Annotated in this window: 111 protein-coding genes, 1 tRNA gene and 1 riboswitch (1 of these 113 only partly in view); of the genes, 50 read left to right on the top strand and 62 right to left on the bottom strand. The window is 66.6% G+C overall.

The genetic code is table 11. The annotated features are described in order from the left end of the window. The 3 genes from ACFPAH_RS16700 to ACFPAH_RS16690 form a co-directional block, all read left to right on the top strand. Window positions 1-678, top strand: the end of a protein-coding gene (locus ACFPAH_RS16700) for a putative bifunctional diguanylate cyclase/phosphodiesterase (protein ID WP_379747529.1). 1,398 nt of this gene lie to the left of the window's left edge; only the last 678 of its 2,076 coding nucleotides appear in the window; its start codon lies beyond the left edge, outside the window; the stop codon is at window positions 676-678. 64 nt (window positions 679-742) lie between these two features. After that, a tRNA-Ser gene (locus ACFPAH_RS16695) sits at window positions 743-832 on the top strand. A gap of 10 nt (window positions 833-842) precedes the next feature. Continuing rightward, window positions 843-1,967, top strand: a complete 1,125-nt coding sequence (locus tag ACFPAH_RS16690) for an acyltransferase (protein WP_379747527.1) — start codon at window positions 843-845, stop codon at window positions 1,965-1,967. A 156-nt stretch (window positions 1,968-2,123) separates the two neighbouring features. Here the strand turns inward: ACFPAH_RS16690 and ACFPAH_RS16685 are convergent, their stop codons facing one another. Continuing rightward, on the bottom strand, window positions 2,124-2,978 hold the full coding sequence (locus tag ACFPAH_RS16685) for a restriction endonuclease (RefSeq protein ID WP_379747525.1): 855 nt from the start codon (window positions 2,976-2,978) through the stop codon (window positions 2,124-2,126). 282 nt (window positions 2,979-3,260) lie between these two features. Continuing rightward, window positions 3,261-3,974 carry a PEP-CTERM sorting domain-containing protein gene (locus tag ACFPAH_RS16680; RefSeq protein WP_379747523.1) on the bottom strand — a complete coding sequence of 238 codons (714 nt, stop codon included), beginning with the start codon at window positions 3,972-3,974 and terminating at the stop codon, window positions 3,261-3,263. Window positions 3,975-4,429: 455 nt separating this feature from the next. Next, a riboswitch (cyclic di-GMP riboswitch) is annotated at window positions 4,430-4,516 on the top strand. A 109-nt stretch (window positions 4,517-4,625) separates the two neighbouring features. Here ACFPAH_RS16680 and ACFPAH_RS16675 point away from each other — a divergent pair. The 6 genes from ACFPAH_RS16675 (at window position 4,626) to ACFPAH_RS16650 (ending at window position 12,555) form a co-directional block, all read left to right on the top strand. Continuing rightward, window positions 4,626-6,431: a S8 family serine peptidase gene (locus ACFPAH_RS16675; RefSeq protein ID WP_379747521.1), complete on the top strand. Its 1,806-nt coding sequence runs from the start codon at window positions 4,626-4,628 to the stop codon at window positions 6,429-6,431. Between the two features lie 412 nt (window positions 6,432-6,843). After that, window positions 6,844-7,989, top strand: coding sequence for a TRAP transporter substrate-binding protein (locus ACFPAH_RS16670; protein ID WP_379747519.1), 1,146 nt, complete (start codon window positions 6,844-6,846; stop codon window positions 7,987-7,989). Between the two features lie 109 nt (window positions 7,990-8,098). Further along, window positions 8,099-8,719, top strand: coding sequence for a TRAP transporter small permease subunit (locus ACFPAH_RS16665; protein WP_379747517.1), 621 nt, complete (start codon window positions 8,099-8,101; stop codon window positions 8,717-8,719). After that, on the top strand, window positions 8,716-10,695 hold the full coding sequence (locus ACFPAH_RS16660) for a TRAP transporter large permease (RefSeq protein WP_379747515.1): 1,980 nt from the start codon (window positions 8,716-8,718) through the stop codon (window positions 10,693-10,695). Before ACFPAH_RS16665 ends, ACFPAH_RS16660 begins: the two co-directional genes overlap by 4 nt. Window positions 10,696-10,950: 255 nt before the next feature. Then, window positions 10,951-12,027, top strand: coding sequence for a porin (locus tag ACFPAH_RS16655; RefSeq protein WP_379747513.1), 1,077 nt, complete (start codon window positions 10,951-10,953; stop codon window positions 12,025-12,027). Between the two features lie 96 nt (window positions 12,028-12,123). Then, window positions 12,124-12,555, top strand: coding sequence for a hypothetical protein (locus tag ACFPAH_RS16650; RefSeq protein ID WP_379747511.1), 432 nt, complete (start codon window positions 12,124-12,126; stop codon window positions 12,553-12,555). Window positions 12,556-12,778: 223 nt separating this feature from the next. Here ACFPAH_RS16650 and ACFPAH_RS16645 read toward each other — a convergent pair whose 3' ends face one another. The 3 genes from ACFPAH_RS16645 to ACFPAH_RS16635 form a co-directional block, all read right to left on the bottom strand. Further along, window positions 12,779-13,813: an SDR family oxidoreductase gene (locus ACFPAH_RS16645; RefSeq protein ID WP_379747509.1), complete on the bottom strand. Its 1,035-nt coding sequence runs from the start codon at window positions 13,811-13,813 to the stop codon at window positions 12,779-12,781. Window positions 13,814-13,928: 115 nt separating this feature from the next. Beyond that, window positions 13,929-14,936: a sulfate ABC transporter substrate-binding protein gene (locus ACFPAH_RS16640; protein ID WP_379747507.1), complete on the bottom strand. Its 1,008-nt coding sequence runs from the start codon at window positions 14,934-14,936 to the stop codon at window positions 13,929-13,931. Window positions 14,937-15,081: 145 nt separating this feature from the next. Continuing rightward, entirely contained in the window at window positions 15,082-15,294 is a 213-nt protein-coding gene (locus ACFPAH_RS16635) for a hypothetical protein (RefSeq protein WP_379747505.1), read from the bottom strand. Window positions 15,295-15,434: 140 nt separating this feature from the next. Between ACFPAH_RS16635 and ACFPAH_RS16630 the strand changes: the two genes are divergently transcribed. Beyond that, window positions 15,435-16,223 carry a phosphatase PAP2 family protein gene (locus ACFPAH_RS16630; protein ID WP_379747503.1) on the top strand — a complete coding sequence of 263 codons (789 nt, stop codon included), beginning with the start codon at window positions 15,435-15,437 and terminating at the stop codon, window positions 16,221-16,223. Next, the gene (locus ACFPAH_RS16625; RefSeq protein ID WP_379747501.1) at window positions 16,223-17,059 is read left to right on the top strand and encodes a metallophosphoesterase family protein; all 837 of its coding nucleotides are present in this window, start codon (window positions 16,223-16,225) and stop codon (window positions 17,057-17,059) included. Before ACFPAH_RS16630 ends, ACFPAH_RS16625 begins: the two co-directional genes overlap by 1 nt. A gap of 18 nt (window positions 17,060-17,077) precedes the next feature. Here ACFPAH_RS16625 and cls read toward each other — a convergent pair whose 3' ends face one another. The 7 genes from cls to ACFPAH_RS16590 all read right to left on the bottom strand — a co-directional run bounded on the left by cls (window position 17,078) and on the right by ACFPAH_RS16590 (window position 23,855). After that, on the bottom strand, window positions 17,078-18,466 hold the full coding sequence (cls, locus tag ACFPAH_RS16620; protein ID WP_379747499.1) for a cardiolipin synthase: 1,389 nt from the start codon (window positions 18,464-18,466) through the stop codon (window positions 17,078-17,080). Next, a complete protein-coding gene (locus ACFPAH_RS16615) occupies window positions 18,463-20,634 on the bottom strand; it encodes a site-specific recombinase (protein WP_379747497.1) in 2,172 nt (723 codons plus the stop codon). Before ACFPAH_RS16615 ends, cls begins: the two co-directional genes overlap by 4 nt. Before the next feature lie 130 nt (window positions 20,635-20,764). Beyond that, entirely contained in the window at window positions 20,765-21,262 is a 498-nt protein-coding gene (locus ACFPAH_RS16610) for a hypothetical protein (RefSeq protein WP_379747495.1), read from the bottom strand. A gap of 364 nt (window positions 21,263-21,626) precedes the next feature. Continuing rightward, complete coding sequence (locus ACFPAH_RS16605; protein WP_379747493.1) at window positions 21,627-22,295, bottom strand: OmpA family protein; 669 nt, start codon at window positions 22,293-22,295, stop codon at window positions 21,627-21,629. Between the two features lie 116 nt (window positions 22,296-22,411). Beyond that, on the bottom strand, window positions 22,412-22,558 hold the full coding sequence (locus tag ACFPAH_RS16600) for a lmo0937 family membrane protein (RefSeq protein ID WP_136223041.1): 147 nt from the start codon (window positions 22,556-22,558) through the stop codon (window positions 22,412-22,414). Window positions 22,559-22,661: 103 nt separating this feature from the next. Further along, window positions 22,662-22,898, bottom strand: coding sequence for a hypothetical protein (locus ACFPAH_RS16595; RefSeq protein WP_379747491.1), 237 nt, complete (start codon window positions 22,896-22,898; stop codon window positions 22,662-22,664). A 195-nt stretch (window positions 22,899-23,093) separates the two neighbouring features. Then, the gene (locus ACFPAH_RS16590) at window positions 23,094-23,855 is read right to left on the bottom strand and encodes a glycine zipper 2TM domain-containing protein (RefSeq protein WP_379747489.1); all 762 of its coding nucleotides are present in this window, start codon (window positions 23,853-23,855) and stop codon (window positions 23,094-23,096) included. Window positions 23,856-24,074: 219 nt separating this feature from the next. Here ACFPAH_RS16590 and ACFPAH_RS16585 point away from each other — a divergent pair, with 219 nt between their 5' ends. Further along, complete coding sequence (locus tag ACFPAH_RS16585; RefSeq protein ID WP_379747486.1) at window positions 24,075-24,806, top strand: Crp/Fnr family transcriptional regulator; 732 nt, start codon at window positions 24,075-24,077, stop codon at window positions 24,804-24,806. A gap of 146 nt (window positions 24,807-24,952) precedes the next feature. On the opposite strand, the gene ACFPAH_RS16580 is transcribed toward ACFPAH_RS16585, so the two are convergent. The 3 genes from ACFPAH_RS16580 to ACFPAH_RS16570 all read right to left on the bottom strand — a co-directional run bounded on the left by ACFPAH_RS16580 (window position 24,953) and on the right by ACFPAH_RS16570 (window position 27,691). Then, a complete protein-coding gene (locus tag ACFPAH_RS16580; RefSeq protein WP_379747484.1) occupies window positions 24,953-25,174 on the bottom strand; it encodes a glycine zipper 2TM domain-containing protein in 222 nt (73 codons plus the stop codon). A gap of 20 nt (window positions 25,175-25,194) precedes the next feature. Further along, complete coding sequence (locus tag ACFPAH_RS16575) at window positions 25,195-25,509, bottom strand: BON domain-containing protein (protein WP_379747482.1); 315 nt, start codon at window positions 25,507-25,509, stop codon at window positions 25,195-25,197. A 115-nt stretch (window positions 25,510-25,624) separates the two neighbouring features. Continuing rightward, window positions 25,625-27,691, bottom strand: a complete 2,067-nt coding sequence (locus tag ACFPAH_RS16570; protein ID WP_379747480.1) for an AsmA family protein — start codon at window positions 27,689-27,691, stop codon at window positions 25,625-25,627. 197 nt (window positions 27,692-27,888) lie between these two features. Between ACFPAH_RS16570 and ACFPAH_RS16565 the strand changes: the two genes are divergently transcribed. From ACFPAH_RS16565 to ACFPAH_RS16540, 6 genes are all read left to right on the top strand, one after another. After that, window positions 27,889-28,275, top strand: coding sequence for a DUF4398 domain-containing protein (locus ACFPAH_RS16565; protein ID WP_379747478.1), 387 nt, complete (start codon window positions 27,889-27,891; stop codon window positions 28,273-28,275). 130 nt (window positions 28,276-28,405) lie between these two features. Next, window positions 28,406-29,308 (top strand): OmpA family protein, encoded by a 903-nt coding sequence (locus ACFPAH_RS16560; protein ID WP_379747476.1) that lies wholly within the window; start codon window positions 28,406-28,408, stop codon window positions 29,306-29,308. A gap of 31 nt (window positions 29,309-29,339) precedes the next feature. Next, complete coding sequence (locus tag ACFPAH_RS16555) at window positions 29,340-29,879, top strand: ferritin-like domain-containing protein (RefSeq protein ID WP_379747474.1); 540 nt, start codon at window positions 29,340-29,342, stop codon at window positions 29,877-29,879. 50 nt (window positions 29,880-29,929) lie between these two features. Next, window positions 29,930-30,265, top strand: coding sequence for a DUF883 family protein (locus ACFPAH_RS16550; protein ID WP_379747472.1), 336 nt, complete (start codon window positions 29,930-29,932; stop codon window positions 30,263-30,265). Window positions 30,266-30,283: 18 nt separating this feature from the next. Next, window positions 30,284-30,670: a phage holin family protein gene (locus ACFPAH_RS16545; RefSeq protein ID WP_379747470.1), complete on the top strand. Its 387-nt coding sequence runs from the start codon at window positions 30,284-30,286 to the stop codon at window positions 30,668-30,670. Window positions 30,671-30,695: 25 nt separating this feature from the next. Next, window positions 30,696-31,088, top strand: a complete 393-nt coding sequence (locus ACFPAH_RS16540) for a hypothetical protein (protein ID WP_379747468.1) — start codon at window positions 30,696-30,698, stop codon at window positions 31,086-31,088. A gap of 336 nt (window positions 31,089-31,424) precedes the next feature. Here ACFPAH_RS16540 and ACFPAH_RS16535 read toward each other — a convergent pair whose 3' ends face one another. Together ACFPAH_RS16535 and ACFPAH_RS16530 are read right to left on the bottom strand one after the other, a co-directional pair. Beyond that, complete coding sequence (locus ACFPAH_RS16535) at window positions 31,425-31,793, bottom strand: hypothetical protein (RefSeq protein WP_379747466.1); 369 nt, start codon at window positions 31,791-31,793, stop codon at window positions 31,425-31,427. 131 nt (window positions 31,794-31,924) lie between these two features. Continuing rightward, window positions 31,925-32,395 carry a glycine zipper 2TM domain-containing protein gene (locus tag ACFPAH_RS16530; protein WP_379747464.1) on the bottom strand — a complete coding sequence of 157 codons (471 nt, stop codon included), beginning with the start codon at window positions 32,393-32,395 and terminating at the stop codon, window positions 31,925-31,927. A 204-nt stretch (window positions 32,396-32,599) separates the two neighbouring features. On the opposite strand from ACFPAH_RS16530, the gene ACFPAH_RS16525 reads away from it, so the two are divergent. The 3 genes from ACFPAH_RS16525 to ACFPAH_RS16515 all read left to right on the top strand — a co-directional run bounded on the left by ACFPAH_RS16525 (window position 32,600) and on the right by ACFPAH_RS16515 (window position 34,855). Next, window positions 32,600-33,148 (top strand): hypothetical protein, encoded by a 549-nt coding sequence (locus tag ACFPAH_RS16525; RefSeq protein ID WP_379747462.1) that lies wholly within the window; start codon window positions 32,600-32,602, stop codon window positions 33,146-33,148. Between the two features lie 93 nt (window positions 33,149-33,241). Further along, window positions 33,242-33,556 (top strand): BON domain-containing protein, encoded by a 315-nt coding sequence (locus ACFPAH_RS16520; RefSeq protein WP_379747460.1) that lies wholly within the window; start codon window positions 33,242-33,244, stop codon window positions 33,554-33,556. A 45-nt stretch (window positions 33,557-33,601) separates the two neighbouring features. Next, window positions 33,602-34,855, top strand: coding sequence for an AI-2E family transporter (locus tag ACFPAH_RS16515; protein ID WP_379747458.1), 1,254 nt, complete (start codon window positions 33,602-33,604; stop codon window positions 34,853-34,855). A 129-nt stretch (window positions 34,856-34,984) separates the two neighbouring features. Here ACFPAH_RS16515 and ACFPAH_RS16510 read toward each other — a convergent pair whose 3' ends face one another. Both ACFPAH_RS16510 and ACFPAH_RS16505 read right to left on the bottom strand, forming a co-directional pair. After that, on the bottom strand, window positions 34,985-35,899 hold the full coding sequence (locus ACFPAH_RS16510) for a YihY/virulence factor BrkB family protein (protein WP_379747456.1): 915 nt from the start codon (window positions 35,897-35,899) through the stop codon (window positions 34,985-34,987). Window positions 35,900-36,038: 139 nt separating this feature from the next. After that, window positions 36,039-37,070 (bottom strand): OmpA family protein, encoded by a 1,032-nt coding sequence (locus ACFPAH_RS16505; protein ID WP_379747454.1) that lies wholly within the window; start codon window positions 37,068-37,070, stop codon window positions 36,039-36,041. Window positions 37,071-37,539: 469 nt separating this feature from the next. Between ACFPAH_RS16505 and ACFPAH_RS16500 the strand changes: the two genes are divergently transcribed. The 5 genes from ACFPAH_RS16500 (at window position 37,540) to phbB (ending at window position 41,584) form a co-directional block, all read left to right on the top strand. After that, a complete protein-coding gene (locus ACFPAH_RS16500; protein ID WP_379747452.1) occupies window positions 37,540-38,145 on the top strand; it encodes a winged helix-turn-helix domain-containing protein in 606 nt (201 codons plus the stop codon). Between the two features lie 262 nt (window positions 38,146-38,407). After that, entirely contained in the window at window positions 38,408-39,157 is a 750-nt protein-coding gene (locus ACFPAH_RS16495; protein WP_379747450.1) for a glutathione peroxidase, read from the top strand. Between the two features lie 25 nt (window positions 39,158-39,182). Then, complete coding sequence (locus ACFPAH_RS16490) at window positions 39,183-40,049, top strand: zinc-dependent peptidase (protein ID WP_379747448.1); 867 nt, start codon at window positions 39,183-39,185, stop codon at window positions 40,047-40,049. 77 nt (window positions 40,050-40,126) lie between these two features. Continuing rightward, a complete protein-coding gene (locus ACFPAH_RS16485) occupies window positions 40,127-40,681 on the top strand; it encodes a hypothetical protein (protein WP_379747446.1) in 555 nt (184 codons plus the stop codon). Window positions 40,682-40,837: 156 nt separating this feature from the next. Continuing rightward, a complete protein-coding gene (phbB, locus tag ACFPAH_RS16480) occupies window positions 40,838-41,584 on the top strand; it encodes an acetoacetyl-CoA reductase (protein WP_379747443.1) in 747 nt (248 codons plus the stop codon). A 5-nt stretch (window positions 41,585-41,589) separates the two neighbouring features. Here the strand turns inward: phbB and ACFPAH_RS16475 are convergent, their stop codons facing one another. After that, window positions 41,590-41,952 carry a TraR/DksA family transcriptional regulator gene (locus tag ACFPAH_RS16475; RefSeq protein ID WP_379747441.1) on the bottom strand — a complete coding sequence of 121 codons (363 nt, stop codon included), beginning with the start codon at window positions 41,950-41,952 and terminating at the stop codon, window positions 41,590-41,592. 298 nt (window positions 41,953-42,250) lie between these two features. On the opposite strand from ACFPAH_RS16475, the gene ACFPAH_RS16470 reads away from it, so the two are divergent. Then, complete coding sequence (locus ACFPAH_RS16470) at window positions 42,251-42,781, top strand: DinB family protein (RefSeq protein ID WP_379747439.1); 531 nt, start codon at window positions 42,251-42,253, stop codon at window positions 42,779-42,781. Between the two features lie 43 nt (window positions 42,782-42,824). Here ACFPAH_RS16470 and mdcH read toward each other — a convergent pair whose 3' ends face one another. From mdcH to mdcA, 9 genes are all read right to left on the bottom strand, one after another. After that, window positions 42,825-43,754 (bottom strand): malonate decarboxylase subunit epsilon, encoded by a 930-nt coding sequence (gene mdcH, locus ACFPAH_RS16465; RefSeq protein ID WP_379747437.1) that lies wholly within the window; start codon window positions 43,752-43,754, stop codon window positions 42,825-42,827. After that, a complete protein-coding gene (locus ACFPAH_RS16460; RefSeq protein WP_379747557.1) occupies window positions 43,751-44,443 on the bottom strand; it encodes a malonate decarboxylase holo-ACP synthase in 693 nt (230 codons plus the stop codon). Before ACFPAH_RS16460 ends, mdcH begins: the two co-directional genes overlap by 4 nt. 19 nt (window positions 44,444-44,462) lie before the next feature. Further along, the gene (madM, locus tag ACFPAH_RS16455) at window positions 44,463-45,236 is read right to left on the bottom strand and encodes a malonate transporter subunit MadM (RefSeq protein ID WP_379747435.1); all 774 of its coding nucleotides are present in this window, start codon (window positions 45,234-45,236) and stop codon (window positions 44,463-44,465) included. A gap of 13 nt (window positions 45,237-45,249) precedes the next feature. Continuing rightward, entirely contained in the window at window positions 45,250-45,651 is a 402-nt protein-coding gene (gene madL / locus ACFPAH_RS16450) for a malonate transporter subunit MadL (RefSeq protein WP_379747433.1), read from the bottom strand. Between the two features lie 85 nt (window positions 45,652-45,736). Then, window positions 45,737-46,576, bottom strand: coding sequence for a biotin-independent malonate decarboxylase subunit gamma (mdcE, locus tag ACFPAH_RS16445; protein ID WP_379747429.1), 840 nt, complete (start codon window positions 46,574-46,576; stop codon window positions 45,737-45,739). After that, complete coding sequence (locus ACFPAH_RS16440) at window positions 46,573-47,421, bottom strand: biotin-independent malonate decarboxylase subunit beta (protein WP_379747426.1); 849 nt, start codon at window positions 47,419-47,421, stop codon at window positions 46,573-46,575. Before ACFPAH_RS16440 ends, mdcE begins: the two co-directional genes overlap by 4 nt. Beyond that, window positions 47,418-47,717 carry a malonate decarboxylase subunit delta gene (locus ACFPAH_RS16435; RefSeq protein ID WP_379747555.1) on the bottom strand — a complete coding sequence of 100 codons (300 nt, stop codon included), beginning with the start codon at window positions 47,715-47,717 and terminating at the stop codon, window positions 47,418-47,420. The genes ACFPAH_RS16440 and ACFPAH_RS16435 overlap by 4 nt, the downstream gene beginning before the upstream one ends. A gap of 18 nt (window positions 47,718-47,735) precedes the next feature. Further along, the gene (locus ACFPAH_RS16430; RefSeq protein ID WP_379747424.1) at window positions 47,736-48,614 is read right to left on the bottom strand and encodes a triphosphoribosyl-dephospho-CoA synthase; all 879 of its coding nucleotides are present in this window, start codon (window positions 48,612-48,614) and stop codon (window positions 47,736-47,738) included. After that, a complete protein-coding gene (gene mdcA / locus ACFPAH_RS16425) occupies window positions 48,614-50,275 on the bottom strand; it encodes a malonate decarboxylase subunit alpha (RefSeq protein WP_379747422.1) in 1,662 nt (553 codons plus the stop codon). Before mdcA ends, ACFPAH_RS16430 begins: the two co-directional genes overlap by 1 nt. Window positions 50,276-50,449: 174 nt before the next feature. Between mdcA and ACFPAH_RS16420 the strand changes: the two genes are divergently transcribed. Then, window positions 50,450-51,370: a LysR family transcriptional regulator gene (locus tag ACFPAH_RS16420; protein WP_379747420.1), complete on the top strand. Its 921-nt coding sequence runs from the start codon at window positions 50,450-50,452 to the stop codon at window positions 51,368-51,370. A 14-nt stretch (window positions 51,371-51,384) separates the two neighbouring features. Here ACFPAH_RS16420 and ACFPAH_RS16415 read toward each other — a convergent pair whose 3' ends face one another. From ACFPAH_RS16415 to ACFPAH_RS16390, 6 genes are all read right to left on the bottom strand, one after another. Continuing rightward, the gene (locus ACFPAH_RS16415) at window positions 51,385-51,948 is read right to left on the bottom strand and encodes a hypothetical protein (RefSeq protein WP_379747418.1); all 564 of its coding nucleotides are present in this window, start codon (window positions 51,946-51,948) and stop codon (window positions 51,385-51,387) included. A gap of 16 nt (window positions 51,949-51,964) precedes the next feature. Beyond that, window positions 51,965-52,837 (bottom strand): hypothetical protein, encoded by an 873-nt coding sequence (locus tag ACFPAH_RS16410; RefSeq protein ID WP_379747417.1) that lies wholly within the window; start codon window positions 52,835-52,837, stop codon window positions 51,965-51,967. Between the two features lie 86 nt (window positions 52,838-52,923). Further along, the gene (locus ACFPAH_RS16405) at window positions 52,924-53,289 is read right to left on the bottom strand and encodes a VOC family protein (protein ID WP_379747415.1); all 366 of its coding nucleotides are present in this window, start codon (window positions 53,287-53,289) and stop codon (window positions 52,924-52,926) included. A gap of 53 nt (window positions 53,290-53,342) precedes the next feature. Then, complete coding sequence (gene otnI, locus ACFPAH_RS16400; RefSeq protein ID WP_379747413.1) at window positions 53,343-54,131, bottom strand: 2-oxo-tetronate isomerase; 789 nt, start codon at window positions 54,129-54,131, stop codon at window positions 53,343-53,345. A 191-nt stretch (window positions 54,132-54,322) separates the two neighbouring features. Then, window positions 54,323-55,744 (bottom strand): DEAD/DEAH box helicase, encoded by a 1,422-nt coding sequence (locus ACFPAH_RS16395; protein WP_379747411.1) that lies wholly within the window; start codon window positions 55,742-55,744, stop codon window positions 54,323-54,325. 219 nt (window positions 55,745-55,963) lie between these two features. Beyond that, window positions 55,964-56,743 carry an inositol monophosphatase family protein gene (locus ACFPAH_RS16390; protein ID WP_379747553.1) on the bottom strand — a complete coding sequence of 260 codons (780 nt, stop codon included), beginning with the start codon at window positions 56,741-56,743 and terminating at the stop codon, window positions 55,964-55,966. Between the two features lie 175 nt (window positions 56,744-56,918). On the opposite strand from ACFPAH_RS16390, the gene ACFPAH_RS16385 reads away from it, so the two are divergent. Together ACFPAH_RS16385 and ACFPAH_RS16380 are read left to right on the top strand one after the other, a co-directional pair. Continuing rightward, window positions 56,919-57,674, top strand: a complete 756-nt coding sequence (locus ACFPAH_RS16385) for an RNA methyltransferase (RefSeq protein WP_379747409.1) — start codon at window positions 56,919-56,921, stop codon at window positions 57,672-57,674. 113 nt (window positions 57,675-57,787) lie between these two features. Then, window positions 57,788-58,840, top strand: coding sequence for a DUF5694 domain-containing protein (locus tag ACFPAH_RS16380; RefSeq protein WP_379747407.1), 1,053 nt, complete (start codon window positions 57,788-57,790; stop codon window positions 58,838-58,840). Between the two features lie 106 nt (window positions 58,841-58,946). Here ACFPAH_RS16380 and ACFPAH_RS16375 read toward each other — a convergent pair whose 3' ends face one another. Beyond that, the gene (locus ACFPAH_RS16375) at window positions 58,947-59,855 is read right to left on the bottom strand and encodes a DUF2145 domain-containing protein (RefSeq protein ID WP_379747405.1); all 909 of its coding nucleotides are present in this window, start codon (window positions 59,853-59,855) and stop codon (window positions 58,947-58,949) included. Further along, window positions 59,855-60,322 (bottom strand): hypothetical protein, encoded by a 468-nt coding sequence (locus tag ACFPAH_RS16370; RefSeq protein ID WP_379747402.1) that lies wholly within the window; start codon window positions 60,320-60,322, stop codon window positions 59,855-59,857. The genes ACFPAH_RS16375 and ACFPAH_RS16370 overlap by 1 nt, the downstream gene beginning before the upstream one ends. A gap of 321 nt (window positions 60,323-60,643) precedes the next feature. On the opposite strand from ACFPAH_RS16370, the gene ACFPAH_RS16365 reads away from it, so the two are divergent. The 4 genes from ACFPAH_RS16365 to ACFPAH_RS16350 all read left to right on the top strand — a co-directional run bounded on the left by ACFPAH_RS16365 (window position 60,644) and on the right by ACFPAH_RS16350 (window position 63,891). Then, the gene (locus ACFPAH_RS16365) at window positions 60,644-61,969 is read left to right on the top strand and encodes an alpha/beta fold hydrolase (RefSeq protein WP_379747400.1); all 1,326 of its coding nucleotides are present in this window, start codon (window positions 60,644-60,646) and stop codon (window positions 61,967-61,969) included. Window positions 61,970-62,048: 79 nt separating this feature from the next. Then, complete coding sequence (locus ACFPAH_RS16360; protein ID WP_379747398.1) at window positions 62,049-62,507, top strand: phasin family protein; 459 nt, start codon at window positions 62,049-62,051, stop codon at window positions 62,505-62,507. Between the two features lie 65 nt (window positions 62,508-62,572). Beyond that, entirely contained in the window at window positions 62,573-63,265 is a 693-nt protein-coding gene (locus ACFPAH_RS16355; protein WP_379747396.1) for a TetR/AcrR family transcriptional regulator, read from the top strand. 74 nt (window positions 63,266-63,339) lie between these two features. Then, entirely contained in the window at window positions 63,340-63,891 is a 552-nt protein-coding gene (locus ACFPAH_RS16350; protein WP_379747394.1) for a TIGR00730 family Rossman fold protein, read from the top strand. A 159-nt stretch (window positions 63,892-64,050) separates the two neighbouring features. Here ACFPAH_RS16350 and ACFPAH_RS16345 read toward each other — a convergent pair whose 3' ends face one another. From ACFPAH_RS16345 to ACFPAH_RS16310, 8 genes are all read right to left on the bottom strand, one after another. Further along, window positions 64,051-66,822: an EAL domain-containing protein gene (locus ACFPAH_RS16345; RefSeq protein WP_379747392.1), complete on the bottom strand. Its 2,772-nt coding sequence runs from the start codon at window positions 66,820-66,822 to the stop codon at window positions 64,051-64,053. Window positions 66,823-66,832: 10 nt separating this feature from the next. Beyond that, window positions 66,833-67,279, bottom strand: coding sequence for a phosphate ABC transporter substrate-binding protein (locus tag ACFPAH_RS16340; protein ID WP_379747390.1), 447 nt, complete (start codon window positions 67,277-67,279; stop codon window positions 66,833-66,835). 8 nt (window positions 67,280-67,287) lie between these two features. Then, window positions 67,288-68,541, bottom strand: a complete 1,254-nt coding sequence (locus tag ACFPAH_RS16335) for a hypothetical protein (RefSeq protein ID WP_379747388.1) — start codon at window positions 68,539-68,541, stop codon at window positions 67,288-67,290. Window positions 68,542-68,708: 167 nt separating this feature from the next. Continuing rightward, a complete protein-coding gene (locus tag ACFPAH_RS16330; protein ID WP_379747386.1) occupies window positions 68,709-69,227 on the bottom strand; it encodes a YgjP-like metallopeptidase domain-containing protein in 519 nt (172 codons plus the stop codon). A 190-nt stretch (window positions 69,228-69,417) separates the two neighbouring features. Further along, complete coding sequence (locus ACFPAH_RS16325; protein WP_379747384.1) at window positions 69,418-69,789, bottom strand: KGG domain-containing protein; 372 nt, start codon at window positions 69,787-69,789, stop codon at window positions 69,418-69,420. 127 nt (window positions 69,790-69,916) lie between these two features. Next, window positions 69,917-70,465 carry a hemerythrin domain-containing protein gene (locus ACFPAH_RS16320; RefSeq protein WP_379747382.1) on the bottom strand — a complete coding sequence of 183 codons (549 nt, stop codon included), beginning with the start codon at window positions 70,463-70,465 and terminating at the stop codon, window positions 69,917-69,919. A 26-nt stretch (window positions 70,466-70,491) separates the two neighbouring features. Continuing rightward, complete coding sequence (locus ACFPAH_RS16315) at window positions 70,492-70,890, bottom strand: phasin family protein (protein WP_379747380.1); 399 nt, start codon at window positions 70,888-70,890, stop codon at window positions 70,492-70,494. A gap of 273 nt (window positions 70,891-71,163) precedes the next feature. After that, window positions 71,164-72,189, bottom strand: coding sequence for an NADP-dependent oxidoreductase (locus ACFPAH_RS16310; RefSeq protein ID WP_379747378.1), 1,026 nt, complete (start codon window positions 72,187-72,189; stop codon window positions 71,164-71,166). A 169-nt stretch (window positions 72,190-72,358) separates the two neighbouring features. On the opposite strand from ACFPAH_RS16310, the gene purU reads away from it, so the two are divergent. The 3 genes from purU to ACFPAH_RS16295 are packed head-to-tail and all read left to right on the top strand — an operon-like array spanning window position 72,359 to window position 74,305. Beyond that, the gene (gene purU, locus ACFPAH_RS16305; protein WP_379747376.1) at window positions 72,359-73,231 is read left to right on the top strand and encodes a formyltetrahydrofolate deformylase; all 873 of its coding nucleotides are present in this window, start codon (window positions 72,359-72,361) and stop codon (window positions 73,229-73,231) included. Window positions 73,232-73,248: 17 nt separating this feature from the next. Next, window positions 73,249-73,791 carry a YaeQ family protein gene (locus ACFPAH_RS16300; protein WP_379747374.1) on the top strand — a complete coding sequence of 181 codons (543 nt, stop codon included), beginning with the start codon at window positions 73,249-73,251 and terminating at the stop codon, window positions 73,789-73,791. 40 nt (window positions 73,792-73,831) lie between these two features. Then, entirely contained in the window at window positions 73,832-74,305 is a 474-nt protein-coding gene (locus ACFPAH_RS16295; RefSeq protein ID WP_379747372.1) for a copper chaperone PCu(A)C, read from the top strand. Between the two features lie 42 nt (window positions 74,306-74,347). Here the strand turns inward: ACFPAH_RS16295 and ACFPAH_RS16290 are convergent, their stop codons facing one another. Beyond that, window positions 74,348-75,124 (bottom strand): head GIN domain-containing protein, encoded by a 777-nt coding sequence (locus ACFPAH_RS16290; RefSeq protein ID WP_379747370.1) that lies wholly within the window; start codon window positions 75,122-75,124, stop codon window positions 74,348-74,350. 209 nt (window positions 75,125-75,333) lie between these two features. Here ACFPAH_RS16290 and ACFPAH_RS16285 point away from each other — a divergent pair, with 209 nt between their 5' ends. Continuing rightward, on the top strand, window positions 75,334-75,807 hold the full coding sequence (locus ACFPAH_RS16285; RefSeq protein ID WP_379747367.1) for a DMT family transporter: 474 nt from the start codon (window positions 75,334-75,336) through the stop codon (window positions 75,805-75,807). Between the two features lie 95 nt (window positions 75,808-75,902). Beyond that, on the top strand, window positions 75,903-77,024 hold the full coding sequence (locus ACFPAH_RS16280) for a type IV pilus twitching motility protein PilT (protein ID WP_379747365.1): 1,122 nt from the start codon (window positions 75,903-75,905) through the stop codon (window positions 77,022-77,024). Between the two features lie 225 nt (window positions 77,025-77,249). Here ACFPAH_RS16280 and ACFPAH_RS16275 read toward each other — a convergent pair whose 3' ends face one another. Genes ACFPAH_RS16275 through ACFPAH_RS16260 form a run of 4 tightly spaced genes read right to left on the bottom strand, consistent with a single transcriptional unit; the run spans window position 77,250 to window position 80,473 of the window. After that, complete coding sequence (locus tag ACFPAH_RS16275; RefSeq protein WP_379747363.1) at window positions 77,250-78,518, bottom strand: c-type cytochrome; 1,269 nt, start codon at window positions 78,516-78,518, stop codon at window positions 77,250-77,252. Then, a complete protein-coding gene (locus ACFPAH_RS16270; RefSeq protein ID WP_379747361.1) occupies window positions 78,515-79,222 on the bottom strand; it encodes a c-type cytochrome in 708 nt (235 codons plus the stop codon). Before ACFPAH_RS16270 ends, ACFPAH_RS16275 begins: the two co-directional genes overlap by 4 nt. A 54-nt stretch (window positions 79,223-79,276) precedes the next feature. Beyond that, complete coding sequence (locus tag ACFPAH_RS16265) at window positions 79,277-79,873, bottom strand: 3'-5' exonuclease (protein WP_379747359.1); 597 nt, start codon at window positions 79,871-79,873, stop codon at window positions 79,277-79,279. A gap of 12 nt (window positions 79,874-79,885) precedes the next feature. Continuing rightward, window positions 79,886-80,473 carry a ProQ/FINO family protein gene (locus ACFPAH_RS16260; protein WP_379747357.1) on the bottom strand — a complete coding sequence of 196 codons (588 nt, stop codon included), beginning with the start codon at window positions 80,471-80,473 and terminating at the stop codon, window positions 79,886-79,888. A 566-nt stretch (window positions 80,474-81,039) separates the two neighbouring features. Here ACFPAH_RS16260 and rpoD point away from each other — a divergent pair. Then, window positions 81,040-83,718 (top strand): RNA polymerase sigma factor RpoD, encoded by a 2,679-nt coding sequence (rpoD, locus tag ACFPAH_RS16255; protein ID WP_379747355.1) that lies wholly within the window; start codon window positions 81,040-81,042, stop codon window positions 83,716-83,718. Between the two features lie 96 nt (window positions 83,719-83,814). On the opposite strand, the gene ACFPAH_RS16250 is transcribed toward rpoD, so the two are convergent. Next, the gene (locus tag ACFPAH_RS16250; protein ID WP_379747551.1) at window positions 83,815-84,051 is read right to left on the bottom strand and encodes a hypothetical protein; all 237 of its coding nucleotides are present in this window, start codon (window positions 84,049-84,051) and stop codon (window positions 83,815-83,817) included. Between the two features lie 131 nt (window positions 84,052-84,182). Here ACFPAH_RS16250 and ACFPAH_RS16245 point away from each other — a divergent pair, with 131 nt between their 5' ends. The 3 genes from ACFPAH_RS16245 (at window position 84,183) to ACFPAH_RS16235 (ending at window position 88,973) form a co-directional block, all read left to right on the top strand. After that, window positions 84,183-85,583, top strand: coding sequence for a PLP-dependent aminotransferase family protein (locus ACFPAH_RS16245; RefSeq protein ID WP_379747353.1), 1,401 nt, complete (start codon window positions 84,183-84,185; stop codon window positions 85,581-85,583). 116 nt (window positions 85,584-85,699) lie between these two features. Beyond that, window positions 85,700-86,542 (top strand): transporter, encoded by an 843-nt coding sequence (locus tag ACFPAH_RS16240; RefSeq protein WP_379747351.1) that lies wholly within the window; start codon window positions 85,700-85,702, stop codon window positions 86,540-86,542. Window positions 86,543-86,777: 235 nt separating this feature from the next. Beyond that, window positions 86,778-88,973, top strand: a complete 2,196-nt coding sequence (locus tag ACFPAH_RS16235; protein WP_379747349.1) for a family 10 glycosylhydrolase — start codon at window positions 86,778-86,780, stop codon at window positions 88,971-88,973. Window positions 88,974-89,161: 188 nt separating this feature from the next. Here the strand turns inward: ACFPAH_RS16235 and ppc are convergent, their stop codons facing one another. Then, the gene (ppc, locus tag ACFPAH_RS16230; protein ID WP_379747347.1) at window positions 89,162-92,008 is read right to left on the bottom strand and encodes a phosphoenolpyruvate carboxylase; all 2,847 of its coding nucleotides are present in this window, start codon (window positions 92,006-92,008) and stop codon (window positions 89,162-89,164) included. A 167-nt stretch (window positions 92,009-92,175) separates the two neighbouring features. Here ppc and hemC point away from each other — a divergent pair, with 167 nt between their 5' ends. The 5 genes from hemC to ppa all read left to right on the top strand — a co-directional run bounded on the left by hemC (window position 92,176) and on the right by ppa (window position 97,171). Continuing rightward, on the top strand, window positions 92,176-93,171 hold the full coding sequence (gene hemC, locus ACFPAH_RS16225; protein WP_379747345.1) for a hydroxymethylbilane synthase: 996 nt from the start codon (window positions 92,176-92,178) through the stop codon (window positions 93,169-93,171). Next, a complete protein-coding gene (locus tag ACFPAH_RS16220; protein WP_379747343.1) occupies window positions 93,161-93,943 on the top strand; it encodes a uroporphyrinogen-III synthase in 783 nt (260 codons plus the stop codon). The genes hemC and ACFPAH_RS16220 overlap by 11 nt, the downstream gene beginning before the upstream one ends. Further along, complete coding sequence (locus ACFPAH_RS16215; RefSeq protein ID WP_379747341.1) at window positions 93,940-95,100, top strand: uroporphyrinogen-III C-methyltransferase; 1,161 nt, start codon at window positions 93,940-93,942, stop codon at window positions 95,098-95,100. Before ACFPAH_RS16220 ends, ACFPAH_RS16215 begins: the two co-directional genes overlap by 4 nt. A gap of 3 nt (window positions 95,101-95,103) precedes the next feature. Next, window positions 95,104-96,300 carry a heme biosynthesis protein HemY gene (locus ACFPAH_RS16210; protein WP_379747339.1) on the top strand — a complete coding sequence of 399 codons (1,197 nt, stop codon included), beginning with the start codon at window positions 95,104-95,106 and terminating at the stop codon, window positions 96,298-96,300. Window positions 96,301-96,634: 334 nt separating this feature from the next. After that, a complete protein-coding gene (gene ppa / locus ACFPAH_RS16205; RefSeq protein WP_379747337.1) occupies window positions 96,635-97,171 on the top strand; it encodes an inorganic diphosphatase in 537 nt (178 codons plus the stop codon). A 120-nt stretch (window positions 97,172-97,291) separates the two neighbouring features. Here ppa and ACFPAH_RS16200 read toward each other — a convergent pair whose 3' ends face one another. From ACFPAH_RS16200 to ACFPAH_RS16155, 10 genes are all read right to left on the bottom strand, one after another. After that, window positions 97,292-98,713: a PA domain-containing protein gene (locus tag ACFPAH_RS16200; protein ID WP_379747335.1), complete on the bottom strand. Its 1,422-nt coding sequence runs from the start codon at window positions 98,711-98,713 to the stop codon at window positions 97,292-97,294. Next, window positions 98,706-99,137 carry a post-PEP-CTERM-1 domain-containing protein gene (locus ACFPAH_RS16195; RefSeq protein ID WP_379747333.1) on the bottom strand — a complete coding sequence of 144 codons (432 nt, stop codon included), beginning with the start codon at window positions 99,135-99,137 and terminating at the stop codon, window positions 98,706-98,708. The genes ACFPAH_RS16200 and ACFPAH_RS16195 overlap by 8 nt, the downstream gene beginning before the upstream one ends. Before the next feature lie 66 nt (window positions 99,138-99,203). After that, window positions 99,204-99,863 carry a choice-of-anchor J domain-containing protein gene (locus ACFPAH_RS16190; RefSeq protein ID WP_379747331.1) on the bottom strand — a complete coding sequence of 220 codons (660 nt, stop codon included), beginning with the start codon at window positions 99,861-99,863 and terminating at the stop codon, window positions 99,204-99,206. 343 nt (window positions 99,864-100,206) lie between these two features. Then, a complete protein-coding gene (locus tag ACFPAH_RS16185) occupies window positions 100,207-101,295 on the bottom strand; it encodes a branched-chain amino acid ABC transporter permease (protein ID WP_379747329.1) in 1,089 nt (362 codons plus the stop codon). Between the two features lie 2 nt (window positions 101,296-101,297). After that, entirely contained in the window at window positions 101,298-102,362 is a 1,065-nt protein-coding gene (locus tag ACFPAH_RS16180; protein WP_379747327.1) for a branched-chain amino acid ABC transporter permease, read from the bottom strand. Window positions 102,363-102,370: 8 nt separating this feature from the next. Then, window positions 102,371-103,111 carry an ABC transporter ATP-binding protein gene (locus ACFPAH_RS16175; RefSeq protein WP_379747325.1) on the bottom strand — a complete coding sequence of 247 codons (741 nt, stop codon included), beginning with the start codon at window positions 103,109-103,111 and terminating at the stop codon, window positions 102,371-102,373. Then, a complete protein-coding gene (locus ACFPAH_RS16170; protein WP_379747323.1) occupies window positions 103,104-103,895 on the bottom strand; it encodes an ABC transporter ATP-binding protein in 792 nt (263 codons plus the stop codon). The genes ACFPAH_RS16175 and ACFPAH_RS16170 overlap by 8 nt, the downstream gene beginning before the upstream one ends. Before the next feature lies 1 nt (window position 103,896). After that, window positions 103,897-105,108, bottom strand: coding sequence for a substrate-binding domain-containing protein (locus tag ACFPAH_RS16165; RefSeq protein WP_379747321.1), 1,212 nt, complete (start codon window positions 105,106-105,108; stop codon window positions 103,897-103,899). A 23-nt stretch (window positions 105,109-105,131) separates the two neighbouring features. After that, on the bottom strand, window positions 105,132-106,004 hold the full coding sequence (locus ACFPAH_RS16160; protein ID WP_379747319.1) for an alpha/beta fold hydrolase: 873 nt from the start codon (window positions 106,002-106,004) through the stop codon (window positions 105,132-105,134). A gap of 143 nt (window positions 106,005-106,147) precedes the next feature. Next, complete coding sequence (locus ACFPAH_RS16155; protein ID WP_379747317.1) at window positions 106,148-108,433, bottom strand: TonB-dependent receptor; 2,286 nt, start codon at window positions 108,431-108,433, stop codon at window positions 106,148-106,150. 282 nt (window positions 108,434-108,715) lie between these two features. Between ACFPAH_RS16155 and ACFPAH_RS16150 the strand changes: the two genes are divergently transcribed. Together ACFPAH_RS16150 and ACFPAH_RS16145 are read left to right on the top strand one after the other, a co-directional pair. Then, window positions 108,716-109,609 carry a LysR family transcriptional regulator gene (locus ACFPAH_RS16150; RefSeq protein WP_379747315.1) on the top strand — a complete coding sequence of 298 codons (894 nt, stop codon included), beginning with the start codon at window positions 108,716-108,718 and terminating at the stop codon, window positions 109,607-109,609. Between the two features lie 8 nt (window positions 109,610-109,617). Further along, window positions 109,618-110,166 (top strand): GNAT family N-acetyltransferase, encoded by a 549-nt coding sequence (locus ACFPAH_RS16145; protein ID WP_379747313.1) that lies wholly within the window; start codon window positions 109,618-109,620, stop codon window positions 110,164-110,166. The last annotated feature ends 114 nt before the right edge of the window (window positions 110,167-110,280 follow it).

Genomic DNA, 110,280 nt, shown 5'->3' with positions numbered 1-110,280 from the left:
GTCGGCGCCGAGGCCCTGGTGCGCTGGTCCCATCCCGAGCGCGGCCTGGTGCCGCCGATCGACTTCATCCCGCTGGCCGAAACGACGGGCCTGATCGTGCAGGTGGGCGAATGGGTGCTGGAACGGGCCTGCGCCCAGGCGGCCGAGTGGCAGCGCGCCGGCCTGCCGCCGCTGCGCCTGGCCGTGAACGTCTCGGCGCGCGAGTTCACGTCCGCGCTGCCGGAGCGCGTCGCCACGACCCTGGCGCGCTACCGGCTCGAGCCCTGCTGGCTCGAGCTCGAAATCACCGAGAGCACGCTGATGCACGACATCGACCGCGTGATCGGCATCATGGACCGCATCAACGCGCTGGGTGTCGCCCTGTCGCTGGACGACTTCGGCACCGGCTACTCGAGCCTGTCCTACCTGAAGCGCTTCCCGATCCACACCCTCAAGATCGACCGCTCCTTCACGACCGGCATCCCGGTCGACGCCAGCGACTGCGCCATCGCCAGCACCATCATCAGCATCGGCCGCCAGCTCGGACACCGCGTGATTGCCGAAGGAGTGGAGACGCTCGAGCAGCTGAGCTTCCTGCGCGCCTCGGGCTGTGACGAGGTGCAGGGCTACCTGTACGCCGCGCCGCTTCCGGCCGGGCGTTTCGAGCAGGGGCTGAGGGAAAATTGGCTGCTGGTCTAGCGCGTGCCCGCCCCGATCATCTGCCGCCGGCAGAGTGAATTATGTATAATGCCGGTTCTTCACAGGAAGCGTGGCCGAGTGGTTGAAGGCAGCAGTCTTGAAAACTGCCGACGGGGGAACCCGTTCGTGAGTTCGAATCTCACCGCTTCCGCCAAGAATTCCCGATGCGTGGCACTTGCGGCCCTCGTCCGCAGCCCGGCTTCCTGCCGGTGGGCGTGTCTCGGTTGCTTAAAAATAACAATACGGCCTTTATGCGTGAAATGACCGCCCTGAAAACGGACAGAGACGTCTCGCTCGATTGCATTCGCCTGGTTGCCATCTTCATGGTCATTTGTATCCACGTATCGGCCAAGGGTTTCCCCTTGTTGAACGAGCGCCACTGGTGGGCGGTGAACGCCTACGAAAGCCTGTCGCGCATGGCGGTGCCCTTGTTCTTCATGGTGACCGGCGCGCTACTCCTGCCGCGTGAATCGACGGTCTCCTCGATCCTGAAGCGATTGTGGCGCATTGGTGTTCCGCTCTTCGCCTGGTCCGTCCTCTACCTGGCCTGGTTCAAGTACACCGGCACGGATTTCGATGCATGGATTGCCCGCATCCTGAAAGCACCCGTCGTCGCCCACCTGTGGTACCTCTACACGCTGCTTGGCGCTTATCTCTTCCTTCCTGTAATGGCCGGGTTTTTCCAGGCCAATACGACGAAAACGCTGCTGTTCGTGATGGGGGCGTGGCTGGTCGGTGCGACGCTGGTGCCAACCGTGTTCTTTATCACCCAGCAAGAGTACGTCGGCATCAACTGGGGCTTCCTCTCGCTGTACGCCGGCTATATCGTGCTTGGCGCCGTGCTCTACGGCCGGGTACAGTTCAAGCGCTCGTGGACGGTGCCCGCCTTGCTCGTGTGGTTCGGGAGTACCGCCGCGATCGCCGTCCTGACCTGGGTGCGGTCGGTGCAGGTCGCGCAGGGGAACGAGACCTTCTATGCCTATACTTCGCCATTCGTGGCCCTGGCCGCGGCCGCGGCCTTCCTGCTGCTGAAGGAATACAGTGGCGCCCTCGTGACCAGGTCGCAGACCCTGGTGAAGGCCCTCAAACCCCTGAGCCGGGTGAATTTCGGCGTTTACCTGGTGCACGTCATGGTGCTGTTCGCACTCGACATCCGGGGCTTCGATTACAACTTCATCAATCCGTGGATCGGGATTCCGGTCGTCACGGTCGCGGCCTTCCTCATTTCCGCGGCCATCGTGGCGTTATTGCAGAAGATCCCGGTCGTGCGTGCGATCGTGCCCGCGTGACCAGGTACGGCTCCCCGGCGCCCGCCGGCCGGCCAGCACGTGCACGGGGTCTGGTCTGACATTCGGACACGGTCCCTATGGCCACAATATTTTGCCGGAGTAGTCGGCCCTGCATTGGCACCAAGCTTGTGTCAGGCTGCCGCCTTACTCCCTCATTCACTCTGCAGAAACCGTGCCCCTGCAAGATGGATACGTCGAGCAGCCCCAGAATTGTTTTCCTGCGTTCGCACCCCGCTGAGCCGTCCGCAACAGCATGGAGTTGGCGCAGAGTGGGCAGTTGGGATGCGCTCTCCCGGCCCCGGCCGTTGCAGGGGTAGCCACCGGCCTCGCAGCAGGGACACGCGGCGTTTCCCGCATCATCTTTTCGAGCTCGCTACCGCCAAGCAGGATGAGGTTGCGACCCTTCGCGAAAGCCTTGGCCTCCTCGGTGAACGTTCCACACGTCACGACAAATCCGCCTGCGGCGCCACCGGCGGCCATGACACCGTAGAGTTCCCGAATGACCGTCACCCCGACCTTCATGGCGCGCCACTGCTTGCATTGGACGACGAATTTTTCACCGTTCTTGCTGAGCACGAGATCGATACCGCCGTCGGCGCCGCCGCCACCGTTCTCCTTGACGGCAAAGCCGCGGCGGCGAAACGCTTCGCCCACCAGTTGTTCGAACTCCTGCCAGCTGATCTCTTGGAGGGGCCTCGAGCCGGCACCAGTGACGACCTTATCGACGAGTTGCGCGCGCTTCCGGCGCCGTACAAATGAAATTCCGGCCCCTGCCAAGCAAAGAAGCGGGACAAGATATTGGCCAATCTCTGCGAGGATCTGCGTCATCATGCCCACCATCACCTGGCTCATTTGTTCCGGGCTGCTGGCTGCTGTCACCAGCCGGGTGGACGCCATCGAACTTAACACGAGGTAGAAAAGGATCGCCAGCGCGACACCAGCCCACCACGGCATTGCGGCAACGATGTCGACGACATCTTCGGCAGCGCTCGTTTTCTTAATCCTCGCCATTCACTTCTCTTCGAACAGTTAACTAAATGTGCGGCGACCGAGGTAGATGCATCGATAAACATGCCTTGATCGGTAGCTCCGCCCGCAATAGAGTAGCGCTTATATTTCCTTATGACAACAAGGTTTTGATATTGAGGCGGGAGCGCGACTTTTACGAATCCCAGCAATAAAAAACGCCCGGCACATCGTGCCGGGCGACTCCCTCGAATGGAAGCGTGAACGAAACCGGCGCCCTCCAGCAGCGTGCGAACTGCCATGCTGTGGCCAACGCCATCCGATGACTCAGCCCTGCCGCCGTGCGCGGCGGCGCGCACCCCAGAAGCCGGCAAGGCCCAGGCCCAGCAGGGCGACGCTGCCCGGTTCGGGGATCTCGTTGCCGGGGCCTTGGCCGTCGTCGTCCAATGCCCTGACGAAGAAGGTGTCCGGGCCGCCGGTGGCGCCCGACAGCGAAGCGGCGAGGCCGATGCGGCTGGTGGGGCTGAGGAAGGCCTGGGCCTCGGCGGCCTGGGTGGCGTCGAGGGCGAACGTGAAGCCGGAGCGGCCGATGCCCGTCTCGGTCGTGGCGAAGGTGATCGGATTCGGCAGGCTGGCGGTGTACAGGGCAGTGCCGCCGGTGTCCGAATAGATCGAGAGGACCAGCGACTCCAGCGTGACGCCGTTCGTCGCAGTATTGCCGGGTTCGGCAGCGTTGAAGACGAACAGCAGGTCGCCGGCGTTGGTGACGTTGAGTTCGCCGAACGAATAGGTGCTGTTGTGCACGCCGCCTGGCTGGACAGTGCCGGTGGTCGTGTCGCTGCCGCCGGAGCGCATCACCGCGCCGGAGGTGAGTCCGGTCTGGTTGTTGTTCTGGAGGGTGAGTACCGTATTCACGTTACCGAATCCTGTGCCGGTATCGGTAATCGTGCCTACCTGGATGAGCGAGGCCTGGCTGGACCCTGCCGCACCCAGCAATGCTGCGGTCGCAATGAAACGCTTGAGTGTCTTTGGAGCATTCATGGTATGGCCTTTTCAATCAACATTTGATCAGGTTTGTTATCGCAACTATTTGGTCAAAAGAAAATTTCCTTGTAACCATTAGCAGCTCGAATTCCGGACTTTGCACTATTCCCCCATTGAAATAGCAATACATTGCCGAGAATCACCATGATTTATGCAAGATGCATGCCGCAAAAAAGAAGGCCATGTAAATCAAGGGCTTGTAAATACAGATGGGATTTGGAAAACGATGATGTGTAAATTCTTTCGACGTTGATGTAACACAAATATTTGGGCGCAAGAAACGAATCCATTAATCAACATTTTTCCCGCAACAAATAAAAGCCGGCAGCGCAGTTGTTTAAAGCGCCATAGCGCTGCTCTTTTCGACAACTGTGCTTTTGCATTAAGACGAAAAACCCACGCTGCATGACAGTGAAGTTGCGTTCGGGAATTAGACCGTCTAACATCGATTCACTCTGAAAAGGCATACCGCGCGAAAGCGCGGGACGCAAAGTCACGGTCTACCGGGCGCACCGCCCCATGACGGCAGGACTGCCAGATGCATGTGTTTCGATCGCCGGACCGTCCGCCGACCTTGCTTGTCGCCGGCGCGGCCGGGTGCGCTCGCACGCGGGCAGTCCTGTTGATAATTAATCAACAGGATTAGCAATGAACAGCAACAAACCTAGCTTTACCATCCTCGCCTGCGCCATCGCCGCCTTGGGCGCCAGCCTTGCCTGCAGCGCGTCGGCAGCACAGCCCGGCGATTTCGTGCGCGGACGGGTACTGGTCGAGGTGCGCGACGGGGTAACGCCCCAGGCCCTCGACACCATCGTCAACATACCCGGCCACAAGCGCCGCAAGCTGGGCCAGAGCGGCCTGCACATCGTCGACCTTCCCGGAAATGCTTCGGAACAAGCCGTGCTGGCGCGCCTGCGCCACAATCCGCATGTCAAATTTGCCGAACTCGACAGGCTGGTGGAGAGCACGCTGGCCGTCAACGATCCGTACATCGGCAGCGCATGGCATGTCAACAAGATCGGCGCGCCGCTGGCCTGGGACACGACGCTGGGCGCCGGCGTGACGATCGCCATCCTCGATTCCGGTATCGATTCTGCCCATCCCGACCTGGTGCCGAACCTGGTTCCAGGGTTCAACTTCTACGATTCGAATACCAACCTCGCCGACGTATGCGGCCACGGGACCTCGGTCGCGGGCGCGGCTGCGGCGGTCAGCAACAACGGCGTCGGCGTGGTCGGCATCGCGGGCGGGGCGCGCATCATGCCGCTGCGCGTGGCCTATCGCGATGCCGCCAGCGGCACCTGCTATGGCTCGTACAGCACGATCGCGCGCGGCCTGATCCATGCGGCCGACAACGGCGCGCGGGTGGCCAACGTCAGCTATGGCGGCGTCACCACCAGCAGCTCGGTCACCAGCGCCGCCAACTACCTGAAGTCGAAGGGTGGTCTGGTATTCGTTTCGTCCGGAAATACGGGCACCGACCAGGGCTATGCGCCCAACAGTGCAATGATCGTCGTCGGCGCCACCACCAGCAGCGACAGCCGCGCGAGCTGGTCCAGTTACGGCAGTTTCGTGTCGCTGGCGGCGCCCGGCAGCGGCATCTGGACCACCCGCCAGGGCGGCGGCTATGCAAGCGTCAACGGCACCTCGTATGCGAGCCCGGTAGCCGCCGGCGTGGCGGCCCTGATGATGGCGGCCGCCCCGGCCTTGTCGGGGGCGGCGATCGAAAGCCTGCTGTTCTCGACCGCGCTCGACCTCGGCACCGCGGGCCGCGACAAGTACTTCGGTCATGGGCGCGTGAATGCCGTGGCCGCCGTGCAGGCGGCCCGCGCGGCACTGCCGCCGCCGGACGCGAGCGCGCCCGTCGCCGCGATCACCGCGCCGCTCGGCAGCAGCAGCGTCAGCGGGCTGGTCGCGGTGGATGCCAGCGCCACCGACAATGTCGGCGTGACGCGCGTGGACCTCGAGGTCAACGGCAGCGTCGTGGCCAGCGACAGCAGCGCGCCCTTCGGCTTCAGCTGGAACTCGGCCGGTTCGCCGAACGGCATGAACAACCTGGTCGCCATCGCCTACGATGCGGCGGGCAACGCCGGACGCTCGGCCGCCGTCGCCGTCAACGTGGCGAATGCGGCGCCGCTGGGCGGCGCGACGGGTTCGGGTAGCGGCAGCGCAGCCGATACCACGGCGCCAACGGTGCGCATCGTCAACCCGGTTGCCGGCTCGGCCTCGGGCACGGTGTCGGTCAGCGTGAGTGCCGGCGATAACCTGGGCGCGGCTGCCTTGTCCCAGCAACTGCTGATCGACGGCAAGCTCGTCGCCCAGGGCACCGGCGGCACGCTGGCGTATGGCTGGAACACCCGCAAGTGGGCAGCCGGCGTGCACACCGTCCAGGCCGTGGTGCGCGACGCCGCCGGCAACATCGGCCAGGCCAGCGTCAGCGTGACGGTCCGCTAAGCTTTTAGGCCTGCGCGCCGCCTTGCCCAGGGCAGGGCGGCGCTCATCCGCGGCGTAGCGCCCGCTACGCCGGCTTCCTGCGCCCCAACAGCGCATCTCCTCCTTCCCCACGACGGATTTGCAGCGCGAAATCCGCATCATTTCAGTTCCGCTTGACGCGCCGCATGCGTAAGCCCGGCGTCGCCGCGGTCCAACTGGAAGCGCGACCCGGGTCCTCGAGCGCCCGCGCGCGGCCGTCAGGGCGCCCCTGCACGCTTCCGGCGTAAGAAATCCGTAAGGAAACAAGCCCATTCTGCGAAGAGTTGTGCCAAATATGCATCCAAGGAGGTCCTGCCCAATTCCACAAGCTGTGCGTGTGTCGATTCAGTCGTTTATCAGTCGCTTATACATATAACTAGACAGGAGACGTACCATGAAGAAGGTTGACAAGGAGTCGAAGCAATCCGTATCGAACCGCCGTAAGTTCCTGGGAACTGCCGCAGCGTCCACGATGCTGGCAGTCCCGATGATCGCCACCGCACAGACACCCAAGCAGATGCGCTTCCAGAGCACCTGGCCGAGCAAGGACATCTTCCACGAATACGCGCTCGACTTCGCCAAGAAGGTCAACGACATGACCGGCGGCGAACTGAAGATCGAGGTGCTGCCGGCCGGGGCCGTGGTGCCGGCCTTCGGCCTGCTCGACGCAGTGTCGAAGGGCACGCTCGACGGCGGCCACGGCGTGATGGGCTACAACTACGGCAAGCAGAGCGCGATTGCGCTGTGGACCTCGGGTCCGGCCTTCGGCATGGATGCCAACATGGTCCTGGCCTGGCACAAGTACGGCGGCGGCAAGGAATTGCTGGCCGAGCTGTATAACGGGATCGGGGCCAACGTCGTCTCCTTCCTGACCGGCCCGATGCCGACCCAGCCGCTGGGCTGGTTCAAGAAGCCGATCAGCAAGGTCGAAGACCTGAAGGGCACCAAGTTCCGCACCAACGGCCTGGCGATCGACCTGTTCACCGCCATGGGCGCGGCGGTGAATGCGCTGCCGGCCGGCGAGATCGTGCCGGCCATGGACCGCGGCCTGCTCGACGGCGCCGAATTCAACAATGCCAGCTCCGACCGCCTGCTCGGCTTCCCCGACGTGTCCAAGGTCTGCATGCTGCAAAGCTTCCACCAGAGCTCGGAGACCTTCGAGATCTCCTTCAACAAGACCAAGTACAACGCGCTGCCGCCGAAGATGAAGGCGATCATCGAGAACGCGGTCGAAGCGTCCTCGTCCGACATGGCCTGGAAGGCGGTCGACCGCTATTCGAAGGACTACCGCGAGATGCAGGCCCAGCAGGGCGTCAAGTTCTACAAGACGCCGGACTCGGTGTTGCAGGCGCAGCTGGCGGTATGGGACGAGGTGGTGGCCAAGAAAGGGGCCGGCAACGCGCTGTTCAAGAAAGTCGAGGCGTCCATGCGCGCCTTTGCCGAACGCGCCATGAAGTGGGACATGGACACCAACAACCCGCGCCGCATGGCCTACAACCACTATTTCGGACGCAAGGCGCCGGCGCCGAAGAAGGCGTAAGCGGCCCGTCGCAGCAATAGCACGCAGCAATAACACGCAGCAATAACACTGTTGTAGTCACCCCGCCCGAGCGCGGGGTGGCGCTTCGTTTGCGTCCGGGAGCAGCTTCATGCAGAACGTCTTGTTTTTTGTCGACCGGGTCAGCAGCCTGGTCGGCCAGGCATTTTCCTGGCTGATCGTCGTGCTTACCTTCCTCATCACCTGGGAAGTGTTTGCGCGCTATGCGCTCAATTCGCCCAATCCCTGGGCTTTCGACCTGATGATCATGATGTACGGCGCCGCCTTCATGATGGCCGGCGCCTACACGCTGGCCAAGAACGGCCACGTGCGCGGCGACGTGCTGTACAGCTTCTTTCCGCCGCGCCTGCAGGCCGGCCTCGACTTGCTGCTCTACATCGTCTTCTTCATCCCCGGCGTGGTCGCCCTGGTCTGGGCCGGCTACACCTACGCCGCCGAGTCGTTCGCCATCCGCGAGCATTCCACGCTCACCGCCAATGGCCCCCCCTTATATCCCTTCAAGATGGTCATTCCCTTCGCCGGCATCCTGCTCCTGCTGCAGGGCTTCGTCGAAATCGTGCGCTGCGTGATCTGCCTGCGCAGGGGCGAGTGGCCCGCGCGCGAGGCCGATGTCGAGGAAGTCGACGTCGACAAGCTCAAGGCGATGGTGCATGTGGACGAGGCCAGCGGCGCCACTGGCGAGGCCGGGGCAAGAGGGGCGGGAACGAAATGAAAAAAGAAATCTGGTTCGGCCTGTCGATCCTGCTGGCGATCGTCATCGGCCTGTTCATCCTGATGCCGGCGCCGGCCGACATGACCAACGGCCACCTCGGCCTGCTGATGCTGGCGCTGGTGGTGGTCGCCATCATGCTCGGGTTCCCGACCGCATTCACTTTGATGGGCATGGGCATGATGTTCGCCTGGTTCGCCTTCCACAGCCAGGACCCCAGCCAGGCAGTCGGGCTCACGCTCGACCTGATGGTGCAGCGCGCCTATTCCGTCATGGCCAACGACGTCCTGATCTCGATTCCGCTGTTTATCTTCATGGGCTACCTGGTCGAGCGCGCCAACCTGATCGAGCGGCTGTTCAAGAGCCTGCACCTGGCGATGGCGCGCATTCCCGGCTCGCTGGCGGTGGCGACCATCGTCACCTGCGCCATTTTCGCCACCGCCACCGGCATCGTCGGCGCCGTCGTCACCCTGATGGGGCTGCTGGCGCTGCCGGCCATGCTCAAGGCCGGCTACAGTACCCAGCTCTCGGCCGGTTCGATCACGGCCGGCGGCTGCCTGGGCATCCTGATCCCGCCCTCGGTGCTCCTGATCGTGTATGGCGCAACGGCCGGGGTATCGGTGGTCAAGCTGTATGCCGGCGCCTTGTTCCCGGGGATCATGCTGGCCAGCATGTACATCGGTTACGTGCTGCTGGTGGCCAAGCTCAAACCCTCGGCCGCGCCGCCGCTGCCGGCCTCGGAACGGGTCGTCGCGCTGCCGCCATTCGCGCAAGCCATTCCCGGGGCCTACAGCAAACCGGCCGTGCCGGGACTGCTGGGTGCCATCAAGGGCGCGCGCGGCGCGAACGTGCCCAGCCGCACGCTGATGTCCAACCTGTTCGTGGCCTTGCTGCCGGCACTGGCCTTTGCCGCCGTGATGGGCGTGAGCTACCGGATCGTCACCGCGCCCGAGGCCGCCCCGACGGAGCTGGTCGAAATGGGCGCCGAGCAGTCGTTCGATGTGGTCCAGGGTGAAGGGGAGGGCGACAGCGGCGGCTTGCAGGAACCGCCCGCCGAGGATGGCCTGGCCGAGCCGCCGGTGGAGGCAGTCGCGGACACGGCGCTGGCCGAGCCTCCCGCCGAAGGTGCCGCGGCCATGCCGCCGGTGGCGGCACCGGCCGCGGCGGCGTCGCCCGAGCGCATCGAGGCCGCGGCGCAAGTCCCGGCGGTCGAGCCGCTGGCCAAGCCAGCGTCGCGCACCTTCTGGATCGCGCTGGCGGCAGGCGCGGCGGCGCTGCTGGTGTTTTATATCTTCTTCAGCTTCGCGCGGCTCGAGATCTTCAAGATGCTGCTCGGCTCGCTGTTCCCGCTGGCGATCATGATCCTGGCCGTGCTCGGCAGCATCGTGTTCGGCCTGGCCACGCCGACCGAGGCGGCGGCGATGGGCGCCTTCGGCGGCCTGATCCTCGCCATTGCCTACCGCAGGTTCAATTTCAACCTGCTGCGCGAATCGGCCCACCTGACGGCCAAGACGACGGCGATGGTGTGCTGGCTGTTCGTCGGTTCGAGCATCTTCTCGGCCGCCTTTGCCCTGCTGGGCGGGCAGGAGATCATCAACGCCTGGGTGCTGGGGATGAACCTGACGCCGGTGCAGTTCATGATCCTGGCGCAGGTCATCATTTTCCTGCTCGGCTGGCCGCTCGAGTGGACCGAGATCATCGTCATTTTCATGCCGATCTTCGTGCCGCTGCTGGCCCACTTCAACATCGATCCATTGTTCTTCGGACTGCTGGTGGCGATGAACCTGCAGACGGCCTTCCTGTCGCCGCCGGTGGCCATGTCGGCCTTCTACCTGAAGGGCGTGGCGCCGCCGCATGTGACCCTGAACCAGATTTTCATGGGCATGCTGCCGTTCATGGGCATCCAGGTGCTGGCGATCATGCTGCTGTACGCTTTCCCGGCGATCGGATTGTGGCTGCCGGGAGTGCTGTACAAGTAAGGCGCCCGGTTGCAGGTCTGGCCCGCGAAAAGCCCCGTTGTTCGGGGCTTTTCGTTGATGGCGGGGTGTTGCTGAAAAAGTGTGGCGCACAAGGAACGAATACGGCCGCTTCGTGGAGGCTCGACATCGAAAAACAAGTAACCGTCAGAGTCCGCCTACAAAAAGAGAAGCCATTACGGTCAGCCGTATGTGCGACATTCCGCAGATGAACCCGCTTGATAGGGGTAAGGTAGAGGCGTAGAGAGGATTACGCCGATGCTCAAGTCGTTCGTCACAGCCGCAATACTTGGAGGAAGCGCCGCTGCCGTGTGCGCCCAGAACGGTGTCACGACCTATGGCGTGCTCGACGCCGGCGTCGTGACCCAGAAGGGCTGCGCCGGACCCTGTACGACAACGGTCGGCAGCGGGCTGGCGTCGGAGTCGCATATCGGCATCCAGGGCAGCGAACCGCTGGGCGAGACCACCGCCGCGATCTTTGCACTGGAAACGGGGGTGAATCTCGATACCGGCCGCGCCGACGCCGGCGACCGCGGTTCCCGGCGCCAGGTCTGGGTAGGCCTGGCAGGTGAATTCGGCGCACTGACGGTCGGACGCCAGTACAGCCTGCAATACCTGGCGCTGACCGATGTCGCCGATCCGTTCAAGGGCGGCATGGCGGGCAGCGCCAGCAACCTGATCGGGGGAGGGCGCCGCGTCGACAACAGCGTGCAGTATTACGGCGCACTTGCGCGCGGCCTGTCGGCAGGCGCCTCGTATTCGTTCAAGGAACAGGTCGACACCTCGCCCGCCGGGCGCGCCTGGGGCATGACGGTCGGCATCGAGCGCGGTCCGCTGACCGTGCGCGCGGCGCACCAGAACCAGAGCGCCGTGCGCGTGCAGTTCAACAGCAAGACCCACAACGACGCCGTCGCCCGCAATTCGATCCTGGCCGCCAACCTGCGCCTGGGCTGGGGCACGGCCTATGCCGCTTACAGCCTGAGCCGCGGCTGGGCGAGCTCGCCGCTGTTCAATCCCGACAATCCGTATGGCGCGGGCATTGCGCGCACGGCATCGAGCAACAGCCGCGACGTGCTGGTCGGCATGGCCGTCCCGGTGAGCGCACGGACCACCTTGCTGGCCTCGTATATCACCAAGGACGACCGCGACCTCGCCAACCAGGACGCCAACCAGATCGCTTTTGGCGCCAGCCACGCGGTCTCGCGCCGCACCGATTTCTATGCGGCCTATTCGCGCATCCGTAACCGCAACGGCGCCGCCTATACGGTCGGTAACGCCACCTCGCGCGGCAGCGGCAACTCGGCCTTGAACGTCGGCATGCGCCACGCGTTTTGAGCGCATCGTCCTGTTCTATCGAGCCGTGCGCGGCGACGCGGCTTCGACAATTTCTGTAGCCTGAACCTATCTGACAACCATCTTCACGGAGGCATTATGACTGGCGCTAGCACACTCGATCCGGACAACTTCCCGGAACGCCCAGACCGCAGCCTTGGCAAGGGCCATGGCACCGATGCACTCGGTCCGAGCGACCTGTCCGACACCGGCAGCGATGTCGTGGGCGGCCCCGGCTTCGCCACCAACCTCGACGACGACCAGCTGGTCCACCTGGACCGCGGTACCAACGAGGAAGAGGAAAGCTTCGCGGGCGACACCGCCGGCCCCGATGTGGGCGACGCCGACTTTTCGGGCGACAGCGACGCCGGCGGCACCGGCGAGCGCGCCTCGGCCGGCCGCGACACCGTCGTCAAGGATGGGGTGGACATCGACACCGACCGCGTCGAATCGATCCCGGACCTCCCATTGACGGAAGAAGATACCGACTTCCTGGCCAGCCGTCCGCCGGGAACGGACACCAAGCGCTAATAGCGACAACGGGCAGCAACGACGGGCAGCGACGACGCGCAGCGGCGGCCCGGCAGCGCGTGCCGGCGAGTCGCGCCGCCAGCCCGGCGGCACCGGCACGCGGCCTCGCGCTGCTGTCTGCCTTGCCGGGCCAGGCAAGGCATCGGCCCCGCGCCAGGCCCGCTTGCGCAGCTACCCGACTCTGCAGCTGCCCGATTACACAGCTACCCGGATCGCGATCGGCTTACACGGGACGGCCCGCGTTGCGGCGCGACAGGCCCCAGGCCGCGAGCAGGGCGCCACCGCCAATCAGGGCCGCCGCCAGCGGTTTCTTGTTGAGGGTGGCCGCCGTGTAGACCGAGATTTCCCTCACCGAACGTCCCGTCATGCCCTGGCGCTCGCGCAGGGTCTGGGACGGGTCCGGCGCATGCAAGGCGTCGCGCCTGCCCGGGATCTTGTCGAGTTTCGACTTTTGCTGGCGCCACATGCTCGCGTTCATGAACTGGTCGAGCATGCGCGGCATGTGAGCGTTGCTGGAAGAAATCACTTTCGAGGCGGCGCCGACGAAGACGTCGCGTTTCGGATGCTCGGCGCAGTAGAGGATGGCGCGCGCCACGATTTCCGGGGCATACACGGGTGGCGGCAGCGCCGGTTCCTTGTCCATGTAGTTCTTCGCGTGCACCGCGAACAGGGTGTCGATGGCAGCCGGCTTGACCAGCGTCACCGAGATCGGCGCCCCTTCTTTTTCCAGTTCCATCCGCAGCGATTCGGTGAAGGCTTTCACCGCATGCTTGGACGCCGAATACATGCCTTGAAGGGGCGCGGCGCGGTCCGATACCTCGCTGCCGACATTGATCAGGGCGCCGCCGCCGCGCAGCTTCATGCGCTTGACCGCTTCCAGCGAGCCGTTCACGACGCCCCAGAAGTTGGTCTGGAACAGGCGCTGGTGGTCTTCCGGCGATACATCCTCGAGCCGCCCGAAGATGCCGACCCCGGCATTGTTGATCCAGGTATCGATGCGCCCGAAGCGCTCGAGCGCCACCTGGCCGATGCGCTCGACGTCGGCCGGGTTGCCGACGTCGGCGGCCACGGTGGCCACCTGGGCGCCGTGGCGGCGCAGCTCGCTCGACAGCTGGTCGAGCGCCTCGCCGTTGCGCGCGGCGAGCACGAGTCGCGCACCCTGTTCGGCGGCGAGGCGGGCAGTGGTCAGGCCGATGCCGCTACTGGCACCGGTGATGACCATGACCTGTTCGTTGATATGGCGAAGTTTTACGGACATGACGCTTCCTTTCCTTAAGTAGTACGGGAAGGGCCGCGCGCATGCAGACATGCAGGACATGCGGGCGGCCACCTGTTATCCAGATAACAGTCGTGGCCATCCGCCATATTTCAAGTCATTTTTTGCCGGGCTGGTAAACCTGGTCGAACACGCCGCCATCGGCAAAGTGCGCCTTCTGGGCCTGGACCCAGTTGCCCGCCACCGCGTCCAGGGTGAACAGCTTGATGTTGGGGAACTGCGCCGCATACTTGCGCGAGAATTTCTCGACCGAGGGACGGTAATAATTTTTCGCGATGATGTCCTGGCCCTCGTCGCTGTACAGGTAGTCGAGATAGGCCTGGGCCACCGCGCGCGTGCCGCGCTTGTCGACCACCTTGTCGACCACGGCGACCGGCGGCTCGGCCAGGATGCTCACGCTGGGCGCGACGATCTCGAACTTGCCCTGCCCCAGCTCGCGCAGGGCCAGCAGGGCTTCGTTTTCCCAGGCCAGCAGCACGTCGCCGATGCCACGCTCGACAAAGGTGGTGGTGGCGCCGCGCGCGCCGGAATCGAGCACCGGCACGTTCTTGTACAGGCGATTGATGAAGTCGCGCGCGCTCGCTTCGCTGGCACCCGGCTGGCGCAGGGCATAGCCCCAGGCGGCGAGGTGGTTCCAGCGGGCGCCGCCCGAGGTCTTCGGATTCGGGGTGATGACGGCCACGCCCGGCTTGACCAGGTCGCCCCAGTCGCGGATGCCTTTCGGGTTGCCCTTGCGCACCAGGAACACGATGGTCGAGGTGTAGGGCGCACTGCGGTTCTTCAGGCGATCCTGCCAGTTGTGCGCGATAAGGCCGCGTTCACTGATAGCATCGATGTCATAAGCCAGCGCCAGCGTGACGACGTCGGCCGCCAGCCCGTCGATCACGGCGCGGGCCTGCTTGCCGGAGCCGCCGTGCGACTGCCGCACGGTGACCTTGTCGCCGGTCTTGGCCTTCCAGTGGCGGGCAAAGGCGGCGTCGAAGTCCTGGTACAGCTCGCGCGTCGGGTCGTAGGACACGTTGAGCAGGGTAGTGTCGGCCGCGAAGGCGGTCGACTGGGCCAACAGCAGCAGGGCGGCCAGCGCAGGGGCGATTTTCTTGATCATTCGCTTCTTTCGGAGAGTGGAGGAGTTACCGCTAGGGTATTGCTCCGCTCATCCGAAGAAAACGAATGATTTCAGCTATCGATATGAGGATTTCAATGCGGACGCCCGACCCGCATGTCAGCGCGCAGAACTTGCGGCGAACCGATTAGTGCGCCTTCGAAAGGATCAGCAACCAGCGGCCAAACAGCAGCACTTCCAGGTGGCCCGCTTCGACCCCGGTGTCGCATTCGATGATCGGATTGATCGGGTAGAAGCGCTTGCGGAAGTCACGGGTGATCAGAATTTCGCGGCGGCCAAAACGCATAAGAAAAGGTGCAGGAGCGTATTCCAGGCCGAAGGCGTTGTTCAGAGTGGTCATTGACGTTTCCCTTGTTTGAATTATGTTGGTCAGTGAAAACAGAATAGCACAACTACTGTATAAATCCACAGGTACTGTACAAAACACCAGTAAAAAATTTTTAGTGTGGTTTTTTTGCCATGCATCCCCATCTGGCCCGAATGGATAACTCGCCTACCTCCCGCCTGCACCGTTTCGCCGCTGCCCGCCTTTCTTCCGACGAGATCTTCGGCCTGCACCTGACCCTGGGCCTGCTCGTGCTGCTGCTGGCGGTGGCCGGTTTTGCGCGCATCGCCGGCGCCGTGGTGGACGGCGCCCCGATCACCGAGCTCGACCTGCAGCTGGCGACCTGGCTGCATACCCACGCCCACGCGAGCGCGGGCCTGCGCCACTTCCTGCTGGCCGTGACCCACCTGCACAGCACGCCCGGCGTGCTCGGGCTGACCGCACTCGCGGCCTTCTGGATGGCGCGGCGCGGCGACCGCCGCTGGATGCTGACCGCGCTCGTCACGGTACCCGGCGGCATGCTGCTGAACGTGGCGATGAAGCACGCGTTTGCGCGCGCGCGGCCGTGGTTCGAAGAGCCGATCGTCCAGCTTTCCACCTACAGTTTCCCGAGCGGACATACCGTCTCGGCCACGGTGCTGTACGGCCTGCTTGCCTGTTATGGCCTCAGCCGCGCGCGCCGCTGGCCGGCGCGCATTGCCATCGTGCTGGCCGCTTGCGCGATGGTGGCGCTGGTGGCCGGCTCGCGCCTCTACCTGGGCGCGCATTACCTGTCCGACGTGCTGGCCGGTCTGGCCGAGGGCTGCGCCTGGCTGGCGGTCTGCATCACCGCCGCCGCCACGCTGAGCCGGCGCCAGGCCGCCCGGCAGGTGGACAAGGGCAAGGGCGCCGCGCACGCAACCGACAGACGCGGCACAACCAACCTGACACCCGGGGAATCCTGATGCGCACACTCATCCACCTGTCCGACTTGCATTTCGGACGCGTCGACCAGACCCTGCTGGGGCCGCTGCACGACCTCATCCATTCGATCAAGCCGGACGTGCTGGTCGTCTCCGGCGACCTGACCCAGCGGGCCCGGGCCGAACAGTTCGAAGAGGCGCGCGCCTTCCTCGACACCCTGCCGGGGCCGCAGATCGTGGTGCCGGGCAACCACGACATTTCGCTGTATAACGTGTTTCGCCGCTTCGTCAAGCCGCTCGACCGTTTCAAGCGCTACATCACCGAGGACCTCGAGCCGGTCTACGTGGACGAGGAGATCGCCGTGGTCGGGGTGAACACGGCCCGTTCGCTGACCATCAAGGACGGACGCCTCAACAAGGAGCAGGTGGCCGGCATCCGGGCCCAGCTCGAAGGACTCGACCCGAAGCTCACGCGCATCGTCGTGACCCACCATCCATTCGATTTGCCGACCACGTTCGAAGAAAAGAACCTGGTCGACCGGGCGGCGATGGCGATGGAGGTGTTCGCGCAGTGCGGCGTGGACGTGCTGCTGGCCGGCCACATGCACGTCAGCCATGCGGCCAGCACCGCCAGCCGCTACCAGATCGACGCCTACGCGGCGCTGGTGGTGCAGGCGGGGACGGCGACCTCGACACGGGGACGGGGGGAGGTCAATTCGTTCAACCTGCTGCGGGTCGAGCACGAGCGGGTCGAGATCGACCGCTACGGCTGGGATGCGCTGACGAACGCCTTCCGCGTCATCCTCACCGAAAAATTCCTGCGCACCGGGAATGTCTGGGCGCCCGCGGCGGAAGGCATGCTCGCGGCCGGCATCTGAACTACGCCGGCCGGCCGCTCAGATCCAGTATTCGGTCAGGCGCGCCGCCCATTCCTTGATCCGGTCGGACCAGGGGCGGTCGCGCCATTCTTCCAGGGTGACTTCCTTCGAACTGCGCAGGTCTTCGTTGAAGGCCGCTTCCATGTCGCGCCCGAAGGCCGGGTCGATCACGACGATGTTCAGTTCGTAGTTGTGGATGAAGCTGCGGCGGTCGATGTTGGCCGACCCGATGGTCGACCAGGCACCGTCGATCACGGCGGTCTTGGCGTGCAGCACCGCCACCTGCAGCTGGAAGATGCGCACGCCGCCTTCGAGCAGCGGCTCGTAGAAGGCGCGCCCCGCATGCATCACGAGGCCGTGGTCGGAGACGCCGGGCAGCACCAGCTTGACGTCGACCCCGCGTTTGGCGGCCGCCACCAGCGCGTCGACGACCTGCTGGTCGGGCACGAAATAGGCCGAGGTGATGTGGGCCGATTTCCTGGCTTCGTTGATCGCGACCAGCAGCGACTTGTAGATTTCCGAGTGACCGTTCGGCTCGGTGGCGAGAACGCGCACGAACTTGTCGCCGGCGGGCGCCAGGCGCGGGAAGTAGTTCGCGGGCGGCAATTCGCCGGCTTCCTGGCGCACCCAGTTGTTGACGAACGCCCATTGCAGCGTGGCTACGGCCGGACCTTCGATGCGCACGTGGGTATCGCGCCATCCGATCTTGTCCTTGTCGACGTTCTCGGGCTTGCGGCGCGAGCGGAACAGCGAACTGTTGGCGTAGTCGCTGCTGATGTTGATGCCGCCGGTGAAGGCCACCTTGCCGTCGACCACCATGATCTTGCGGTGATCGCGGTTGTTGATCGACCAGTTGCCCTTGGCCTTGGCCGGATTGATCGGATTGAACTCGAGCAGGTTGATGCCCGCCGCGCGCATGCGTCCGAAAAATTCTTTCGGCGTGCCGAGGGTCCCGACGCTGTCGTACATGACGTTCACCGTCACGCCCTGGCGCCGCTTTTCCATCAGCAGCTCGGCGAACTGCAGGCCGATCGGGTCCTGGTCGAAGATATACGTTTCCAGGTTGATGGAATTGGTGGCGGCGCGCGCGGCGGCCATCATCTCGCGCATCGTGGCCGGGCCGTCGAACAGGAGCTGCACCTGGTTGCCGGCGATCAGCGGCACGCCGGTGGCCTGCTCCTCGAGCACGGCGAGCGACTTGAGGTCGCTGGTGGCGTTGGCCCAGCGCCGCGTGAGCAGGTTCGACGCCTTGCCCTGGGGCAGGGTGCCGCGCGCGGTGGTCACGGTGGGACTGGCCTTGGCGGGAGTATCGGGCAGGCGCTCGGCGTCGGGGAGGGTGCGGCAGGAGGCGACGACGCCGGCCAGGGCCAGTGCGGCCAGCCAGAATGTGAGGCGTTTCTTGTTCATTTTGCTCCCCTTGTAGCCGTGGGGTCGACGTCCGGGACGTCCACATCCTTCGGGCCGATAAAGAAATCGATCGGCGCATGCAGGAAGCGCCGGCCGAGTGCACGCATCAGCAGGATGCTGCGCGTAAATTGGATCCTGCGTGCACGCAGCGCCACCGACAGCGCCAGGTGGAAACTGACCAGCAGGTTGACCGCGCCGATCAACACCACGCCCAGTGCCGCATTGGCGGCCTCGGCCCATGTTATCTGATACTCGAGGCCGACGAGCGCCGTCGCGAAATTCGCGGTCGAGAAGGTGACGTGGCGGATGTCCAGCGGCAGCCCGAGCAGGAAGCCGACGGTGCCGGTGGTGCCGAGCAGGATGCCGAAGAAGAAGTTACCCATCAGGCCGCCGAGATTGTCCTCGACATAGCGCGCCAGCCGCGCGCGCCGCTCGTGTCCCAGCAGCCAGCCGAGCCAGCGCAATTGCTGGACGCGCTGGCCCATGCGCGTGTACAGCGCCTTGTTGTCGTAGTAGCCCGATATCAGTCCTGCCACGAACAGCCAGACCCCCGCAATGGCCGCATACAGCAGGGCCGGGCTGTGGATCGGGTCGACGTCGTGCAGCAGGTGGTGCGCCTTCTGCGGCGTGACCAGGTGGTGCCCGGTCATTTGTTGGTAGGCGATGGCAATGAGGAGGGCGGTCGGGAAGGCCACGGCGACGTTGCCGATCACGGCCATGATCTGGGTCCGGAATACCTTGTTGACGAGTTCGGCCATGCTGTCGAAGTCGGGGCGCCGGCCGTCGCGGCTGTGCAGGCCGGCGGCGATGCGCTGGGCCGTCATGGCCGGCTGCTTGGTGGCGATGGTCCAGTGCAGCATGTGCACGAGCATGAAGCCGAGCGAATAGTTCATGCTGAAGAGGAAGGCTTCGACCAGGGGCGCGGCGCGCAGGTAGCCCAGCAGGATCTTGAACATCGCCATGAAGCCGACGATGAAGCCGGCGCCGGCGGCGGCCTTGAACATGCCGCGCAACTGGGCCCGGCTTTCGGCGATGTAGTGCTCGCCGGTGCGGCTCGCATTTTCGGTGACGTTGCGCGCCAGCAGGTCGATGTTGTCCTTGAACAGGCCGCGCACGCGGTATTTCGTGTTGTGCGCTTCGACCAGTTCCTGGGCCAGCTCGACGGCGGCGGCGCGCCTTGCCGTCAGCGGGCGCGGCGGACTCGGGGTATAGACGGCCGCCACCAGCGCGCGGCCCTGGGGCGGCTGCACGACCATCTCGAGTGTCTGGGTGCCGGGTTCCTCGCTTGGTGCCGGCAGCAACTGCTGCGCCGCGTCCCGGGCGGCGTCGCGGCCGCCGTCGCCGATCTCGACCAGGAACAGCAGCTTGCGCAGGCGCTCGATGCTCTGGGCGATGGCAACCAGCACATAGGTCAGCGCGACGCTGGTGCCGAAGGACAGGGAGTTGCGCCGGATCTTGGCGATCACGTCCTCGCACTGGTCGAGCATCACCACCAGGTGGCGCGCGTCTTCCGGCAATTGCGGGCTGCCTTCGAGGTAGCGCTGGTAGTCGTCGAGGTAGTGGTTGACCTCGATGTTCTGCATCAGGAAGGGCGAGTCGAAGTCCTCGATCTCGCTGTAGCTGTGCACCAGGCGCGGCTCCAGGCCCAGCGCGCAGATGCGGCAGGACAGGGTGCGGATGGCGTCGAGCATGCCCAGCACCGTGACCAGGTGCGCCCGGTCGGGCGCGGCGTCGCGCGGCGGCGGCGCCTCGGCCACCACGTCGAACAGGGCCAGCCAGTCGGCGTCCGGCACCGAGCGTATCCACTCGTAGTCGTCGTCCCGGTACAGCACCTGGTTGAGCGCGTCCGACAGATACAGGTCGTCGAGCGCGGGCGGCAGGAGGCGGTAGGAAATCCGGCGTTTGAGTTCGGTAAAAAAGCCGTCGTTCGAGAGGATGCCGATGTCGCTGTAGAGGCTGGTGTGGCGGCGCTTCTCGAGCATGGTGACGATATAACTGCGCAGCGCCCAGGCCTGCTCGGGGTTGCCGCGCAGGAGCTGGGTGAGCGTGCGTACCGCGGCGCGCGCGCGCGACAGGTCGCCCCGGCGCGGCCGCAGACATTCGACCAGTTCGACCAGCAAGTCGATGCGGTCGGAGTGCGGGTCGATTTGTTCAAGAATAGCAAGCATACAATTTCCGTTACCCTGAGGGGTAACAGTGTACGCGCTGAGGCTGGCCGCGCTTGGTACGGCAGCGTACAAACGGCCAACTGAGCAGGCAGGGCGCTGTCCCGTTGGCGCAACAATGGAAGGATGCGCCTCAGGTGAATGCCAGCAGCAGCCAGGTCAGTAGCGCGCCCGCGCTCCAGCTCAGTGCGCCGAAGGCGACCGCCGTGGCCAGCGCGCCGTTCCAGCCGCGGCGGGCATAGGCGCGGCCGAAGCGGCGCCGCACCAGCTGCCATTGCGGCGCGGCGGCGGCCAGCAGCCACAGGCCCAGCCAGGCCAGGGCCAGCCATTGCACCAGGGGCGAGCCGCCGTTCAGGCGGCGGTTCACGGCGCCGGCGAACAGTTCCAGCGCCAGCACGGCCAGGCTGGCGAGCAGCCAGCGCCGTGCGGCGAGGGCGGCGCGCTGCTGGCCCAGCGCCTGCCAGTTGCGCATCAGGAGGTAAGAGCCGAACACCGGGGTAAATACCAGGCTCCAGACGGCGACGGCGGACGGGCGCCACAGGACGGCGGCCTCGGTCCTGGCGGAGAGCGGGTCGGATAAGGAAGGGGCGGCAGGGGTATCGAGCATGGTGGCACGAGGAAATGTTGCCATTAGGAAGCAACACTATCGCGCCGTCAGGCCAGGAAGATATTGCGCGCGCTCGAATCGGCGCCGCAGCCGGCACGTTTTCGCAACAGGCGAGCTGGCGCTGGGCCTGGCGCCAGGCTTTCGGTCCAGCCAGGATCAAGCGCGCATGCGCGCATCACCAGACCTTGTTGCCGGCGCCCAGGCGGGAGCTGCGGCCGATGCCGTTGATGGGTGCAAAGACGCGACAGGCCTGGCCAGCCGGGCCGGCAGCAGCGGGGAGGCAAGGGCGGAAACAGCGGAGGGAAAACTGGACGAAAAACGGGGACGGCGGGAAGGCGATGCGGGGAGCCCATGCGCGCCGGGGCGCGCATGGGCGGGCAGGGCGGGATTAGCCGCGTGCCGGTTCGGCGACGTAGATCTCGACGCGGCGGTTGCGGGCGCGGCCGCCGGCATCGGTGTTCGACGCGATCGGCTCGCGGTCGGCACGGCCTTCGATGGTGATGCGGCTCGGGCTCACGCCGCGGGCGGCCAGGTAGTCGCGGGTACGCGCAGCGCGGTCGACCGACAGCGGCTGGTTGATCGCGGCGCTGCCGGTGTTATCGGTATGGCCGATGATCACGACGTTGGTGGCCGGGTTCTCGTTGAGCGTCTGGGCGAAGCGCTCGAGCACGGGCTGGAAGTTCGGCTTGATGTCGGCGCGGCCGGTGTCGAACGACACGTCGCTCGGGATGTCGAGCTTGAGGCGGTTGTCCGAGGTCTGGCTGACCTGCACGCCGGTACCGCGCGTGGCCTGTTCCATCGCCTGCTTCTGCTGCTCCATGCGCTTGGACCAGATGTTGCCGATCACGGCGCCGGCGGCGCCGCCGATGACGGCGCCCTTGCCTGCGCGGTTGCTGCCGCCGCCGCCGGTGGTGCCGCCGATCAGCGCGCCGAGGGCCGCGCCCGCGCCGGCACCGGTGGCGGTGCCGCGCTGGGTGGCGCTCATGTCGGCACAGCCGCTCACGCCGAGGGCGAGGACGGTGGCGGCAACGACGGATTTGGTCAGGTTTTTCTTCATGGGATTCTCCTTAAAAAAATCCGTTTCGTGGGCGCACCCGCAGGGCGCGTCCGCGAAACGGATTGGTCAAACAACTACAAAGCGTGCATGGTACAGCATCAGTCGGCAGATTGCGCCTATATGCCTCGGCCGCTGATCAGGCGTACGAGGATCATGATGACGGCGACGACCAGCAGGATGTGGATGAAGCCGCCGATCGTGTACGAGGTGACCAGGCCGAGCAGCCATAAGACGATCAGGACAATAGCGATAGTGTAGAGCATGATGGGTCTCCTCATTCAGTTTGCGCCGTTCCTGGCGCCGTGAATGCAGTATCGTGTGCTCTGCTCAGCTTGACCGTTCGGTGGCGTACATTCGGCGCGATATTTACGCGCGCGACCCTGGGCGCGAGGCGCGCTTCGGGTCGAGGCCGGGCACCCAGCCCATGAAACCGAGCAGTCCGACGATGCCGATCAGGCAGGTCAGCAGGCCACCGCTGACAAGGAAGACGACGTCGTGCGCCGCCACCTCCTGCGCGAGCCGGGTCGGCTCCGCCGACACCAGCCCGAAAGCCGTCACGACCAATCCCCACACGATAATGCCGATCCACGCCAGGCTATTCATGGTGATCCCCTTTTCGATGGTTGTCTACGCCAGCCGTGCATCCTGGCCGGGTGTCCCGCGCCCTTTCGGAGCGCGTAGCCATTGTCGGGTTAGCTCAGCAGTATTTCCGTGCGGTGGCGCACATTGCGCGGAGGAAAAAATCAAGGCCGGCGATCCCTGCGGATGGCCGGCCCCCGGAGCGATGCCAAAAGAGGATCAGGCGGCGCGCAGGCGTCCCTTCACGATGCGCACGCGGTCGCCGCTGCGCCATTGCGGTTCGCTGCCCTGGTTGAAGGTGCGCAGGGTGCCATCGTCGAGGCGGACCCGGATTTCCCAGGTCGTGGTGGCCTTCATGTTGCCCTCGACCTGGTTGCCGACCACCGCGCCGCCGACGGCGCCGGCCACCGTGGCCAGCTGGCGGCCACTGCCGCCGCCGACCTGGTTGCCGAGCAGGCCGCCGATGACGGCGCCGCCGGCCGCGCCCAGGCCGCTGCCTTGGGCGCGCTGCTTGATCGCGCGGACCGATTCGATATTGCCGCAGTTGCCGCACCATTTCGGCTCGGCGGCAGCGACCTGCACCGGCTTGGGCTTGACCGTCGTGCGCGGCGCCGGCTCGGGTTCGGCTTCGCGCGCGTAGCGCTCGGCAGGGGCCGGGGCATAGCCCTGGGCGACCTGCTGGGCCGGGGCGGCGGGCATCACGGGAGCCGCGCCGGCTGCGCCTTGCGGCGCGAGGGCGGCCATCTCGGCACTGCTTGCGCCTGGCGCCGGCGACTGGCCGGCGGACGGCAGGCTGGAGGCGAGCGCGGCGCGCTCGGCTTCGGTCAGTTGGCGGCTATCGTTGCCGCCGATCGAGGACGGAATCCAGCCCATGATGGCGGCGGTGCCGACCAGGCAGAACAGCACGACGGCGAGCGCTGCCAGCAGCAGGAGCGGGTGGTGCCGGGACTGCCCCGGTGGACTGGAAATATTATTGTTCATGGCGTGTTCTCGGTTGGTTGCAGGTCATCCCCAGCCGGGGCTTCGATGCCCAGTCTGGCTGGAATGAAGATTGTCCTCAGGAACAACAAGGTATTCCGTGCGTCACCGAACATACTTCCCCTATCAGAGCATTTAACCTGATCGAAATTGTTTGCAAATGTATCCGCAGCCCCGTTCCTGCCTTTGCCGCGACGGGGGAAATCCAATCGAGAGGGTCTGATGAATTTTGCCGCTTCTCCCGAGGTCGCCGAGCACAACGCCAACTTGCTTCTGGCCGCGCTCCCGCCGCAGGAGCTGGCCCAGGTGTTGCCCTTGCTCGACCCGGTCCATGTCGAGGCAGGCGAGGTGCTGGGCGAGGCGGGCGATCCTATCCGCTACATCTATTTTCCCCACGACTGCCTGATTTCGCTGCTGGGCGTGGCAGGCGGGCGCATGACGCTCGAGGTTGGCCTGGTGGGGCGCGAGGGCATGCTGGGCGCGACGGTCGCACTCGGCCACGAAACGGCCCAGGTGCGTGCGGTCGTGCAGCGCCCGGGCAGCGCGAGCCGCATGGAGAGCGCCGCGTTCCGCAGCGAATTCGCGCGCAACGGCGCGCTGCAGCGGGTGCTGTACCGCTACACCGACAGCTTGCTGGCGCAGGCGATCCAGATCGCCGTGTGCAGCCGTTTCCACGTGCTCGAGGCGCGCCTGGCGCGCTCGCTCCTGATCACGCGCGACCGCCTGCAATCCGACAAATTCCACCTGACCCACGAGTTCCTCGCGCATGCCCTGGGCGTGCGCCGGGTCGGCGTCACCAAGGCCGCCAGCGCCTTGCAGCAGCAGGGGCTGATCATCTACAGCCGCGGCAATATCGAAATCCTCGATGCCGAAGGACTGGCGGCGGCGGCCTGCACCTGCTACGAGATCGTCAAGGATGCCGGCGCGGGCGCCCTGTCGAGCGCCTTCGTGTGATCGGCCGCACCCGTGATGTGCGGTTCGCGAGCCCACGCGGTCCGCGCAGGCGAGCAGCCGCACCGCAGGACAACTCCCAAAACGCAACGCCCCGCTTGCGCAGTACGCAAGCGGGGCGTCTCGTGTGTTTGCCTGGGGGGTAAAACTTAGTTGGTCTTGCCGGTCTGGTTGCCGATGACGCCGCCGACAGCCGCGCCGCCGACCGTGCCCGCGGCGCTGCCGCCGGTCAGGGCGCCACCGATCACTGCGCCGGCGCCGGCGCCGATCGCGGTGTGCTTGTCCTGCGTTGACATGCCGGAGCAACCGGCCAGGCCGAGTGCCATGGTGGCGATGGTCGCGCTCACTGCCAGGTTTTTGATGGTCTTCATATTACTCTCCTATGGTGGGTTTACTTCAGGCGCAGGTCGTTCTTCACCGACTTCACGCCCTTCACTGTGCGGGCAACCGATGCTGCAGTTGCCACGCTGTCCGCCGAGCTCACAAACCCGCTCAACTGGACAATGCCTTCGCGGCTGTCGACCTCGATGTCCGCCGACTTCAATTCCGGATTGCTGCCGATGGCCGCTTTCACCTTGCTGGCAATGGCCGCGTCGTCGACGGGCTTTGCCGGCGCCAGTGGATTGACGCTGCCGCAGCCGCCCAGCGCCCCGGCGAGTAGCACGGCGCTCAGCCATGCCGCCCGCGCCAGTTTCGAATGCCTCATGCACTTTCCTCGATGCGGTGTTGCCGTTCCGGCCATGGATGCAGACTACGCCGCGCGTCATGCAGAGTCTGTTCGACAACACACACTGCGGCAGGTTTGCTCATCCGTGCGGGGATCAGCGGGTTTTTGTCTTGCCCGGAGGCGGTGCGGTCGGTTTTTGTTTGGCCAGCGCGACCAGGCGGCCGCAACCACTGGTTTCGCCCGGACCGGTATTGATGAGGGGAAGGAGTGCGGCAACCGGCGCGGCGGCGGCTGCCAGCACGGCGGCGCCGCCCGCCTTCAGGGCCAGCACGCCCTTGTCGACCGACACGTCCGGCTTGCTGAACGGGCCCCGCACATACAGGGGCGCACGCAGCGTAAACAGGCGCAGCGCCTTGGTGTCCGGGCGGATCGTCAGGTTCATCTGTTCGTTTGCCAGGCTGATCGTGCCGTCGACGCGGATGATGGCCTCTTCCGTGTCGACGACGAAGACCTGCGATTGCATCACGCCCTTGTTGACGTCGAAGTCCGCTGCCAGGCAATTGATCTGAACTTGTTTGTCGCCGAACAGCTTGGTGACGATGATGTTGCCCACGTTCAGGCCCATCTCCTCGAGCAGCATCTTGCTGATCGTGCCCTGGTTGACCAGCGCCTTGACTTCGCCATTGGACGAGCCGAGGAGGGAGGCGACCGAGGTGCCGGTGGCCGACAGCTGGGCGTCGCCGCTGAGCGTGCCCACCGTCGCCTGCATCTTCTCGATGGTCGGGAACAGCTGCTTGATCTGGATCTGGCGCGCGCTCGCCTTGGCCGTGGCGCGGATCGTGTTCTTGCCCTGGTCGCCGCTGCCGTCCAGGCGGATGGTCGAGCGCAGGGTGCCGCCGGCCACGCCGAAGTCGAGCGGGGCGAGGGTGATGACGCCGTCCTTCATGATCAGGTGGGTCGAGAGCTTGGAGATGGGCAGTGTCTTCTTGCGGATGATGCGCTCGGCCGTGTAGCGCACGTCGGCGTCGATCGCCTTCCAGCGCTCGGTGCGGAATTCCTCGACCGGCAACACCTTGCCGCCGGGCTGGACCGCTTCGACGCCGCGCTCGCGCTTGCTTTCGTTGGAGTCGCCGCCGATCAGCGGGCCGAGGTCGGAGAACACCAGCTGGCGCGTCGCCACGTTGCCGCTCAGCTTGGGACGCGGCTCGCCGCCCTCGAACACCAGCTTGCCGCCGATGTCGCTCGAGCCGACCTTGCCCTTGAAGTTGTCGTAGGTCCAGCGCCCATGCTCGCGGTCGAGTTCGCCCTTCAGGTGGCCTGAGGTCGAGAAGGCCGGGGTCTCGGGCAGCGTGATCCTGGTGAAGTTGTACAGCCGCGCCATGCTGCGCCCGGCCAGTTCGAGCTGCAGGTCGACCGCCTTCAGCTTGGCCGGGCTGGTGACGGTGCCCTCGACGGCGATGCGGGCCGGCCCGCTGCGCAGCTCGGCCTGGACCGGGTAGGGCGTGTTCTGGTCCTTCAGCGACAGCACCTGCCCGACCTTGCCGCCGCCGGTGACGGGGGCGCCGTTATAGCTTCCAGTGACCTTGAAGCCGACCCCGTATTTCGGATCCTTGTCGAGCGTACGCACCTGGGCCGTGACGTCGGCCTTGGTGACGGCGTCGACGACGCGCAGCACGCCGTCGGTCAGCACCACCCGCTCGAGGTCGAGCTTCCACTTCGATTCGGTGTCCTTCTTCTTGTAGACCCAGTTGTAGTGGGTGCTGTCGGTGCGCTGCAGTTCCACGTACGGCGAGTCGAAGCGCAGCACGGGAATGCCGATGGTGTGGTGCAGCAGGCCGAAGGGATTGAGCGAAAACGAGAACTGGCGCACGCGCGCCATGTCGGCCTGCTTCATGTGCGCCGGATTGCCGACATGGACGTCGTTGGCGATCAGGTGCGGCCAGGGCAGCCAGTCGCGCAGGTGGCGGTCGGCCGGCGCCATGCGGCGCGCCGGGATTTCCCATTGCACGGCGAGGTTGCCGCGGATGGCGAACGGGCGCTCGATCGCTTCGCTGACTTTCGCGTTGAGCCAGGGCCTGGCCTTGTTCCAATCGAAAGTAAGGATAAAAATGACGGCGATGACGGGAATCGCGATGAGGGTGGCGAGGACGCCGAAGAGGATTTTTTTCTTGTGGCCGCTCCGTTGGTCCTGCTTGCGGTCCTGGGGTGCAGTATCGGACATGGCGATCCTTCGTGGGGTTCGGTCGTGCGCCCAGCTTAGCGCAAAGCTTCGCGTCATCAATGTGCGATGCCGCACGCTGCCAAGGATGAGCGGCGCGCGAGCGCCGCGAACGGCGGTCAATGTGCGGCAGCGTACCGAACTGGACCCATAACAGGTTTATAACTTCTACAACTTCCTAACATCCCAGGAGAAATGATATGAAAGCAATTCGCCCAAGGAACGGCCTGGCCCAGGCAGCGGCCGTGGCCGCCGTTCTGGCATTGAGCGCCTGCTCGAGCCAGAAGGCGCCGGCCACGGCCGACGTGGCCGTTTCGCGCAATGCCGTCGCCAACGCGGTCCAGGCCGGCGCGGCCGACCTGGCCCCGGCCGAGATCACGGCGGCGCGCGCCAAGATGATGCGCGCCAACGAGGCGCTCGCGGCGAAGGACTACAAGCTGGCGCGCGAACTGGCGATGCAGGCGCAAGCCGATGCCCAGCTGGCCCAGAGCAAGGCCAACTCGGCCAAGGCGACCGCCGCCTCGAACGCGCTCAACGAAGACCTGCGCGTGCTGCGCCAGGAAGTCGACCGCGCGAACACCCAGTAAGCGCAGTACGCAGCAGCGCCTGTCCGCCGCCAGCGGTGGCGGACAGGCGCGGCCCCGTCGCTGACCTGTCTCCATTCCGCTCGTCAAAAAATACCTATGCGCCTACATGGCGCCACCGGAGGGCAAGATCATGAAAGCACCATTCTTCAAATCGGCCGTATTTGCCAGCGCCATCGCGCTCGCTGCCTGCAGCACCGTCCCGACCACCACGCCGACCCTCGACCAGGCACGCGCCGATTTCGTCGCCGCGAATAACAACCCGCAGGTGTCGAGCTATGCGCCGATCGAGTTCAAGCAGGCCAGCGACGCCCTGAATGCCGCGAATGCCGCTGCCGCGAAGAAGGAAAGCCTGGAAGACATCGATCGCCTCGCCTATGTGGCCAAGCAGAAGATCGCCACCGCCCAGGAAGTGGCACGTGCCAAGGCCGCCGAGGCGAATATCGCCGACGCGTCGCGCCAGCGCACCGAAGTGCAGCTGGAAGCCCGCACCGCCGAAGCCGAGCGTGCCAAGCGCGAGGCGGAAGCAGCCCAGGCCGCCGCCGCCGCCGCCCAGCAGCAGGCCGCGACCGCCCAGGACCAGGCCCGGATGATGGCCGAGCGCACCGCCAAGCTCGAAGCCATGATGGCCGAGTTGCAGGCGAAGAAGACCGAGCGCGGCATGATCGTCACCATCGGCGACGTGCTGTTCGCCACCGGCAAGGCCGACCTGACGCCGAACGGGTTGTCGAGCTTGCGCAAGCTCGCCGACGTCCTGGGGCAGAACCCGGAGCGTACCGTGCTGGTCGAAGGGTTTACCGACAGCACCGGCAGCGCGAGCTTCAACCAGGACCTGTCGCAGCGCCGCGCGAACGCCGTCGCGAGCGCACTGAGCAGCATGGGCGTGGAGCGCCAGCGCATTGCCACCCGCGCGTATGGCGAAACCTTCCCGGTCGCGCCGAACGATACCGCCGCCAACCGCCAGCTGAACCGCCGTGTCGAGATCGTCTTGTCGAACGACGGCAATCCGATTCCGCCGCGCACGGCAGGACGCTGACCGCATTACTTTGAACTTTTAAGGAAACGTCATGGAACAGAACAAAACGTCGTTGGCACATGGCTTCGACGTCGAGGCGATCCGCCGCGCAGCAGCCAACCTGGACGACGGTGCCGTCACCGCCGGCTACCAGGCTGACCGCGAGGCGGTCATCGCGATGCTCAACGATGCGCTTGCCACCGAACTGCTGTGCGTGCTGCGCTACAAGCGCCACTACTACACCGTCGGCGGCCCCGGCAATGGCGAACTGAAGGCGGAGTTCCTCGAACACGCCCAGCAGGAGCAGGAGCACGCCGACCGCATCGCCGAGCGCATCGTGCAGCTCAACGGTTCGCCGAACTTCAACCCGGCCACGCTGACGGCGCGCTCGCACGCCGAATACGACGAGTCGGAAGACACGCAGGCAATGGTGCGCGCCGACCTGATCGCCGAGCGCGTCGCGATCGAATCCTACCGCCAGATGATCGTGGCGATCGGCGACAAGGACCCGACCACGCGCCAGATGCTGGTCGAGATCCTCGCCGTCGAGGAAGAGCACGCGGACGACCTGCGCGACTTCCTGGTTCCCTGATTTCACGACTGTAGCAATCACCACACCAACACCAACAACAGGAGTTCATCATGCTAGACACCACCACCCGCGGCAGCGCCCGCTCGCTCGACACCGGCCTCCAGAACGCCAGCGCCGACATGAAGCTGCTGGTCAAGGATGCCCAGGCACTGCTGACTGCCGCCACGTCGCTGACCGGCGACAAGGCGGACGAACTGCGTGCGCGCGGCATGGAACTGCTGGACCGGGCGATGGGCAAGGCCAGCCAGTACCAGGGTCAAGCTGTCGTGAAGAGCAAGGAACTGGCCCAGACCGCCGATGTCTACGTTAAAGACAACCCGTGGCGCACCGTCGCTGCCGCAGCGAGCGTCGGCCTGCTGGTCGGCATCTTTCTTGGTCGTAAATAATTAGCGCCGGAGAACACCATGGAAAAGACCGAAACCGTCGTGCATGGGCCCGGACTCATGGGCGGGATATCCGGCCTGGCCAAGAACCTGTTCGGCCTCATCGTGTCGCGCGTGGAACTGGCGGCGCTCGAGTTGTCGGAAGTGCGCAACCATGTGATCGAACTGCTGGCGCTGTTTGCCGGCGCGATCCTGGCCGTCTGGTTCGCCGTGGCCTACGGCACCGCGACCATCGTGGCGCTGGCCTGGGACTCCTGGGGCTGGAAGATCCTGCTGGTAATGTTCCTGGTGTTCCTGGTCATTACGGTCGTACTCGTGATGCGGGGACTGGCCATGCTCAAGCAGGGCAAGCTCGCCTTCCCTGAAACGATGAACGAACTGCGGCACGACCGCGACGCGTTGCTCTGAGCGGCGCCCATACAGGGGAGGGAACATGGAAAAACACACGCACAAGGACGAGCCGACCGGCCTGGCCGGCCACAAGCACAGCCGCGATCCGGTCTTGCGCATGGCAGAGCTCAAGCGCGAGGGCGAGTTCTACCGCGCCGGCGTCACGTACGCCAAGGCGCAGGTAAAGCACGGCGCGCGGCCCGAAGTCATGCTACATTCTGCTCTGGACCACGCGACTTGGGCACTGCGGGCACGGGCTGATGCTCTGCTGAAACCTACGGGCACCAGCGTCTCGGTGCTGATGCCTTATGCGCTGGGTGCATTCAACTTCGTGCGCCAGCGCCGGATGGGCAAGCAGGTCGTGGCCGGCACCGTGCTGATGGCCGTGGTGGGCTGGTTCATGAAGCGCAAGCGTGCGCAGCGCGGCGAGCTGTGATCGCAGCATGATCCGACAGCGCGATTGCGCCGCCGCTTGGGTCGGGGCGTGCGGCCTGGTGGCCAGCGCCCCGTTGGCATCGAGGGCGTGGCGCTGCGCCTGCGTACCGGCGGCGCAGCATGCGCTGCCTGGTTTGCTCAGGTGCTTGAGTGCTTGCGTGTTTAAGTGCTTGCGTGTTTAAGCGCTCGAGTGCTTGAGTGCCGGACATGACCGCGGTGTGGCGCTGGGAGCAAGGCGCCGAGCGCGGGGCAGTACAGAATATGGTGGGGCTTGAGCGGCGTCGCAATCATTGATTGGACGCCGTCTTTTTATGTGCCTGTAGCCGGCGGTCCGGCCTTACATGGCCGGCTGTGCCGGCGCTTCCGCGCGCAGCAGATTCATTTCCTTTTCCCAGTTTTCCCGGGCTGCCTTCAGGCAGGCTTGGCGATCGCTGGCCGGTCCCTGGCGGCAGGCCCTTTTCGCCTCGTCGAGCGCGGCGCCGATCTCTTTCTGCCGGGTGCGCATGCGCTGGGCGCCGTTCGCATCCTCCTGGTACCAGCGCACCGGGTCGGCGCCGGCGACTTCGCGCGCCTGCTTCGCCGACGCCGCCGGGGATACCGTCGCGTCGCTCCCGGCTTGCTGTGCCTGCACGCCGGGTGCAGCCGCGCAGGCGCCGGCCAGCAGGCAGGCCGCCAGGCTTCGTTTCCAATCGAGTCGAGCTTCCATGTTCGCCTCCCAATCATGGCAACGGGCCGGCAAGAGCCGGCCCGTCGACAAGGTATTCGTCCATGCGCCGGCGGCAGGCCGGCCGCGCGATTGCTGCGCGTGCGGCCTGCCGCCGTCGTGCGGGCCGTGCATCAGTAGCGGTAGACGCGGCCGTCGACCACGCGCACGCGGTTACCCACGCGCAGGTCATACACGCTGTCCTGGACCACGGTGCGGTATTCGCCGTTATCCATGCGCACATTGACCTGATACATCTCCTGGCCGCCGGCAGCGCGGTTGCGTTCGACGCTGTTGCCGATCGCGGCACCGGCGACCCCGCCCGCCACGGTTGCCGCGGTCCGGCCGCTGCCGCTGCCGACCTGGTTGCCCGCCAGGGCACCGACCAGCCCGCCGACGACGGCGCCGGCGCCACTGGTGCGGGCATCGGCCTGGGTCACCTGGATCGATTCGATGGTGCCGTAGCCGGTCGATGCGGTGTTGTTGTAGCCGCCGGCATAACCGCCGCTGGCATAGCCGCCGTTGTTGTAGGAGGGCGAGCTGGCGCAGCCCGAAATCAGGGCACCAGCTGCGACCACAGCGGCGAGGGTACGGGTAGCTTTCATATTGTTCTCCTGGCAAAAGATGTGAATCAAGAATAGGACGGCGCTCGACCTGGGTCTGTGCGATGACGCACGATGAGTTGCTAATTTGATATTCGATGCGCACATCGCGCTGTTGTGTTCGACAGCGAACAGAAGTCGACCTGCGATCGGCGTACAACATCGTTAGCGTGTTGACAATTGGAGAACAAAAGCATGGCGACAAAAATGCAAAAAATACATGCGCTGCTGGTCATTGGAGCGGCCTTGCTGTGGTCCGGGCATGCCCGCGCACAGGCCGTAACGGATGCGAAGACTGCCTACCACACGGCACGCGACGCTGCTGCGAGCGCCTTCAAGGCGGCGCGCGCCCGTTGCGATACCGTTACCGGCAATCCGCGCGAGGTGTGCCTGGCCGAGGCCAAGGCCGAGCGCGTCCGGGTCGAGGAAGAAGCGGGCGCCGCTTACAAGAACACCCTGAAGGCCTATACCCAGGCGCGCATGCGCATCGCCGACGCCTACTACGGACGCGACAAGGCGCGTTGCGGCGCCGTCACCGGCAACGAGCGCGACGTCTGCATGAAGCAGGCCAAGGCGACATTGATTGCCGCCCAGGCCGATGCCAGGGCGGATCGCAAGATGATCGAAGCGCGCACCGATGCGCGTGAAGACAAACTGACGGCGGAATACCGCGTCGCGCTCGAAAAGTGCGACGCGTTTGCCGGCGCGGTGAAAGACCAGTGTGTCAACGCCGCAAAAACCGCGTACGGCAAGTGACGTACCGGATCCGCTCACCAGGGAAACCACTGAGCAACCACTAGCAACCACTGAGCAGCACTTGACTTTATCAACAACAGAAAGGGATACATCATGAAGATCACCCAACGCATCGCTACCGCCGTGTTCACCGGCGCCCTCGCATTCGCCATGGTCGGCTGCGCTTCGACCCCAACGCAGACCAGCGCCGGCGAGTACGTCGACGACAGCGTCATCACGGCCAAGGTGAAGACCGCGTTCGCGGCCGATCCGACCGTGAAAGCGACCGAGATCAACGTCGAAACCTTCAAGGGCGACGTGCAGCTGTCGGGCTTCGTGGCGCAGCCAGCCGATGCCCAGCGCGCCGTCGAGATCGCGCGTGGCGTGAAGGGTGTAACATCGGTCAAGAACGACATTCGCGTGAAGTAATCCCTTGGCCGGGCGGCGGTCCGGCGACCTTTATTTGGCAAACACATGCGTCTCGCCAGTCCTGGCTCGGCACCAGCCGAGCCGAACAATTCCGCCGCCCCAGAGGCAGCGCCGGCCATCGTGGCCGGCGCCGTCGCTCCCGACTTGCTTCCGGAGACGGGCGACGACCTCAACCTGCACTCAGGCGGCCTGCGGCTACCGATCCACGTCAACGCCCGCGGACTCTCGCTCGGCATCCTGGCTACCGTGGCCTTCGTCTTCGCCCTCCAGTGGGCGCAAAAATTCTTCGTGCCGCTCCTGCTCGGCATCTTCATCGCTTATACCCTGAGCCCGGTCGTGCGCTGGCTCGAGCGCCTGCACATCAAGCGCGTCATCGGCGCCACGCTCGTCACCGCCATCCTCATCGGGGGATTGGGCGCCACCATGGTCCGGCTCCAGGACGAATTCCTGAACATCATCGACGAGCTGCCGACGCTCACCCAGAAGGTCACCCGGCTGCTGGCCAAGACGGCGTCCGGACAGGTCTCGACCATCGAACAAATGCGCAAGGCCGCCGCCGAGATCGAACAGGCGACCGCCAGTGTCGGCCAGAACAAGGATGCGCGCCTGATCCAGCGCCGCCCGACCCTGTCGCAGCCGCAGTCGCCGGTGTTTCGCATCACCGACTGGCTGCTGGCCGGTTCGGTCGGCCTGGCCACCTTCCTGACCCAGGCCACCATGGTGCTGTTCCTCGTGTTCTTCCTGCTGCTGGCGGGCGACACCTTCAAGCGCAAGCTGGTCAAGCTGACCGGGCCTTCGCTGACACGCAAGAAGGTGACCGTCCACATCCTCGAGGACATCAACACCTCGATCCAGAATTACATGTTCATGCTGCTGGTCACTAACATCCTGCTGGCGCTGCTGATGTGGGTGACGCTGCGCGCGATCGGGCTGGAAAACGCCGGCGCCTGGGCGATCTTTGCCGGCATCGCGCACGTCATGCCGTATTTCGGCCCGCTCCTGATCACGACCGCAACCGGGCTGGTCGCCTTCCTGCAATTCGAATCGCTGCGCATGGTGATCCTGGTGGCGGGCGCCTCGATGGGCATCGCCACCCTGGTCGGCATGGTCGTCACTACCTGGATGACCGGCAAGATCGCGAAAATGAACCCTGCCGCCGTGTTTGTCAGCCTGCTGTTCTGGGGCTGGCTGTGGGGCATGTGGGGCCTGCTGCTGGGCGTGCCCGTGGTCGTGGTGCTGAAGGTCGTGGCCGAGCGCGTCGAGGGGATGGAAGTGGTGGCGGAGTTGTTGGGGGAGTAGGGGGCGAAAGCGCGCAGGTGGCGGGCGGCTTTTCGCGTGGGGCCGGGAGCGGTTCGCCGCCCGCTCCACCCTACGACATGAAAACGGCGCGGATCATCCGCGCCGTTTTGTCATGCAGGGACAAGTGGCTCAGGCCATGCGCTTGACGTTCTTGGCACCGGTCTCATGGTCCGGCTTGTGGCGCAGGCTGCCCAACTGCAGCGCGTACTGCCGTGCGAACTCGGCGCCGAGGAAAAAGATCTGGGCCGAGTAGTACACCCACAGCAGCAGGGCGATCAGCGAGCCGGCGGCGCCGAAACTGCTGGCGGCGCCGCTGTTGCCGATGTAGAGCCCGATCGCATATTTCCCCAGCGTGAACATGGCGGCGGTGCCGAGGGCGCCCACGGTCACGTCGCGCCAGGACAGTTTGATACGCGGCAGCAGCTTGTAGATCACGCCGAACAGGGTGGCGATCACGAGGAAACTGATGCCGGACGAGATCCAGCCCATGACGACGGTCGCTTCGCTCCACATTCCGGTGAAATACTTCTCCACGACGGCGAGGGCGGCGCTGACGACCAGCGACACCATCAGCAGGAAGCCCAGCACCAGGATCAGGCCGAAGGACAGGACGCGGGTGCGCACCGTGTCCCAGAAGCTCGCGTCCTCGGGCGCCGGCACGTCCCAGATTTCGTCGAGGCTATCCTTCAGCTCGGCGAAGACGGTGGTGGCACCGACCAGCAGCAGGACGGTTGCGATGATGGTCGCCCACAAACCCGTTTCCTTGTTCTGGGCGCCGGCCAGCACCGACTGGATCGCTGCCGCGCCCTCGGCGCCGACCAGTCCGCGCAACTCGGCGAACAGCTGTCCCTGCGCCGCTTCCGCGCCGTAGAAAAATCCGGCCACCGCAATCACGAGCACCAGGATCGGCGCCAGCGAAAACAGCGTATAGAAGGCCAGTGCCGCGCCCTTGCTGGAGGCCCGGTGCGCGAACCATTCGGTGACCGCGCATTTCAGGATGTGGATCACCTGTCTGGAATAGGGGAACCATTGATTTATAGCCATACCGATTCTCCGGAAAAAGAAAAGGGGCACGTGGCCCCTTTTTGTGTTGCTGGACGTGATTCCCAGCTGCAGATGCCCGCCCTGGGCCAGGCCTGCGGGCCTGCCCCAGGGCGCCGTTAGCGGGATCCGTCAGCGCTGCTTACTGCACGCGCTTTTCGATGGTGATTTGTTCGACTTCCACACGGCGGTTCGGTTCGAGGCACTTGATCAGGGCCGCACGGTTCTTCTCGGTGCAGGTCACGACCGGGTTGGCTTCGCCCTTGCCGATGGCGTTCAGGCGGCTGGCGTCGACGCCCTTGCCGACCAGGTAGTCACGCACGGCATTGGCGCGGCGCTCCGACAGCTTCAGGTTGTACTTTTCCGAGCCCAGGCGGTCCGCATAGCCGGTGATGTCGACGTTGGTGATGCTCGGGTCGGCCTGCAGGGCTTTCGCGATGTCGTCCAGGCGTGGCTGGTTCGGGTTCAGGTTGGCGCTGTCGAAGGCGAACAGTTCGGTGGCCGACAGGGTGATCTTTTCGAAGCGCGCCGGTGGAGCGACCGGGGCTGGCGCCGGTTCCGGTGCAGGGGCCGGTGCTTCGGCGACCGGGGCAGGGGCAATCACCGGCGCCGGCGGTGCTGGCGGCGGGTTGAACGCGTAGTTCAGGCCGACGGTCACGTATTTGTTGTTGCTCTGCTTGAAGCCATACAGTTCTTCGTGGCGCAGGAAGCCGCGCACCGAACGGACGTCGGCCTGCAGCGACAGCTGCGGGGTCAGCGAAGCCTGGACACCGACGCCCAGGGTGGCGTATGGGGAGTTCTTGCTCACGCGGCGGAGCGGGTTTTCAACCTTGTCGCGCTCTGCGCCGATACCGAAGAGAATGAACGGACGAATATTCTGGCGCGACAGCATCAGCAGCGCGTCGATGCCCACCAGGGTCTGGCGGTAACGCGCCGCGCCTTCTTCGGCGCGCACGTGGGAGGCGCCAACCTGCAGGTCCCAGTACGGGTGCACGGCCTTACCGAACTTCAGGCCGCCGCCCCAGTCACGATCGCTGACGCCGAAGTTGGCGTCAGGCTTCATGCCGACAACGCTCGGCTGGACATACCAGGACGGGTTGATCTCTTGGGCCAGCGCGGTGCCGGCAGCGCACAGCATGGCGACGGCCAGGGCGATTTTCTTCGTATTGTTCACAGGTAACTCCCATAGGTTGAAAGGGTGGGTGACATCGTTGCCTTGACAGTGATGTTGGAGTGAAGAATACGAGCCGGGGTTCCGGAGGGTCGGTGCGCTAGCGCACTCAGGTTTACTGCTGAGTGACAAAAAAGCAACAATGTCGATTAGCCAGCAAAAGGCCTCTATATAGAGGGTGTGAAAAATGGCATGCTGACCTGGTCGTTTTATGCAAAAAGAATACGCGAGCCGGTGTTGTGTTAATGAGACAAAACGTCGTTTTATAGCGCGCACGTTAGTTTTTTGCCAAAGCAAATGTCTGAAAAAAATGCTACGCGGAATTTTGCCAATGTGGGCTGGCGCACAGACCGGCCTATCTGATGCAAGCGATGATGCGGTCAGTTAAGCGGAACCCGAGGTGTTGTCAGCCTGTCAGACAACCTACAGCGACCCGGACCACCAGTCTCTCTTTCAATTTGGAGTTACCAACATGCATGCAACGACTCATCACAACGCGGTGCAAGGCGACATCGGCGCAGTGCACACTTCCAGCAACTCAGCGCTGATCGAACGCGTCCCGCCACAACCAACCGAACGTGCGCCGATTTCCCTCGCGCCGATCGAACGTGTGCGGTCGACCTCTGCTACGCAGCGTCGGATCGAGAACATGCAAAAGCTGATCAACGAATTGTCGACCCATGAGATGCTCGCCGACGAGATCGCATGGTTCCTGAAATTCTCGCCGTCCGGCGCCCGCAAGTACATCCGCGACCTGCGCGAAGCCGGCGTCATCGAACTGGCCCGCTACATCGAAGGCACCGCCACCTACCTCGGCAAGGCCGTCTACCAGATCTGCCCCGACCAGGAACGCGTCAAGGCCTTCCTCGCTGCGATCTGCCAGCCCAAGCGCGAAGGCGTTGCCCCGCGCAAGGAGCGTCCAGGCCTGCGCGAGCAGAGCATGGCAGGCAGCGGCCGTCATTTCCACATCCTGGCCGACGACACCCATTACGCGATCCGCGTGAACCGCAGCCCGGTCACCCGCGATCCGCTGGTCGCCGCCCTGTTCGGGCCGGCGCCTGGCCAGGTCGCCAAGTAAGGCGAACCTGCTACCGGAGGCGCGCGGCGGTGGAGACCCGCCAGATGCTTCCGTCACCGACGATCGCTGTCGTCACGCAAACGCCGCGCACTGCGCGGCGTTTGCCGTTAACCAGCATCCAAGCGAGCACGCAAGGAGCACAAGGCTGGCGCATCGTGGCGCAAGCCCGTGCCCTCCAGCGCAACATTGAAAAGCCGGCAACAGGCCCCACCTGCGGGCGAGTGCGGCCCTGCGCCGCGTTCTCACTTTCGAAGGAGTTTTCATGTTGCCTCATGCCGAATCGCTGGAAGGAAAGCCGGTACCGCAAGTGTCGTTCAAGACGCGCCACGAGAATGGCTGGCGCGACCTGACGACCGATGAACTGTTCAAGGGCAAAACGGTGGTCGTGTTCTCGCTGCCGGGCGCCTATACGCCGACCTGCTCGTCGACCCACCTGCCGCGCTATAACGAATTGGCCGGCGTGTTGCGCGACAACGGTGTCGACGACATCGTGTGCATGTCGGTCAACGACGCTTTCGTGATGGACGAATGGAAGCAGGGCCAGGATGCGTCGGACATCACCTTCGTCCCCGACGGCAACGGCGATTTCGCGCGGGGCATGGGGATGCTGGTCGATAAGCGCGAGCTCGGCTTCGGCATGCGCTCCTGGCGCTATTCGATGCTGGTGCGCGATGGCGTCATCGAAAAAATCTTCGTCGAACCGGAGGTCGAGGGCGACCCCTTCGAGGTGTCGGACGCCGATACGATGCTGCGCCACATTAACCCGGATGCCCGCGCGCCCGACCCGATCGTCGTGTTCGCGCGCGCCGGCTGCCCGTTCTGCGCGCGCGTCAAGGCACTGCTGGCCGAGCACGGCCTGCGCTACACCGAGATTGCGCAGTCCCAGAAGATCAACACCAGCGTGCTGCGCGCGGTCACCGGACACATGACCTGGCCACAGGTCTTCATCGGCGGGCGCTTGATCGGCGGCGCCGACGAGTTGGAATCACACCTGGCCGCGGCGCGCGGATGACGGCCGCGGCGATAGGGGAGGATGCATGGAAGCGGTGCTGACGCTCTCCCTGCTGGGCGCCCTGGGCCTGCTGGCCTGGGCGGTGCCGCGCTGGCGGCTGCGGCGGGCCCTGGCGCGCCCGCTCCAGCCGCACGAACTGGCACTACTCGAGCGCAATGTCGAGCAGTATGCCGCCATGGACGCGGCAGCGCGCGCGCGCCTCGAGCGCCTGGTACGGCACTTCCTGCACCAAAAAACCTTTGTCGGCTGCGGCGGCCTCGAGATCACCGACGAGATGCGCCTGACGATCGCCGGCCAGGCCTGCCTGTTGCTGATGGGCACGCGCGGCGACGCCGTCTACCCGACCCTGGACGCGGTGCTGGTCTACCCCGGCGCCTTCCTGGCGCCGCGGCGCCAGGTCGACGCGGCCGGCGTGGTGACCGAGGAGCGCCAGGACCTGCTGGGCGAATCCTGGGGCGACGGCCGCGTGATCCTGTCCTGGGACCACGTGCGGCGCGCCGGCATGCTCGAGCCGCCGACGCACAACGTGGTGCTGCACGAATTCGCCCACCAGCTCGACAGCGAGTCGGGCGCCACCAACGGCGCCCCTTACCTGGGCAGCCCCGAGCGTTACCGCAGCTGGTCGGAAGTGCTCTCGCGCGACTTTGCCGCGCTGCGCGAGGACGCCTGGTTCGGCCGCGAGGGCGTGCTCGACCATTATGGCGCGACCGACCCCGCCGAATTCTTCGCGGTGGCGACCGAGGCCTTCTTCGAGCAGCCGCATCGCCTGGCCAGCCGCCACCCGGCGCTCTACGAGGAATTCCTGAAGTACTACCGGGTCGATCCGCGCCACTGGCAGGCCGCGCCCGAGGAACCGTCCTGGAGCGCCGGCGCCTACGGCCAGTGGCAATAGACTGCGTGCGTTTGCGTACAGATGCCACTGTCCAGCAGGCGCATCCTTGCGACTAACCATCGATGCAGGAGAGCTCCATGTCCACCATTATTGCAGGGCATTTCCAGACGCAGGAAGAAGTCGACGCGGCACGCCGCGCGCTGGGCGAGGCCGGCTTTGCCCAGGAACGCATCAGCGCCTTTTACCTGAGCCAGCCGGGCCAGCACGACATGACGCCGATCGGCGGCGACCACATCCAGTCGCCGGGCGCCAAGGAAGCGCCGGTCGGCCTGGTGCAGGGCAGCGCCACCGGTGGCGCGGTCGGGGCCGTGGTCGGCGCGGCCACCTCGCCGGTCACCGGCCCGGCCGGCCCGATCGTCGGCGGCCTGCTGGGCGCCCACGTCGGCTCGCTGTTCAGCTTTTCGAAAATGAAGGAAGCCGGCGAGCACGAGGCCGGCGGCCAGGCGCCGCTCGAAGTCCGCAAGGCCGGCATGCTGGTGGCCGTCGCCTTCGACGACGCCGGTCTCGAAAGCCGGGCGGTCGACCTGTTGCGCCGGCTCGGCGCCTTCCAGATCGAGCGCGCCCGCGGCAATATCGTCAATGGCGACTGGGCCGATTTCGACGCCTCCAGCCCGCCCGACGTCATCGCCTGACCCGGTTTTGTGTTAAAGCAAGTCCGTCCCGCCTGCGGCCTGCCGCCGGCGGGTTCTTTCGTTCGCCCTAAACATTGATCCATGTCAAAGATATCCAGAGCCGGACTTCTAGACTTGTCGCTTTCGGCCGCCTTGGCCGTTCGACAGGGGAAGAACATGGAGAAGAAAAAAGTTGCTCTGGTAACTGGCGGCATGGGTGGACTCGGTACGGCACTCTGCCGGCGCCTGCATGACGCCGGCTTCACGGTCGCGCTCACCTATTCGCCCGGCAACGCCACGCCCGAAGCCTGGCTGTCCGCCCGGCGCGACGAGGGCTACCGCTTCGCGGCCTACCGCCTCGATGTCTGCGACGACGCCGCCTGCGGGACGATGATGGACGCCCTGCTGGCCGAGCAGGGCCGGCTCGACGTGCTGGTCAACAACGCCGGCATCACGCGCGACCGCAGCCTGCGCAAGATGAGCCTGGAAGACTGGCATGCGGTGCTGCGCACCAACCTCGACAGCGTATTCCACCTGAGCCGCCGCGCGATCGAGCCAATGATCACGCAGCGCTGGGGCCGCATCATCAATATTTCCTCGGTCAACGCCAATGCCGGCGCCTTCGGCCAGGCCAACTATGCCGCGGCCAAGGCCGGGATGCACGGGTTCACCAAGGCGCTGGCGCTGGAAACGGCGCGCCACGGGATCACCGTCAACACGGTGTCGCCGGGCTACCTGCGCACCAAAATGGTCGAGGCCGTGCCGGAAGAGGTGATGCGCTCCAAAATCCTGCCGCAGATTCCGGTCGGCCGGCTGGGCGAGCCTGGCGAAGTGGCGGCGCTGGTCGCTTATCTGTGCTCGGAGCTCGCCGGCTTCGTGACCGGCGCCGACATCGCCATCAACGGCGGCCAGCACATGCGCTAGCGCTGCTAGCGTTTTTCCAGGCGCGTCTGGCAGGTAATGCACAGGCGCGCTTCGGGGCGTGCCTGCAGGCGCGAAAAACCGATGTCCTCGCCGCATTCCTCGCACAGGCCGTAGCTGCCGTCCTCGAACTTGGACAGCGCGTAGCGCAGCACCTGCATCTGGGCCGCGTTGTGTCCGGCGGCCTCGAGCGCGAGATCGTTGAGCAGGCGTACCGTGGCCTTGTCGGCGGGCGAGGTTTCGATTTCCGAGACGGGCAGGTCGCGCTCGGCATTGGCGCCTTGCGGCGCGGCCACACCCGCCAGCGCTGCCAGGCGCGCCTCGAGCGCGGCGCGCAACTGCGCCAGTTGAGCCTGGTCGAGGGGAGGCATGGCAGTCACGGGAAACAGGGCGCGCGCGCAGGGAATACGGCGTCGCCGCGTGCGGGGAACATCGGTAAGCCGGCCATTGCGCACCCCCACATGAACTGGTGTGGGACCAGTGTAGCGCGATGCGCGAGCGATGGCCATGGGCGCACGTGCGCTGTGTGCCGGACGCATCGGTGCGGCCGGCGCGGCGTGCCGGCCTGCGCGCTCTTGCCATAAGGGCAACTGACCCCGTACACTGGATGGCTGCGCCGGCCACAAGCCGAACCGGTATCTTCCCCTCCACCAGAAAAGCCGATCGAACATGCCGAGCCGTGACGACATTGCATTACTGGCGACTTATAACGCAGCCATGAACAGCCGGCTGTACGGCGCCGCGGCGACCTTGCCGGCGGCCGTGCTGAACGCCGACCGCGGCGCCTTTTTCGGCTCCGTGATCGGCACCCTCAACCACCTGGCCGCGGGCGACACGATCTGGCTGCGCCGCTTCATGGGGCATCCGGCAAATTTCTCGTCCTTGAAGGCAATGGCCGGGATCGCGCCACCGGCCGGGCTTGCCCATATCCATAGCGCCGACCTGGGCGTGCTGCGCGACCATCGTGTGCGCCTCGATGCGATCATCGAAGCGCTGGCGGCAGAGGTATCCGATGCCGACCTGGCGCAGCCGCTTGCTTACCGCAACGCGCTAGGCGACTGCCGCAAGCCGTTCGGCAGCCTGCTGCTCCACTTTTTCAACCACCAGACCCATCACCGCGGCCAGGCAACGACGCTGTTGTCGCAGGCGGGCGTGGATGTCGGTGTGACCGACCTGCTCGAGTGGATAGCGGAGACCTGAAGCACTTTCCGGCATAACGCGGGAGATCCTGGGTTGACGCGTTTCAGGAACGGGTAAAGCGCTCGCCCAGCGCCAGGATCGTCTCGAGCGGCGTGTTGTCGCAGCCGATCGCGACGCCCTCGCTGAATAGCGGAGCGGTCAGGCTGGTCAGCGTCAGGCCGCTCGGCATTTCCACCGCAAGGCGGGCGCCGCGCTCCCATGCCAGCCGGGCGGTCTCGGCCCAATGCACCTGGCGCGCCATGTTCGTTGCCAGGTCTTCGGCAATGCGCTCCGGATCGGACAGCCTGCGCGCTGCGCTGCTGCTGAGGAATATGATACGCGGCCTGCGCAGTTCGACCCCGGCGAAGGCCGCCCGCATGTCTTCGGCCGCCTGGTCGAACAGTTCGCAGTGCGAGGGAACGCTCACCGCCAGCCGTTCCGCCTTGCTCGCTCCCTGGGCGCGCGCCAGCGCGGCAACGGCTTCGAGCGCGCTGTCGGCGCCCGAAATCACGAATTGTTGCGGCGCGTTGAGGTTGGCCAGGTAGACGGGGTTGTCTCTTGCATGGACTTGCGCAATCAGCGCCTCGACTTGCTGCTGGCCCAGGCCGACGATGGCAGCCATGCCGTGCCCAACCGGATACGCGTCATCCATGAGCTTGCCGCGCCGCGCCACCAGTGCGACCGCGTCGGCATAATCGAGCGCGCCGGCGACGACCGCCGCCGGGAATGCGCCGATCGACAGCCCGGCCACCATTGCCGGCCGTGCGCCCAGTGCGGTCAGGGTGCGCGCCATCGCCACACCGGCGACCAGCAGGCACAGCTGGACCGCCCTGCTGGACGCCAGGGCGCCGGGGGTGTCGAGCGCGAGCGGATCGGTCCCGAGTACCGCGCCGGCCTCGGCGAGCGTGCGCGCCGCCTCGGGGTGGTCCGGCAAACGGTGCAGCATGCCGGCCCGCTGCGATCCCTGCCCGGGGAAGGTCAACATCACGCTCATGCCGCGTCCTCGCCGGTGATCCCAAGCGGGCCGGCCGGGTGCCAGGGGTGGTCCGTCATGCGCGGCCCCGCGTCGGTCTTGAGCAGGACCCGGCCGCCGTTCCTGGTCCATTCGGCGAAGGAGAAACCGCCGCGGCCGGTATCGACCTGCAGGTCGACACGCCATGCGCCGGCGTCGCACGCCGCCCGCAGCAGACCGGCCTGGCTGGCGCTCAGCGGCAGCGGGACGCGTACCAGCAGGTCGATATCGCTGGCCTCGTGCAGTACCGGCCAGCCGGTCGCCAGGGCAAAGCCGAGGCTGCCGGTTGGTCCCCAGGCCAGGCCGGCTTCGGCCAGCGGCGCCGCGATCCGGTCCAGCGCGTCGAGGATCGGCCCGGCGCCCGACGCGAGCAGCACGCGCCGGGCCGGGCTGTGCAGGAGGGCTTCGGGGCTGGCGTGCGCCAGCACCGCTGCCCGCTGCAGTTGGCCGCCGAGCCGCTCGCTGCGCGTGCTGCCGCGCAAGCCGACGGGCAGCAGGGCGGGGCTGCCGGTTCGCGCCCGCCGCACGACGACCGGGCTGCCCCGGTCTTGCGCCGCCCGCACCCAGGCCGGGACATCGCCCTCGGCCTGGAAAGCGTCCCAGTCGCCGACCCAGAGCAGGTCGTGCGGCCGGAAGCCGGATGCGGGGCGGCCCGTGGTGGCCGCTTGCATGGACACAAGGGTTTGCATTTCAGGCGAACAGTGCCTTGGTGGCAAAAAACAGCACCGACGGCCCCATCAGGCAACCCAGCCCGGTATAGAAGGTCGAGGTCATCGCACCGTAGGGCACCAGCTTGGGGTCGATCGCCGCCAGGCTGCCGCACACGCCGCTGGTCGTGCCCATCATGCCGCCGTACACCATCGCAGTGCGCGGGTTGTCCAGGCCAATGGCTTTGGCAAAGAAGGGCGCGCCCACCATCACCAGCACCGACTTGACCAGGCCGGTCGCGATGCTGAGGGCCATGACGTCGGAACTGGCGCCAAGGGCAGCGCCCGTCACCGGCCCGACGATATACGTGACCGCACCGGCGCCGATGGTCGTCATGCTGACCACGTCGGTGTAGCCGAAGGCATAGGCTACGGCGGCGCCGACCACGAAGGACAGGATCACGCCAAGGAACAGGGCGACGATGCCGCTCACGCCGCAACGGCGCATGTCGGACAGGCTGGCGCCGTAGGCGGTCGAGACGATCGCGAAGTCGCGCAGCATGGCGCCGCCCAGCAGGCCCATGCCGCTCAGGAGCTTGAGGTCCACCACGCCCTTGGTTCCGCCGGTCGCGGTACCGGCCATGTAGGCCAGGAGCAGGCCGATCATGATCGCCAGGGCCGAACCGTGCAGGTGGCCGCGCGTCAGGCGCGCCGACAGGAAATAGGAAATCCACATCGTCAACCCGACCACCGCGAAGGCAGTCAGGAGGCCGTTCTTGGTCAGCACGCTGATCAGGATGTTGTCAATCGAGTCCATGGTCGCTCTCCTTTCAACGCGCGCTGGTGGCGCCGGCAGCGGGAGCCGCCGCGACGGAATCGGACTTGCCGATCAGGGCGACGAGCGGGACCAGCGCGAAGCAGATGACGGTGGCCAGGACGCCGGCGAGCAGGGCAGCCGGGCCGCCTTTCAGGGCGCCAACCACATTCTGCTGCGCCGCCATGGCCACCACGACCGGGATGTACATGGCGGTCCAGAAGCCGATGCCCTGCTCGGACGCCGGCACCAGCATGCCGCGCCGCTTGGCCATGTCGGTCAGAAAGAGCAGCAGCAGCATGGCGAAGCCGACACCGCCGACATTCGCTTTTACGCCGAGCATGACCCCAAGCACGTCGCCGATGAACAGGCCGGCCAATGTGCAAAATGCAAGAAGTGCTACACCAAAAACGATCATGATATGTCTCCAATTTATTGGTAAATGTTTTTGTTTTGGTTGTTGCGGTTGGTGTGGATGATTTGTCCGTGTCGTCGCGCTTCCTTTACGAATTCGATGATGGCGACTGCCACTGGGCGCGCATGCGCTCGCGGACCTGGCGCGAGGCGCTGCGGTTCTCGGCGGCGAGCCGTCCCGCGAGGCCCCGGCCGGGCGTGGCATGGATGTCTTCCAGCGCCGCCTGCAGGGCCTGTTCGACGTGGTCGACATCGTCGGCCGAGGGCGCATCGGCATCGGACACTGACAGCAGGCACCACAGCAGCCCGAGCGACGCATAGCTCTGGATATCGTAGGCCATCGGCGGCACTTGCGCGGCCAGGCTGTCGAGCGCTTCCACCGAACGCAGGGTGATGCGGGCTGCCGAGGCCTTGCTCATCGCATGCACGCTGACACCCGGATCGTCGAGCGCGATGATGCGGTTGGCCTGGTAACCATGGGCGAGGAAGGCCCCGGAAATGGCCTTGCCGACAAGCAGGGCAATCACCGGGTGGCCCGCCAGCCGGGCGTCGGCGTAGGCGGCGGCGGCCGCTGCCAGGGCCTGGTGGATGCCGAACGCCTCTTCCTGGCGGCCATAGGCCTGGCTGGTGACGTCGACCACGGCGATGATCGCGCTCTTGCGCTCGGGCCCGTACTCGGCTTCGGCCTCGACCAGCTCGCGCACCGCCCTGGCAATCTGCCACCCCTCGACCAGCCCGACTTCGCCGTCGCGCACGCGGGCAAAGCGGTTCTGCGGGTCAGGGACCACGGCGATGAAGCGCGCCGGCTGCCCGTTCGCCTCGGCGTCCGCGACCAGCAGGGAATCCGGGTACCCATGGGCCAGCGGGGAATTGCGCGTCAGCCGGGCGAACCAGGTCCTGCCGCGTTCCGAATGGACGGTCGTCATCATGGGGCTCCTTTCTTGTAGATGTGGCGTACCTTCTCGGGGCTGGCCTGGACGGTGGTGTCGACTTCCGCCAGGCAGCCGAGGTATTCGCGGTAGCGGTCGCTGCGATGGGTCTGCGGCACGCCCTGGCGCAGGCAATCCTCGACCGCCGCCAGGATCTGTCCGACGTCGTCCTGCACATAGGCGTCCACCAGGCCGGAGCGGTAGCGCTGCTCGCCGCCGGTCAGGCTCCAGATGAAGGGTTTGTCGCGGGAATCGAACTCTGCAATGCCTGCTTCCTGCTCGATCACCTGCGGGCCGTTCAGGCCGAGGCGCGCATCCCGTGTGCAGACGAGATAACTGCACAGCCCGGCGGCGATCGACATCCCGCCGTAGCAGCCGACGGTGCCGGCGCTGACGCCGATCACCGGTTGATAGCGGCGCAGGTCGGCAATGGCAGCGTGGATGTCGGCAATCGCGGCCAGGCCAAGGTTGGCTTCCTGCAGGCGCACGCCGCCGGTCTCGAACAGGATCACGGCGCAGGTCGGGATTCCGCGGCGGTTGTCGTCGGCCGCCAGTTCCAGGGCAGCGGCGATCTTCGCGCCGCCGACTTCTCCCATGCTGCCGCCCTGGTAGGCGCCTTCGATGGCGAGGACGACGGCCGGCCGCCCGCCGATGCTGCCTTTGGCCACCACCACGCCGTCGTCGGCCTGGGCCGTGATGCCCTGCCGCTCGAGCCAGGGCGACTTGATGCGGTCGAACGGACCCAGCAGTTCATGGAAGGAACCGGCGTCGAGCAGTGCCGCCGCGCGCTGGCGGGCATTGAGCTCGATGAAACTGGCGCGCTGTCGAAAATCGCTTGTGCTCATGGCTTTCTTGCCTCCTCCATCGCTTCTTCCAGGCGCATGCGCACCACGCCCGGGGTCGCGCCGCAGTCGTTGATTTCGATTGCCACCGCCGGCAAGCCGGCTACCGAGAACATCCGCTCCAGGACGGCGTTCCAGACCTGTTCCTTGCCGTTGACCGAGGTGTTGACCGTGATGCTGGTGGAGCCGGCAGTGTTGGGCTCGACCAGCACTTCCAGGTCGCCGGAGCCGACCACCCCGGCCATGGCGCGCCGCGGCGCCGGGGCGCCGGCGGCAAATTGACGCATAAAGTGTTCCATCATTTCATCCTTGCAATGTCAGTTCGATCGTTCGTGCTGGAGCCGGTCCAGGAACAGGGCGGCGGCCAGCAGGTCGGCCGCGCCGCCGGGCGACACGTTCAGCCCGAGCATCAGCTCGTCCAGCTTGCGCAGGGCGCGTTTGCCCCCGGCACGGCCGGTGCCGCCGGCTGCCAGCACCTGCGCCGCGCCGTCCTGCACCGCGGCCAGGGCAGCCGTGCCGCCGCGGGACAGCACACAGGTATCGTCGAGTTGCGCGATCAGTGCCAGCAGGCAGTCCAGGCGCGCCGCCATCTCATGGCTTCCCTCCTGGCGCGAGCGGCGCAGTTGGGGCAGGGCGACCTCGATCACGGATGGGAAGCCGGCCTGCGCCTGTGCGCGTGCACCGCCGACGCCGTAATTGCGGCAGGCAGCTTCGCCCTTGTTGCCGGTATGAGTGGGTGCAAAGCGGTCGGGACAGCGTGCGATCGCACCGGCCCGGCGCGCGATCTGCGCCGGACTGGCCTGCGCCGCATCCTGGGCCGCGGCCGTCACCAGCAGGCCCAGTGCCCAGATCGCGCCCCGATGGGTATTGATGCCGCCGGTCGCCTCCAGCATGGCCGTTTCGCCCAGGCGGCCGATCTGGCCGATCCGGACCCGCAGCGCCGGCAGGTCACGCATCCGGCTGCCGGCCTGGGCCAGCAGGTGGAAGGTCGGATGCAGCGCGCGCGCCGAATGGCACATCAGCGTCCAATCCATGTCGCGATGGGCGCCGCGGCCGCGCAGGTCGACCAGGCCCGGCTTGGGCGTGAGCATGGCTTCGTCGACCAGGGCCGCCACCGCGGTATCGGCCAGCAGGGTCGGACAGGGCGCCAGCGGCAGGCAGGGCGCGCCGCTATCGAGCAGGAGAGGCGCGTCCATTACCAGCTCCTGAACTTGGCCGGGGGATCGTACAGTCCGTCCGACCAGTCCACCAGGTCGCCGACGCTCTTGGCCGCCAGCAGCGAGCGGGTGGCGTCGGCGCGCTGCACGCCGATGTCTTCGGGCAGGGCGATCAGGCCGGCGCTGCGCAGGCGCGCAGTCTCCTTCGGATCGTGGCGCAGGCCGACCGGCGTGACCCCGGCCACCGCGGCGAGCATCGCCTTGCGTTCTTCGAGCGAGCGCGCCTTGTACAGGTAGGCGATGCCTTCCTCGGTCAGCACGTGCGTCACGTCGTCGCCGTAGATCATCACCGGGGCGAGCGGCATGCCGGTATCGTGGCCGACCTGGACCGCGTCCAGGGTTTCCACGATGCTGGGCTGGCCGTTGTCCTGGAAGGTTTCGACCATCTGCACGACCAGCTTCTTGCCGCGCGCCATGGGGTCGGTGGCGTCGATCATGTCCATCCAGGCCGGGGTGGCGTGGCGCCGTCCGCGCGGATCGTGGCCCATGTTGGGGGCGCCGCCGAAACCGGTCAGGCGGCCGCGCGTCACGGTCGACGAATTGCCCAGCCCGTCCATCTGCAGCGTCGACCCGATGAACAGGTCGACCGCATACTGCCCGGCGAGCTGGCACAGCAGCCGGTTCGAGCGCAGCGAGCCGTCGCGGCCGGTGAAGAAGACATCCGAACGGGCGGCCACATAGTTTTCCATCCCCATTTCGGCGCCGAAGCAATGGACGCTTTCCACCCACCCGGATTCGATGGCCGGGATCAGCGTCGGGTGGGGATTGAGGGTCCAGTTGCGGCAGATCTTGCCTTTGAGGCCAAGTTGCTCGCCATAGGTGGGGAGCAGCAGTTCGATGGCGGCGGTATTGAAACCGATGCCGTGGTTCAGCGATTGCACCTGGTGGCGCTCGTACACGCCGCGGATCGCCATCATGCCCATCAACACGTGCACCGGCTTGATGAGGCGGGGGTCGCGGGTGAACAGCGGCTCGATGAAGAAGGGCTTGTCCGACTGCACCACGAAGTCGATCCACGAGCCGGGGATGTCGACCCGCGGCAGGTCGCCCGGGTCGTCGACGATCTCGTTGACCTGCGCGATGACGATGCCGTTGCTGAACGCCGCCGCTTCCGTCAGGGCAGGGGTGTCTTCGGTGCTCGGGCCGGTGTACAGGTTGCCCTGGCGGTCGGCCTTGTAGCCGGCCACCAGCACCACCTGCGGCCTCAGGTCCACGTACAGGCGCGCATACAGCTCGACATAGGTGTGGATCGCGCCGACTTCGAGCTGGCCGTCCTTCAGGTATTGGGAGATGCGCAGGCTCTGGGCGCCGGCATAGGCGAAATCGAGCTTGCGCGCGATCCCGAGTTCGAACAGGTCGAGATGCTCCGGCAGGCTGACGCTGGGCATGATCAGGTGCAGGTGGTTGACCTTGTCCGGATCCACCTGGACCAGGGAACGAGCCAGGAAGTCCGCCTGCTTCTGGTTGTTTCCTTCCAGTACCACGCGGTCGCCGGGGGAAATCAGGGCTTCCAGCGCGGGAACGATCTGGTCGGTGGCGATCACCCGGCCGCAGGCATAGGCTTGTGCCAGTGCGAGCCGGCGCTGCTTCTCCTGGCGCCGTTTGTCCCACCTGGGCGGAACTTGTGCTTCGATTGTCATTCTGTCTCCTACGAAACCGTCATCGTGGAGATCACGATAGTAGGAGTTCAACAGGCCATCAATCAAGGTGGCAGCCAGTTCGTTAGGGTCAGGTTAATGATTGCGATTCTCCCCGGACGCGGGGGCGTGTTGTATGCTCCTGCGGATAGCGCTGCCTACGCCCTCGAACAGACGATGATCATCAACGAAGAAATCACACTCAAGAAGCTCGAAATTTTCCTTACCTTCATGCAGGTAGGCAATCTGACGCGGGCGTCGGAGCTGCTCGGGCAGAGCGCGGTCAGTGTCCACCGCGCCCTGCATACGCTCGAAGAAGGGCTGGGCTGCCCGCTGTTCAAGCGCGAGGGGCGCAAGCTGATCGCGCTCGAGACGGCGCATGTGTTTGCCGAATATGCGAAAGAAACCATCGAGGCCTGCGAAGAGGGCGTCAAACGTGCCCGCGAGGTGGCCGGCTTCAACGCGCCCAAATTGCGCATCGGCACGCTGCATTCGCTGACCCTGCACTGCATCCCGCGCATCATCGTGGAACTCAAGCTGCGCAGGCCCGACCTGGACGTCAACCTGACCATGGGCTCGAACCAGGCCCTGCTGCGCGACCTGGCCGACGGCAACCTGGATGCGGTGATCATCGGCTTGATCGAGCCGGCCGGCGGCAGCGACTTGGTCTCGGTCCCGATCTTCGACGACGCGATTTACCTGGCCGTGCCGGCGCAGTCCGAATATGCCCGCCACGCCGAGATCGACCTCGCCCAGATGAAAGACGAGAAGTTCCTCGTGCTCAAACAGGGTTTCGCGACGACGCACAGCTTCGTCCAGGCCTTCGAACGCAGCGACTTCGCGCCCACCATCGCCATGGAAGTGAGCGACATCTTTTCGCTGATTAACCTGGTGAGTGAAGGGATCGGATTTGCGCTGCTGCCCGGCCGGATCGCTTCGTTCACCTCGCGCATCAAGCTGGTGCCGCTCGCGTCCAAGTTTGCGGTGCAGCAGTCGATTACCCTGCTCTTTTCCAGGAGCCGCGAACGCGACCCGAATCTGCTGGCGCTGGCGGCCGAATGCAGGATGTATGCACGGCGAAAAGGGCAGGCCGAGTAAACGGCGCCGGCGCTTTATGTCTTCTTCGGCCCCGAGCTGCCCTCGATGGTCTTGAGCTGGGTATGGACCTTGTCGAGCGCCATGATGATCGGCACGGCCTGGCCGGTGGCGGCGGCGCCCGCCAGGTGCAACAGGCCGGCGACCAGCCCGACCGCATTGCCGATCTGCCCGATCTTGCGGATTTTCTCCGCGGCTTCCTTGGTCAGCGCCACGATGTTCTGCTGCGGCTTGCCGAGCGACTTGACGATGAAGGTGGCGGCGTCCGCATACAGGCCGTTGGCGCGCTGGCGCAAGATCAGCTCGTCTTCGAGCAGGGCGCGCGCGGTGGCTTGCACCTGGTCCGGCACCGGCTTGCCCTCGTAGGCGCGGATGTCGCGCAGGATGCGTTCGTGTAGCTGGTCGGCGCAGGCCGACAGCTGGTCCGCCAGTTCCACGATGTGGGGCACGCTGGACAGGCCGTTGGCAGCCCCGTCCTTGCCGGCTGGCGGAGCAGGGTTCGGCGCCGCGGCGGCGCTGTCCTGTGCATCGTCCACCTGGTCCGCGCCCGCAGCCTCGCTCGCATTCGTTTCGTTCGTCATGCCGCCTCCTGAATGATCAATCGCTCGCGAGGCCTTCGCGGATCATCCGCAGGTCGCGTCCATAATTGCCCAGCATGCGCCGCACGTCCGCTTCGGACAGCCGGTGCAGGTTTTCGCGCAGTTTCTGGTGCCCGAGCGCCACCTTGGTCAGGCCTTGCAGGGCCAGGTCGTAGCGCCGGTCGACGAGCTTGTACTCGCTCGCCTTGTTCAGGTAGTGGACCTTGGCCAGGGTGACGAGCATGCGCTCGTCGCGGCCCTTGGCGAAGGGCAGCTCGACGTCGAAGATGCCGAGGATGGTCTTCTTTTCGTTTTCGTTGGTCTTGTAGTAGAGGCGGGTCAGCGAGATCATCGCTTCGAGCAGGGCCTGGACGTCGGCATCGCCGTCGCGCACCATGCTCTCCACGCTGCGGTTCTGGTAGCCCGACGCGATGACCCGCGTCAGCAGCCGGGTCAGCCCGGTATAGGCCGTGATGTGGCGCTGCTGCAGGCCCGACTCGGCATTGGCCTTCAGGCCGTTGCCGAGGTCGTCGATCTGCGCGCTCAGGTCGTAGCGGGTGTCGCCGGCCAGCAGGCTCAGCGTCTGCATGTAGAGCACCAGCGCCTTTTGCACGCTGACGAAATCTTCGTAGACGGCGCGCCGCCTGGCGTCGTTTTCCCGCGCCAGCTTGTCGGCGCCGGCGGGCAGGTAGGGTTGCTCGCGCTCATAGGTGTCGCGGTAGCGGCGCGACAGTTCGCCGTAGCCGCCCAGTTTTGCCGACGCATCGGCGAATTCGCGCACCTCGGTCAGGCTGACGGCGCCGCCGGTGGTGCCGCAGCCGCCCAGCAGCAGGTTGATCCCGAGCAGGCCGGAGGCGATCCCACAGCGGAGAGCAAGGCGAAATGAAGTCATCAGGTCCTCTCGAAGCGGCGAAGATGCCGGACGGAAAGACCTTATTTTGTCGAACGCCGCAATCTGCGGCGTTGTCGTTAATCAACTCAAGCGACCTTGTTGCGGTCGAAATGGGGATTTTCGATGATGCCGAACAGGTTGCCGTAAGGATCGCGCACGGTGGCGACCCGGATCCCTTCGCCCACATCCTCGACCGGCGACTCGACCGTGGCGCCGAGGCCGGTCAGGCGGGCCAGCTCGGCTGCGGCATCCGGCGTGCCCCAGTAGGCGGTGGCGCCGGTCGCGCCGGGCGTGCCGTCGGGCACCAGGCCCAGTTCGAAGCCGCCGACCTCGAAGCCGACGTAGAAGGGCTGGTCGAAATAGGGCGCCCGCTCGAGTACCTGGCGGTACCAGTCGGTCGCCTCGGCAAGCTGGGTGACGGGATAAATAACGGTACGCAAGCCCTGGATCATGTTTGTCTCCTTGTTATAAGAGCAAGCATGGTGCCGCAGGGCGTGGCGCTTGTCTAGCCTTCCTGTCCGGCCAGCTCCGAGCGCCAGCCGAGTCCGTCGACGGTGCCGGCGCGCGGCGTGTACTCGCAGCCGAGCCAGCCGTCATAGCCGAGCTCGTCGAGCAGGGCGAACAGGTAGGGGAAGCGGATCTCGCCGGTGCCAGGCTCATGGCGGCCCGGCACATCGGCGAACTGGATGTGGCGGATCAGGGGCAGCAGGGTACGCAGGCTGTCGGCCAGGTCGCCTTCCATGCGCTGCATGTGATAGAGGTCGAATTGCAGGAACAGGTTGTCCATCCCGCACTCGGCAATGATGGCGGCGGCCTGGCGCGAGCCGGTCAGGAAATAACCGGGCACGTCGCGGTCGTTGATCGGCTCGATCAGCAGGTCCAGGCCGCGTTCCTTGAGCTTGCCGGCGGCGAACTTCAGGTTGGCGACATAGGTGTCGTGGGCGCGCTCGCGCGGTACGTTGGGCGGTATCTTGCCGGCCATGCAGTGCAGCATGCGCACGCCGAGGTCGTCGGCATAGTCCAGCCCCAGCTCGACGCTGTCCTGGAACTCCTGCACGCGGCGCGGATCGCAGGCCATGCCGCGGTCGCCCGCCGCGAGGTCGCCCGGCGGCAGGTTATGCATGACGAGTTGCAGCTGGTAGCGCGCGAGGCGCCCGGCGATCCATTCCGGCTCGCAGCTATACGGGAACTGGAACTCGACCGCGTCGAAGCCCGCCGCGCGCGCGGCCGCGAAGCGGTCGAGGAAGCTGAGCTCGGGAAACAGCGTGCTCAGGTTGGCGGCGAATTTGGGCATGGACGGGCTCGGATGTTGTCAGTCCGCTATCGTAACATCCGGGGGTGAAACGCGCCCCGGGAACGCAATCGTGCGGCCGGTCGCGGTGGGCTTTTGCACGGTGGGCTCTCGAGCCTACGCGCTACGTCCGCTGCAACAAAAAGGGCGGGCCGGAAAGCCGGACCGCCCTTATTCTTCACTGCACGCAGGGATTAACGGCCGCGGTTGCCCTGGCCCGAGCTGCTGGCCGGACGCGGGCCACGGCCTTGGCCGTTGCCGCCACGGCCGCCGCCATTGCCGTTACCGGCTGCGGCAGGACGCGCGCCGCCATTGCCGGCCGCTGGCGAACGGCCGCCGCCGTTACCGGCGCCCGCGCTGCGCGGCTGGCCCTGGCCACGGCCACCGCCGCCTGGACGGCCGCCACGGTTGCCGTGCCCCGGCGCGCCGCTGCGCAGCTGTATCGGCTGGGCGCGTGCGGTCGGGTCCGGCTCGAAGCCCGGGATCACGTGACGCGGCAGCGTCTGCTTGATCAGCTTTTCGATGTCCTTCAGCATGTCGTGCTCGTCCACGCAGACCAGCGACACGGCTTCGCCGGTGGCGCCGGCGCGGCCGGTACGGCCGATGCGGTGCACGTAGTCTTCCGGCACGTTCGGCAGGTCATAGTTGACCACGTGCGGCAGCTGGTCGATGTCGATGCCGCGCGCGGCGATGTCGGTCGCGACCAGCACCTGCAGGCTGCCGTCCTTGAATTCGGACAAGGCCTTGGTGCGCGCGGTCTGGCTCTTGTTGCCGTGGATCGCCATGGCGCCGATGCCGTCCTTGCCGAGCTGCTCGACCAGCTTGTTGGCGCCGTGCTTGGTGCGGGTAAACACCAGCACTTGGCTCCAGTCGTTTTCCTTGATCAGGTGCGAGAGCATCGGGTGCTTCTTGTCGCGGTCGACCGGGTGGATCTTTTGCGAAATGACTTCGACGGTCGAATTGCGGCGCGCCACTTCGATCGAGGCCGGGTTGTTCAGCAGCTTGTCGGCCAGGGCCTTGATCTCGTCCGAGAAGGTGGCCGAGAACAGCAGGTTCTGGCGCTTCGGCGGCAGCACGGCCAGCACTTTCTTGATGTCGTGGATGAAGCCCATGTCGAGCATGCGGTCGGCTTCGTCGAGGATCAGGATCTCGACTTTCGACAGGTCGACGGTACGCTGGCCGACGTGGTCGAGCAGGCGGCCCGGCGTGGCGACGAGCACGTCGACGCCTTGCTTGAGCAGCTTGATCTGCGGGTTGATGCCGACGCCGCCGAAGATGACGGCCGAGTTCATGTTGGTGTACTTGCCGTACAGGCGCACGCTTTCCTCGACCTGGGCCGCGAGTTCGCGGGTCGGGGTCAGGACCAGGGCGCGGATGGCGCGTGGGGAAGTCTTGCTTTTCTGGGCGGCGCCGACGGCATCGGTCGACAGGCGCTGCAGCAGCGGCAGGGTAAAGCCGGCGGTCTTGCCGGTGCCGGTCTGGGCGCCGGCGAGCAGGTCGCCGCCGCCGAGCACGGCGGGAATCGCCTGTGCCTGGATCGGGGTCGGCGTGGTATAGCCTTGTTCAGTGACAGCACGAACGATAGCGTCGGACAAGCCGAGGGTAGCAAATGACATAGACTCTTCTGGTGAGGTTGATTCCGCCGCGGCGCAAGCGGCGCCAGGAGCGGAGGGGATATATCGATGCCCGGTCAGGAGCACACCACGCGCGCACCACAATGGAGGCGCCGGGTTGTCGATTATAGGGAAATTATTGCGCGGTGGAAATACTGGAGTGCCTGCCATACGACCGCACTGCGCGGCGGTCGTCTGGCCAAGTCCGCTATTTTACGCTAATTACGCAAACGGGACCATCAGCGGGATCATCTGGGCAAACACCTTCGGGCCAGCGGCGATGATGTCGCCCTTGTTCAGGTAGCTCGATTCGCCGTTGAATTCGCCGACGATGCCGCCCGCTTCGGTCACCAGGAGGGAACCGGCAGCGATATCCCAGATTTTCAGGCCTTTCTCGAAGAAGGCGTCGACGCGGCCGGCGGCCACGTTGGCCAGTTCCAGCGCGGCCGAGCCGCTGCTGCGCACCCCGTGGCAGCGCGAGGCGACGACTTCGTACATGCGCAGGTATTCGGCCAGCGCGCGCGGGTCCGGACCGTGGCCGGCGGCGACCAGGGCCTTGCCGATGCGGTCGTGGTTCTTGACGCGGATGCGCTTGTCGTTGAGGTAGGAGCCGGCGCCCTTGCTGGCGGTGAACAGGTCGTTGCGGACCGGATCGTAGATGACGGCTTGCGTGATCACGCCGCGCTGTTGCAGCGCAATCGAGATGCAGAAGTTAGGGTAGCCGTGCAGGAAATTGGTGGTGCCGTCGATCGGATCGATAATCCAGACGTATTCGCTGTCGTCGTTCAGGTTGCGCGACGGACCCGATTCTTCGCCGAGGATGGCGTGGGTCGGGTAGGCCTTGAGCAGCGTTTCGACGATCGCTTGTTCGGCTGCCTGGTCGACGTCGGTGACGAAGTCGTTGTGTTGTTTTTCAGAGACCGTAATACGGTCGAGGTCGAAAGACGCGCGGTTGATGACGGTTGCGGCGCGACGAGCGGCCTTGATGGCCGTATTGAGCATTGGATGCATATTAGCTGTTTCCCTGAAAAAAACGGAGATGCCCACGGGGCAGCAAGCGCCGTGGACCGTCGAATACGAGAGTGAATTAAAGAGCAAAGCGGCGTCGAACCCGTTAAAATCCCGGCCTTGTTTGCCAGAACCTACCGTCCGTCGCCGCGCGATGGCGCTATTTTAAATGAACCCGCCTGATTCCGACACGACTCTTTTCACCCGCCTGCGGTTTGTACTCGTCGAAACTAGCCGCGCCGGCAACATCGGCTCGGTGGCGCGCGCCATGAAAACCATGGGTTTCACCGAGCTCGTGCTGGTCGCCCCGCGCGGCGAGGATCCCCTGAACGACCCGGAAGCGGTGGCCTTCGCCAGCGGCGCAACCGACGTGCTGCAGGGCGCGCGCATCGTCGGCACCATCGGCGAGGCCCTGGAGGGCTGCAATTTCGCGGCCGCCGTATCGGCCCGCCTGCGCGAATTCTCGCCGCCGGTATGGACGCCGCGCGCCTTCGCGGGCCACGTCGCAGGGCAGGGCGAGCTTGCCCCGGCCCTGATCTTCGGCAACGAGCGGGTTGGACTGCCGAACCAGATCGTCGAGCAGTGCAACGTTCTCATCAACATTCCCGCCAACCCGGCCTATTCCTCGCTGAACCTGTCGCAGGCGGCCCAGGTGCTGGCCTACGAATGCCGGATGGCGGCGATCGGCGACAGCCTGCCCCAGTCCGGCATCGGCTTCCAGGGCGATGCCGCCAGTTTGGAGCAGGTCGAGGGCATGTATGCCCACCTGGAACAGGCGCTGGTGGCGATCGGCTTCCTGAATGCCGACAATCCGAAGAAACTGATGCCGCGCCTGAAGCGCTTGTTTTCGCGCACCGGGCTCGAGACCGAAGAGGTGAATATCCTGCGCGGCATCGCCAGCCAGATCCTCAAGCGCCGGGACTGAGTCCGTTCCTCCTTTTCGCCGTCCTGCTACCCGAAAACCGCGTTTCGTCCGGGCATTGTTGTGCCGGTCTTGCTGCTTGCCTATATTGTCCATTTTGACAACAGGAGCAGACGATGCAGACATGGACAAAACGGGGCCTGACATTCATTGCGGCATTGCCGTTCGCCGTCCAGGCGCAGGTCGACCTGACCAGGCTCGACCGCGATATGCACGGGCCGCGCGCCCAGGTGCTGGTACTGGGCACGATGCACTTGCGCGAGATGCCGGAGGGATTCGATCCGGCTTCCCTGAACGGCTTGCTCGACCGGCTGGCGGCGTTCAAGCCGGGCATCATCACCATCGAGACGGAACCCGGGGAGGAGTGCGACACGGCGGCGCGCCATCCCGCAAAATACGGCGCCGACTATTGCCCCTCGACCGAGGCGGCGCAGGCCGCGACCGGACTCGACATGCCGGCCGCGATGGCCGAGGTCGTCAAAACCCTGAAAGCCTGGCCCGCGCAGCCGGACCCGGCCCAGCGCCGCCGCCTGGCCGCCCTGTTCATGGCGGCGAACGACCGCGCCTCGGCCTATGTGCAGTGGCTGCAACTGCCGGAAGCCGAGCGCCGGGCAGGGAACACGCTGAGTCCGGCGCTGGTGGAGCAACTCGTCCAACTTGGCCGGTTCAATAACGAGTCCTACCTGATCGCCGCGCGCCTGGCGGCCTGGCTCGGCCTGCAGCGGGTGCATGCGGTCGACAACCATAGCGGCGACCTGCTCGATCTACCGGACAAGCAAGCCTTCATGCGCGCCCTGGAGCAGGCCTGGGCCGCGAGCGGGGCGGAGCTGGCGGCGCGCCAGAAGCGGGAGGAGCCGCTGCAGCGCGCGCGCGACCTGTTGCCGCTCTACCGCGCGCTCAACACCCCGGAGACCATGCGCGTGTATGCCGAGGCGAATGTCCTGGGGCCGATGCGCTCGACGTCGCCCGAAGGCTATCCGCAGATCTGGGTCGCCGGCTGGGAAGTGCGCAACCTGCGCATGGTCGCCAACATCCGCGAAACCTTCCGCGAACGCCCCGGCGCGCGCGTGCTGGCCATCGTCGGCGTCTCGCACAAGCCCTGGTTCGACAGCTGGCTCGGCCAGTTGCAGGGCGTCGATATCGTGGATGCGGCGAAGGTGTTGCGGTAGGGTGGAGCGGGCAGCGAACCGCTCCCGACTCCACGCGTAAACCCGGATCAGCCGACTGCCCGGCCTCTCCAAGCTTCACCGCAGGCCAGCCAACTGCCCCGCATGCTCAGGGCGCCAGCGCAATCACCTCGTCACCCGCCTGCGGTACGCACTGGGCGCCCAGCGGCTCCCAGCCGCGGCGCACGACGATGCGGTCCTTGTCGTGGCACAGCTCGACACGGCGGGCCGCCGGCGCCTGGCGCCGCACGAAGGCTTCGATGGCGGCCGGCGTGCTCACCTGCAGCGCCAGCGCATGGATGTCCTCGACCGGGTGGTCATTCACGTGCACCAGCGGCACGAACTGGCCGGCAAACATCATCAGGTGCGAGGGCACCTTGACCGGTCCGGCCCGGTAATCGTGGGCGCGCAGCCAGGCTTGCGCCTGTTCGCGGGTGCCTGCCTGCGCACCGAGGCCGCCCCAGCTGCTGGCGAGCAGCTCCGCCACCCACTGGTTGCAGTTCTGGTAGCGGGTGCCGAAGGCAAAGGCGTTGGCGCTGTACTTGCCCGCCAGCAGGGCCAGCGCGAGCGGCTTGTCGAGGGCGGTCCTCGCCAGCCGGGCGCCGTCCGCTTCCGGCAGGAAGACGAGCGACATGTGGCCGCGGCTTGGCGCCTCGGCGCCGAGGGCGAAGCCGGCCACGCCCTGGTCGAACAGGCGCGGGCGCGATTCGTCGCAGGCGTAGTAGAGCTGGCGCACGGCCCAGGGGCTGCCGGGATTGTCGCGCAGGGCGATGCCGGCGTGCGAATACAGCAGGCCGAAACGGCTCAGGTCGAGTCCGGCGCGCGCGATCAGGGCGGCCTGGGCGCCGGAACGCTCGAGTTCCTGCCTGACGACGCCGGCAAAACGCAGCACGCGGTCCTGGTCGGCCGCCGAGATCTCGACGCTCCGCTCGCAGAAAGTCGGGATGCCGGCCCAGGCCCCGCTGCTCGCGCACAGCGCGGCGGCGGCCAGTGCCGCCTGCAGCGCGCCATTACGCATCAGATCGCGACTTTTTGCGAGCCCAGTTCGCGGTACCAGGCATCCTGCAGCGCCAGGAAGAAGGCTTGCCGGGTATCGGCGTGCGCGAACTCGTAACCGTAGACGCGCTCGTTGACCTGGACGATCTCGCCGGCGTTCACGCCGCGCGCCGCCAGCGCGCGGTTCGGCACGTCGAGCGTGAACTCGCGCGCCGCGCCCACGGCGCGCAGGGTCATGCGCGTCGTGCCGGGCTTGGCCGGCGCCTCGGCGATGTCGATCACGCGGTACTGGCCGGCCGCCACGCGCTCGTTGCCGCCCGAGCTGTTGCTGGATGCGCCGATCGAATCGGAGACGCTGCCCGACGAGGCCGAACCGGCGCTGGAGGCGGACGACGCGGCGGTGCTGGCGGCATGGGCGGGCAGGGTGGAGGCGGCGAAGGCGGCGCAGGAAGTAGCCAACAGCGCGCGCGCGAGGAGATGCGAGGTCATGAATGTTCTTTCGTAGTCGAGCTCAATACCGCTATGGTACAAGCCCGCGGCAGCGCTGAGAAGGACAGCGCCAATCGAAACGCGTCGCGCAGCCCGGACGGCAGGGGCTGGCTTGCAAATAAAATTTGCAATTTAATCGCTCTATGCGAACAATATTTGCATGCGCGCCGGGCTTGCCGGGTTTTCGAGGAGATGCTCCAGCCCCGTCCGCCTGCAGTCCTCTTCCTTTGTCGTACACTGGGAAGATAACAACAGGGATGCCGAACATGCAGAGCAAACGCAGATACTTCCTGCCGGCGCAGGCCCGGGTGGAGCCGTGACGTGATCAGCGCGCGCAGCATGTTGCGGCGCCTGCTGCTGGTGCAGGCGGTGGCGGGAACGGCGATCGGCCTGGCCGGCTGGCGCTGGTTCGGCGCCTCGCCCTGGGAAGCGCTCGGGCTGGGCCTGGGCAGCGTGGTGCTGGTGCGCCTCGCGATCAACATGAACAACTTCCTGCTCAGTGCCTGCTTCGCCAGCCCGACGCCGCCCGAGTTCCGGCTTGGCTTCGCGGCCCGCCTGCGCCTGCTGGCCGAGGAATTCAAGACCAGCATGCTGCACACCTCCTGGTTCATGCCGCGCGCGGCGGCCTGCGTGCGGATCTACGACAGCGAGCGCGGGCCGTCTCATGTACCCGTGCTGCTGGTGCACGGCTACGGCTGCAACAGCGGCTACTGGGCCTACCTGATCCCGCGCCTGGACCGTGCCCGCATCAGCCATGCGAGCGTCGACCTCGAGCCGGTGCTGGGCGACATCGACGGCTATGTGCCCCTGGTGCAGGAAGCGGTCGAGGAACTGTGCCGGCGCACCGGCGCCGCGCAGGTCGCGCTGGTCGCCCACAGCATGGGCGGCCTGGTGGTGCGGGCCTGGATGCGGGCCCATGGCACGGCCCGGGTGGCGCGCGTCATCACCCTCGGCACACCCCACCACGGCACCGGCATGGCCCGCTTCGGCCGCGGCCCGAACGTGCTCCAGATGCGCTGGAACCGGGGCGCGGCCAGCGACTGGCTGCAGGAGCTCGGGCGCAGCGAAGGGCCGGCGGCGCGCGCCCTGGTCACCTCGATCTACACCCACCACGACAACATCGTCTCGCCGCAGACCTCGAGCCTGCTGCCGGGCGCGCGCAACATCGCCTTCGGCGGCGTCGGCCACGTGGCGCTGGGCTGCAACGCGCGCGTGCTCGACACGGTGATGGCCGAACTGGCGGCGCTGGCCCCGGCCCCGGCCGCTCCCGGCCTGCTGCTGGTGGACGACGACGCCTTCATGCGCGCGCTGCTGCAGGACACCGTGCAGGGGCAGGGCTGGCGCGTGTTCGTGGCGGCATCGGGAGCAGAAGCGCTGGCGCTGCTGGAGCGCGAACCGATTGCCGTCGTCGTCAGCGACCAGCGCATGCCGGGCATGAGCGGGGCCGAGCTGCTCGAGCAGGTGCGCCGGCGCCATCCGGCCACCTTCCGCATCCTGCTCTCGGGCGAGCAGGAAGAGGGCGCCATCGCCGCGGCGCTCGCCGGCGGCGCCGCCGACCGCTTCCAGGCCAAGCCCTGGTCGGGCGCCGCGCTGCTGGCGCTGTTGTGCCACGCATTCGAGGAACAGCGCAAGCGTGCACTCATTTAAAATGGCGTTTTAGAATCAGATCTCTATTGTGCGGACCTACAATGGCCGCATACGCATGAGACGCAGCGGGCGGAAAGCAATGAGCAAGAACATCAAGGAACTCGAGCAGGAAGAAGAAGCGCTCGCGCGCGCCGTGCGCAGCTCGGCCCAGCAGATCTGGCAGGCCGGCCTCGGTGCCTTCGCCAAGGCCCAGCAGGAGGGCGGGCGCGAATTCACGCGCCTGGTGCGCGACGGCAGCGAGCTGCAAAAGCGCGCGCGCCAGGTCGAGGACGCGACCGGCACCGTGGCGCGCAAGGCCGAGCGCGCGAGCCGGCGCACGTCGAGCTCCTGGGGCAAGCTGGAGCAGGTGTTCGAGGAGCGCGTCGCGCGCGCGCTGGCCACCATCGGCGTGCCGGCCCCGGGCGAGATGGAAGCCTTGCGCATCCGCGTCGACGAGCTGGAACGGCTGGTGGCCGCGCTTGCGGACAAGACGGCGGCATCCAGGCCGGCGGCGAAACGCGCAGCGCGGACGCCCAAGCCGGAAAACGACGGGGAATAAGCCAACTGCCGCCGGTCCCAGGCTTGATGATATGCTTGCGGGCGACACCAACCATGCCACCTTCCATGCTACAGAAAGCTCCACGCCGTACCCGTGAACGCATCCTCGAGCTGTCGCTCAGGCTGTTCAACGAGTTCGGCGAGCCGAACATCACGACGACCGTCATTGCCGAGGAGATGAACATCTCGCCCGGCAACCTCTACTATCACTTCCGCAACAAGGACGACATCGTCAATTCGATCTTCGTGCAGTTCGAGGCCGAGATCGGGCGCATCCTCACGGTTCCGGCCGGGCGGCGCTCGAACATGGAAGACGTCTGGCTCTACCTGCACCTGATGTTCGAGCTGATCTGGCGCTACCGTTTCTTCTACCGCGACCTGAACGACCTGCTGTCGCGCAACCGCAAGCTCGAGCTGCACTTCAAGGCCATCCTCGCCCACAAGATCAAGGTCGCGCGCCAGTTGTGCGAAGACCTGCGCAGCGAAAATTCGCTGGAGGCGAGCGACGCCCAGATCGGCGCCATGGCGACCAACATGGTGGTCGTGGCCACCTATTGGCTGTCCTACGAATACGTGCGCAACCCGCGCAAGTACAGCGAGCAGCAGGCGATCGCCGACGCGCTGGCGCGCGGCTGCTACCAGGTGCTGTCGATGCTCGGTCCCTACCTGCGCGGCGATACGAGCCTGCTGTTCGAGAAGCTGTCCGAGGAATATCTGAAAAAACTCGCCGACGACGGCCGCGACCCCGACGCGGGATAAAACCGTCCATGGCGGCGTTGCGGCGTCTTGCCGCGGACGGTTTTCTCCAGCGCCCTCAATTTTTTGGAATACGCATGAAATCGATAGCTGTCTATTGCGGCGCCTCCAGCGGCGCGCGTCCGATCTACGCCGAAGCGGCGCGCCTGCTCGCGCGCGCGCTGGTCGAGCACAACATCGCGCTGGTCTACGGCGGCGGCAAGGTCGGCCTGATGGGCGTGATCGCCGACGAAGTGCTGCGCCTGGGCGGCGAAGCGACCGGCGTGATCCCGAAGGCCCTGGTCGAGCGCGAGGTCGGCCATGCCGGGCTGACGCGGCTGTTCGTGGTCAAGGACATGCACGAGCGCAAAGCCATGATGGCCGAGCTCTCGGACGGCTTCATCGCCATGGCCGGCGGCATGGGCACGCTCGAGGAACTGTTCGAGATGCTGACCTGGGCCCAGCTGGGCATCCACGCCAAGCCGATCGGGCTGCTCAATACGGAGGGCTTCTACGACGGCCTGACCGGCTTCGTGCGCCACCAGCAGGAAGAGGGCTTCGTGCGCCCGGCGCACGCGGCGCTGATGAATGTCGATGCGGATGCCGGGGCGCTGGTCAAGCGCCTGCGCGAGGCGGCGGGTATCCGGTAGGGTGGACGGCTCGACCCGGATGCATGGGACTATGCTGGCGTCGGGCCGTCCACGCGTTCAGCCATCTCCTGCCCGGCCGCGACGGATCGGATGTGATTGGAACGCGTGGGCGGCGCAGCCGTTCCGGGGACGCCTGCTTGGCGGGTGGAGCCGGCCACCCTACGTCAATGCCAGCGGCTGGCGTTCCGCCTCGGGAGTCTCGGCGACAGTGCAAGAACGCGAGCCCACGCGCGCCGTCTGCCGGTCGAGCAAGGCCTCGATCTCGTCTGCCGGCACCGGACGGCTGAACAGGTAGCCCTGCATCTCGTCGCATTCGTTCGCGCGCAGGAAGGCGCGCTGCTGCTCGGTTTCGACGCCCTCGGCGATCACGCGCAGGTTGAGCTTGTGGCCGAGCGAGATCACGGCCATCGCGATCGCCTGGTCGTCCGCGTTGTCGGCCAGCTCGCTCACAAAACTCTTGTCGATCTTCAGGCGGCTGATCGGGAAGCTCTTCAGGGACGACAGGCTCGAATAGCCGGTGCCGAAATCGTCGATCGACAGCGACACGCCCATGTTTTTCAGCTCGCGCATCTTCGCGACCGACTTCTGCAGGTCGCGCATGATGAGGCTTTCGGTGACTTCGAGTTCGAGCAGTTCCGGACGCAGGCCGCTGGCCTCGAGCGCGGCCGCCACCCGTTCCACCAGCCGCGCTTCCTCGAACTGGCGCGCCGAGACGTTCACCGAGATCGTCACCGGCGGCAGCCCGGCGTCGACCCAGGCGCGGGCCTGGCGGCAGGCTTCGCGCACCACCCAGTCGCCGATCTCGACGATCAGGCCGCTTTCCTCGGCCAGGCCGATGAAGCGCTGCGGCGGCACCATGCCGTGTTCGGGATGCTGCCAGCGGATCAATGCCTCGACCCCGAAAATGGTCCCGTCCTTCAGGTCCACCTTGGGCTGGTAGAGCAGGCGGAAGCCGCCCCTGGCGCCGTCCGGACGCCCCTCCAGGGTCGCCTGGACGGCGTTGCGCAGGCCGTCGAGCAGCACCAGCTTTTCCTCGACGCTGGCATTCATCTCGCGGGTGTAGAACTGGAAGTTGTTGCTGCCCAGGTCCTTGGCGCGGTACATCGCGGCGTCGGCGTTCATCAGGAGCGCGGTGGCGTCGGCGCCGTCGCGCGGGTAGCTCACCACACCCATGCTGCAGCTGACCTGGACCACCTGGCCGGCCACTTCGACCGGCTCGGTGACGGCCAGGCGGATCTTTTCGAGCAGCCGCGCCAGCGCCTGCATATCGTTTTCGCCGTGCCCGTGGCCCGGCAGCAGGATCACGAATTCGTCGCCGCCGAAGCGCGCCAGCGTGTCGTTGCGGCGCAGGCAGCCGGCCATGCGCTTGCTGACGATCTTGAGCAGCTCGTCGCCCGCATTGTGGCCGAGGCCGTCGTTGACCAGCTTGAAACCGTCGAGGTCGATGAAGGCAAGGGCGACCGGCTGGCCGTGGCGCGCGGCGTCGCCGATCGCCTCGTCGATGCGGGTATGCATCAGGTTGCGGTTCGGCAGGCCGGTCAGTTCGTCGTGGTGCGCCATGTGGAAAATGCGTTCTTCCACCTGCTTGCGCTCGGTGATGTCGCGCACGATGGCCACCACGCCGCCTTCGACCGCCACCACCTGGCGATGCAGCCAGCGTCCGCTGGCCCGGCGCTTCGAGGCCTGCCACTCGCCTTCGCGCGGCTGGCCGTCGGTAGCGACCTGGGCGACGTCGGCGAAGATGCCGTTGTCGCGGTAATGCGGCAGCATCTCGGAGGCGCGCATGCCCTGCATCTCGGCGCGCGACAGGCCGATGATGTCCTCGGCGCGCGAGTTGGTGGCCTCGACCAGGAAGTCTTCCACCTTGCCGCTGGCGTCGCGCACGGTGCGCAGCACGAAGAAGGCGTCCAGACTGCCTTCGGAGGCGGCGGCATAGGTTTCCTGGGCGCGCCGCGCGCGGGCCCTGGCCTTGGCCAGCTGCCACGACCAGACCGACACCAGCGTCACCACCAGCAGCAGCAGCGCGCTGGCGCCGCTGGCGACGGCGAGCCAGGTGCGCCGCGTCTGCTCGTAGGGCGCAAACTGTTCCGGCTGCGACAGGCCGGCCACGATCGCCAGCGGGAACCCGTGCAGGCGCTTGACGCTCGTGTAGCGTTTGACGCCGTCCGGCCCGCGGTGGATGGTGACCGTGCCGTCCGGCGCGTTGCCCAGGCCGATGCGCTGGCCCCAGCTGACGTCCTCGCCGACGCGCATCGCGCGCATCACGCCGTCGGTCCCGGCCAGGCCCAGCAAGCCCTGGTGGCCGTCGCGCGCCGGCTCGTAGGCGCTGGTGAAATACGATGGATCGGCCTCGACGATGGCGATGCCGGCGAAGCGGCCCGCCGCGTCGTTGATGCGGCGCGTGAAATGCAGGTGCGGGTCAAGCTTGCTGCTGTCGGCAACGGTCGCGCCCACGAAGGGCAGGCCGAGGTTGTTATCGCGGTGGTACAGGAAATAGGCGGCGTTCGAGACGTCCTGCCCGGTATCGTCCGGGTTGCTGGCGACCACGCGCCCGCGGCTGTCGGCGATCGCCACCACGAACACCAGGCCAGACGGCAGCAGGTTTTGCCGGCGCAGGGCGGGCAGGGCGCCGGCCGCCCCTTCCAGCTCGACCGCATACTTGAGCACCTTGAGGGTCTGGTCGATCCCGCCCAGGCTGCGCGCCATCTGTGCCTCGTAGGTGTCGATGCGCTCGCGGGTCGCCGCGCGCGCCGCGGTGCCGGCGGCCAGGTGGTGCTCTTCGACGAAACGCAGGGTCAGGCCCCAGATGCCGATGAGCAGCACCAGCGCGAACAGCGGCAGCGAGATGTGCGTGTCGAGGCCGCGTCCCAGCAGGCGTGCAAGGCGGGAGCGCGGCGTGTGGGCCCGGAGGGCGGCGGGGGCGGATGTCATGCGGCGCCTCTCAATGCACCAGCAAGACCTGGCGCACGGTCGGGTCGAGCGCCTCGCGGTCGATGTAGCCGATCGCGCCCGGATCGCTGGCCACGGCCTGGCGCACGGCGGCATTGCCGGCCAGTTCGCGCGGCGGCTGGCCGCGTCCGGTGAAGATCATCTTCGACCAGTGGGCCTTCAACAAGGCGGGGGTCTTGCCGGCCACGCGCTGGTAGAAGCCGTCGCGCTGGCCGCTGCCGATCGGCTGGTCGACCGCGGTGGCAATGCTGCCGTCGGGGAAGCGCGCCGTCTGGCCGAGGAAGATGGCCGCCACCTGGTCGGCGGCCAGGGCCTCGACCGGGCTGTGTGCGGAAACGATGACGACCAGCTCGCCCGCCAGCGCGGGCGCGCCGGACAGGAGCAGGGTGATCGCGGCCAGGAGGGCTGCTGCGCGCGAGCGCAAGACAGATATCGACATGGCCGCCCTCAGAACACGAAGTCGAGGAGGACGCTGTTGACCAGCGCCGTGCGGTCCGAGGCAAAGCCCCGGACCGAATTGACCAGCATCCCGCGCGAGCCCATGCGCGGCGTGACCCGTTCGTGCTGCAGCTTGAGCGCCATGTTCGGCGCCAGGTCCCAGCGCAGGCCCAGCATCAGCGTCGACTGCGAGGGCACCGCGCGCAACACGAGGTCGACGTTCGCGTTGAGCACGGCGGCGGCGGCGGCCTGGGCGCGCGGCAGGCCGGCCAGCGGCAGGAAGTGGGGGCCGGGCGGCGGCGTGCCCCAGACGCGGGCATAGCCGGCGTAGGGCGTGAAGTCGCCGCGGCGCAGGCCGCCGCCGACATAGGCCGAGCGGGTCTTGCCGAGATAGGAGGGGACTTTCGAGCGGCCCGCTTCGCCCGTCACGAACCAGGGACCCGGATCGTAGTCCAGGCCGACGCTCATCGCCGTGGCGCGCTTGTCCTCGGTCGCCAGCCGGCCCGAGATGTCGCGGCCTTGCGGTCCGAACGCGTTCAGGCCCTGGAACAGCTCGGGAAAGAGGGTGATCGTGATGCGCGTCGTGATCAGGGACACGCGCGCGCTGACGTCGCCCCGCTCGACCGTGTGCGAGAGGCCCGCGAGGGCGTTCCCGCGCAGGCGCGCGCTGCCCGCGAGCCGCATGTCGGTATAACCGTAGAAGGCCTGGGTCGTGCTGCGCAAGCCGTCGCCCTCCCAGTGCCAGGTGATGTCCGCACCGTCGCTGTTGGTGATCGGCAGCACGCCATAGACTTCCAGCGGCGTGCGCGCCCACGGATAGGCATAGCCCACCTTGCGGTAGTCGGCGGCGATGAACATCGGCATGGCGATGCGGCCCAGGCGCAGCGCCAGTTCCGGGGTGGCCTGGTATTTGATGTTGGCCCATTCGACCTCGGGTCGGTAGCTGCCGTCGAGGCGCTGCTCGCTGACCACCTGGACCACGCCCGACCAGCGCGAGCCGAAGCTGAGGTCGAGCTGGGCGCCGAGGGTGCTGTCGACATGGCGGCTCCAGGCGCCGCTGCGGCCGGCGCCGGAGGCTTTCGTGGCCGCGGCCGTGAAGTCCGCGTTCTTTTCGTCCGAGTGCACCACGCCGGCCGTGCCGAAACCGGAAAATTTCCAGTCGGGCGAGGCCGGCCCGGCATGCGCGAGCGCGCACAGGGAGAACAGGAGGCTGGCGCAGGCAGCGCCCGGCAGGAAACTGGCGGCGTGGTCGGTCAGATGCATGGGCTTTCGTCAGTCGGCGTGCGTGCCCGCCGCTGTCGATCGGGCGGCGCATGCATATTGCACATTACGGTAGGGACTGTAGCGAACGCACTGTTGAAAGTCGAATATATTTATTCGAGGAAACGATCTACCGTTGCAATATGTTGCAAAGCGGCAACACAATCAGATCAGTTCTCTGCCAGCCACAAGCGTTCGCCGCCATGTTCCATGTGGGTGAGGTAGAGGCGCAGGTCGAGTTCGAACTGGTGGTAGTGCGGCTCCATCCAGCAGCACAGCTTGTAGAAAGCCTTGTCGTGCTGCTTTTCCTTCAGGTGGGCCAGTTCGTGCACGGCGATCATGCGCAGGAATTCGAGGGGCGTGTCGCGGAACACGCTGGCGATGCGGATTTCGTGCTTGGCCTTGAGCTTGCTGCCCTGGACGCGCGAAATGGCCGTGTGCAGGCCGAGCGCATGCTGGACCACGTGGATCTTGCTGTCGTAAGCCACTTTGGCGATGGGTTCGGCATTGCGCAGGTAGTCGAGCTTGAGTTCCTGCACATAGTCGTAGAGCGCGCGGTCGGTGCGCAAGCCGTGGGCGCGCGGATAGCGCGAGCGCAGGACAGCGCCCAGGCGTCCTTCGCCGAGAAGGGCCGCGGCCTGCTGGCGCAGGGCGTCGGGGTAGGCGGTCAGGTAACGGAGCTCTTGCATAGGGGCGGAAATGTACCACAGCGCCCTTGCCCTTGCTCGCTGCCGGCTCCGGCGGCAGCGCGAGGCGATCGAAGGAAACCCGAGGCGGCAAGGGGCCCCGGGGTGGTGTGGAAGGCGGCGCGGGTGTACGCGTGCATGCGGCCAGCATGCGGCCCGCGCCGGCCGGGCGCACCGGAGGCGGTGCGCGTGTTTATTGTTCCTTGCCGCCCTGGCGGCTGCCGCCCTTGGCCGTGCCGCCGGCTGCTGCTGCTGCCGCTGCCCGGCTGGCCGACTGCCGGCTTTCGCCGCCCTTGCGGCCGATGTCGGCCATGTGTGCACGGTTGCGGCTCACGGCCTCCCCGCCTTTCTGGCCGGCGCGGCGCGCTTCTTCGGAATCGAATTCGTGCGCCGTGCCTTTCTGGTGCGCTGCCTGGCCACCCTTGCTGGCGATTTCGCGCTGCTGGTTCTGATCCATCGCCGCGAAACCGCGCTTGGCTGGTCCGCTACCGCTGCCGCCACCGCTCTTTTGCGCGCTGCCGCCGGAGCTGCCCGCGCTCTTGCCGCTCTCCTTGCTTGTCGCCATGTCGCTCTCCTGGTTGCCCTGCAGTGAAGGAAGTAAGTGCAAAGTACGTAAGTGCAGCATTGCTGCGCTCGTGCGGTTAGAGACACCGACTGTTTGATAGTTCCCTGAGCTTGCCGCTCGATGTTGCCTAGTCGGGAGCGCGCGGTGCCGAACGCCGGCCCTCGTGCGGCTCCATCGTATCGGGCGCGCCCGCAGACGCGTCGAAGTCGTCGAGCCCGGCGCGGCGCGCGGCCATCCGCAGGCCCAGTGCCTCCAGGTCGAGCTGCGCGGCGCGTGCCGCGTCGAACAGCTCGCTCTCCTCGATGGCCGTGTGGTGTTCGACTTCCTCGGCCAGCACCGCGACGGTGGCCTCGAAATGTTCGTCGCCCGGGTACATGACCTCGAGCTGGCCGATCAGCTCGCGCGCGCCGGCGTGGTCCAGCTCGGCTTCGTCGAGCAGGTCGTCGTCGCCCAGCGCCGCGCGCAGGGCCGGATAGAAAATCTCTTCCTCGAGCATGCTGTGCACGGTCAGCTCGTAGCAGATGTCGTCGACCAGTTCTGCCTTGCGCTCGTCTTCGTCCTCGATGCCGCGCAGGCTGTCGAGTTCAATGAACAGCAGGCGGACCCGCAGGTGATCGCGCCGCAGCAGCGTGAGCGCGTCGGCCGACGCGTGCGGATGTGTGCCAGTGGATGCCATGTGACCTCCGTCCGGGTTCGGTGGCGCTAGCCGGCCCGGCGGGCGGCGCCAGGCTGCCCGGAGGGGTCGGTATTGTCCGCTGCCTGGCGGGCGGCCTGCCAGCTGCCGTCGTTGGCGTCGTGGGCGAGGGTGGCGCCGCTCGCGGCCAGCACCCGCATGACGCCGCTTTGCCAGCTGCGCCAGTGCTCGGCTGCCGGCTGGGTCACGCGCATCGTGGCCGAGATCATCTGGAACGGGTCGCGGCAGGCGGCCAGCGCGCGCCCGAGCTCCATGCCGTCGTCGACCAGCTGGCGCGCCGCCTGCAGGTTGAGCGCGCCGAGCTGGCCGAAGGCATCGACGCTGTGGCGCGACAGCTGGGTAAGGAAGTCGACCTGCGTTTCGAGCTGCGCGCGCAGGGCCGCACTGTTGGGGGGAGTGACTTGCATGGAATCCTCGACGTGAACGGTGAATGAAAGGGCGTGCTCCGCAACGCAGCACGCAGCCGCATCGGATGGAGCGTCGGATAGACGCCGCCAGGCCGGTCAAGTTCAAGGATAGTACGCGTGCCACCGATACGCTCAAGGAGCACGCGTTTCGGTGTGCGAGCGTCTAACAAAACCCACATGGCGGCGTTGCAGCGTCTCGCCGTACCAGTGTACTGTCTTCGACGCCGCGTCGGGCGGCCGCATCCCTTGCCCTGCAGATTTTGTTACCCGCTCTTATTCCTCGGCCACTTTCAGCACCAGCTTGCCGAGGTTCTTGCCTTCGAAAAGCATCAGCAGGGCGGACGGGAAACGGTCGAAGCCCTCGACCACGTGTTCGCGGCTCTTGAAGCTGCCCTCGCGCATCCAGCGCGCCAGCGTCGCCACGCCCTCGGGGTAGCGCGCGGCGTAGTCGGTGACCAGCATGCCTTCCATGCGCGCCCGGTTGACCAGTAGCGACAGGTAGTTGGCCGGGCCCTTGACCGGCGCCGTCGCGTTGTATTGCGAGATGGCGCCGCAGATGACGATGCGCGCCTTCATGTTGATGCGGGTAAGGACCGCGTCCAGGATGTCGCCGCCGACGTTATCGAAGTACACGTCCACGCCCTGCGGGCAATGCTCCTTCAGGCCCGCGTGCACGGGACCGGCCTTGTAGTCGATGCAGGCGTCGAAGCCCAGTTCCTCGACCACGAAGCGGCATTTATCGGCGCCGCCGGCAATGCCCACCACGCGGCAGCCCAGGTGTTTCGCGACCTGGCCGACGGTCATCCCGACCGCGCCGGCCGCGCCCGACACCACCACGGTGTCGCCCGCCTTCGGCTGGCCTACCTCGATCAGGCCGAAATAGGCAGTCATGCCGGGCATGCCCAGGGCATTGAGCCAGGTCGGCAGCGGCGCCATGCCCGGATCGACCTTCGCCAGCATGGCGCCCTTGTCCTCGGCCGGGCCGGTCCAGTAGCGCTGCACGCCCATCACGCCCATCACATGCTCGCCGGTGGCGAAGCGCGGCGACTTCGACTCGACCACCACGCCGACGCCGCCGGCGCGCATCACCTCGCCGATGGCCACCGGGCGCACATAGGATTTACCTTCGTTCATCCAGCCGCGCATGGCCGGGTCGAGCGACAGGTAGAGCAGCTTGACGCGCACTTCGCCGTCCTGCAGCTCGGCCAGGGGCGGGGCGGCGCGCTGCCAGTCGCTGTCTTTAGGCAAGCCGACCGGCCGGGCGGCGAGCAGGAATTGGTCGTTGGTGGCTTCGGTCATGATGGTTCCGGGGCTGTTGATGGAAGCGCCAACTATACCTAAATGGCCACAAACGCGTTGCGCGGCCTGCCGTTTTTGCAAGCCCGTGCGACAATGGCAGAGCCCCGGATTACGAGCACCCATACACAAGCACCCACGAGCACCCACGAGCACCCACGAGCACGCTGCCATGACGACGCACCCGGAATACATCCTGACCCTGTCCTGCAACGACCAGCGCGGCATCGTGCTGCGCGTTGCCGGTTTCCTGGCCGAACACGGCTGTAACATCATCGATTCGGCCCAGTTCGGCGACCCGGAGTCGCAGCTGTTCTTCATGCGCGTGCATTTCGCGCTGGAAGACGCGGCCGTGCTCGACGCCGACCTGCGCGGCGCCTTTGCCGCCCTGTGCGAGGCCAGCGGCATGCGCGGCCAGCTGCACGACGCCCGCGCCAAGCCGCGCGTGCTGATCATGGTCTCGAAGATCGGCCACTGCCTGAACGACCTGCTGTTCCGTTACAAGAGCGGCTTGCTGCCGGTCGAGATCCCGGCGATCGTCTCCAATCACATGGACTTCTACCAGCTCGCGGCAAGTTACAATATCCCGTTTCACCACTTGCCCCTGGTGACGGGCGCGAGCGAGGCGGCCAAGCTGGCGCAGGAAGCGCGCATCGTCGACCTGCTCGACACGCACCAGATCGACCTGGTGGTGCTGGCGCGCTACATGCAGATCCTGTCGCCGGGTTTGTGCGAAGCCTTGAAGGGAAGGGCGATCAACATCCACCATTCCTTCCTGCCGAGCTTCAAGGGCGCCCGCCCGTACGCCCAGGCCCACCTGCGCGGCGTGAAGCTGATCGGCGCCACCGCCCATTTCGTCACCGGCGACCTCGACGAAGGCCCGATCATCGAACAGGACGTGGAGCGGGTCGACCACGCGATGACCGTCGACGAGCTGACCGCGATCGGCCGCGACGTCGAATGCGTGGTGCTGGCGCGCGCGGTCAAGTGGTTCGTGGAACACCGCATCCTGCAGAACGGCGACCGCACAGTCGTCTTTAAATAAAACTCATCAAAGAATCAATGGCTCTCAAAGCAACAATCTACAAGGCAGACCTGCAGATCGCGGACATGGATCGCAACTATTACGCCGAGCACGGCCTGACCATCGCCCGCCATCCGTCCGAGACCGACGAGCGCGTGATGATCCGCCTGCTCGCCTTTGCGCTGCATGCGAGCGAATCGCTGGCGTTTACCAAGGGCCTGTTCGATACCGACGAGCCGGACCTGTGGCAGAAGGACCTGACCGGCGCCATCCACACCTGGATCGAGATCGGCCAGCCGGACGAGAAGCGCCTGTTGAAGGCTTGCGGGCGCGCCGAGCACGTGATCGTCTACAGCTACAGCGCGACCAGCCACATCTGGTGGAAGGGCATCTCGAACCGGGTCGAGCGCGCGCGCAACCTCACCGTCATCAATATCCCCTCCGATGCCAGCGCAGCCCTGGAAAAACTGGCCAAGCGCTCGATGCAGCTGCAGTGCACGATCCAGGACGCGCAGATCTGGCTGACCGACAGCATCGACACGGTGCTCGTCGAACGCGAGACCTTCAAGGCGGCGGCCTGAAGCTTATAATTCCCTTACCTTTTTTGATCCCGAGTTCGCCATGACCCGCTCCCTGATTGCCCTGCTGGCCGCCGGCCTGTTCTCCACCGGCGCCCTGGCGCAGGTGACCGTCACCGATCCCTGGGTGCGCGCGACCGTGCCCCAGCAGAAGAGCGCCGGCGCCTTCATGCGCGTGCAATCGGCTGCCAAGGCGCGCCTGGCGGGCGTCAGCACGCCGGTCGCGGAGCGCGCCGAGCTGCATGAAATGGCGATGGAAAACAACACCATGCGCATGCGCCAGGTCGACGGCATCGACCTGCCGGCCGGGAAACCGGTCGACCTGGCCTCGGGCGGCTACCACGTGATGTTCTTCGGCCTCAAGCGCCAGCTGAAGGAAGGGGAGACGGTGCCGGTGACCCTGCTGGTGCAGGATGCCGCGGGCAAGCGCAGCAATGTGACGGTGGAGGCGCAGGTGCGGCCGCTGACCTATGTGGCGCCGAAGCCGGCCGGGCATCAAGGGCATCAAGGGCATTGAGGCGCGCCGGGTGTGGCCCGGCCACACCCCGATACCAGCGCCTTACTGCGGCGCGGCGCCCAGGCGGCGCACCTTGCCCGAGCCGACCGAGGACGTGCTGACGCGCGGGTCGCCGTAATACTGCACGTCGCCCGAGCCGGCGATCGAGACCGACAGCTCGTTGCGCGGCCAGACGGTCGCTTCGCCGGAACCGGCGATCGACACCTTGGCGCTGGTCGCCTGCACACGGCCGAGGTCGACGTCGCCCGAGCCGCCGATCGAGACCGACAGCTTGCCGGCGCTGCCGGCGCCGGCTTTCATGTCGCCGCTGCCGCCCACCGACACCGACAGGGTGTCGCTTTCCAGGCCCTTCAGGTTGACCGAGCCGGAGCCGCCGATGTCGACCTTGAGGCGCGGTGCGCGCAGGGTGTCGGCGTCGATGCTGCCCGAGCCGCCGACCGCCAGCCGCTCGATCGAGCGCGCCTGCACCACCACGCGGATCGATTTCGAGCGGAAGTTCAGGTTGTTGCGCGCCGGGCGGATCTCGAGCGTGCCGTCTTCGACCACGGTCTCCAGCAGCGGCAACAGGTTGTCGTCGGCTTCGATGGTGACGCCTTCGGTGTTCCCGATGCGCAGTTCGACATGTCCCGGCACCGACAGCGACACGCCGTTGAAACTGCCGACCTGGCGCGCCTGCTTGACGATCCGTCCGCTGCCTTGCACCTGCTCGCCGCCCCAGGACCAGGGCGCGGCAACGGTATGGGCGGTCACGGCCAGGCTGCCGGCGATGCAGGCGGCCAGCAGGGTGCGGCGGGCGAAGGCGGAAAAGGCTGGTGTCATGATGTTGTCCTCACGGTTATCGATGCTCGTACTCTAGCGGCACCCGCGGACCGGTGCGGCCGCTTTGCGACAGAATGCAGGCAAACGCGGCCAGAATGCAGTGTGGGCCGACGGCGCCGCGCGCATGAGCATGCCGCCGCGAGCGCCATCTCGCCACATCCACTACAATCCTGCCCTTTTGTTTCCGGCAATTCCGGTAAGGATGATGTATGAATGCGGCCCTGTTTCTCCTGGCCTTTTGTGTCGGTATTTTTATTTCGGTGCAGGCGGCCGTCAACAGCCAGCTGGCGAACGCCCTGCACGCCAATTCGGTGGTGGCGGCCCTGATTTCGTTTTCCGTCGGCACGGTCGTGCTCGGCATTGCCGCGTTCGCGCGCGGCGGCGTCGGCGAGGCGCTTGGCGCCCTGGCCCAGCAGCCGCTGTGGAAGCTGAGCGGCGGCGTGCTCGGTGCGGCTTTTGTCTTCGGCACCGTGTTCCTGGCGCCGCGCATCGGCCTGTTGAACCTGGTGGTGCTGGTCATCGCCGGGCAGCTGCTGATGTCGATGGCCATCGACAACTTCGGCCTGGTACAGATGGCGACCCGCAAGGTGTCGCCGGTGCGCATGCTGGGTGCCGTAGTGGTCGTGCTCGGGGTCGCGCTGACGCTGTTCGGCGACCGGATTGTTGCAGCGTTGGAACGCTAAGACATTTCTTCAACGTAGCTGTAATTTCTGGCGGGCATGGTTCTATAATGGTCGGACTTGTCTGAACGACACCTGATCATAAAGTGCCAAGCCCGATGGAATTCCACCAGTCCTCGCAAATCCCCACGCTGTCGTATGTCGAAAACGAAGACCACCCGGTCTTCGGCACCCTGGTCGAGCAGATCCTGCACCTGCTCAATTCGCGCCTGGTCTTTTCCGACATCATCATTCACCAGAACAGTCCCCTGATGCTGCGCCAGCCGAAAGGCCTGGTCGCGGTGACGGACTCGCCGATCACGCGCGAGGAGCTGGAAGAATTCTTCGAAGTCATCGAGCCGAACTGGGCCGAGCGGATCGCCGACCGCGCCTTCGACCGTTCGATCGACCTGCACACGGCGCGCATCCGCGCCAACTGCTTCAGTTTCCAGGGCAAGAAGCGCCTGGGCTGCGTGATCCGGCGCTTCCCGAAAGAGCCGCTGCCGCTCGACAGCCTGGGCCTGGGCGCGGACGCGCAGGAGTTTGCGCGCCTCACGAGCGGCCTGGTATTGATCATCGGCGACACCTGCCAGGGCAAGTCGACCACGATCGCGTCGATGCTGGATGAGATCAACAAGCGCCGTTCGGGGCACATCATCACCATCGAGGACCCGGTCGAGACCCTGATCCCGCAGCGCAAATGCATCATCACCCAGCGCGAAGTGGGCATCGACGGCGACGTCGAAAGCTATTACCTGGGCGCCCTCGACGCGCTGCGCGAGCGGCCGGACGTGATCGTGATCGGCGAGATCCGCGACGCGCAGACCGCGCAGGAAGCGCTGGCGCTGGCCGAGTCGGGCCCGCTGGTGCTCGCCACGCTGCACGCGCGCTCGACCGAGATGGGGCTGCAGAAGATGCTGCGCCTGCTCGGCAACTCGGATGCCCAGTCGCAGGCGCTGGCGCATGCGCTGCGCGGCGTGCTGTGCCAGGCGCTGCTGCCCTCGCTTGACGCCAACCGCTACCACCTCGCCACCGAATGCCTGACCCCCAGCCCGGCGGTGGCGCAGCTGATCGAATCGGGCGACCTCGGCGCGCTGCGCGCCCACATGAACAGCGGCCGCGATCCGGGCTGCCACACCATGAACGCCTCGCTCGAGCAGCTGCTGTCCGGCCACAAGATCAGCGTCGAGGACGCGCGCGCCGCCACCACCGACCGCGTCGGCTTCGCCGAGCTGGTCTGAACGTAGGGTGGGCGGCTCAACCTGTGACGTGTGAATCCCGCGGACGGAAACGCCGCCCACGCGTCCAGCCATCCTGTGATGCTTCGCGGGGTCTCATCTGCCGGTTGAACGCGCGGGCGGCGTACGCGTCAGCGTGATGCCTACGTGACGGTGGAGCCGCCCACCCTACGCGGTACGGCGCCAGACCCGCTGCGACCGTTCCCGGGGCCACGACGTGTCGTGGGATCAGTCCAGCGGCACGTTGCGGTAGCGATTGACCTGGGCGCTGGACACCGGCGCCGCCGCATTGCCCCAGCTGGCGCGCAGGAAGCTGACCAGGTTCGACACCTGGCCGTCGTCGAGCACATGGCTGAACGGCGGCATGCCATACGGCCGGGGGTTGCCCTGGGTCCCCGGCGGGAAGCCGCCGTTGAGCACGACCCGGATCGCGTTGACCGGCTCCTGCATGGTCAGGGCGCGGTTGCCGGCCAAGGCCGGGTAGGGGCCCTGGCCCTCGCCGCGCTCGCCATGGCAGGTGGCGCAGTGCTGGCCGTAGAGCTTCGCGCCGGCCTGCATCACCGGTTCCGGCGGCACCGGCGCGGGTTCGCGCGCCGTTGCGGACTCGCCCGGCAACGACTTCAGGTAGCGCGCCATCGCCGTCAGGTCTTCCTTGCTCATGTGCTGCAGGCTCTGCAGCACCACCTCGGCCATCGGCCCGGTCACGCTGGCGCCGGGCGCCACGCCGGTCCCCAGCAACTGCACGATCTGCTCTTCGCTCCAGGTGCCAAGCCCTGCCTCGGCATTGGAAGTGAGCGCGGGCGCGTACCAGCCGAGGGTGGCGATCAGGCCGCCGCCGAGGGTGTCCTCGGTCGCGCCGAACTGGTTGCGCGTGCTGTGGCAGGCCGCGCAGTGACCGAGGCCCTCGACCAGGTAGGCGCCGCGGTTCCAGGTGGCGTCGCGCGAGGCATCCGGCACCTGCACGCCCGGCTTGAAGTAGAGCAGGCGCCAGCCCGCGAGCAGCAGCGGCTGGTCGTAGGGGAAGTCCAGTTCGTGCGGCAGGCTGGCCTGGCGTACCGGCGGCAGGCTCTTCATGTACGCGAACAGCGCATCCGAGTCGGCGCGCGTCACCCGGGTGTAGTTCGTGTAGGGGAAGGCGGGGTAGAGCAGGCGCCCGTCGCGCGACTTGCCGTTGTGCAGGGCGCGCCAGAAATCGTCGGCCGACCACAGGCCGATGCCGGTGCTCGGCTCCGGCGTGATGTTGGGCGCGTGCAGGCGCCCGAAGGGCGTATCGAAGGCGCGTCCGCCGGCGTAGGGCGCGCCGCCGCGCGTGGTATGGCAGGCCATGCAGTCGCCGGCGCGCGCCAGGTAGGCGCCCCGCGCGATGTTCTCGGGCGTGGGCGCGAAGTCGGCGGGCGAGCTCGAGGCGATGAATTGCTCGCGCGGCCAGGCCAGCACGACGGCCGCCGCCAGCCCGGCAAGCAGGGCGAGCAGGATGAAGCCGAGGCGGCGCTTCATGGCGCGCTCCCGCAGGGCATCGGCAGCGGTTCGCTGAGGCGGGCCGCGGGGCGGGCGCCGGGCGGGGTCGGCTGCGCCGCCAGCCAGGCCGAGACGGCGGCGACGTCGGCGGGATCGAGACGCTCGGCAATGCTTGCCATGCAGTCGGGCGCATGGGCGCGGCGCACCTTGTTGCGCCAGGCCCCGAACTGGGCGTTGACATAGTCGCGCGGCAGGTTCAGCAGGCCTGGAATCGCCGGTGCCACCCCGGCCAGTTGCTGCCCGTGGCAGGCCACGCAGGCCGGCACTTTCAAACTGGCGTCGCCGTGGCGCACCAGCTGCTCGCCGCGCGCCAGCACGGCCGGCGCCGCAGTCGCCGGCGCGGGGGCAGGGACGGGCGGATGCTGGGCCGCGAAATACTCGGCCATCTCGAGCAGGTAGGGATCGGGCAGGTGGTTCACCATCCAGGTCATCAGGGGGTAGCCGCGCCGGCCCTCGCGGAAGTTGACCAGCTGGTTGTACAGGTAGCCGGACGGTTTGCCGGCAATGCGCGGGAAATACACGCCTCCGACGCGCACCCCGGCGCCGGCTTTCGGCGCATGGCAGGCGATGCAGGGCGCGAGGCGCTGTTCGAGGGTGTCGGGAACGCGTGGCTGGGCCAGGGCCGGCAGGGCGGCGCAGGCGAGCAGGGGTAGAACCAGGCGTAGCGGTACGGGCAACGGCATACGGAGTATCCAGGTTATCAACTGTCGGAATGATAACCCATCCGTATGCGCCGCCTATTTTGGCGTGCCGTTGGCCCGCCAGTGGCGGTAGATGCGCAGCGCGACATGGGCATCGTCGGCGGCGTACAGGATCTGTTTTTCCGACAGGCGCGACTGGGCCCAGTTGGTGGTGGTGATGCGTTTCGACTTTTGCAGCGCCTGGCCGAAGTAGCGCGCGACCGCGGTCTTGGCGCCTAGGGCGTTGCGTTCGCCGCGGCGCAGCGCCGTCGACAGGTCGATCACGTTATTGGTCTCGATGCCGAGCTTGCTGCGCAGGCGGCGGATGTCGTCGCCCAGGCCGAAGCCGACCTTCAGGATGCCGGGTGCCTCGAGCACCTCGCGCAGCACCTTGCGCAGGTGTTCGCCAGGCGCGGCACTGATCTGGAACAGCCAGGCCCGGTCGTCGGTCGCGAGCTGCACCAGGTGCGGCCCGGTCGACTCCTCGCCCTTGGCGAAGGTCGGCTTGGACTCGGTGTCGAAGCCGATGACATCCGCCTGCGAGAGCGCCGCCAATGCTTCGGCGGCATCGCGCTCGGACTTGACCAGCACGACGTCGGCCAGCGCAATGCCTTCGTATGGCGGCAGGGTTTCTACGTCGGGGTTGATACTCATCGGCCCGCGCGGTCAGTTGCGCGAGAACTTCGACGCGAGTTGCTGCAGCTTTTCCTGGCGCAGGCGCGCGGCTTCCGCCTCGGCGGCGGCGGCCTTCTCCGCCTTCTTGCGATCGGCTTCCTTCTTGAAGCGCAATTGCAGTTGTTCTTTGGCGTGGCTGCGGTGGGTGTCGGTCACTTCGGCGCCGGCGACGCCGTCGAGGTCGTAACGCACGGTGGCCTTTTCCATCGAACGCAGGTAGCGCATCGAGCCCGTATGGATGCCGAGCGCGGCGCGCATGGTCTTGCGATCGAGGCCCGGCAGGCGCGCGAGCAGCTGCTTGTCGATGCCGATGGCCAGCGGCAGGCAGTCGCGGAAGGCCGGGAACTGCTGTTGCAACTGCTTGAGCAGGGCCCGTGCCGATTGCGGCTGACCTGGCTGCGGCGCAGCGGCCGCAGCTGCCGACTCGGTAGCCGGCGCGGTAACCGACGCGGTAACCGACGCGGCCTCCGGGGCGTTAACCGGCGCGTTCGCTGCTTCGGTTTGCGGGTGTTCGGCTGGGGTAGGGGAGGTAGCGTCGACAGGCTCGGCGGCAGGACTGATGGTGTTCATTGACTTCATGGTAATAACAGGAATCCGAAGGATAGCATGCTGGCTCGCACTAGTGGCGCAGCCAATCGTGTGACTTCTGCTGAGAGTGGGAGGGTGACCGAGTTTACGCCCCGTGGCGGCGCGCCGTGCGTGCGCCGCCCGTCGCGAAATCGTGTATGATCCGCCTCTTGCCCTGCGTGCGGCTTGCGTGTACGCAGAAGGATGGAAGAGTTGTCGATGAACGAAAAAGCAACAATATGCGATTTGCTTATATCCCATATGGGATATTTCAATTATCACCAATTCTTGCTTTGAGGCATAATGCGTCTCTTCTGTCAAAAAGACAGATGCAAGCCCGTTTCAGCCGACGGGCTTTTTTTCATTCCGACATGCACAGCGCGATCTTAACCACTGCCTCTCGAAGCCCTGCCACGGACGGACCCGGCCACGCCGGGTGCCGCCGCAGGGAAGGCGTGCTTGATTTCGGCGCGTCCGCCCTAAGGTAGGGCCCTTCCCCGATTCGTTTCCCCGGCCCACGCGGGCCATGCGCAATTTGACCTCGCAGGCGCGCACCGCCTCGACAGGAGAGTTTTTTCATGAAGAACACCGCCAAGACACTGACACTGACAGCAAAGAAAGCCCCGGCCAAGAGCGCCGCGGCGCAGCTGGCGGTGCCGAAAACCGCGACCTCCTACTTCCTCGAAACGGAAGCGGCGGCCAAGGTGACGGTGGTTAAAAGAGGTTCGCGCCTGGCTTCGCTGAAGGCGCAAGCCGACAATGCGGCGCTTGCCGAGCCGGTGGCGGCCGAGGTCGCCGAAGCCGCGGAGGTGGCCGAAGTGGCTGCTCAGGCGGCGCCCGAGGCGCCAGCCGCCGTTGCTGCGCCAGCCGCCGTTGCCGCGCCCGAGCCCGAGCCCGAATTCACCGACTACCAGGCGCCGAGCGCGGCAGCGGCCGCACCGGCCGTGGTCGTGCGCAAGCGCAGCTCGAAGCTGGCCGCCCTGAAAGCGGCCGACGAAGCGCCTGCCGCGCCGGCAGCCGCGCCTGCGCCGGCCAAGGCAGCATCCGCCGCCCCTGCCGCCATGGCGGAGGACGCGCCGAAAGTGGTGCGCGCACGCACCGTGCGCCGCGTCGAGCCGGCCGCCACCGTGATCAAGACCGGCGGCAGCGCCGTCAGCCAGACCACCGATGCCGCGGCGCTGGCCGCGATCGACACCACCGGCTACCTGCTGCCGCAGGTGAAGGTGCCGGGCCGCCGCGGCCGCAAGCCAAGCGAATTCACGCCGGAAAACGACGAAGTCGCGGCGCTCAACGCCGTCGAGCGCGCCGAACTGAAAGCCGTCTCGAAGGCGCGCGAGCGCAAGGCCAAGGGCATGCCGTCGCTGGGCAGCGAGCAGGGCTTCTCGGAAACCGAGCTGGAAAAGCGCCGCACCCAGTTCAAGAACCTGATCAACATGGGCAAGGAGCGCGGCTACCTGACCCATGCGGAGATCAACGACCACCTGCCGGAAAACATCATCGATCCGGAAGCGATCGAAGGCATCATCGCGACCTTCAACGACATGGGCATCGCCGTCTACGAGCGCGCGCCGGAAGCGGAAATGATGCTGCTGTCGGACAATGCCGTAACCCCGACCAGCGAAGACGAAGTGGAAGCGGCCGCCGCGACCGCGCTGTCGACGGTGGATTCGGACTTCGGCCGCACCACCGATCCGGTTCGTATGTACATGCGCGAAATGGGCGCCGTCTCGCTGTTGACCCGCGAAGGCGAGATCGAAATCGCGAAGCGCATCGAAGAAGGCCTGAAGGACATGGTCCAGGCGATCTCTGCCTGCCCGACGACGATCTCGGAAATCATCGGCCTGTCGCACAAGATCGCCGCCGACGAGATGAAGATCGACGAAGTGGTCGATGGCTTCGTCGACCATAACGAGAACGCGCCCCCGGCCGCGCCGGCCGCCGCTGCCTCGTCGTCGGACGACGAGGAAGAGGAAGAAGAGGAAGTCGAGGAAGAAGACGGCGACGCTGCAGGCGGCGCGGCCGGCTACTCGACCGAGCAGCTGGCGCAGCTGAAAAAAGGCGCGCTGGAAAAGTTCGCCCTGATCGAAGAGCAGTTCGACCGCATGGGCCATGCCTTCAAGAGCACCGGCTACGGTTCGGCTGCCTACGTCAAGGCCCAGGACATCATCTCGAACGAACTGCTGGGCATCCGCTTTACCGCCAAGGTCGTGGAAAAGCTGTGCGACACCCTGCGCGGCCAGATGGACGAGGTGCGTTCGATCGAACGCGCCGTGCTCGACATCTGCGTGAACCGCTGCGGCATGCCGCGTGCCCATTTCATCAAGGTCTTCCCGGGCAACGAAACCGACCTGGAATGGGGCGACCGCGAAGTCGACTGCGCCTACCCGTACAGCGCCGTGCTGGGCCGTAACCTGCCGGCGATCAAGGAACTGCAGCAGCGCATGATCGACCTGCAGGCGCGCGTGGCGCTGCCGCTGGCCGACCTGCGCAAGATCAACAAGCAAATGGCCGCCGGCGAAAAGCGTGCGCGTACCGCGAAGCGCGAAATGACCGTCGCCAACCTGCGCCTGGTGATCTCGATCGCGAAGAAGTACATCAACCGCGGCCTGCAATTCCTCGACCTGATCCAGGAAGGCAACATCGGCCTGCTGAAGGCGGTCGACAAGTTCGAATACCGCCGCGGCTATAAATTCTCGACCTACGCGACCTGGTGGATCCGCCAGGCGATCACGCGCTCGATCGCGGACATGGCCCGTACCATCCGCGTGCCGGTGCACATGATCGAGACGATCAACAAGATGAACCGCATCTCGCGCCAGATCATGCAGGAAACCGGCAGCGAGCCGGACCTTGCCACCCTGGCCCAGAAGATGGAAATGCCGGAGAACAAGGTTCGCGAGATCATGAAGATCGCGAAAGAGCCGATTTCGATGGAAACCCCGATGGGCGAGGATGGCGATTCGCAGCTGGGCGACTTCATCGAGGACAACACGACCCTGGCCCCGCTCGACGCCGCGCTGCATGCGTCGATGCGCAACGTGATCAAGGAAGTGCTGGACTCGCTGACCCCGCGCGAAGCGAAGGTGCTGCGCATGCGCTACGGCGTCGAAATGTCGAACGACCACACGCTGGAAGAAGTGGGCAAGCAGTTCGACGTGACCCGCGAGCGCATCCGCCAGATCGAAGCCAAGGCGATGAGCAAACTGCGCCAGCCGTCGCGTTCGGACAAGCTCAAGACTTTCCTGCACGACAAGTAAAACATTGCGGTGATCGGCCCCTCGGAAGAGGGGCTTTTTTTTGCCTCATCGGGCAGGCCCGCGGGCCTTATTCAAAGCGATCCCGCAACGATGCCGTCACGGCAAGGTCAAGTCCAAATGGAGCTTCCCGATCAGGAAGAAGGTGAACAGCCCCAGGCCCAGGAGCGCCAGCATGAAGACCGCGGCCACCTTGCCGGCCGCCCGTAGCACCGCGCGCTGGTCCACCTCCTTCCCCTTCTTCCCTTGATCGTAATGCCACTTGACGGCGAAGAACATGCCTGTGCCTAAGGCGAGAACCTTGAACGTACCGGCGATGATAGGGAACCAATCCATGATGTCGAGCCGAATGCAGATGAGTGAGGAGATGGGTGAGGAGAAAACGCCAGCGACGGCCATGCAAGGATGGTGTTGCTGCACGTTCTAAGGCATTCTACTTAAAAGCAAGATCCATACATTGAGACAAAATGTCCCAGTTGAAATCCATACAAGATGAAAGCTTGCCGACCTGGTTGCCGCGATTGACCGGGAGCAAAGGCCCACGGTTCCTGCAGATCGCGGATGCCTTGCAGGCGGCAATGGCAGACGGATCGCTGAAGCCGGGTGACCGTCTGCCTCCGCAGCGCCGGTTGGCAGCGCAGCTGGACGTCGACCTGACGACGATCACGCGCGCATACGACGAAGCCAGACGGCGCAAGCTGCTGGAGGGGCGCGGCGCGCGCGGCACGTATGTCGCGGCGCCGAAGTTCGAATTGACCTCGATCCTCGACCTGAGCATGAATACCCCGCCACCGCCGCATGGCGTGGACTTCGACGACCTGTTGAAACAGGGTCTGTCCCAAGTACTGATGAGGGCAGATAGTGAATTGCTGATGACTTACCACCTGGGCGGGGGAAGCGACTCCGGCCGCCAGGCCGGCGCCACATGGCTCGAACCGATGCTGGGGCAACTCGATTCCCGGCAGCTTGTTGTCTGTCCGGGTGCGCAAGCGGCGATCGCGGCATTGATCCTCGCGCTGACGGAGCCTGGAGACCGTATCCTGGCTGAGCCGATGAGTTATCCCGGCTTGCGTGCCGCAGCGACCCAGTTCGGCCGGCAGGTCATTGCGGTGGAAGCGGACAAGGACGGAATGCTGCCCGCGATGCTCGAGGAAGCGTGCCGCCGGCACAAGCCCCGGCTGGTCTACCTCAACCCGACATTGCAGAACCCGACCGCCATCACCATTCCCGAACGCCGGCGCAGGGAGCTCGCCAGCATCGCGAAGCGCTGCAATGTACGCATCATCGAGGACGATCCCTACTGGCTCCTTGCCGATGCCGCGCCGCCACCTGTTGCCACGTTTGCCCCGGAGCAGGTGGTCTATATCTCGACCCTGTCGAAATGCCTCACGCCAGGCCTGCGTGTTGCCTTCGTGCTCCTGCGCGACCCGCAGGAGCGCGAACGTTTCCTGGTCGCACTACGATCATTTGCGCTGATGGTCGCGCCCCTGACGGCTGCCCTGGCCACGCAATGGATCCTCGACGGTTCGGCCGACGGATTGATGAAAGGCGTACGCAAGGAGGCGCGCCTGCGCCAGCGGATGGCGCGGGACATGCTGGCGGGGCGCTACGGCGGCACCGGAGACGGCCTGCATGTATGGCTCGAGTTGCCGGCGTATTGGAACTCCTCGCAGCTTGCGCGTGCCGCCGACCGCGAGGGCATCGCCGTCACGCCGGCGGAGGCATTCGCCAGCGGCAGCGGGCCCGTGAACGCCATCCGGATCTCGCTGGGCAGCATCCGGGACCGTGCCCTCTTGCAGGCGGGTCTTCAACGGCTCTCTCACCTGCTTGCACGGCGGCCCGAGTCCTTCGGCGCTGCCGTGGTTTGACTGTCCCGTCAACACTGGGCTGTTCAATTGCGCGGAACGGGCTCGGTAGCAAATGTATGATGGTCCAAAACACGGCGGAGTTGCCCTCCGGCCGGATCGATGCCCTGGAGCCTGGAATGTCACGAATGACTGTCAACAATCCGACCTGCATGCCGCTGGCTCGCCCGGCGATGGCGCTGCTGATGGCACTGGCCTGCAGCGCGGCGCACGCCCAGGAACAAGCCGCCGAACGGCAGGAGCCGATTTCGGCCGACCGGCCCGATTTCGTCGAGTCCAGCGAAGTCATCGGCAAGGGCAGGGTGCAGATCGAAACGAGTTTCCTGACCGAGCGCGAACGCAACGGCGAGGAACGCCAGCGCAGCCTTTCGATGCCGACCATGCTGCGGGTCGGCCTGTCCGAGGCGCTCGAGCTGCGCATCGAGAGCGACGGCCGCACCGTGCAGCACACGACGCAGCAGGCCACGGGCGAGCGCGCGACGACGGCCGGGTATGCGGACACCGCCTTCGGCCTCCTGTGGCACGCCGCCGACGCGCGCGGCATGCGGCCATCGGTCGGTGTGATCGCGAGCGCCGAGCTGCCGACGGGCTCGAGGCGGCTGCGCGGGGAGGGCGTGCGTCCTTCGCTGCGCGTCATCGGCGAATGGGACTTGCCCGGCGAGATGGGCCTGGGCCTGATGCCCGGTATCGGCGTCGAGCGCAGCGAGGAAACCGGGCGCTATACCTACGGCATCTTCGGCGCCGTGCTGGAGAAGGAGTTCAATCCGCGCCTGCGCGGCCTGGTGCAGCTTGCCATGCCGCAGATCGCGCGCAGCCGCCACGGCGGCACCGAGGCCAGCGTGGGCGTCGGTGCGGCCTACCTCATCTCGAACGACTGCCAGGTCGACACCCTGTTTTCGCGCGGCCTGAACCACCGCACGCCCTACGCAAGCTGGACCGTCGGCCTGTCGTTCCGGCTCTGAGCCGCCCGCCCGCCAGCTTCGAGCGCGGGCCGCGACGGTCCGCGTCCCCTCATGTATTCCAGTTATGCGACACAGCCGCAATTTCATTTGTTGCGCCAATTTCTCGCGCGTAACCTCTTGAAAAGATGGCAATGCTACAGCGAGGAGACGCGCTGGCACGGCCACAGGCGCGTCACGTGGAAGCACCTCGGGGAGCACCCCGTGCGCTCACCTCAACCTGCAAAAAGAAGACGACATGAAAAAACTTTTGCTCGCCGCGGCAGTCGGAGTGCTGGCCGCTTCCCTGTCCCACATCCCTGCCGATGCCCAGACCGTGGCGCCGAAGCGCGAAATGCGCGGGGTCTGGATCAGCACCCACCTGAGCCTCGACTGGCCGAATCGCCTGCAGACGCCGGAGCAGCAGCGCGCGGCGCTGATCGGCATCCTCGACCACAACAAGGCGACCGGCATGAACGCCGCCTTCCTGCAGGTGCGCAGCCAGTCCGACGCCATGTACCCGAGCGACCTGGAACCGTGGTCCTACTACCTGACGAATAACCAGGGCAGCGCACCGAGCCCGGCCTGGGACCCGCTGCAGTTCGCGATCGACGAGTCCAGGCAGCGCGGCATGGAATTCCACGCCTGGATCAATCCCTACCGCGCGGTGGCCACCGCGACCAGCGCCGGCAATACCGCCCAGTACGCAGCCAACCACGTCTCGCGCACCCATCCGGAATGGATGCTCACCGTCGGCAACGTCATCATCCTCAATCCAGGCCTGGCCGCGGTGCGCGAGCACGTCACGAACGTGATCATGGACATCGTCAACCGCTACGACGTCGACGGCATCCATTTCGACGACTATTTCTACCCGAGCGGCACCATCAACGACGATGCGGCCTACGCTGCGGACCCGCGCGGCTTCCCGGCCACCGCGGCCGGCCGTGCCGACTGGCGGCGCGATAACATCAACCTGCTGATCGCGGGCGTCAACGAGCGCATCCGTGCCGCGAAACCCTGGGTCAAGTTCGGCGTCTCGCCCTCGGGCATCTACCGCAGCAGCACCGACCCCGCGGTGGGTTCGCCGACCTCAAGCGGCGCCAACCAGCACTACCTCAGCAATTTCGCCGACACCCGCCGCTGGCTGCAGGAGGGCTGGGTCGACTACCTGGCGCCGCAGGTCTACTGGTACATCGGCCAGGCGGGTTCCGATTACAAGCTCCTGGTGCCATGGTGGAACGAAAACACGTTTGGCCGCCACATGTATATCGGCATCGCCGACTACAAGATGAACACGGCAGGCTGGACCGACCCGAAACAGGTCGCCAACCAGATCGCACTGAACCGTAGCCAGGGCAAGATCGGCGGGCAGGTCCATTTCCGCCACGCCTCCCTGGCCGCGAACCCGCTGAATTACCGCACCGACCTGCAGCAGAACGTCTACAACCGCCCGGCACTGATCCCGCCGATGCCGTGGAAGGACACGCTGGCGCCGAGTGCGCCGGGCGCGCTGGCGGCCTCCGCCGGCGAGAACGCGGTGGTGCTCGCGTGGGCGCCGGCGCCTGATGCGCGCGACGAGATGGAGAAGGTGCGCCGCTTCGCCGTCTACCGCTCGGAGGCGCGCGAGATCGACATCGAGGCCGGCGAGAACCTGGTCGGTGTGACCGAGGCTGCGACCAACGCCTTCGCCGACACCAAGGCCCAGGCCGGCAAGTATTACTACTACGCCGTGACCGCCCTGAACCGCCTGAGCCACGAGAGTGCGATCTCGAATGTCGTGACCAACGACTTCGAGGCGCCGCAGGTGCGCACGCGCGACGTCTCGGTGACGCTCGCGGGCGGGACCGCCGGCATCCAGCCGGCCGACCTCGACGGCGGCTCGAGCGACAACTGGGGCATCGAATCGCTCAGCGCATCGGCGAGCAGCTTCAGTTGCGGCGACATCGGCGCCAGGCAGGTGACGCTCACCGCGGTCGACAAGGCCGGGCTGAGCGCCACCGGCACCGCGACCGTGAATGTGCTGGGCCGCATCCCGCAGCCGACGGTCGCGGTCAGCCGCGCGGATGGCACCCCGACCGGGGCGCCCGACAATGCGATCGTGCTCGGGTATGGCGCGCAAAGCCTGACGCTTACCGCAGCCGATGCCGCTGCCGGCACCAGCTTCGCGTGGACCCCGGCCGCCGGCTTGTCGGCCTCGGGCGCCGTGGCCAATTTCGCGCCGACCGGCCCGGGCACCTTTGCCTTCACGGCCCAGGCGATCAGCGAAAACGGCTGCCCGGCGGTGGCGACCGTGACGGTGCCGGTGATCGACGCGCGCTGCGGCGACGGCAAGGTGGCGGTCTGCACCAAGCCGGGCGGCGACAACGCAAACGGCGGCACCGTGTGCGTGGCGCCGGCTGCCGTGCCGGCCTTCCTGCGCAAGGGGGAGACGCTGGGGAGCTGCGCGCAATAATCCAGGCGGCGTCGCGTAGGGTGGGCGGCTCCACCCTGCACGTTGCGCGCCAAGACGTGTGCGCCGCCCACGCGTTCAACCACCCTGTGATCTGCCGCGGCGGTTCTACCGGACGTCGAACGCGTGGACGGCGCATGCGGTACGTGAATGCATCCTCCCGGGTGGAGCCGTCCACCCTATATCCCTGATCACCCGGTGTTGCGCAGTCCCGCCGCCACCCCGTTGATCGACAGGTGAATCCCGCGGTGCACGCGCGGGTCCATTTCGCCGCCTTCCTGGCGCGACATCGCCCGGTGCCGGTGGATCAGCTCGACCTGCAAGTGGTTCAGCGGGTCGAGATAGGCGAAGCGGTTCTGGATCGAGCGCGCCAGCAGCGGGTTGCCCGCCAGGCGTTCGGTGGCGCCGGTGATCGCTTCGAGCCGGCGCAGGGTTTCGCCGTGCTCGGCCGCGATACGCTTGAAGATGCGCTCGCGCAGGGCGACGTCGGGCACCAGCGAGGCATAGCGCGAGGCGATCGCCAGGTCGGTCTTGGCCAGCACCATGTCCATGTTCGACAGCAGGGTGGCGAAGAAGGGCCATTCGCGGAACATGCGCTGCAGCAGCGCGAGCTTCTGGCCGTCGGCGTCGCCTTCCAGCCACCCGGCGACGGCCGAGCCGAAGCCGTACCAGCCCGGCAGCAGCAGGCGGCACTGGCCCCAGGAAAAGCCCCAGGGGATGGCGCGCAGGTCTTCGATGCGGCGCGTCTTCTTGCGCGAGGCCGGGCGCGAGCCGAGGTTCAGTTCCGCGATCTCGGCGATCGGCGTGGCGGCAAAGAAGTAGTCGGTAAAGCCCGGCGTCTCGTAGACCAGGTCGCGGTAGGCGGCGTAGGCGCGGTTCGACAGGTCCGCCATTACGGACTCGAAGGCGGCCAGCTGCCCGGCCCGTTCGCCTTCGGCGGCATGCGGCATCAGGCTCGCCTCGAGGGTGGCGGCGACCAGCAGTTCGAGGTTGCGCCGGCCGATCTCGGGATTCGAAAACTTCGAGGCGATGATCTCGCCCTGTTCGGTCAGGCGGATCTGGCCGTTGACGGTGCCCGGCGGCTGCGCCAGGATCGCCTGGTAGCTGGGGCCGCCGCCGCGGCCGACGGTGCCGCCGCGGCCGTGGAACAGGCGCAGGCGCACGCCGGCGCGCTCGAACACCTCGACCAGCTTCAGTTCGGCCTGGTACAGCTCCCAGTTCGAGGTGAGGAAGCCGCCGTCCTTGTTCGAATCCGAGTAGCCCAGCATGACCTCCTGCAGCCGGCCCTGGTTGTGGATCAGGCGCGACACCAGCGGAATGGCCATCCAGGCATCCATGATGGCGGCGGCGCGCTGCAGGTCGGGGATGGTTTCGAACAGCGGGATGACCATCACGTCGGACACGCCCCTGGCCGGGTGCAGCAGGCCGGCTTCCTTTTGCAGGAGCAGCACTTCGAGCATGTCCGAGAGCGCCTCGGTGTGCGAGATGATGTAGTTGCGGATCGCGCGGGCGCCGTAGCGTTCGCGGATCTCGCGCGCGGCGCGCACGATCGCCAGTTCCGACTGGGTCTCTTCCGAGTAGCCCTGGTACGGCGAATACAGGAGGCGCGGTTGCGCCAGTTCGGCCAGCAGCAGCTTGACCTTGGCCTCCTCGGAGAGGGCCGCGTAGTCGGCTTCGACCTGGGCCTTTTCGAACAGCTCGGCCAGCACGCGCTCGTGCACGTCCGAGGTCTGGCGCATGTCGAGCGAGGCGAGGTGGAAACCGAAGATGCGGGCGGCGCGCATCAGGCCGGCCAGGCGCGGCGTGATCAGCATCGCGCCGTGGTTCAGGTTCAGCGAATCGGCCAGCACCTGCAGGTCGGCCGCGAATTCGGCGGCGTCGCGGTAGGGCGCGGCGTGGCCGACTTCCTTGCGCAGGATGTTGGTGGCGCCGAGCTCGCGCGCGGTGCTTGCCAGGCGCGCATACATGCCGATCAGCGCGCGCCGGTAGGGCTCGTCCGTGCGGTGGTCGGATATGTCGGTCGAGCGCTCGGCCAGCGCCTGCAAGGCGGGCGTGATGTCGACCATCAGGGTCGAGGTCGACAGCTCGGCGCCGAGCGCGTGGGTTTCTTCGAGGTAGAAGTCGAGGATGGTCGTGGCGTGGCGCATCACGGCATGGCGCATGGTGTCGGCGTTCACGTTCGGGTTGCCGTCGCGGTCGCCGCCGATCCAGCTGCCCATCTGCACATAGGCGGCGTCGCCCAGTTGCGCCGGGGCGCCGCGGTACTGGACGCCGATCTCGTCTTCGATGTCGTCGTACAGCGCGGGCAGCTCGCGCAGGAAGGTGATGCGGTAGTAGGACAGGGCGTTTTCGATCTCGTCGGCCACGGTCAGCTTGGTATAGCGCAGCATGCGCGTCTGCCACAGGGTGGCGATGCGGGCGTTCATCAGCTGCAGGTTGCGCACCTGCTCCTTCGGCGTCATCGGCAAATCGCGCTCGGCCAGCAGGCGGGCGATGTCGTGCTCGGCATCGAGGATGCTTTTCCTCTGCACCTCGGTCGGGTGGGCGGTGAGCACCGGCGCGATCAGGGCATTGCGGAAGAAGGACTCGACCGTCTTCTGGTCGACCCCGGCGCTGCGCAGCTTGCCCAGCGCGTAGCCGACGCTGCCCTCGCGCGGGCGCGAGCCGGCCAGCAGGTGGGCGCGGCGGCGGCGGTTGTGGTGCTGGTCTTCGGCGATGTTGGCCAGGTGCGAAAAATAGGAGAAGGCGCGCACCACCGAGATGGTCTGGTTGCGCGTGAGCTTGTGCAGCAGGGTGTCGAGCTCCTTGCCGGCTTCGGGATCGGCGTCGCGCCGGAAGCGCACCGCCGTCTGGCGGATGGTCTCGACGACATCGAACACGGCGTCGCCTTCCTGGTCGCGCAGCACGTCGCCGAGCAGGCGGCCGAGCAGGCGGATATCTTCTTTCAGCGGGGCGTCCTTGTCGGGCGTGGCGGGGGTTCCGGCGGGGATGCTAACGGCGGGATCAGCAGGGGTGTCTAGTGCGGCAATTTTGTCCATGTCGGCCATTGTTACTCGATTGTCAGGTACACCAAATGGGGCGTGGCCATCGACCACGTTCGGGAGGTGGCCCCCATGCTAAAATTTGTGATCTTATGCAAGAGCCGTGTCTGCCGCCGCCGGGTGGGCGCAACGACAGTGAAACAAACCGTTTTGAAAGCAAAGACATGACGCAGCAGGCGCAGGCGCAGTTGCCAAACCACGAACACATGCCGTCGAAACTGATTATCGCATCGCGCGAGAGCCGCCTGGCCATGTGGCAGGCGGAGCACGTGCGCGACCGTCTCGCCGCATTATATCCAGATTGCCAAATCAGCATCCTCGGGATGACGACGCGTGGCGACCAGATCCTCGACCGCACGCTGTCGAAGGTGGGCGGCAAGGGCCTGTTCGTGAAGGAGCTCGAGGTGGCCATGGCCGAAGGCCGCGCCGACCTCGCCGTGCATTCGCTCAAGGACGTGCCGATGGACCTGCCGGAAGGTTTCCAGCTGGCGGCCGTGCTCGAGCGCGAGGATCCGCGCGACGCCTTCGTCTCGAACGATTACGCGTCGCTCGACGAGCTGCCTGCCGGCGCCGTGGTCGGCACCAGCAGCCTGCGCCGCCAGTCGCTGGTGGCGGCGCGCTATCCGCACCTGGTGATCCAGCCGCTGCGCGGCAACCTCGATACCCGCCTGGGCAAGCTCGACCGCGGGGAATATGCGGCCATCATCCTGGCCGCGGCCGGCCTGAAGCGGCTGGGCCTGCCGCAGCGCATCCGCAGCCTGCTCGAGCCGGAACTGTCGCTGCCGGCGGCGGGGCAGGGCGCGATGGCGATCGAGGTTGCCTCGGGCGAGCGCAGCGACGGCGTCGACCTGATGGCCGTGCTGGCGCCGCTGAACCACCGCGCCACCGAGCAGGCCGTGCTGGCCGAGCGCAAGGTGTCGAAGATCTTCGGCGGCAGCTGCCAGATCCCGCTGGCCGCGCATGCGGTCGTGCACGGCGACGCGATGCACCTGCGCGCGATGGTGGCCACGCCGGACGGCAAGCGCAGCGCCTTCGCCGAACTCAGCGGTCCTGCGATCCAGCCCGAACTGCTGGGCGAGCAGGTCTCGGCCCTGCTGGAACAGCAGGACGCACAGGCGATCCTCGCCGTTTGCCGCCAGGACGCCGCCCTTGAAACCTGAAGGCGTCGTCATCACTCGTCCGCGCGCCCAGGCCGAAGGCCTGGCGCGCGCCGTGGCCGCCATCGGGCGCCGGCCGGTGATCCTGCCGCTGCTCGAGATCGCGCCGCTCGAGGACAGCTCGGGGCTGCGCGCGGCCCTGGCCGACCTGGAGCGCTATGCGCTGGTGGCCTTCGTGTCGCCGAACGCCATCGATGCCGCCTTTGCCCATCGGGCGGACTGGCCGCCGGGGTGGCAGCAAAAGGTGCCGCTGGCGGTGCTCGGCGAAGGCAGCCGCGCCGCCCTCGCGCGCCATGGCGTGACCGAGGCCAACGCCACCATCCTCGGCCCGCTCGACCCGACCCGCAGCGACTCCGAACACCTGCTGGCGGCGCTCGACCTGGCGGCGCTGGCCGGCAAGCGGGTGCTGATCGTGCGCGGCGAGTCCGGACGCGAACTGATGGCCGAGAGCTTCCGGGCCGCCGGAGCCGAGGTGACCCTGGTGCCGGCCTACCGGCGCAGCGTGCCGCGCCTGGACGCGCAACTGGCGGCCCAGCTGCGCACCCTGGTGGAGACGCCGAACGACTGGATCATTACCAGTTCCGAGGCGCTGCGCGGCCTGTTTTCCCTGCTCGATGAGCTCGATCCCGGCTTTGTCAGCCGAATGCGGGGCCAGCACCTTATCGTGCCCCATGCCCGAATCGCCGCGGTCGCGGCCGAACTCGGGGTCACCCGCGTGACCCTCACCGGCTCAGGCGACGACCGTTTGCTTGCCGCGTTACAATCACAAGAATGAACGAACTGCCGAATCATCCAGAGCTGCCGCAAAGCCAGCCACCCTCGCAGCCGCCTGGCTTGCCGCCTCCCGCGTCCCAGGCGCCGGACTACGAACACTATCGCACGCGTGCGCCGGAGCGCAGGGCGGGCCCCGGGCTGGCCGAGCAGCTGACGCGTCCGCTGCCGCTGGCCGTGATCGTCCTGGCGCTGCTGCTGGCCGCCCAGACCTGGTCGAGCCATAGCCGCATCAATACGCTGCGCAAGGAAATGGCGATCAGCCTGCAGAAAGGCAACCAGGTGAATGCCGAAACGGCGTCGCTGGCACGCGACGTCGCCGAACAGTCGAAGGCGCTGCAGCTGAAAGTGGGCGTGCTGGAAAGCCGCCAGCTCGAAAACCAGAGCCAGCAGCTCGCGCTCGAGCAGCTCTACCAGGACCTGTCGAAGAGCCGCGACGAATGGGCGCTGTCGGAAGTCGAGCAGGTGCTCTCGACCGCGAGCCAGCAACTGCAGTTGGCAGGCAATGTGCAGGGCGCCCTGATTGCGCTGCAGAATGCCGACCGTTCGCTGTCGCGCTCGGACAAGCCGCAGTTCATCTCGGTGCGCCGCGCGATCGCCAGCGACATGGAAAAACTCAAGGCCATGCCCTCGGTGGACCTGGCCGGCGTCGCCTTGCGCCTCGACAGCGTGATCTCCCAGGTCGACACCTTGCCGCTGCTGTCGGACGAGAAGCCCTTGCTGCCCGCCGCACCGGTGCCCGCCGGGCGCGGCCGGACCGAGACGCCCGCCGCCCCGCTCGGCATCGGCGAGCGCGTGCTCGCGACCTGGCGCAACTGGAGCGCCGAGATGTGGAACGACGTGCGCCAGTTGATCCGGGTGCGCAGCGTGAACACACCCGAAGCGCTGATGCTCTCGCCCGACCAGAATTATTTCGTGCGCGAGAACCTGAAACTGCGCCTGCTGAACGCCCGCCTGGCGCTGCTGTCGCGCGACGAAACCACTTTCGCCGCCGATCTTGCCGCCGCCCAGGAAACGCTGAACAAGTACTTCGACACGCGTGCGCGCACGACCCAGCAGGCACTGACGGTGCTGCGCCAGGTCCGCGGCAACAACCTGGCGATCGAGATGCCGACGCTGGCCGACAGCCTGACGGCGGTCCGCAATTACAAGAAGCCTTAAGCCATGCGTCTACTTCTCTGGTTAGTCGCCCTGATGGCCGCGGCCATCGGCATCGCCGTGACGGCGCGCTTCAATCCGGGCAATGTGGTGCTGTTCTACCCGCCGCACCGGATCGACATGTCGCTCAACCTGTTCGTGGTGCTGCTGGCGCTGCTGTTCCTGATGCTCTACGGCCTGGCACGCGCGATCGTCTCGACGCTGCGCATGCCCGACCGTGTCGCCGCCTACCGCCTGCGCAAGCGCGAGCGCGAAGGCAACAAGGGTCTGCGCGACGCGCTCAAGGCCCTGCTCGAGGGCCGCTTCGGCCACGCCGAAAAGGCGGCGATGCGCGCCGCCGAGCTGCCGGAAAACACCGGCCTGGCGGCCCTGATCGGCGCCCGCGCGGCGCACCGCATGCGCGAACCGGCCCGGCGCGACGCCTGGCTGGCCGGCATCGCCCACGACAACGGCCTCAAGACCGCGCGCCTGATGACGGTGATCGAACTGCTGGTCGACGACCACCAGCCGGAAGCGGCGCTCGAAGCCGTGGCCGAACTGAACGCCAGCGGCCAGCGCCACATCCACGCCCTGCAATGGTCGATGAAGGCCAACCAGCAGGCGCGCAACTGGCCGGAAGTGCTGCGCCTGGTGCGCATCCTGGACAAGCGCAAGGCCTTGCACCCGGCATTGTCGAGCCGCCTGCGCGAGCTCGCCTACGAGGCGCTGCTGTCGGAAGAGGGGCGCGACCCCGAGGCGATCCGGCGCGTCTGGGCCGGCGTGCCGGCCGCGGACCGCACCAAGCCGTATATCGCGGCGCGCGCGGCGGCGGCCTTCAATGCCAGCGGCTTGCAGGACGAAGCGCGCGTGATCGCCGAGGAGGCCTTGCGCACCGGCTGGGACGAGCGCGTCATCCGTGCCTACGGCGATGCCGCCGGCCCGGCCGGCTCGCCGACCCTGCTGGCCCAGATCGAACATTGCGAAACCTGGCTGCGCGACCGTCCGAACGACCCCGGCCTGGCGTTCACGCTCGGTTCCCTCTGCCTGCGCCAGAAGCTGTGGGGCAAGGCGCAACGCTATCTCGAACGGGCACTGTCGGACGCGGTCGATTCGTCCATGGTGCGCGACGTGCACCTGAAACTGGCCCAGCTGCACGAGGCGCTGGGGCAGGACGAGCAGGCGGCGGGGCATTACCGGCAGAGCGCGCTGGCGAACATGCTGTAGGGCGGCCGGCGATGCCCGGCGGCCCATGCACGCAGCCTGGGCGCCGCCCACGCGTTCAACGCACGCGTGCATGGCGCATCGCATAAACGGCATCGCGCCGTGCATGCAGCGCAGCGCCTGGGTGCCGGCACTGGTCGGACGCGTGGAGTAACGCGGGCTCAATGCCCGCGGAACGCGATGCAGGCGCCGGCGTCGCGTCGGTTCATACGCCCGGGTAGAGCGCTCCCGGACCGCTGTGACCGATCCGCACAGCAAGCTGCTGCGCTGCACAAGCGTTTCCCGATTCGATATAATGCTTTCCTTTATTGAATCTTCAGCAACCAAGGATTAACCCATGAGCTTGAACAACGTCCCCGCCGGCCGCGACGTGCCGAACGACTTCAACGTCATCATCGAAATCCCGATGAACGCCGATCCGATCAAGTACGAAGTCGACAAGGACACCGGTGCGATCTTCGTCGATCGCTTCATGGGTACCGCAATGCACTATCCGTGCAATTACGGCTATGTGCCGCAAACCCTGTCCGACGACGGCGATCCATGCGACGTGCTGGTGATCACCCCGTTCCCGCTGATCCCGGGCGTGGTCGTGCGTTGCCGCGCGATCGGCATGCTGAAGATGACCGACGAAGCCGGCGGCGACGCCAAGATCCTGGCCGTGCCTGTCGACAAGATCCTGCCGATCTACAGCCATTGGCAAAAGCCGGAAGACCTGCAGGACCTGCGCCTGCAGCAGATCCAGCACTTCTTCGAGCACTACAAGGACCTCGAAAAGGGCAAGTGGGTCAAGATCGAAGGCTGGGTCGGCCCGGACGAAGCCAAGGCGGAAATCGTTGGCGGCGTGCAGAAATACAAGGAACAGCAGAAGTAATCAGCCTGCTCGCGCAAGCGCGAAAGGCCCGGCACCCTTGGGGTAGCCGGGCCTTTTTTTCGCCCTGGCGGGCACGGCCGCTTGCCGGTAGCGCTTAGCAACTGCGCCGGGCAGCGTCGCTTACCAGCCAATATCCTGCAATAGCGGATAGGTCAGGTCGCGCGGCGGCGTGACCGTGTGCGTCAGGTCCGAGTTGATCGACGGCTCCATCAGCTGGTTCGGCTTGGCTTCGGTGGTGTAGTGCGATACCGAGGAGCCCGGCGCAACGGTCGTCGGCGTGTACATCAGGATGCGGCGGCGCGGGTCGGTGCCGGCCAGCCGGGTCGGGTCGATGCCGAGGCTGGCGACGACGCCGGAGCGGGTGCGCGAGCGCGCCTGCAGGGCAGTGCGCAGCGTGACGCCGGCCTCCTGGGTCACGCGTACCGACGGTATGGTAATGCTCGGGTCGCTGCCGCTCATGCCGGTCGGCTCGCCCGGTGCGTTGTCGGCCACGACCATGCCGATCGCGCCGGCCGCCTGGACGTTGCGTGCCTTGTCGACGAACGGACACTCGCCGCGCGATACCAGCGCAACGTTGCCGCGCACCGCCAGCGCATTGGTGTCGCTCAAGGGAGCGCAGGCCAGGCCGGTGCCGTCCTGCTGTTCGACGACCGGCATGAGCTGGCCGGTGACGGGGGTGGGACCGAGCGGTGGGCCGAAGGAGGCGTCGCCGACATTGTAGTCGCCGGCGGCGCTCCCGGCGGCGCTGCCGCTGATCGAGAGGCGCGAGCGTGGATCGAGCACCTGGGGCACGGCGGCGGTGACGACCGGGCCGTTCCAGGAGAGGCGGTCCCCGCTGATCGAGGAGGCCGCGCGCTGGGCGTCCGTCATGTTGACCCAGAGCTGTTCGGTACGGTTGTCGACGAGGAAATAATCCCAGATCGAAGGAATGCCCTGGATTTCGGCACCCGTCTCGTTGTCCGTGAAGGTCTGGAAGCCGAGGCCGTGCGCCATCTCGTGCAGCAGCACGGTGACGAGGTCGATGGCGGGGCCCGCATTGTTGTCCAGGCCGAGATAGAAACCGGATCCGGGCAGGCAATTCGGGAACAGGCCGAGGCGCGAATTGAAGCGCGCGATGATATGCGGCTCGCCCGGCGTGGCGACATCGGTACCGGCCAGCTTGCTCGCCAGCGCGGACGGATACCAGGTGTTGGGACGCGGCGCGTTGGTGAAGTCGGACCAGATCTCGTTGGCGCCGGCCGAGCCGAGCACGGCGCTGTTCTCGGTGCACGACAAGGGCACGAAGGAGGCGCCGATGCGGATCGGCACGTTGCTGGTCAGGGTTGCGCCCCAGATGTTGGCCGCGTACTGGAAGGCGTTCAGGCGCTGTTGGCCGAGGGTGGTGCCGGTGTTGCCGCCCACGGGCGCGACCGGGGTGGGGTCGTTGAAGCCGATGCCCGGGGCGTTCTGGTTGACGATGATGATGGTTGCCGCCTGCGTGCCCGCAACGGCAATGCAGGAGAGGGCAAGGGCGGCGATGACGCGCAGCGGTGATTTACTCATGGCGATGTCCTTCGTTGTGCGGGGCGGGAGCGGCGGCGGGTGCGCCGGCGTTGACGGCCTGGTCGGCGGCCGCTGCGCCATGGACGCACTGCTCGGCAAGCTTGCCGTCGGCGCCGCGCGTGACCACCGAATACACGAGGCCGCGCTCGCCGAGGCGGACCTGGCGGCTGCCGCCCGGATGGGTGATCAGCGCCGGCTGCTGCGGCGCGCTCATGCGTGAGCTCGTCGACGGCGGCGCCAGCGCCCGGATCTCGGCCGGAGTCGGCGCACGCAGCTGGCCGCTCTGGGCGTCGCGCACGACGACCATGCCCTGCTGCTGCTGCTGCGGTTGCTGCGGCGCCTGCTGCTGGGCCCCGGCCGGCGGCGGCAGGGCGGCCCAAAGTGCGGCGCAGGGCAAGACGGCAAGGAATTTTTTATGTGACATGGTGGGGTTCTCCGGTAACGCGTCAATTCGGCTTCAATTCGGCTTCAGTTCGCCTTCAGCTCGGCTTCAGTTCGGCGATTTGCGGCGCGCGAAGCCCAGCGCGCCCAGGCCGAGGAACAGCATCGCGTACAGCGAAGGTTCTGGCACTGCGGTGACTACTCGGACCGTGTCCAGGCCGATGTAGTTCAGGGTGTCGGCAGCGCCGACGTAGCGGAAGGCGAAGCGGCCCTGGCCTTCGACGTTCAGGTTGCCGCTCCACTGGGTCCAGTCGGCCGGGTAGCCGCCTGCGCCGCCGATCGTGCCGAGCAGGGTGGTGAAGCCGGCGGTGTCGCCGCTGCTGCCGGAGGCGAAGCGCACCTCCAGCACATCGTTGAAGCCGGCCAGTTCTTCGTGGCGGGTCCAGAACGACAGGTTGGTGAGGCCGGTCAGCGAGAGCACCGGGCTGATCAGCCAGTTGTCGACCATGCCGAAGCCGCCTTCGCTGCCGAGGAAGCTGGCGGCGGCGTAGGAATTGGCGGCGCCCGATTGCGCCTGGAAGATGCCCGGATTGCCCTGGAACCAGGTGTTGCCGGCCGGGGTACTGTTATTGGTAAAGATCCAGCCGGGCAGGGCGGGGACGTTGTCGAAACCTTCGTCCAGCACCTCGACGGACGCGCTGGCGGCGCCCGGCGCGAGGATGGCCAGCGCGAGCGCGCCGGCCGAAACACACGACTTGAGAGTTTTCATGGATGAGCTTTCATGCGGAGCCAGATGGATGGCGTTCCACTCGCGCTGGCTTTCACGAGGCCATGGTTGAGTTCATCATATGAGCTGAACGGTAACGAACCTTGATATCGATTCAATGTGCGCGGCAACTCGGCGGTATGGAGAAATGTCTAAGCTGAGTACGGGGCGCGCGGGACGGCGCCGGCCCGCGGACGACGCGGGATGCCCGGGCGAGGCCCGGACCAGGCCGGCAGGACGGGGATGGTGCTGGGGGAGCGGGCTGGGAAACTGCGGCGGGCCGCAGGGCAGGACGCCTGCGAAAGGGGAAGCACGCGGGCAGCAGCGCCGCCCGCGTCATGGCGGATCAGCGCCGGGCAAGAACGCTGCGCTGGCGCAGCTTGCCGACGATCCCGACCGGGAAGAAATAAATCGACAGGATGAACAGCACGCCCAGCCACAGCATCCAGCGGTCCGGGTGCAGGGCGGCGGCCAGCACCGGCACGCCTTCCAGTGCGCCCGACGCATCCGCCATCCGGTCCTTCAGGTAGTTCTGGGCCAGGATGAAGAGCGCTGCGCCGACGACGGCGCCATACATCGTGCCCATGCCGCCGATCACGACGATCAGGAGGATGTCGGTCATCACCTCGAAGCCGAGCGAGGTCTTGGGGCCGACATAGCGCAGCCACAGGGCCATCAGGGCGCCGGCCAGCACGGCGACGAGCGCGGCGAGGCAATTGGCCCAGATGCGGTACACCACGGTGCGGTAGCCGAGCGCCTCGGCGCGGAACTCGTTCTCGCGGATCGCCTGCAGCACGCGTCCGAAAGGCGAATTGACGAGGCGCAGCAGGAACAGGAACAGCAGCAGGCAGCCGAAGAACACCAGGTAGTAGGTCAGCAGCTTGCCGTCGATCGAGCGCCCGAATACCTCGTTTTCCATCAGCGTGAAGCCGGGCGTGAGCACTTCCGGCACGCTGAAGGTCTTGCCGTCTTCGCCGCCGGTCAGGTCCGACAGCTGCGAGGCCAGCACGGCGAACGACGAGGCCACGGCAAGCGTGATCATGGCGTAGAAGATGGCCCGCACGCGCAGTGCGAACAGGCCGACGACGAAGGCCAGGGCAAGCGCGAGCAGCAGGGCCAGGCCGAGCCCGCTCAAGGCGGCGCTCCAGGTCGGCTCGTCGACCGATGCCAGGCCCAGGCCGATGCCGTAGGCGCCGATCCCGTAGAACATCGTGTGCGCGAAGGAGACGATGCCGGTGTAGCCGAGCAGCAGGTCGTAGGACGCCACCAGCACGATGTAGATGCAGATGGTGGCCGCCGTGTTGAGCGGACGCGAGCCGGACACCAGGAAGGGGGCGAAGGCCAGCCCGAAGAAGACCAGCAGCAGCACCAGGCTCAGGGCGCGGCTGCGCGGCAGGTCGCCGGAAAGAAGACGTGATGCGAATCGATGCGTCATGGTCAGCCCCGCACTTTCGAATACAGCCCGGCCGGGCGCCACAGCAGGATCGCGATCATCAGGACGATGTTCGACACCAGTGCGAATTTCGGCGCGAGGAAGCCGGCGTAGTTGGCCACCAGCGCCATCAGCAGGGCGCCGATGAAGCAGCCGCCGACCGAGCCCAGGCCGCCGATGATGATGACGATGAAGATCGTCACCATCATCTCGCCGCCCATGGCCGCGGTCAGGGTTTCCTTGTACAGGCCCCACATCACGCCGCCCAGGCCCGCCAGGGCGGAGCCGGCCGCGAACACGGCGACGAACAGGCGGCGGATGCGGTAGCCCAGGCTTTCCACCATCTCGCCGTTTTCGACGCCGGCGCGGATGAGCAAACCGATCTTGGTACGGTTCAAGGTCAGGAACATCACGGCGAACACCACCAGGCCGACCACGACCGCCACCAGCCGGTATTTTTCGATGGCGGCGTCGCCCAGGAAGATCGCGCCGCGCAGGGAGGCCGGCAGCGGCAGCGGGATCGTTTCCGCGCCCCAGATCACGTGGATCAGCTGCTCGGCGACGATCATGCCGCCCATCGTGATCAGGATCTGCTTCAGGTGCTGGCCGTACACCGGCATGACGATGACGCGCTCGAAGGCCCAGCCGAGCAAGGCCGTCACGAGCATCGCCACCGTCACCGCCAGCGCCAGCACGCCCAGGTTGACCGCCAGCGAATCGACTTCGAGCCAGCCCTGCATCGGCAGCAGCACCAGGGTGGCGGCGAAGGCGCCGACCGAGACGAAGGCGCCGTGGCCGAAGTTCAGCACGTCCATCAGGCCGAAGATGAGCGTCAGCCCGCTGGCCATGATGAAGATCATCATGCCCATGGCCAGGCCGGCGACGGTCAGGGTGACCCAGGTGGGCAAGTCGCCGACCAGGGGCAGCATCAGCAGCGCCAGCGCGGGCACCAGCAGCAGCGGCGCCAGGTCGCGCGGCACGCTCGGCAAGGGCGCATCGGCTTGCGGCGCGGCGGGCTGTGCATGCGCCGCCTTGGATGCGGCGGCAATCGGGGGAAGGGTTGCACTCATGGTGATTCCTATTGGTGGGAGTCGAGCGACAGGCCGAGCAGGCGCTGCTGCAGCGCCTCGTCTTCGGCCAGGGCCGCCATGCTGCCGGCGTGGGCCACGCGGCCGTCGTCCATCACGCTGACGGTGTCGCCCAGCGAGCGGACGAAATTGAAGTTCTGCTCGACCAGCAGGATCGTGGTCTCGCGTTCTTTCAGTTCGCGGAAGGCGGCGATCAGGCTGTGCACGATGGCCGGGGCCAGGCCCTTGGTCGGCTCGTCCACCAGCAAGAGCTTCCTGGGCTCGACGATCGCGCGGGCGATCGCCACCATCTGCTTCTGGCCGCCGGAGAGGTTGCCGGCCGGGTAGTTCCAGAATTTCTTCAAGGCCGGGAAGAAGCCGAAGATCCACTCGACGCGCGCCGGATCCATCGGACCGCCCGTCGCCGCCAGGTGCAGGTTCTCGCGCACGGTCAGGTTGGAAAAGACCGCCATGCTTTCCGGGACGTAGGCGATCCCGAGGCGCGCGATGTCGGGCGTGGACAGCTTCGTGATGTCGCGGCCGTCGAAGACTATGCTGCCGGCGCTGGCGCGCCACAGTCCCATGATGGTGCGCAGGGTGGTGGTCTTGCCGGCGCCGTTACGGCCCAGCAGCACCGACAGCCCGCCGCGCGGCACGGCCAGGTCGCCCCCGTGCAGGATGTGGTACTGGCCGATGTGGGTGTGCACGCCCGAGAGCGTGAGCAGCGGCTCGCTGGCCCCGGTGTTATGCATGTTCGGTTTCGGGTGTTCCAAGATAGGCTTCCTGTACGATCTTCGATTGCATGACCTCGTGCGGAATGCCGTCCGCGACCAGGGTGCCGTTGTGCAGCACGATGATGCGGTCGGCCAGCTGGCGCACCACGTCCATCTTGTGCTCGACCAGCAGCACGGTTTTGTTCGCTTCGCGCTTCACGGCGTGGATCAGGTCGAGCACGACCGGCACCTCGTCCACGCTCATGCCGGCGGTCGGCTCGTCGAACATCAATATGTCGGGTTCGAGCGCCAGCAGGATCGCCACTTCCAGCTTGCGCTGGTCGCCGTGCGAGAGCGAACCGACGCGGGCCTCGCGCTTCGCAAGCATCGCCACCCGCTCGAGGTAATGCTCGGCGCGGGCAATCAGTTCCTTGTGGCCGAACCAGACCGAGAACATGTTCATCCCGACGCCGGCCCGGCTCTGCACCGCCAGGCGCACGTTTTCCATCACCGACAGGTTCGGGAATAAATTCGTCAGCTGGAACGCGCGGCCGATCCCGAGGCGGGTGCGCCGCGCCGCGCCGTGGCGCGTGATGTCCTCGCCGTTCAGGGACACGGTGCCCGAGGTCGCGGGCAGCTGGCCCGAGACCAGGTTGAAATAGGTGGTCTTGCCGGCCCCGTTGGGGCCGACGATCACGGTCAGCGTGCCGGGGTAGAAGTCCGCCGTCACCGCGTTGACCGCGACGTGGCCGCCGAAGCGGATCGTCAGGTCGCGCGTGGACAGCGACGGCTGCCGGGCGGTGTGGTCGGTTGCCGCCACCATGTCAGCGCTTGTTCTTCACCGGCAGCGGCATCTCGGCGGCCGGGATTTCGCGCACCAGTTCCAGCAGGTCCCATTCGTCCTTCTGGTCCTTCTTGATGCGGAAGTGGTACATCGACTGGATCGCCTGGTGGTCCTCCTTGCGGAAGCTCATCGGGCCTTTCGGCGTCTCGAAGCGCATGCCTTCCATGGCCGCGACCAGCTTTTCGCTGTTGGCGTCCGGGACTTTCGAGAGCGCGTTGAAGACGGCGCTGGCGGCCGCGAAACCGCCGGCGGTGAACATGTCGGGCGGCGCCTTGAAGCGCTTGCGGTGTTCGGCCACCAGCCAGTCGTTCATCTTGTTCTTCGGGAAGGCGTAGTAGTAATAGATCGTTCCTTCGGTGCCGGCATAGCTCTTCCAGGTCTTCATCACCGGCAGGATGTTGCCGCCCGGGGCCAGCGCAATGCCGTAGCGCTCCGGCTTCATGTCGGCGATCTTGTTCATCGGGTTCGGGCCGGCCCAGACGATGCCCAGCACGCGCGGCTGCGGCTTGTCGCGCAGGGCGTTGAACAGGCGCTGGGTCGGGGCGGTGAAATCGGTCGAGGTGGCCGGCGCGTATTCCTCGTGCACGACTTTCGCCTTGCTGCCGGTGGCGGCCAGCGCTTCCTTGCCGGCCTTGATGGCGTCGCGCCCGAATGCATAATCCTGGGCCAGGAAGGCGACGCTGCCGCCCTTGAGCGTGGTGGCGGCGGCCATCGCGTCCTGCATCGAGCTGCGCGCGGTGCGGAAGATGTACTTGTTCCACTTCTCGGCGGTGATCGCGTCGGCCACGGCCGGCTCGATGATCAGCACCTTCTTGTATTCCTTGGCCACCGGCAGCATCGCGATCGCCGAACCGGACGAGGTGGTGCCGACGGCGATGGCGACCTTGTCGTCGCCATAGGCTTCGGCCAGCAGGGTGCGGCCGAGGTCGGGCTTGCTCTGGTCGTCCTTGACGATCACCTTCAGCTTGCGCCCATTGATCTCCATCGTGCCGCCGGTGAGGTATTCGAGGCCCATCATGAAGCCGGTCTCGGTTTCCTTGGCATAGGTCTCGAGCGGGCCGGTCTTGCCGGCGATGAGGGCGATCTTGAGGTCCGGGCCGGCGGCCAGCGCGAGCGGCGCGGCGGTTGCGGCGAAGGCGGCCAGGACGGCTGCGAAGACCGGCCGGACTGCGGGTTTGACGAGATGGTGCATGCTGTCTCCTGTGATTCTGGTTTTTATGGAAGCCGCGCGAGGAACTGGCGGATCGCGTCCAGGGCTTCCGGTTCGGTGAGCATCGGCGCGTGACCGACGTTCGGCACTTCGGTGTACTCCAGCGTGGGGGCGGCGCGCCGCATCCATGCCGCCTGCTCGGGCTCGACCAGGTCGGACAGGGCGCCGCGCACCAGCAGCACCGGGCGCTTGTGCGCCAGGCGCTTGAAGGCGAGGCGCGCCGCCAGCGAGGTCGGCTTTAGTTTACCCGTCTGCAATGCTATTGCAATACTCGGGTCGTAGCGCAGTGCCAGCATGCCCGATTCGTCCGCCGCGAAGGCGCGCTGGGCCCACTTGCCCCACTCCTCGTCGGAGTTGGCGGGGAAGGCACAGGCGTTGATGTCCTTCAGGTAGTCGGCGGCGTCCTCCCAGGAGGACAGGGTGTTGCAGCGGCCGGCGTAGCCGGCGATGCGCGCCAGCCCTTTGGTCGACAGGACCGGGCCGACGTCGTTCAGGATGGCGCCGGCGATCAGGTCGAGGTTGCGCACGGCCAGCGTCATCGTGACCAGGCCGCCCATCGAGGTGCCGATGAAGACGGCGCGGGCGATGCCCAGGTCATGGAGCAGCTTGACGACGTCGCCGGCGTACACCACCGGGTTGTAGTTGTTCGGGTTCGGGTCGCGCGCCGAGTGGCCGCGGCCGCGCACATCGGGTGCCAGCACGCGCCGGCCGAGGCGGGCGATCTCGGGCGCCAGCTCGTCGAAATCGGCGGAGTTGCGCGTCAGCCCGTGCAGGCAGACCACGGGCAGCCGCGCCGGCCCTGCGGCCGCCGCATAGTCCCGTGCGTACAGCGCCAGCCCGTCGGTGCTTTGGAAGCTGATTGGTGTGAAGTTGGACACGCTGGCAAATCCTGTTGTTCTCGGAATGGGGAGGGAAGGGCGTGCGAAGCCGCGCCGCGGCGGCGGCGGGGTTCGCACCCTTGGTACGAGCACGGCTCGTCGAGCCGGGCCAGGCAGATCCTATGCCTGGCCCGGCCGGCGCATCAGAAGCGGTATTCGAGCGTTGCCGATACCGTGCGCGGGTTGCCGTAGAAGGCCGTCAGCGTGCCCTCGTTGCCCAGGGTCGGGAACAGGTAGCCGGCGGTCTTGTAGCGCTCGTCGCTCAGGTTCTTGCCGTGGATGCCGGCGCGGATCTTGCCGTCGGCGCGGGTCCAGACGATGCTCGCGTCATACAGCTTGTACGATTCCTGGTCCAGCAGCGACACGGTCTCGAACTGGTTGGTGGCGCCCTTGTAGGAGACGCTGCCGATCAGCGAGATCTTGCCGTTGTGGCCCATGATCGGGGCGGCGATGTCGTAGTTGGCGCGCAGGTTGGCCGAGTTTTTCGGCGTGTTCTGGAACACGCGCTGGCTGGCCACGTTGACGCCGGCGACGATGTACTCCTTGTACTCGGCATCGATGTAGCTGTACATGCCGGCCAGGGTGAAGTCGCGCGTCAGGTTGGCCACCGTTTCGAACTCGAAGCCGCGGATCTTGGCCTTGCCGGCGTTGGTCGTGACGCCGGCGAAACTGTCGTCCTTGCCATCGCCGTTGGTGTCGATCGCCACCGAACCGGGAATCTGCACGTCCTGGTAGTCGCTGTGGAACAGGGCGGTGTTGGTGGTGATGCGGCCGCCGTTGAACGACGACTTCAGGCCCAGTTCGACCGTCTCGATGGTTTCCGGGCTGTAGCCCTGGCGTGCCTGTGCCAGCGGGATGCGGGTGCCGACGATGTTCAGGCGCGGATCGAAGCCGCCGCCCTTGAAGCCTTCGGCATACGAGGCGTAGACGTTGTGGTCGGCGTTGAGCTTGTAGTTGACGGCGATGCGCGGGGTGAACTTCTTGTCTTCGCGTTCCAGGCCGCTGCGCAGGTCGGTGTCGGTACGGAACGGGATGGCGCCGGCATTGCCCATTTCCGGGGTGCCGTTCGCGCCCAGGAAGATCTGGCGGTAGATCGCCGCGGTGCGCTTGTCGACCGTGTAGCGGCCGCCCAGCGACAGCGAGAAGGCGTCGCTGAAGTTGTAGCTGCCGTCGATGTAGGCGGCCCAGGCCTTGGTGCCGATGTCGCCGCTGGTGAAGGTCGAGGTCGGGACCGCGCCGGCCAGGATGGTGTCGAACTTGTTGTAGGCCTGGGCGTCGATGTAGTAGACGCCGGCCACGCCCTGTATCCTGTCGTCGGTATAGGTCAGGTTGAATTCCTGGCTGAACTGTTCGTTCTTGTACAGGGCCGGCACTTCCATGTCGACGACCGGCAGCGAGTCGAAGTCGATCGGCGCCCAGGACTTGTCCTTGCGGCTGGCGGTGATCGATTTCACGGTGAACTGGTTGTTGATGTTGTACTCGACCAGGGCCGAGACGCCGTGCGCGGTCACTTCCTGCTCGTGGCCCATTGCCTTGGTCAGGTTGGCGCGGGTGTCGTAGACGTTCGACAGGATCGGCGCGCTGCTGGTGCGGCCGACGATCAGGCGGTGGCCGTTCTTCGGGTTCGAATCGTCCTGGGTGGCGTCGCCGGCGATACGGATGAAGAGGTCGGGGGTCGGGGTGAACTCGGCCGACAGGCGCAGCGCCGTGGTGTCCTTGTCGTAGTTGTCGGCGCCCGTGTAGAGGTTCTTGCCGAAGCCGTCGCGCTTGAAGCGGGCCACGGTGCCGCCGATGCGCATGGTGTCCGAGACCGGGGTGCTGGCGGTGGCCACGCCTTCGAGCTGGCCGTAGTTGCCGACCGTGGTGCGCAGGCGCACATCGGGCTTGGAGGCGAGCTTGCGGGTGACGTACTTGACGGCGCCGCCGATGGTGTTGCGGCCGTACAGCGTGCCTTGCGGGCCGCGCAGCACTTCGATGCGCTCGACGTCGTAGATGTCGGCCACGGCGGCCTGCGGGCGGGCCAGGTAGATGTCGTCGATATAGATGCCGACGCCGGACTCGAAGCCCGCCAGCGGATCGGCCTGGCCGACGCCGCGGATGAAGGCGGTCAGCGTGGAGTTGGTGGCGCGCGAGGCCTTGAGGGTCGTGTTCGGCAGGGCCAGGGCCAGCGCGGTCACGTCGGGCACGCCCTGTTTCGAGAGCTGGTCGGCGCTGAAGGCGGTCACGGAGACCGGCACGTCCTGCAGCGTTTCTTCGCGGCGGCGCGCGGTCACGACGACCTTCTGGACGCCGCCCGCGGTGTCGCCCTCGGGCGCCGGGGCGCCCGTGCTGTCCTGGGCATGGGCGGATCCCAGTGCACCGCTCGACAGGGCGAGCAGGGCGACGGCGGAACGGTTGAGCAGCTTCATTTTTTTCTTCGTCAGGCGCATCTATGTCTCCTAATTTTTGGGATGGCTCATGCAATCACGCATGTGATCAAACTCGCACGCCAAGCAGTGTGCCCCTGTTCGGTCTGGCTGAAAAGGCAACAGCGCGCCAACCGCTTGTGCATTTATGCACGGACCGCTGCACCGCCGTGGGAAGGGGCGCATGCAGGGAGGATCGTGCAGATGCACAATTTGTGTGCCCTCAAACATGCATACGGGAATTGATTGCGGGAGGAATGTGCACTGGTGCACAATATGGCATCTTGATATCAAACAAGTGCGCCGATGAACACCTTGCCTGAGTGGACAGACCTCCGATTCTTCCTCGAGCTGGCGCGCGCCGGCACCCTGTCCGGCGCCTCGCGCCGCCTCGACGTCGAGCACACGACGGTGGCGCGCCGGATCGACCGGCTGGAGAAGGAACTCGGCTCGACCTTGTTCGACCGTTCGCGCGAAGGCTACGAGCTGACCGAAATGGGCTTGGCGCTGCTGCCGCACGCGGAAGCGATGGAGGGCGCGGCGCTGGCCGCGGCCGAGCAGCTCAGCGGAGCCGAGGTGGCGGCCCACGGCGTCGTGCGCCTCGGCGTGCCGGAAGTGTTCGGCGTGAAGGTGGTGGCGCCGCTGCTGGTCGACCTGCTCGAGGCCAACCCCGACCTGACCATCGACCTGCTGGCGCTGCCGCGCTTCGCGAATCTCGCCAATCGCGAGGCCGATCTCGGCGTGATGCTCGATCCGCCTACGACCGGCCGCTACATGGTCACCCGCCTGGCCTCGTTCCGCTTCTACCTGTACGCCTCGCGCGCCTACCTGGCCAAGCATCCGCCGATCCGGCACCAGTCGGACCTCTCCCAGCATTATTTTGTCGACTACGTGCAGGACCGGCTGGCCAGCCGCGAGCTGTCCTACCTGGACGAACTCGGCTTCACGCCGCGCCGGCGCCTGTGCTGCTCGGGCATGACCGGCCAGATCGAAGCGGCGTCGCTGGGCATGGGACTGGTGATGGCGCCGCCCTATGCGGTGCCGAACGACGGCAGCCTGGTGCAGGTGCTGCCTTCGTTCCATGCCGAGCGCTCGTTCTGGCTGGCCGCGCCCACCGACCTGTACCGCCTGCGCAGGGTGAAGGTGGTGTGGAACCTGTTGCGCGAGTATGCGGACAGCCAGCCCTCGCTGTTCGTGTAGGAAGCCTGATGACCGGCCTCGCCGTCCGCCCCTATGCAGCGTCCGACCGCGAGGCGGTGAATCGGATCGCACGCGCCGCTTTCGCCGAATACGCGGGCGCGTACGAGGACTGGCCTTCCTTCATCGAAGGCATCGGGCAGATGGCCGCCCTGGCCGCCGGCGGCGACTTGCTGGTCGCCACGCACGACGGTGAGCTGGCGGGCGCCGTGGTCCACGTCGGCCCGGGCCGGCCGCGCAGCCCGGTCTTTCCGGAGGAATGGTCGGTGATCCGCATGCTCGTCGTCGCGCCCGGCCAACGCGGCCTGGGCATCGGCGGGCAACTGGTCGCCGCCTGCCTCGACTGCGCGCGCCGCGCCGATGCGCCGGCGGTCGGCCTGCACACCAGCCCCCTCATGGCCTCGGCGCTGCGGCTCTACACGGCGATCGGGTTCCGGCGCGACGGCGACCTGCCGCCGATCAGGGGCGTGCCCTACGGGCGCTACGTGCTGCGGGCGGAGCAATTCGATGAGGCCATCGCGCAGCTTGGCGTAGGGTGGACTCCCGAGTCCACGCGTTAACGATGCGTCAACGCGGCGCATGCTTCACGCGTGGAGTCGGGACTGTTCAGCACAGGGACATAGGTAACACCTGGCTAGGGACATAGGTAACACATGTGGTTTCATTCTAGCCGG

It is taken from the genome of Massilia sp. GCM10023247, from assembly GCF_042653325.1.
Lineage (GTDB): Bacteria > Pseudomonadota > Gammaproteobacteria > Burkholderiales > Burkholderiaceae_D > Telluria.
The sequence above is the reverse complement of the archived record's forward strand: the minus strand, read 5'-3'. Positions and strand labels throughout refer to the sequence as shown.

Coding starts and splice junctions, on each gene's coding strand:
- ACFPAH_RS16690 (WP_379747527.1), top strand. CDS start 843: ATGCGTGGCACTTGCGGCCCTCGTCCGCAGCCCGGCTTCCTGCCGGTG.
- ACFPAH_RS16685 (WP_379747525.1), bottom strand. CDS start 2,978: ATGGCGAGGATTAAGAAAACGAGCGCTGCCGAAGATGTCGTCGACATC.
- ACFPAH_RS16680 (WP_379747523.1), bottom strand. CDS start 3,974: ATGAATGCTCCAAAGACACTCAAGCGTTTCATTGCGACCGCAGCATTG.
- ACFPAH_RS16675 (WP_379747521.1), top strand. CDS start 4,626: ATGAACAGCAACAAACCTAGCTTTACCATCCTCGCCTGCGCCATCGCC.
- ACFPAH_RS16670 (WP_379747519.1), top strand. CDS start 6,844: ATGAAGAAGGTTGACAAGGAGTCGAAGCAATCCGTATCGAACCGCCGT.
- ACFPAH_RS16665 (WP_379747517.1), top strand. CDS start 8,099: ATGCAGAACGTCTTGTTTTTTGTCGACCGGGTCAGCAGCCTGGTCGGC.
- ACFPAH_RS16660 (WP_379747515.1), top strand. CDS start 8,716: ATGAAAAAAGAAATCTGGTTCGGCCTGTCGATCCTGCTGGCGATCGTC.
- ACFPAH_RS16655 (WP_379747513.1), top strand. CDS start 10,951: ATGCTCAAGTCGTTCGTCACAGCCGCAATACTTGGAGGAAGCGCCGCT.
- ACFPAH_RS16650 (WP_379747511.1), top strand. CDS start 12,124: ATGACTGGCGCTAGCACACTCGATCCGGACAACTTCCCGGAACGCCCA.
- ACFPAH_RS16645 (WP_379747509.1), bottom strand. CDS start 13,813: ATGTCCGTAAAACTTCGCCATATCAACGAACAGGTCATGGTCATCACC.
- ACFPAH_RS16640 (WP_379747507.1), bottom strand. CDS start 14,936: ATGATCAAGAAAATCGCCCCTGCGCTGGCCGCCCTGCTGCTGTTGGCC.
- ACFPAH_RS16635 (WP_379747505.1), bottom strand. CDS start 15,294: ATGACCACTCTGAACAACGCCTTCGGCCTGGAATACGCTCCTGCACCT.
- ACFPAH_RS16630 (WP_379747503.1), top strand. CDS start 15,435: ATGGATAACTCGCCTACCTCCCGCCTGCACCGTTTCGCCGCTGCCCGC.
- ACFPAH_RS16625 (WP_379747501.1), top strand. CDS start 16,223: ATGCGCACACTCATCCACCTGTCCGACTTGCATTTCGGACGCGTCGAC.
- cls (WP_379747499.1), bottom strand. CDS start 18,466: ATGAACAAGAAACGCCTCACATTCTGGCTGGCCGCACTGGCCCTGGCC.
- ACFPAH_RS16615 (WP_379747497.1), bottom strand. CDS start 20,634: ATGCTTGCTATTCTTGAACAAATCGACCCGCACTCCGACCGCATCGAC.
- ACFPAH_RS16610 (WP_379747495.1), bottom strand. CDS start 21,262: ATGGCAACATTTCCTCGTGCCACCATGCTCGATACCCCTGCCGCCCCT.
- ACFPAH_RS16605 (WP_379747493.1), bottom strand. CDS start 22,295: ATGAAGAAAAACCTGACCAAATCCGTCGTTGCCGCCACCGTCCTCGCC.
- ACFPAH_RS16600 (WP_136223041.1), bottom strand. CDS start 22,558: ATGCTCTACACTATCGCTATTGTCCTGATCGTCTTATGGCTGCTCGGC.
- ACFPAH_RS16595 (WP_379747491.1), bottom strand. CDS start 22,898: ATGAATAGCCTGGCGTGGATCGGCATTATCGTGTGGGGATTGGTCGTG.
- ACFPAH_RS16590 (WP_379747489.1), bottom strand. CDS start 23,855: ATGAACAATAATATTTCCAGTCCACCGGGGCAGTCCCGGCACCACCCG.
- ACFPAH_RS16585 (WP_379747486.1), top strand. CDS start 24,075: ATGAATTTTGCCGCTTCTCCCGAGGTCGCCGAGCACAACGCCAACTTG.
- ACFPAH_RS16580 (WP_379747484.1), bottom strand. CDS start 25,174: ATGAAGACCATCAAAAACCTGGCAGTGAGCGCGACCATCGCCACCATG.
- ACFPAH_RS16575 (WP_379747482.1), bottom strand. CDS start 25,509: ATGAGGCATTCGAAACTGGCGCGGGCGGCATGGCTGAGCGCCGTGCTA.
- ACFPAH_RS16570 (WP_379747480.1), bottom strand. CDS start 27,691: ATGTCCGATACTGCACCCCAGGACCGCAAGCAGGACCAACGGAGCGGC.
- ACFPAH_RS16565 (WP_379747478.1), top strand. CDS start 27,889: ATGAAAGCAATTCGCCCAAGGAACGGCCTGGCCCAGGCAGCGGCCGTG.
- ACFPAH_RS16560 (WP_379747476.1), top strand. CDS start 28,406: ATGAAAGCACCATTCTTCAAATCGGCCGTATTTGCCAGCGCCATCGCG.
- ACFPAH_RS16555 (WP_379747474.1), top strand. CDS start 29,340: ATGGAACAGAACAAAACGTCGTTGGCACATGGCTTCGACGTCGAGGCG.
- ACFPAH_RS16550 (WP_379747472.1), top strand. CDS start 29,930: ATGCTAGACACCACCACCCGCGGCAGCGCCCGCTCGCTCGACACCGGC.
- ACFPAH_RS16545 (WP_379747470.1), top strand. CDS start 30,284: ATGGAAAAGACCGAAACCGTCGTGCATGGGCCCGGACTCATGGGCGGG.
- ACFPAH_RS16540 (WP_379747468.1), top strand. CDS start 30,696: ATGGAAAAACACACGCACAAGGACGAGCCGACCGGCCTGGCCGGCCAC.
- ACFPAH_RS16535 (WP_379747466.1), bottom strand. CDS start 31,793: ATGGAAGCTCGACTCGATTGGAAACGAAGCCTGGCGGCCTGCCTGCTG.
- ACFPAH_RS16530 (WP_379747464.1), bottom strand. CDS start 32,395: ATGAAAGCTACCCGTACCCTCGCCGCTGTGGTCGCAGCTGGTGCCCTG.
- ACFPAH_RS16525 (WP_379747462.1), top strand. CDS start 32,600: ATGCAAAAAATACATGCGCTGCTGGTCATTGGAGCGGCCTTGCTGTGG.
- ACFPAH_RS16520 (WP_379747460.1), top strand. CDS start 33,242: ATGAAGATCACCCAACGCATCGCTACCGCCGTGTTCACCGGCGCCCTC.
- ACFPAH_RS16515 (WP_379747458.1), top strand. CDS start 33,602: ATGCGTCTCGCCAGTCCTGGCTCGGCACCAGCCGAGCCGAACAATTCC.
- ACFPAH_RS16510 (WP_379747456.1), bottom strand. CDS start 35,899: ATGGCTATAAATCAATGGTTCCCCTATTCCAGACAGGTGATCCACATC.
- ACFPAH_RS16500 (WP_379747452.1), top strand. CDS start 37,540: ATGCATGCAACGACTCATCACAACGCGGTGCAAGGCGACATCGGCGCA.
- ACFPAH_RS16495 (WP_379747450.1), top strand. CDS start 38,408: ATGTTGCCTCATGCCGAATCGCTGGAAGGAAAGCCGGTACCGCAAGTG.
- ACFPAH_RS16490 (WP_379747448.1), top strand. CDS start 39,183: ATGGAAGCGGTGCTGACGCTCTCCCTGCTGGGCGCCCTGGGCCTGCTG.
- ACFPAH_RS16485 (WP_379747446.1), top strand. CDS start 40,127: ATGTCCACCATTATTGCAGGGCATTTCCAGACGCAGGAAGAAGTCGAC.
- phbB (WP_379747443.1), top strand. CDS start 40,838: ATGGAGAAGAAAAAAGTTGCTCTGGTAACTGGCGGCATGGGTGGACTC.
- ACFPAH_RS16475 (WP_379747441.1), bottom strand. CDS start 41,952: ATGCCTCCCCTCGACCAGGCTCAACTGGCGCAGTTGCGCGCCGCGCTC.
- ACFPAH_RS16470 (WP_379747439.1), top strand. CDS start 42,251: ATGCCGAGCCGTGACGACATTGCATTACTGGCGACTTATAACGCAGCC.
- mdcH (WP_379747437.1), bottom strand. CDS start 43,754: ATGAGCGTGATGTTGACCTTCCCCGGGCAGGGATCGCAGCGGGCCGGC.
- ACFPAH_RS16460 (WP_379747557.1), bottom strand. CDS start 44,443: ATGCAAGCGGCCACCACGGGCCGCCCCGCATCCGGCTTCCGGCCGCAC.
- madM (WP_379747435.1), bottom strand. CDS start 45,236: ATGGACTCGATTGACAACATCCTGATCAGCGTGCTGACCAAGAACGGC.
- madL (WP_379747433.1), bottom strand. CDS start 45,651: ATGATCGTTTTTGGTGTAGCACTTCTTGCATTTTGCACATTGGCCGGC.
- mdcE (WP_379747429.1), bottom strand. CDS start 46,576: ATGATGACGACCGTCCATTCGGAACGCGGCAGGACCTGGTTCGCCCGG.
- ACFPAH_RS16440 (WP_379747426.1), bottom strand. CDS start 47,421: ATGAGCACAAGCGATTTTCGACAGCGCGCCAGTTTCATCGAGCTCAAT.
- ACFPAH_RS16435 (WP_379747555.1), bottom strand. CDS start 47,717: ATGGAACACTTTATGCGTCAATTTGCCGCCGGCGCCCCGGCGCCGCGG.
- ACFPAH_RS16430 (WP_379747424.1), bottom strand. CDS start 48,614: ATGGACGCGCCTCTCCTGCTCGATAGCGGCGCGCCCTGCCTGCCGCTG.
- mdcA (WP_379747422.1), bottom strand. CDS start 50,275: ATGACAATCGAAGCACAAGTTCCGCCCAGGTGGGACAAACGGCGCCAG.
- ACFPAH_RS16420 (WP_379747420.1), top strand. CDS start 50,450: ATGATCATCAACGAAGAAATCACACTCAAGAAGCTCGAAATTTTCCTT.
- ACFPAH_RS16415 (WP_379747418.1), bottom strand. CDS start 51,948: ATGACGAACGAAACGAATGCGAGCGAGGCTGCGGGCGCGGACCAGGTG.
- ACFPAH_RS16410 (WP_379747417.1), bottom strand. CDS start 52,837: ATGACTTCATTTCGCCTTGCTCTCCGCTGTGGGATCGCCTCCGGCCTG.
- ACFPAH_RS16405 (WP_379747415.1), bottom strand. CDS start 53,289: ATGATCCAGGGCTTGCGTACCGTTATTTATCCCGTCACCCAGCTTGCC.
- otnI (WP_379747413.1), bottom strand. CDS start 54,131: ATGCCCAAATTCGCCGCCAACCTGAGCACGCTGTTTCCCGAGCTCAGC.
- ACFPAH_RS16395 (WP_379747411.1), bottom strand. CDS start 55,744: ATGTCATTTGCTACCCTCGGCTTGTCCGACGCTATCGTTCGTGCTGTC.
- ACFPAH_RS16390 (WP_379747553.1), bottom strand. CDS start 56,743: ATGCTCAATACGGCCATCAAGGCCGCTCGTCGCGCCGCAACCGTCATC.
- ACFPAH_RS16385 (WP_379747409.1), top strand. CDS start 56,919: ATGAACCCGCCTGATTCCGACACGACTCTTTTCACCCGCCTGCGGTTT.
- ACFPAH_RS16380 (WP_379747407.1), top strand. CDS start 57,788: ATGCAGACATGGACAAAACGGGGCCTGACATTCATTGCGGCATTGCCG.
- ACFPAH_RS16375 (WP_379747405.1), bottom strand. CDS start 59,855: ATGCGTAATGGCGCGCTGCAGGCGGCACTGGCCGCCGCCGCGCTGTGC.
- ACFPAH_RS16370 (WP_379747402.1), bottom strand. CDS start 60,322: ATGACCTCGCATCTCCTCGCGCGCGCGCTGTTGGCTACTTCCTGCGCC.
- ACFPAH_RS16360 (WP_379747398.1), top strand. CDS start 62,049: ATGAGCAAGAACATCAAGGAACTCGAGCAGGAAGAAGAAGCGCTCGCG.
- ACFPAH_RS16355 (WP_379747396.1), top strand. CDS start 62,573: ATGCTACAGAAAGCTCCACGCCGTACCCGTGAACGCATCCTCGAGCTG.
- ACFPAH_RS16350 (WP_379747394.1), top strand. CDS start 63,340: ATGAAATCGATAGCTGTCTATTGCGGCGCCTCCAGCGGCGCGCGTCCG.
- ACFPAH_RS16345 (WP_379747392.1), bottom strand. CDS start 66,822: ATGACATCCGCCCCCGCCGCCCTCCGGGCCCACACGCCGCGCTCCCGC.
- ACFPAH_RS16340 (WP_379747390.1), bottom strand. CDS start 67,279: ATGTCGATATCTGTCTTGCGCTCGCGCGCAGCAGCCCTCCTGGCCGCG.
- ACFPAH_RS16335 (WP_379747388.1), bottom strand. CDS start 68,541: ATGCATCTGACCGACCACGCCGCCAGTTTCCTGCCGGGCGCTGCCTGC.
- ACFPAH_RS16330 (WP_379747386.1), bottom strand. CDS start 69,227: ATGCAAGAGCTCCGTTACCTGACCGCCTACCCCGACGCCCTGCGCCAG.
- ACFPAH_RS16325 (WP_379747384.1), bottom strand. CDS start 69,789: ATGGCGACAAGCAAGGAGAGCGGCAAGAGCGCGGGCAGCTCCGGCGGC.
- ACFPAH_RS16320 (WP_379747382.1), bottom strand. CDS start 70,465: ATGGCATCCACTGGCACACATCCGCACGCGTCGGCCGACGCGCTCACG.
- ACFPAH_RS16315 (WP_379747380.1), bottom strand. CDS start 70,890: ATGCAAGTCACTCCCCCCAACAGTGCGGCCCTGCGCGCGCAGCTCGAA.
- ACFPAH_RS16310 (WP_379747378.1), bottom strand. CDS start 72,189: ATGACCGAAGCCACCAACGACCAATTCCTGCTCGCCGCCCGGCCGGTC.
- purU (WP_379747376.1), top strand. CDS start 72,359: ATGACGACGCACCCGGAATACATCCTGACCCTGTCCTGCAACGACCAG.
- ACFPAH_RS16300 (WP_379747374.1), top strand. CDS start 73,249: ATGGCTCTCAAAGCAACAATCTACAAGGCAGACCTGCAGATCGCGGAC.
- ACFPAH_RS16295 (WP_379747372.1), top strand. CDS start 73,832: ATGACCCGCTCCCTGATTGCCCTGCTGGCCGCCGGCCTGTTCTCCACC.
- ACFPAH_RS16290 (WP_379747370.1), bottom strand. CDS start 75,124: ATGACACCAGCCTTTTCCGCCTTCGCCCGCCGCACCCTGCTGGCCGCC.
- ACFPAH_RS16285 (WP_379747367.1), top strand. CDS start 75,334: ATGAATGCGGCCCTGTTTCTCCTGGCCTTTTGTGTCGGTATTTTTATT.
- ACFPAH_RS16280 (WP_379747365.1), top strand. CDS start 75,903: ATGGAATTCCACCAGTCCTCGCAAATCCCCACGCTGTCGTATGTCGAA.
- ACFPAH_RS16275 (WP_379747363.1), bottom strand. CDS start 78,518: ATGAAGCGCCGCCTCGGCTTCATCCTGCTCGCCCTGCTTGCCGGGCTG.
- ACFPAH_RS16270 (WP_379747361.1), bottom strand. CDS start 79,222: ATGCCGTTGCCCGTACCGCTACGCCTGGTTCTACCCCTGCTCGCCTGC.
- ACFPAH_RS16265 (WP_379747359.1), bottom strand. CDS start 79,873: ATGAGTATCAACCCCGACGTAGAAACCCTGCCGCCATACGAAGGCATT.
- ACFPAH_RS16260 (WP_379747357.1), bottom strand. CDS start 80,473: ATGAAGTCAATGAACACCATCAGTCCTGCCGCCGAGCCTGTCGACGCT.
- rpoD (WP_379747355.1), top strand. CDS start 81,040: ATGAAGAACACCGCCAAGACACTGACACTGACAGCAAAGAAAGCCCCG.
- ACFPAH_RS16250 (WP_379747551.1), bottom strand. CDS start 84,051: ATGGATTGGTTCCCTATCATCGCCGGTACGTTCAAGGTTCTCGCCTTA.
- ACFPAH_RS16245 (WP_379747353.1), top strand. CDS start 84,183: ATGTCCCAGTTGAAATCCATACAAGATGAAAGCTTGCCGACCTGGTTG.
- ACFPAH_RS16240 (WP_379747351.1), top strand. CDS start 85,700: ATGTCACGAATGACTGTCAACAATCCGACCTGCATGCCGCTGGCTCGC.
- ACFPAH_RS16235 (WP_379747349.1), top strand. CDS start 86,778: ATGAAAAAACTTTTGCTCGCCGCGGCAGTCGGAGTGCTGGCCGCTTCC.
- ppc (WP_379747347.1), bottom strand. CDS start 92,008: ATGGACAAAATTGCCGCACTAGACACCCCTGCTGATCCCGCCGTTAGC.
- hemC (WP_379747345.1), top strand. CDS start 92,176: ATGACGCAGCAGGCGCAGGCGCAGTTGCCAAACCACGAACACATGCCG.
- ACFPAH_RS16215 (WP_379747341.1), top strand. CDS start 93,940: ATGAACGAACTGCCGAATCATCCAGAGCTGCCGCAAAGCCAGCCACCC.
- ACFPAH_RS16210 (WP_379747339.1), top strand. CDS start 95,104: ATGCGTCTACTTCTCTGGTTAGTCGCCCTGATGGCCGCGGCCATCGGC.
- ppa (WP_379747337.1), top strand. CDS start 96,635: ATGAGCTTGAACAACGTCCCCGCCGGCCGCGACGTGCCGAACGACTTC.
- ACFPAH_RS16200 (WP_379747335.1), bottom strand. CDS start 98,713: ATGAGTAAATCACCGCTGCGCGTCATCGCCGCCCTTGCCCTCTCCTGC.
- ACFPAH_RS16195 (WP_379747333.1), bottom strand. CDS start 99,137: ATGTCACATAAAAAATTCCTTGCCGTCTTGCCCTGCGCCGCACTTTGG.
- ACFPAH_RS16190 (WP_379747331.1), bottom strand. CDS start 99,863: ATGAAAACTCTCAAGTCGTGTGTTTCGGCCGGCGCGCTCGCGCTGGCC.
- ACFPAH_RS16185 (WP_379747329.1), bottom strand. CDS start 101,295: ATGACGCATCGATTCGCATCACGTCTTCTTTCCGGCGACCTGCCGCGC.
- ACFPAH_RS16180 (WP_379747327.1), bottom strand. CDS start 102,362: ATGAGTGCAACCCTTCCCCCGATTGCCGCCGCATCCAAGGCGGCGCAT.
- ACFPAH_RS16175 (WP_379747325.1), bottom strand. CDS start 103,111: ATGCATAACACCGGGGCCAGCGAGCCGCTGCTCACGCTCTCGGGCGTG.
- ACFPAH_RS16170 (WP_379747323.1), bottom strand. CDS start 103,895: ATGGTGGCGGCAACCGACCACACCGCCCGGCAGCCGTCGCTGTCCACG.
- ACFPAH_RS16165 (WP_379747321.1), bottom strand. CDS start 105,108: ATGCACCATCTCGTCAAACCCGCAGTCCGGCCGGTCTTCGCAGCCGTC.
- ACFPAH_RS16155 (WP_379747317.1), bottom strand. CDS start 108,433: ATGCGCCTGACGAAGAAAAAAATGAAGCTGCTCAACCGTTCCGCCGTC.
- ACFPAH_RS16150 (WP_379747315.1), top strand. CDS start 108,716: ATGAACACCTTGCCTGAGTGGACAGACCTCCGATTCTTCCTCGAGCTG.
- ACFPAH_RS16145 (WP_379747313.1), top strand. CDS start 109,618: ATGACCGGCCTCGCCGTCCGCCCCTATGCAGCGTCCGACCGCGAGGCG.